The organism is Streptomyces sp. NPDC004284, assembly GCF_042874035.1.
Lineage (GTDB): Bacteria > Actinomycetota > Actinomycetes > Streptomycetales > Streptomycetaceae > Streptomyces.
In genome coordinates this window covers 1-115,343 of record NZ_JBIAMJ010000010.1, presented here as the reverse complement: position 1 = coordinate 115,343, position 115,343 = coordinate 1, and the positions used below count along the sequence as shown (strand labels likewise).

Genomic DNA, 115,343 nt, shown 5'->3' with positions numbered 1-115,343 from the left:
GGTGGGCGACGTCGCTCTGCACCTCGGCGTGGAACTCGTACGGCATCGGCATCGCCTGGACGCGGGTCCTGACGTCGTCGAGGACGGAGTTCAGATCACGCCCGCTGACGTCGGCGACGACGTCGAGGCTGCGCGAGGTGGCGTCGTGCTCGATGACCGTCGGGTACGGCGTGACGCGGACGGTGGCGACGTCGCCGAGGCGGACGTGGCCGCCGTTCGGCGTGTCGATCAGGAGGTCGTGGACGTTCTGCGGGGCGGAGCGCGTCCCGGGCGAACCCCACACCACGACGTCGAAGACCTTCTGCTCCTCGTACAGACTGCCCACCGGCAGGCCGGAGAAGTAGGTGGCGGCCGTGCGGCGGACGTCACCGGGCTTGATCCCGTGGCTCTGCGCCGCCGCGAGGTCGACCTTGACCTCGATGGTCGGCTCCTCGGCCACGGCCGGGACCTGCGGCCGGACGACTCCGGGGACCTGCGAGAGGACCTTGCTCACCTGTTCGGCCTGGTGTCGCAGTACGCCCAGGTCGTTGCCGTAGACGCGGACGACGACGGGCGGCCCGGCGCCGTCCTCGGCCCGGACCTCGTCGAGGCGTGCCTGCGGGTACGTCACCACGTCGCTGTCGAGACCGGCCTGGTCGTGCATGGTGCGGTTGATCGCGGCGACGGTCCTGCCGTAGTCGGCCGAGCTCTTGAGGTTGACCCAGAACTCGCCGGAGTTGACGTCGACGACCTGGTCGGACTCCCTGGCGCGGCCCACGTGCGCCCCGACGCTCTCGACGCCCGGCAGCGCGCGCAGCTGGTCGGCGGCCGCCTGGCCGAGGCGGTCCATCTCCGGCAGCGACGTCCCGGGCGCGGCCTCCACCTGGACGAGCAGCTCGCGCTGGTGCAGGGCCGGGATGGGAGAGGCGCCGTCGAGCTGCGGCCACACCGCGAAGCCGGCGGCCGCCAGTACGCCGGCCGCGACCAGCGCCCGGCCCGGCCGGAGCACGGTCTTGGGGCTGATCCGGTCGAAGCCGCGGTGGAGCCGTCCGAGCAGCGGGTTGCGGGGGTGGCCGAGCCGGGTGCGCGCGAGCAGCAGGGCGGCCAGTACGGGGGTGAGCGTCAGGGCGACGACGGTGGAGGCGAGCACCGCGAGCACGTACGACAGGGCCAGGGGCCGGGCGAACGCTCCGCCCACCCCGTTCAGGAAGACGACGGGCACCACGGCGAGGAGCAGGATGAGCGTGGCGAAGAAGACGGGCCGCCGCACCGCCGCCGTGGCGTCGACCACGACGTCGGCCACCGACCGGCGCTCACCGGAGCTCCGGCCCTCGCGCTCGAACTGTCCCTGGATGCGGTCGAATCCGATGACGATGTCGTCGATGACGGCGCCGAGGGCGATCGCGAGCCCGGCCAGGACCATCATGTTGAAGGTCGAGCCCTGGAGGTAGAGCACCCACAGGGCGGTGATCTCCGCCATGGTGATCGAGACGAGGCTGATCAGGGCGACGCGCCAGGAGAGGAAGTACAGGCCGAGCAGCATCGAGACGGCCGGCACGGCGACGAGCACCCACAGCCCCACGTGGTCGAGCGCCGTGTCGCCGAAGGACGCCGGCCGGTACACATGGGTGTCGACGGTGATGCCGGACAGTCCGGGCTGGAGTTCCGCCATCGCCTTCTCGACGGCGTGCGTGACCTCGCGGGTGTTGGCGTCGGGGTACTTCTCGACCACCAGCATGATCCCGGGGCCGTCGCTCAGCATCACGTCGCCGATGAGGGGCTGGTGGTCCTCCACCACGGTGGCCACGTCACCGATGCGCAGCTGCTTGCTCGCCGTGTCCTCCAGGGCCACCGAAGCCAGGTCCTGCGCCTTGGTGATGGGCAGCACGTGCTGGATCGCCAGGCGCTGGCTCGGCGTGTCGATGAACCCGCCGGTGCCCGGTGTCGAGGCCTCCACGAAGGTCAGCGGCGACACCCACAGCGCGTTGCCCGTCGTGCGGACCACCTGGTCCAGCGAGACGCCCCGGGCGCGCAGCTGCTCCGGGTCGACCTGGACCTGGAGCTGGCGGTCCCGCTCACCCCAGATGACCACGTTCGCCACGCCCGGAATGCCGAGCAGGCGCGGCTTGATGTTCCACCGTGCGAGGACGGACATGTCGATGCGGGAGACGTCCTTCGAGGACAGCCCGATCATCATGACCCGGCTCGTCGACGACAGCGGCTGGATCATGACCGGCTGCTTGCCCACCTGGGGCAGGCCGGCCACCTGGATCAGCCGTTCCTGGACGGCCTGCCGGGCCTTCTGCTGGTTCGTGCCCGGCTCGAAGACCAGGTTGACGGAGGACAGACCGGGGGCCGATTCGGAGGTGATCTCGTCGAGCCAGGCCACGCCGTTCAGCAGGTCCTGCTCCATGGGGACGGTGATGAGCTGCTCGACCTCGGCCGCCGAGAGGCCCGGCGCCTCGGTCTGGATCTGCACCTGCGTCGGGGCGAACTCCGGGAAGACGTCCGTCGACGCCGCCTTCGGGAGCTGGAGGAAGCCCAGGGCCATCACGGCCGCCGCCACGCCGAGGACCAGATTCCGGAACGTGAGACTGAGGGAAAGGATTCTGTGGACCACGGCGAGGTCCTGCCTTCCAGGACGACTGCGCGTTCCGCCGACCCACCCTCGCCATGAACGGGCGAATCGCCGGCCATGTCTCTCTCGGATAGATACGGTGTAAACCTACTGCGTAGGTGAATTTATTGTCAATTTCACGCCAAAAGTGACTATTCGGTAGTCAAGGTGGGAAAGGGGTCGATTCGCTTCGTCTTCCGTGACCGTGTTGGTTAGGGTGACGAGGAGAGGCTGACCCCGATGCCCCCGGCCAAGTGACCGGCTGGGAAAGCGAGTTCGGGGCAGATGCGACGGGGGGCTCGCCTTGGAACGACCGACGGAAACGGATCCGGAGCCCGCGGCGCTGCCCCCGGCCCTGCGCTCCTGGCTCGGTCCGGTCGCGGTCCTCGCCGCGACGGCGGCCACCGTGCTCGGAATCCGGTACGCGGGACACAGCAGGCCCGGCGCGGTGGACGCGCGGATCTGGGCGGCGGCGCAGGGGGTGGGGCAGCCGTGGCGGTTCGTCGCCGATGCCACGGACTTCCTGGGGGAGCCCGCCGGATCCGTGCTGCTGGTCGCGGCCACGGTGACGGGCTGCCTGCTGTTACGGCGCCCCCGCGCCGCGGTGCTCGTCGTCGTCGGCACCGGGGTGAGCGTAGGGGCGACGAAGCTGCTCAAGCCCCTGGTGGGACGCACCATCCACGGCGGGCACTTCTCCTACCCGAGCGGGCACACCGCCTTCCTCACCGCGTTCGCCCTCGTGACGGCGCTGCTCGTGACCGGCCGGCTCGGCCTCGGCAGGACGGCCGGCACGGCACTCGTGCTCGCCGTGGCGTCGGCCGCCGGCGCCCTGATGGGCTGGGCACAGGTCGCCCTGGACGCGCACTACCCGACCGACGTCCTCGGCGGCCTCTGCACCGCGCTGGCGGTGGTCCCGGCCGTCGCGTGGCTGGTCGACCGGACGGCCGACCGGTTCGCCGACCGGTCGGCCGACACCGGTCGGCGACAGCACCGCTGACGTCACGTCACCTCACGTCGTGGCACGTCATGCCAGGCGGCGGAACACCGGCTTCACCGGCCGCCCGGCCAGCCAGGGGGTGGGATCGGCGGCCTCCAGTGCCTTCCGGTACCCCGCGCAGGCCTCGGCCACCACCTCGACGGTGCGGTCGATGTCGGCGTCGTCGAGCGCGCTGCTCACCACGAAGGACGGGGCCAGCACCCCGCCCGCGAGGAGCCCGCGGAGGAACAGCGTGCGGTACTCCTGTGACGGGCGCAGGTTCTCGTCGAGGGTGGCGAAGACCAGATTGCTGGCCCGGCCCCGTACGACGACGTGGTCGCCGACGCCCATGGACGCCGCGGCCTCGCGGACACCGGCGGCCAGCCGCTCGCCGAGGGCGTGCAGCCGCGCGGTGACGCCCTCCTCGACGTAGGTGGTCTGCACGGCCATCGCGGCGGCCAGCGAGTGCGTCTCCGCACCGTGCGTGGTGGACAGCAGGAACACCCGGTCGTCGGAGTGCCGCAGCCCGCCCCGCTCCATCAGCTCGCGGCGCCCGGCCAGCGCGGAGACGGCGAACCCGTTCCCCAGCGCCTTGCCGAACGTGGAGAGGTCGGGGACGACGCCGTACAGGCCCTGGGCGCCCGCCTCGGACCAGCGGAAGCCGGTGATCATCTCGTCGAAGATCAGCACGCATCCGTGCCGGTCCGCGAGCTCGCGCAGCCCGGCGAGGTACCCGGGCGGGGGCTCGGCGTGACCGGCGGGTTCGAGTATCAGACAGGCGACCTCCCCCTCGTGCCGGACGAGCAGCTCCTCCGTCGCGGCCAGGTCCCCGTACGGGAACGACACGGTGAGCTCGCTGGTCGACGCCGGGATGCCGGCGGACATCGGCGTGGTGCCGATGAACCAGTCGTCGACGGAGAAGAACGGATGGTCGCCGCAGAGGGCCACCCGCGGGCGCCCGGTGACGGCGCGGGCCAGACGCACCGCGGCGGTGGTGACGTCGGAGCCGTTCTTCGCGAACTTCACCATCTCGGCGGTCGGCACCGTGGCGAGGAAGCGTTCCGCGGCCTCGACCTCCACGATGGACGGCCGCACGAAGTTGCTGCCGCGGTCCAGCTCCCGCCGCGCCGCCTCGGTCACGCGGGGGTGGGCGTGGCCCAGGCTGACCGACCGCAGGCCGGAGCCGTACTCGATGTAGCGGTTGCCGTCGATGTCCCACACATGGGCACCGCGGCCGTGGCTGATGACCGGGGCCAGGTCCTCGGGGTACTGGTCGTCGCCCTTGGCGTAGGTGTGCGCGCCCCCGGGGATCAGGGCGTGCAGCCGCTCGTTCGCCGTCCGCGACCGGGGCAGGAAGGGCTTCTCGGTGTCTCGGATCTCCATGCTGCTCTCACTTCTCTTCTCGCCTCGGGACCGCGGCGGGTTCACGTCTTGCTCAGGACCTCGGCGAGGCTCGGCGCCTCCCGGTCCCGCTGGGTCATCGATGTGGCCGGCAGCGGCCAGGGAACGGCGAGCTCCGGATCGTCGAAGGCGATCGTCACGTCCTCGGCCGGATCGTGCGGGCGGTCGATCCGGTACGAGACGTCCGCGGTCTCGGTCAGCGCCTGATGGCCGTGCGCGCACCCCGCCGGGATGTACAGGCTCGTCTGCGTCTCGCCGGACAGCTCGAAGGAGGCCACGTTGCGGTAGGTCGGCGAGTCCGGCCGCAGGTCGACGACGACGTCGAAGACCCTCCCGTACGAGCAGCGCACGAGCTTGGCCTCGCCGGCGCCCGAGCGCAGGTGCAGCCCGCGCAGCACGCCCCGGACCGAGCGGGACACGCTGTCCTGGACGAAGGCGTCCGGGTCGAGGCCCACCGAGCGGATCACGTCGGCGTCGAAGGTGCGGCAGAAGAAGCCGCGTTCGTCGACGTGCGGGGTCGGCACGAACAGGTACGCGCCGGCGATCTGGGGAACTGCGGTCGCTTTCACGGGGTCTCCTGCCGGGCACGGCTGTGCCGGGTGGTCGGGAACAGGGCCGCGGTCAGGGCGGCGAAATGGTGTTCGAGGTCACGGGCGGCGTCCCGGTTCCGCTCGGCGAGGATCCGCCGTACCTCCGCCGAGCGCCGCTCCAGCGCCCGGAACTGTTCGAGCAGCCGGTCCGCGTCGACCTCGCGGGCCGGATGGCAGTACTCGGCGAGGCCCATCTGCGCCATCAGCGCGTCGCTCTTCACGGCGTAGCCGACCGCGAGCGTCGGTGTGCCGACCTTCAGCGCGCAGATCAGGTTGTGGTAGCGGGTCGCCACCACCGTGTCGACCGCCGCCATCTCCTTCATCAGGTCGGCCAGCGAGGCCGTCTCGGCGGCGGTGACCAGCGGCGAGTCCACCGCGTCGAGGATCGCGGCGACCACCGGGGCGTCGACCGCGTCGCCGGTGAGCAGCCGGACCGGCCTGCCGTCCTCGACCAGCGCGCGGACGAAGCGGATCTTCCCTTCGAGGTACCGCCGGTGGATCTCCTCGGCCCGCGCCCGGTCGTCGTCGCCGCCGTGGAAGGCCATGACGCCGACGCCGACCGGGCCCGGCGGATCCGAGGGCACGCCCGGCGGCGGTGCCGGCAGGGAGAACGCGAGGTCCGGGTGGACCTCGTCGCGCCGGGTGTCCACGCCCATCGCCCGCATCGCGTCGCGGGACGGGGCGTCCCGGTAGGAGCGGTACGCGGCGAGCCGCGCCGACCAGCGCACCAGGGCCCGGGTCGACCGGTTGCCGATCGGGGCGGCGCCGACGCCGACCAGCGCGACCCGGGCGCCGAGCAGCCGGCCGGAGGCGCAGAGCAGGAACAGCGCGTACGGGAAGCCCCACGGCCGCAGCGGCAGCGTGGCCTCCAGGACGCCCATGCCCGGCACGATCACCACGTCGTGCCGGCGCACCCAGGCGGCGGTGCGGAAGGCGTCGACGATCTTGCCCAGGCCCTTCCCCGCGATCGCGCCCGCGCGGGACGCGGTCCGGTACTCCCCGCGGTACCAGTGCAGCCGCGTGGCGGGGATCCCGAACCGGCCCGCGACGACCTCGGGGCCGCCGCACAGCGCGTCCACGACCGCCTCCGGGTGCCGGCCGCGGAGGTAGCCGAGCACGGCTTCGAGCGAGCCGTCGTTGCCGAGGTTGCCGGAGCCGAGCAGGCCGAAGACCCCTACGCGTACCGGAGTCATGACCGCCTTCCTTCACGCCCCGCCACCAGCTCGTCGACCGAGACGCCGAGCAGCGCCGGGTCGACCGGTGCCCGGTCCTCGACCCGCTCGCCGGCGCCGCCCGGACGGGCCCGGCTGGTCGCCCACTCGGACAGGTGGCGGTAGCAGGCGCGCCGGTCGGCCGCGGACAGCGGCGCCCGCTGGATCGCCGAGACGAAACCCCAGACGTACTCGGCGAGCAGCCGGGGCGTCGGGTGCAGCAGACCGGCCCGGCGCGGATCCAGGTTGACGCACCGGGAGCGCTTGGAGGGGTTGGCCCGCTCGGCGCGGGTGGGGTGGTCGCGGCGGAAGTACAGCAGCTCCGGCACCTGGTGGAAGGGCCCGTGCAGGCCGATCTCGGAGACGAACGTGCGGTCCGCGTGGTGGTAGCTGTCGAGCGGCTTCACCCGGCGCAGCACATCGGCCCGCATCACCCCGTAGAAGTCGTCGCCGCCCGGCTCGAACAGCATGCTGCGGAAACGCACCGGCGCCTTCGGGGAGCCGGTGGCGAGCGTGTACTCGTACGGGACCTTCACCTGGCCGTCCTCGTCGATGACCGCCTGGTCGGCATGGGCGAGGATCACGTCCGGCCGCTCGTCGAGCGCCTCCACGCAGCGCTTCAGCAGGTCCCGGGCGTACAGGTCGTCGTGCGAGGCCCACTTGAACAGCTCGGTGCGGCACTCGGCGAACACCCGGTTGTGGTTCGGCGTCGCGCCGACGTTCCGCGGCAGCCGGATGTACCGGATGCGCGTGTCCTTCTCCGCGTACGCGCGGCAGACGTCCTGGGTCCCGTCGGTCGAGGCGTTGTCGGAGACGACCAGCTCGAAGTCCCCGTAGGTCTGGCCGAGCAGGGCGTCGAGCGATTCGGCGAGGTACTCCTCGCCGTTGTACACGGGCAGGCCGATGGTCAGCCTGGGTCGGGCGGTCATGAGGTCCTCACTTCGGGGATCGAGTTCACGTGGTGCTCGCGCCGGCCGGCGCGCAGGTGCAGCCACCACACGGCCGAGCTGCCGACGGTCGCGGCGGCGACGCCCCAGGCCGAGCCGACCGTGCCGGCCACGGCCGCCCCGCCGAGCCCGCCGCCGGCGTAGCAGACGGAGGCGAACAGCTGGGCGCGCAGGCTGCGCCGGGCCGCGCCGAGCGCACGCAGCCCGGCCGCCGCGCCGGTGCCGAGGCCGGCGCCCGCGACACTGAGCGTGGCCGGCACGATGAGCTCCGAGGCGGCGTGCCAGACGCCGCCGAGCACGAGCTCGCCGAGCCGGTCCGGCAGGAGGAGCAGCGCCGCGCCCCAGAGCAGCGCGGCGACGGCCTGCCCGCCGCCGAGCAGCAGACAGAACCGGCCGAGCCGGTCCGGGGCCCGCCGCAGCACCCGGGCCGCCTCGGCGACGGTGACGAGGGACAGGCCCATGAGCAGGGCGAGGAACGGGCCTTGCAGGAGTTCCGCGCCCCGGACCGCCCCCACCGCGCCGACGCCGGCGATCGCGCCGAGTCCGTACGCCCGCAGCTGGCCCGCGCCGCTGAGGCTGCTGTTCTCGACGAGGTACCGGTAGCCGAGGTCGCGCTGCTCGCGGAGCCACCCGCGGGCCTGCGCGAGGCGGGGCCGGATGCCGGACTGGAGGGAGCCGTAGCCCGCGGCGACCGCCGCGGACCCGCCCCAGGCGAGCACGAAGGCGGCCACGCTGCCCACGCGCGCCGCCACGACCATGGCGGGGACGAGCGCGACGCCCCACACCAGGTCGTTGAGGAACGCCTTCTTCCCGGCGCCGGCCGCGAAGAAGGCGAACCGCCAGGCGTCCTGGAGCAGCAGCCCCGGCAGGACGACGCCCAGGCAGGCGAACGCCGGCCCCACGTTGCCACCGAGGGCGAGCCCGACCAGCAGGCACACCGCGCCGACGGCGGCGCCGAGGCCGAGCGCGGCGCCCGACGACCGGGCCACCGCCGCGCGCCAGGACGCCTCCGGCACGGCGCTGAACCGCACCACCAGCGGGTCGGTGGCCAGCCCGCGGGAGGCGCCGAGCACCACGCCGTACGTCACCCAGGCCAGGCTGAACACGCCGAACGCGGTCGGCCCCAGCGAGCGCGCCACATAGACGCCCACCGCGAAGTTGCTCATGCTGGAGGCCGCCTGGTCGGCCAGTCCCCAGGACAGGCGGCCGACGACGGCCCGGCGGGCGGACCCGGCCGGTGCCGTCGTCTTCTCCTCCTCGGTGGTCATCGGTGTCATGCCTTGATCAGCTCGGCGGCGCCCAGGGCGTCCGCCGCGACGACGACGGTGTCGAACGGCAGCCCGGACCGCTCGGCCACGTCCAGCAGGCTGTGCTCGCCGTCGGACATGCTGAGCACCCAGAGCATGGCCATCTGGGCCTCCTTCGCGTCGCTGCGGCCGCCGAGCGATTCGTACAACCCCCGCCTGCCCAGCTGTGGTTCGCCGTACGGGCTGAGGTTGACGTACCGCCGGTTGCGGTCGAGCACCGCGAACGCCGCGCGGCAGACGGCGAGCGTGTCCGCCATCGCCTCCGGGGAGACGAAGTCCGGGTTGTCCGCCGAGGTGTGGTACTCGGGGTAGCCGGCGTACGGGGTCCGGCTGAGCGAGCCCACGCCGAGGTCGAACCCGGGCGAGCAGTACTGCCGCTCGTCGTATCCGTACGGCGTGAACTCGGCGACGCGGTGCGGGCGTTCGGAGGTGGTCAGCACATGCCGCATCACCCGGTCGATCTCCGCGTCACCGCGCCTGCTCCGCTTGTACGTCAGCTGCCCCGGGTCCCCGGCGCAGGCCAGCACCAGGCCGTGCTTGACCTGCTCGATCCGCTCCGCGTTGCGGGCCAGCCAGGTGATCGCCCCGATGGTCCCGGGCGCGAAGACGAACCGGTACGTGTAGTACGGCGTCGTCTCCGCCAGCGCCCGGGCCAGGAACACCGCCACCGCGACGCCGGCCAGGTTGTCGTTGGCCAGCGACGGGTGGCAGACGTGGCAGGAGACGATCACCTCGTCGGCGACCTGCCCGGGGACCACGTGCTCGGCGTAGGTGAGGTGGCCGTCCTCCAGGGTGGAGTCGATGCGCACCTCGTACTCGCCGTCCGGCAGCGCGTCCAGGGTCTCCTGGGCCAGGCAGAACCCCCATTCCGGCGTGTAGTAGCTGGTGCGGTACGGCACCCAGCCCGGGTGCTCGGGCAGGGTGTGCAGGTGCTCGCGCAGCTCGGCCAGCGGCATGGTCCGCGACACCGGCACGCTGTAGCCGAGCACGTGCAGGCTGGACGCGGCGAAGTCGACGACCCGCCTGCCCGTGTCGTCGGCGACGTACGCGTCCCGGATGTTCCACTCCTGCGGCACCGTCCAGTCGAGCACCTGCGTCCCCGTCGGCACCTCGTGCACCGTCAGCGGGACGTACTCGCCGACGATGTCCAGGGTGGCGCGCACCCCGTCGCCGGTGATGCTCCGGCACAGCGGGTACATCCGCTCCACCAGCGCGTGCATCTCCTCGCCGAGAGCGGCCGCGGTCATCGGCGCCACCGCAGGGTGTCGTCGACGGTGCCGGCCTCGGACGCCGCGCGCAGCACGGCGAGACGGGTGAAGCGCCGCTCGAAGTCCTCCTGGGTCAGCCCGTGCTCCCGGTAGGCCCCGGCGAGTTCGAGCGCGCCCCGCTCCACCGACCACTCGCAGTCGAAGCCGGGGATCGCCGCGCGGAACCGGGAGAAGTCCACCCGGTACGAACGCGGGTCGGCGCCGTTCTCCCCGGTGATCCGCACCTTCGCGCCGGACACCGCCTCGGCGACCTGCTCGGCGATCTCGGCGACCGTGACGTTGTTGCTCTCGCTGCCGATGTTGAACGCCCGGTCGTGCACGGCCTCCCGGGGCGCCTCCAGCGCGGCCGTGAAGGCCCGCGCGATGTCGGCGGCGTGCACCAGCGGCCGCCAGGGGGTGCCGTCGGAGAGCACGAGGACCTCGCCGGACAGCAGCGCGTGGCCCACCAGGTTGTTCAGCACGATGTCGGCGCGCAGCCGGGGCGAGTAGCCGAACGCGGTGGCGTTGCGCATGTACACCGGGGTGAAGTCCTCGTCGGCCAGCGCGTGCAGATCGTCCTCCACCCGCACCTTGGACTCCGCGTACGGCGTCACCGGGCGCAGCGGGGCGTCCTCGCCGACCAGGTCGTCGCCGCCGGCGGCGCCGTAGACGGAGCAGGTCGACGCGTACAGGAAACGCTTCACCCCGGCCTCGCGGGCCAGCCGGGCCAGCCGTACGGACGCGTGGTGGTTGATGTCGTACGTGAGGTCCGGCGCCAGCGATCCCAGCGGGTCGTTGGACAGCGCGGCCAGGTGGATCACGGCGTCCACCCCGGCCACGTGCTCGGCCGTGACGTCACGCAGGTCCACCCGGTGCCCGGACGGGTCAGCGGGCCGCGGACCGAGGACGCAGTCGGCGAACAGGCCGGAGTCGAGGCCGACGACTTCGTGTCCGGCGGCCGTGAGGACCGGGGCCATCACGGTGCCCAGGTAGCCCTGGTGTCCGGTCAGCAGTACGCGCAAGGTTCATTCCCCCAGATCGAAAGTGCCGAGATCGAGCGTGAGTTTGGCGACGGCGAACGCCTCGGCGTAACGGGCGTGGCATTCGATGCCGCGAATCCGGGCGAGGCCGAGGAAGGCCTCCCGGTCGTACCAGGGCCGGTGCCGCTGCGAGGCGTAGTGCTCCTGCAACAGCCGCACCTTCATTTCGGCGGTCTCCGGCGACAGCGGCTGGTACGCCGGAAGACGGCCCAGATCGCCGTCCCACTTGACGATCTCGTAGCCGAGCACGAGGTGGTCGCGGAAGGCGGTGGTCATCAGCCGTGCCAGACCGCGGTGGTCCTGGTGCGCGTCCTCGGTGCGCGGCGCGAGCACCAGATCCGGCTCGGTCCGCTCGCGCAGCTCCTCGACCGCCGCCTTCGCCTCCTCCCAGTGCGCGGGCATCCGGCCGTCCGGCAGCTTGAGCACGGTCAGCCGCAGGTCGGCGCCCGGGCAGAAGGCGGCGAGCGCGGCCCGCTCCTCGTCCTCCCGCTCGCTGCCGCCGCCGGAGAGCACCAGCGCGTCGACACGGAGGCCCGGCCGCGCGAGGCACATCGTCAGGAGCGTGCCGCCGGCGCCGATGGCGATGTCGTCGCAGTGCGCGCCCACCGCGACGATCCGCTCCAGGGGCCGCCCGGCCCCGAGGCCGATCACGCCCGCGCTCCGGCGTCGTCCCGCTCCCACACGGCCCACGGACGCTCGCCCCGGGTGTAGGCCTCGTCGAGCGCGGCCCGTTCCTTCACCGTGTCGGTCGGCTTCCAGAAACCGCGGTGCTGGTGCGCCACCAGCCGGCCCTGCTTGGCGAGACCGGCGCAGCCGTCGGCGACCAGGTCCCCGTTCTCCGGTATGTGGTCGAAGACCTCTTGGCGGAGCACGAAGTAGCCGCCGTTCTCCCACAGCGGCATGTCGCTCACCGCGGTGATGCCCCCCACCAGGCCGTCCTCGCCCAGCTCCACGCAGTGGAAGGAGGACTGCGGCGGCACCACCATCATCGACGCGCCGGCGTCGCGCCGGGAGAACCGGTCGATCATCTCCGGCAGCGGGGCGTCGGTGAGCACGTCGGCGTAGTTGGCGAGGAACATCTCGTCGCCGTCCAGGTGGTGCCGCACCCGGCGCAGCCGCTCCCCGATCGGCGACTCGATGCCGGTCTGCGCGAACGTGATCGTCCAGTCGGCTATGTCGGTGGACAGCAGCTCGGTCTTCCCGCCCCGCAGCACGAAGTCGTTGGACGTCGTCTCCTCGTAGTTGAGGAAGAACTCCTTGATGTGGTGCGCCCCGTACCCGAGGCACAGGACGAACTCCTTGTGCCCGTAGTGCGCGTAGTAGCGCATGACGTGCCAGATCAGCGGTCGCGGGCCGACCATCGCCATGGGCTTGGGCACGTCGTCCGCGGTGCCGTTGCGCATCCGCATCCCGTAACCGCCGCAGAACAGGACGACCTTCATGCCTTCACCTCGACAATGCTCAGTTCCGGGATGGGGAAGACGAGCCGGCCGCCCCACTCGTGCACGAAGGACAGCTGCTCGACCAGCTCGGCCCGCAGGTTCCACGGGAGGACGAGGACGTAGTCGGGCCTGTCGGCGGCGATCCGCTCGGGCGGCAGGATCGGGATCCGGGTGCCCGGGGTGAACCTGCCGTGCTTGTAGGGGTTCCGGTCGACCGTGTACGCGAGCAGGTCGGGCCGGATGCCGCAGTGGTTGAGCAGGGTGTTGCCCTTGCCCGGGGCGCCGTAGCCGACGACCGTCTCGCCGCGCTCGGCCGCCTCGATCAGGAACCGCAGGAGGTCCCGGCGCACCGTGGCCACCCGGTCGGAGAACTCCGTGTACCCGGACAGCTCCTGGAGCCCGGCGGCCTTCTCCCGGTCCAGCACCTCGGCCACCCGGCGGGACGGCTCCCCGGCCGCCTCCGCGGGCCGGGCCCACAGCCGGATCGAGCCGCCGTGCGTGGGCAGCAGTTCGACGTCCACGAGGGTGAGTCCGCCGCTCGCGAGCGCCCGGGCCGCGGACGCGACCGTGTAGTACTGGAAGTGCTCGTGGTAGATCGTGTCGTACTGGTTCTCCTCGATCAGGGTCAGCAGGTGCTGCACCTCGATGGAGACCCAGCCGTCGTCGGCGACCAGGGCGCGCAGCCCCTGGGTGAAGCCGACCACGTCGGGGATGTGCGCGTACACGTTGTTGGCGACGACCAGGTCCGCCGGGCCGTGCTCGGCGCGGACGGCCGCACCGGTGTCCGGGCTCAGGAACTCCGTGAGCGTGGGCACGCCCGCCTCCCGGGCCGCGGCACCGACGTTCACCGACGGCTCGATGCCGAGGCAGCGGATCCCCCGCTCGACCACGTGCCTGAGCAGATAGCCGTCGTTGCTCGCGACCTCCACCACGAAGGCGTCCGGGCCGAGGCCCACCTTCCGCACGGCACCGTCGACGAACGCGCGCGCGTGCTCCACCCAGGAGGTCGAGTACGAGGAGAAGTACGCGTACTCCTTGAACGTCTCCTCCGGCGTGATCAGCGGCGGGATCTGCGCGAGCCAGCAGTCCGTGCAGACCCGCAGGTGCAGCGGGTACGTCGCCTCCGGCAGGTCCAGTTGCTCCGCCGCGAGGAAGCTCTCGCACGGCGGGGTCGCCCCCAGGTCGACGACGCTCCCCAGCGCCGCCGAGCCGCAGAGTCGGCATCGTGTCATCTTCTGCCCCCATTTCCGCCCGCGCGGGTGTTCCGCGCCGAGCCGGCTTCTTCGTTCTCTGACGGCGGCGCGCTGTTCCCGCCGCCGGCCCGACCCGCGATCGCGGAGCGGTACCCCTCCTCCAGGCGCTTCAGTCCGACGGCCGGACCGAACCCCTGCTCGTAACGGCGCCGGGCCGCCGTCCCCATCTCCCGGTTGCCGGCCGGATCGGTCGTGATCCGGCGCAGACGGGACGCGAGCGAGGCGGCGTCGCCCGGCTCGTGCAGCAGCCCGGTCACCCCCTCCTCGACGAGCTCGACATAGCCGCCGTGACCCGCGGCGACGGCCGGGACCCCGGCCGCCATCGCCTCCGCGACCACCAGGCCGAAGGTCTCCAGGGTCATCGAGGGGGCCACCACGGCGACCGACCGCGCGACCGCCCGCCGGCACTCCTCCGGGTCCAGCAGACCGGCGTACCGCACGTCGTCGCGGCCCGCCGCCCAGGCGGTCACCTCCGGCTCCAGCGGCCCCGCGCCGGCGAGGACGAGCGGCACGCCCGCACCGCCGTCCGCGGCGAGCTCGTCCCACGCGGCCATGAGCAGCCGTACGCCCTTGGCCTCGGTGAGCCGCCCGAGGAAGAGCACCTGCTCGCCGGGGCCCTCGCGGACGACACCCGGGTCGGGCACGAAGTTGTGCTTCACCGTGAGGCGTTCGGCCGGCATGCCGGACCGCACGAGGATGTCGCGCTGCGCCTCGGTGATGCAGAAGAACCGCTCCACCCCCGACCACCAGCGCCGCCGGTTGACCGACAGGCTGACCGCGAGCGGCACCGTCGCGAGCCGGGAGCCGCGGTAGCAGCCGTGCCGGACGGCGGGCAGCGACGCCGTCGACCCGACGCAGTCGGTGCACTGCCGACCGTCCCGGTGCAGCGTGCCGGGCGGGCAGATCTGGGTGTAGTTGTGCAGCGAGGCGACGACCGGCACTCCGGCGTCGGCGCAGGCGGCGAGCACCGCCGGCGACAGGAGCGGGAAGACGTTGTGGACGTGCACCACGTCCGGCCGCTCGGCGCGGAGCCGGGCGGCGAGCTCCGTACGGACCCCCGGGTTCCACGGCACGAGCAGCGGCACCGCGACCTTGCCGAGCAGGGACCGGGCGGCGATGTCGTCGCTGCGCCGCTCGAAGAGGTCGACCCGGTGGCCGGCCGCGCGCAGCAGCCCCACCTCTTCGTCGACGACTCGGTTCTCCCCGCTCGGCTGCGCCGAGGAGTAGCGGTTGTGCACTACGAGGATGTGCATGCTCGGGTCACCTCCGGGCCCATCGCGGGATACGTCGTCGAGGGATCTCGACCGTCGGCAGTGGCGTGCTCGCGGCGGGGGCCGCGAGCAGCGAGGCGGCCAGGGCCAGGTGCAGCAGATACGCCGAGGCGTCGCCGAGACCGACCTCGGTGTACGAGGAGAGCCCGCAGTAGCTGATCAGGAAGATCGCGCAGGCCCTCGGCAGCGACGGCGGCCGCAGCAGGGCGACGCCGCCGATCACGAGGATCATCGCCGCCACGATGGTGACGCCCATCAGCCCCTGCTCGTCGTAGACGGCCAGCCAGCTGTTGTCGATGGGCAGCCCGTCGAAGGACTTGTCGCCCAGGCCCGTGCCGAACACCTTCTCGCCGGTCGTCCGGGGCGCTCCGAGCAGGGCGTCCCACACCTTGGCCCGACCGGTGAGGTTGGAGAAGTTCTCCTGGCTCTGCCCGCGCAGGAACCAGGTCCGCAGCGCGGAGCTGAACGCCACCGCGGCCACCGAGGCGCACAGCACCGCCCAGGCGAAGAACCGGCGGGCGGCGGCACTGGTCAGGACGAGCGAGCCGATCGCCAGCACCAGTCCGATGACCAGGCCGAGCGTGGCCGTCCGGGTATGGGTCATCGCGAGCAGGACGAACGACGGCACGATGACCACCACCGCGCTGAACCCGGTGATCCGGCGCCCCAGCGCGAGCAGCACGGTGAGCCCGATGACCACCGCGGAGTACTGGCCGATCTGCGGCGGGGTGAGCGGCCACAGGGCGCCGACGAGGCGTCCGCCGTAGTACTCGGGCATGGCCGTGCCCGGTGAGACGGCCAGGCCGGCGGCCACGAGCACGAGCACCGCGAAGTACCACCGGATGTGGTGGCGGACGAACGTCAGGCTGCCGTCCCACCAGCGGCTGAGCAGCCACAGCGTGGCCACGAAGACGGCCAGCCGGCCGCAGCGGAACAGCGCGCCGAACCCGACCTCCAGCTGCACGCTGGCGATCAGGCTCGGCACCAGCAGCAGGGTCAGCAGGAACACGAAGGCGCTGGGCCGGATCCGCAGCCGCAGGTTCAGCGCGAGCGCCAGCAGGAACGCGGCGACCAGCGCGCCCATGGTGGCCATCTGGATGAGGGAGCGGGGCAGCGGGAAGACGGTCTTCGCCCCCGCGGAGCCGAGCGTGTTGAGGCCGAGCAGCGCCCAGGCGATCCCGACGGCCTTCGGCGTGCCGCCGGGGCGCGGTGCGGCGCCGGGCTCCGCGCCCGCCGTGTCCGGTCCGCCCGGCAGCGCCGTGCTCCTCAGGTCCTCGCTCATCTCAACCACCGGCCCGGGGGCCGAAGGTGCTGCCCGCGTCCTGCCGGTACGGCGTGCCCTGCCAGTGCCCGGAGTCGAGCTTCCCGCTCGTGTCGCCGGCGACGAAGCTCCACGGTCCGCTGTAGGCGTTGTCGTGCCAGCGGTTGTCCTGCCGGTGGGTGATGGCCTCGGCCACCTGCCCGCCCAGGTACGGGGACCAGTCCGGAGAGGTGCCCCGGTCGGAGAGGACCGCCATGCGGCCGCACTCCGCCGCGCACGCGGGGACGGAGGCGTCGAGGACGAAGCGGTTGTCGTGGATGTCCACCCGCTGGGTCTTCCACCGGCAGTCGGCGTAGAGCGGTGCGGTGGCGATCGCCGGCCGTGCGCAGCGGCGGGTGTCCTTCACCAGCAAGGTGCAGTAGTCGGTCGAGGTGTTGGACGGACTGTTGCAGAACCGGTTGGCGTCCTCCCACAGGGTGATCCCGTTCCAGTTGTCCTCAAGCACGTTCCCGTAGATTTCGATCCTGTCCGTCCGGGCCGGGACCCGCGGCTCGCCACCGGACTCGGACACGTAGACGGTCGCGTACGGGAAGTCGTCGCCATCGGCGGCGGCCTTGCGGCCCTCGACCCAGTTGTTCCGCCGGATCGTGTTGTTCCGGACGACCGCGTTGTAGCTGGTCTCGTAGATCAGCGCGGCACCGTCATTGCCCTCGATGATGTTGTCCTCGATGCGGAAGTCGTTGTTGTTCGTGTCCGCCCACAGTCCGGCCCCGCGGTTGTCGTGCACCCAGTTGCCGCGGACGTCGGCACCGTTCACCGCCCAGAACTTGATGCCTCCGGAGCAGCCGCAGCCGGGCTCCCGCCGCTCCCAGTCGTCGGTGTTGTTGCCCACGACCTCGTTGCCCTCGACCACCAGGCCGCGGAGGGAGTCACCGGTCTTGTACGCGTTCATGCCGTACTGCCCGTTGCGGCGCAGACAGCTGGCACGGAGCTGCTGACGGGCCCCCGCCATCAGCCCGCCACCGGAGTTGTCCTGGATCGTCGCGTGCTCGATCACCCACCCGTCGGCCATGTCGTGATTGACCACGCCCTCGTCGTGCGGCGCGACGAACCCCTGCACGGTCAGATGGCCGATGGTGACGTCGCGGGCGGTGCCGCCGAACGCGTACTGGTTGGTCCTCCGGCCGTCGAGCACCGCGCCCGGCGCGCCGAGGTAGCGGTCGCCCTCCTTGGGGACGACCTGGTCGTAGGGGCCGGGTTCGAGCGTGTGCCTGCCCGGGCGCAGCCAGAACGTGGTCCCCGGGGGGTTCTCCTCGGTCTTCGCGGCCAGGTCACCGACCACGGAGGGGTCGACCGTCACGGCACCCGCAGGCGCCTGCGCCGGCCCGGCCGCCGGCCCGGCGCACACCCCGGCCACGGCCGGCGACGCCGTACCGGTCGCGCCCGGCTCGGCCCCGGCCGTCGGGTTCGCCCCAGCGGCCGGCCGCGCCCCGGCCGTCGGCTTCGCCCCGGTGTCCGGCGTGCCCGCGCAGCCGGTCACCACGGACAGGGCCAGCGCCAGCGGTGCCGCCGCCCGCGCCCAGTGCAGCCTCTCGAACCCCACCCGCCCCCCTAGCCGTGGAACCGGAGGACGGTGGTGAACCCCGCGGCGCCGTCGGCGAAGCCGGTGCCGACCAGCGTGGTGGCGGGTTCCTTGCGCCCGAAGCCGGGGGAGTACCAGCCCAGCATGGGGTATCCCCTGCTCGAAGAGCTTGGGGAAGGCTCGGTCTCGCCGCGGTGCGCCCGCCAGGTCAGCTCCCCGGGCAGGTCGAGCACCGCCGAGCGGTCCTCGCCGTCCCGGGTCCAGGTGAGCTCGGCACGGTTCCCCACCAGCTCCGCGACGATCGTCGGGCCCAGGTGGAACGCCAGACGCACGGTCCCGCGGTCCCCGTGGACCTCGTCGACCACGCGCAGCTCCCGGCTCGCGGCGGTCAGCTCCACCCGGCGGCGGTGCGCCAACGGCTGATAGCCGTCGTGCTCGGCGCACCAGCGGGCCACGCCCTCGCCGGAGGCGTCGGCGACCAGGACGCGGGTGCGGGCATGCCGGGTCCACAGGAACGGGCCGCCGGAGACGGACTGGTCCTCGCCGTCCCACTCCAGGGTGTTGTGACCGAGCGTCGACCGGAAGTACCGCCGCCACTCGGGCTGCCCGTGGTAGCAGAACGTCCCCGGGTCGGCGAGCACGTCGACCCCGTCGTGCCGGACCTCCACGGACAGCGCGTCGGCGTGGGCGTGCGCGGCGATGGACAGGAACCCGTGCGGCCCGCCGTCGCAACGGCACCAGATCTCCCCCGGACCGCGCAGGATGGTCATGCCCGCGTCCGCGAAATGGGCCGGCCGGCGCGCCGGGCGGGACACGGCCGGTACGGTCCCCTTCTTCGCGTACGGACGGACGAGCGAGGCGAGCAGCGGGGTGCGCACATCGGTGCCGGTCACCTCGGGCCACCAGTCCAGCCGGCCGAACACGGCGTCCCCGGTGGCGAGCAGCGAGCCCCAGCGGTCGGTGCCCGCGCCGTCCACGACCAGACCGTGCCCGTCGTCCGCGTCGCCCTGGCGCGGCGGCCGCAGCCGGTTGTCCACGACGGCCGCGAGCGCGTCGGTCATCCGCAGCAGTACCAGCCGGACCGTCGCGGGGACCGGCACGCCGGCGGCGTCCGCCTCGGCCAGCGCGGCCAGGCCGAGTTCGAGGACGAGCCCGTGGTACTCGGTGGCCAGCTCCCGGTTCAGACCGGAGTGGAAGGTGTTGCTCCGCAGATGCCGCTCGAGGGAGCGCAGCGCGCCGGCCCGCCAGCGCGCCGAGGAGGGGAACCAGCCGAAGGCGCAGGACGCGGCGAACTGCCCGGCGGCCTCCGCGACGACGTGGTTGTTCGCCGAGGAACCCCGGCTGGGGAAGGCCGCCAGCCAGCGCTGGTGGTGCCAGATCTGCCGCAGCGCCACCGGATTGCCCTCGAACAGCCCGGTCGCGCCCGGCCAGCCGTCGAGCAGCCGGCGGATCCACACCCAGGAGACCAGCCGGATCCCCAGCTCGATGCCGCTGATCCAGTGCACCCCGCGCAGCGGCGGGTTGGCCGCCCACCACGACCGCAGGTGCTCGGCCACCCGCTCGGCGTACCGCTCGTCCCCGCTGACCGCGTAGGCGGCGGCGAGCACGGTGAGGTACTGGTGCCGGGACGGCTCCCAGATCTGCTTGATGTCCCCGACCGCGTCCTCGTCCCGGTACGGCACGTCGAAGGCGTACCCCGACGGAGCCCGGCGCCCGGTCTTCGGGTCGCACCACCAGTCCGGGGCGGCCATGTCGTTCCGCTCCACCCCGAAGAACTCGGCGTGCCCGGCCATCAGCCGGTCCGCCTCGGCGAGCAGGCGCTTCGCCGCGTCCGAGGGCACCGCGGCGATCGTCCCGGCGGGCAGCACGGCGGTGAACCGGGCGCCGGTCACGGCCGGACCGTCCGGCGGCGCGGAGCGCCACCGGCGCCTCCGCAGCACGTCGACCGCCCGGCCGCCGACCTCCGACGGCCCCATCCGGGACAGCCGCCGCAGGTACCAGCCCGGACTCCCCGCGCTCACCGTCATCGCGACCTCGCCAGCGTCACCGGCGCGCCGCCGGCCAGGCCCGCCTGCACGGCGAGGGTCGCCGCCGTGGTGGCGACGAGCGACTCCAGCGGCACCGGCATCGGCCCGCCGGTCCGCACGGCCCTGACGAACGAGGCCAGCTCGGCGGACTGGCCCTTGTCCCGGGCCTTGGGCAGCCGCGAACTGACCCACTTCTTCCGCCCGTACACCGAGGCCCGGACGAAGTCGTCGAGCCGCAGCACCTTGCCGTCCGCGACGAGGTCCAGCGTCTCCTTGGGGAAGCCGGACGCGCCGGTGGTGACGTAGCTGATGGTGGCCGTGGACCCGTCCTCGTACCGCAGGACGACCTGGAGGTCCTCGTTGCCGGGCGTGGCGACCGCGTACACCGAGACCGGGTCGGCCCCGAGCAGCCAGCTCGCCGTGTCGATGAAGTGCCCGCCCTCGCCCGCGAACCGCGAGCCCTCGGTGCCCTGCCGGAGGTACCAGCTGTTGTGGTCCAGCCGGCCCGCGTTGACCAGATAGCGCAGGCTCGCCGGTCCGGTCCGGGCGCCGAACTGCTTCCGGGCCTCCTGGAGCAGCGGCGCGAAGCGGCGGTTGAAGCCCACCTGCAGCCGGTCGTTGCCGGACTTCTCCACCGCGGCGAGCACACCGGCCAGTTCGTCCTCGGTGAGCGCCAGCGGCTTCTCCACGAACACCGCCTTGCCGGCGTGCAGCGCCTTCCGGGTCAGCTCGGCGTGCGAGCTGTGGCGGGTGACCACGAACACCGCGTCGACGGACGGGTCGCCGAGCACCGCGTCGAGATCCGTGGTCGCCCGCGCGAAGCCGAACTTCCGCTGCGCGTTGGCCGCGGACAGCGCCGTCGTGGTGACGACCGTGGACAGCTCGACGCCGTCGCGCTCCGCCAGGTGCGGCAGCAGCATCGACGTCGCGTAGTTGCCCGCGCCGACGAACGCGAGGCGCACCGGCTTCCGCGCGGACCGGACCGGGGCGGACGCCCCTTCGCCGCGCCGCACCGCGGGCACGGCCACCGCCGCGGCCTCCGGCTCGCCCGTGTGCTCGGGGTACCGGAAGAGCACGGCCACGGCCTTCAACTCGCCGTCCTTCAGTGACCGGTACGTCTCGACGGCGTCGTCGAAGTCGGCGACGTGGGAGACCAGCGGCTCCACGTCGACGCTGCCGCGGGCGAGGAGATCGAGGAAGCACGCCAGATTGCGGCGCTCCGTCCAGCGCACGTAGCCGATCGGATAGTCCCGCCCCTCCAGCTCGTACTCCGGGTCGTAGCGCCCGGGTCCGTAACTGCGGGAGAACCGGACGTCGAGCTCCTTCTCGTAGTACGCGTTCCACGGCAGGTCCAGGCTGCACTTGCCGATGTCGACGACCCGGCCCCGGTCCCGGCTCATCCGGGCGGCCAGCTCGACGGGCTGGTTGCTGCCCCCGCCGGCCGCCAGGTACACCTGGTCCACGCCGTGACCGCCGGTGAGCTCGGCGACGGCGGTCTCCACGGCCGCCGAGGCGGGATCGCCGCAGGCCGCCGCGCCCAGACGCTCGGCGAGCTCGCAGCGCGCCGGGTCCGGGTCGGCCCCGACGACCCGCACCCCCGAGGCGGTGAGCAGCTGCACCACCAGCTGCCCGATCAGCCCGAGGCCGATGACCAGCGCCACCTCGCCGAGCTGCGGCTCGCCCTGACGGACGCCCTGCAGGGCGATCGACCCGACGGTCCCGAAGGCGGCGTGCCGCGGTGCGAGGCCGTCCGGCACCGGGGCGTACAGGTTCTTCGGCACCCAGTTCAGCTCGGCGTGCAGCGCGTGCTCGTTGCCGGCGCAGGCCACGAGGTCGCCGACCTTCACGTCGTCGATCCCGGCGCCGACCTGCTCGACCACCCCGCACAGCGAGTAGCCGAGCGGCGTGTACGAGTCCAGCTTGCCCATCACCTTGCGGTAGGTGGCGGGCACCCCGTTGGTCGCCACGCTCTGCACGACCTTGGCCACCTGGTCCGGACGCGAGCGGGCCTTGCCCACCATCGACATGCCGGCCTCGGACACCTTCATGAGCTCGGTCCCGGTGGATATCAGCGAGTAGGCGGTGCGGACCAGCACACCGCCCGGCTTGCAGCCCGGCACCGGCACGTCAAGCAGCGCCAGCTCGCCACTCTTGTAGTTCTGCACAACCTGTTTCACCGAAGTCCCCTTGTTTCTACGCCTTCTAGCGCGCGTTCAGCCCGGACCCGGAGGTCGCGCCGCGATACCAGTACTCGAGGGTCAGCACATGCCACAGATGCTTGGAGAAGTCCCGCTGCCCGGCGGCGTCCTCGGCGACCATCCGGGCCAGCGCGTCACGGCGCAGGAACCCGGAGCGCACGAGCACGCCGTCGTTCACCACCTCGCGCACCAGCGGCGCCAGATCCCGGCTCATCCAGGCGCGCAGCGGGGCGCTGAACAGGCCCTTGGGCCGGTACACGATCTCCCGGGGCAGGATCGAGGTGGCCGCCTCCTTGAGGACGGCCTTGCCCTGCCGCCCGACGATCTTGCGGTCGCCGGGCACGGCGAACGCCGCCTTCACCACCTCGACGTCCACGTACGGGACCCGCACCTCGGTCGACGCGGCCATGCTCGACCGGTCCGTGTACGCGAGGTTCAGACCCGGCAGGAACATCCGGGCGTCGCCCAGGCACATGCGGTTCACGAAGTCGTCGAGCTCGTTGTCCTCGTAGACGTCCGCATGCTCGGTCAGCACGTCGTCGACCGTCCCGGCCAGGTCCGGATCGATCAGGGCGAGCAGCTCCTCCTGGTCGTACATGGTGTAGCTGCGCCGGAACGCGGTCTCCTCCGGCAGGTCCGCGAAGGAGAGGAACCGCTTCGCGAACCGCACCGACCGGTACCCCCGGCGGGCCGAGGCGACCGGCAGCCGGTCCACGGCCGCGGACAGGCCGCGCCGCAGGGGCCGCGGGACGCGCTGGTAGCGCAGCGCGATCAGATTGGCCAGGTGCTTGCGGTAACCGGCGAACAGCTCGTCGGCCCCCATGCCCGACAGCATCACCTTGACCCCGGCCTCCCGGGCGGCCGAGCAGATCAGGAACGTGTTGATCGCGGCGGGGTCGCCGATCGGCTCGTCCAGATGGTGCGTCATCCGTGGCAGCAGGTCGAGCACGTCCGGAGCGATCTCGATCTCGTGCAGGTCGACGCCGAACCGCTCGGCCACCTGCCGGGCGTAGCGCAGGTCGTCCGGCATCGCCTCGAACCTGGCGTCCTCGGCGCGGAACCCGATCGTGTAGGCGGAGATCCCGGGCTGGTGGCGGGACGCGAGCGCGGTCAGCCAGCTGGAGTCGAGCCCGCCGGAGAGGAAGGTCGCCACCGGCACGTCCGCCAGCAGATGGCGCCGGGTCGACTCCTCGACGACGGCGGCGATGTCGGGCCGCTCGCCGGCCAGGGCCCGCTCCCGGCCCTCGGCGGCGACCTCCTTCAGATGCCAGAACCGGCCGCGCTCCACCCGGCCGTCGGGCCGGCACCGGAGCCAGCTGCCGGGCGGCAGCTTCTCCGCCTCGCGGAACGCGCACCGCGAGTCCGGCACCCAGTAGTAGAGGAGCGAGGCCACGAGCGCCGCGTGGTCCACTTCGAGGGATCCGCCGGTGGCGGCGGCGAGCGCCTTGAGCTCGGAGGCGAACACCACGCCCTCACCGCGCCGGAGCAGGAACAGCGGCTTGATGCCGAGCTGGTCACGGGCGAGCACCAGCTCACCGGTCCGCTCGTCGAAGACGCCGAACGCGAACATGCCGCGCAGCCGGGGCAGACAGTCCGTGCCCCAGCGCCGCCAGGCCTCCAGGAGCACCTCGGTGTCGGAGGACCCGCGGAAGCGCACCCCGGCGGCCGCCAGTTCGGCACGCAGCTCGGGAGCGTTGTACAGCTCGCCGTTGTACGTCAGGACGAGGCCGTCCGACACCATCGGCTGGGCGCCGGTCTCGGACAGGTCGACGATGGACAGCCGGCGGTGCCCGAGGTGCACCTCGCCGTCACCGACGGGGTGGCTGTACCGGCCCGCCCCGTCCGGACCGCGGTGGGCGAGGACGTCGGTGAGCCGGTCGGTCACGGCCTTTCCGTCCGGCCACCGGTACGTGCCTGCGATGCCACACATGTCTACCGCACCTCCTGGTCGCTGTCCGGGACCCGTGCGGCCCACATCGGCAGTCGCTCCGTCCGTCGTCCGACCGTCCCGTTCCGCCGGGCCGGCCACTCGCTCCGGCCGCGCAGCGCGGTGAGCGGCCCCTCCCACAGCGTGCCGTCGGTCCGGTCACCCGGATCCGGGTCGACCAGCACCACGCCGAGCACCGCGATCCGCTGGTCCGCCAGCTGTCGCGCCACGGTGTGCAGCCACGCGGCGCTGCCGTGCCCGGCACGCACGACCAGCACGGTCCGGGTGCCGAGGTACGGCAGGTCGGTCCACGCCGTACCGGGCGCCACCGAGCCGACGCCGAAGCGGAGTTCCTGATGCGCCACGGCCGCGGCGCGCTCGACGCCGACCACGGTCGGGTCTCCCGGCCTCGGGCGGCGGTCGGTGAGCTCCGGGCCGGGCAGACCGTCGACGACGACCACGGGCCCGTCCGCCGACAGCTCCCCGGCGAGGTCCAGGGCGAGCACGCTCGTGGCGCGCGCACAGCCCAGCTCCAGCAGCGACAGGGGCTCCGAGGAACCGCGCAGGGTGCGGGCCAGGGAGGCGGTGAGCCTCGCCCGCGCCGCCTTGCTCCTCCTCCGCCGACGGCGGGACGACCGGAGGGGGAGCTCGGCGATGACCGAGGCGCCGAGGTTCGCCGCGATGTCCCGGCGCAGCACGGGACGGTCCGCCACCACCGAACCGACCGAGGCCACCGCGAGCCCGAGCGCCAGCCCGAGCGCCAGCCCGATCGCGCCGTGGGTGGCAGCGGTCTTCGGCAGGGAGTACCGCACCGTGCGCGGGGCGTCCACGATCTGCGTGCCGGCGATGAGCCGGGGCGTCCCGATGCTCGCCTGCGAGGCGCGCTGGCCGAAGTCGGAGATCTGCGAGGTGAGTTCGGCCCGGCGGGAGAAGAGCGACTCCGAGTCCGCCGGCGCGTTCGGCCCGCTCTCCTTGGAGCCGTCCGCGATCGCCTTGTTGACCTGGTCGAGTTCGCTCTGCAGCCGGTCGCGCTGGGCGAGCAGGGTCTTGGCCTCGGCGTCCGAGTTCTCCCGTATCCGCCGCACGTGGTCCGCGACGAACGCGTCGGCCAACGCCTGGGCGCGGGCCACCGCGTCCGCGCCGCTGTCGCCCGTCACCTTGATCTCCAGCACGTTGTTCGTCAGGCCGCTGCCCTCGTAGTCCTTCATGAAGTCCTCGGGCTTCTCCGAGGACTTGAGCGACTTCAGGGCCGTGTCGGCGATCCGCGTGGTGCGCAGCAGCGCCACGTCGGTACGGATCAGCGTCCCGGGGTCGCTGGGCTGGTCCTCCTGGTGGGCGACCAGCACCTTGGTCACCGCGGCGGGCGGCGGAGGCAGCAGGATCGCCGATCCCGAGCCGCAGACCACCCCGAGGAGCGCCATGCAGCCCCAGAGGCGCCGGCGCCTGCGCACCGACACCACCAGTGAGTGCAGGTCGAGGAGCGGAGCGGCGGCCGACTCCGAAGTCGTACGCGTCGTCACCCTGAGACCCCCGTCGTTTCCTCGTCCGTCATGAGCACCGGCGTGCCGCCGTGCCGGGGCCGGCCGCCGGACCGCGCCGGACGGGCCCGGACCGTGTCCGTGAGGACGACGCCGACGACCTCGTGCCCGGCGTCGGCGCACGCCTCGGCGATGCCGGCGAGCTCGGCCGCGGTCCAGTGACCCGCGCTGAGCACGACCAGGGCACCCGACTCGGTGCCGCGGTCCGGCACCATCGGCCGGTCCACCGAGACCTCCACCACCCGCAGCGCGGGATCGCTCCCGGCCTCGGTCGCGAGCCGTCCGGCGGCCCGGTGGGCGATCCCGTCGCCGTCCGGGACGACCACGAGGAGCCGCCGGGGGGCCGGCAGCCGGTCGCGGAGGCGGGCGCACACCCGCTGGTAGCGGATCCGGCGGCCGGCCTCGTCGCCGGAGGCCTGCGGGGCCGGTACGTCCCACCGGACGTCGACACCGAGCAGCCGGCGGATCCGGGCCCGCGGGCCACGGCCCTTGGGGCGGTACGCGGCCCGCTCACCGGGCACGTCCACGGTGCCGAGGAGCGCCGAGCCCAGCGCCGTGGTGATCTCCGGCTCGGTGCGCAGCCGACGGCTCACCCGCGCGGCGGCGAGGTGACCGATGACCGCGAGCAGGAAGAACAGCAGCGCCCCGCCGCCGATGAGCTGCACCCTCGTCGGCGGCGCCTCGCCGACCGGCCGGGGGGACGGCCCCATGACGACCATGTTCGCCTTGCCGGCGGTCGGGGCGGCCTGGTCCATCTTGTCGATGGCCTCCTGCAGGGAGGTCCGCAGCTTCGCGAGCTCCGTGCGGGTCTGCACGCTCTCCACGCTCCGCCCCGTACCGGCCGCGTCGGCCAGCTCGGTGATGCGACGGTTGGTCTGCGCCACCGACTTCCGCAGCGCTTCGAGCCGCGACGCCGCCTCGGGGTCGGTCTCGTCGCCCACGACCCGTGTGGCGAACGAGACGAACTCCTGCGCCACCTGGTCGGAGAGCAGCTGGGCGTGCTCCGGGGTGTCGGCCGTGCCCGAGATCTTGATGATGTTCCCGTCGGTGGCCTCGGCGCGCAGCCGGTCGCGCAGCTCGATGCCGTCGACCCCGGGCCAGCCCAGTGTGGTGGCCACGCGGTCGAGCACCACCGAACTGGTCGCGACCTGCGCCTGGGTCATCAGCTCGCGCTCCTGCCACGCCCCCGGCAGCAGGACCGACGCCGACGTCGTGTAGCGCGGCGGGAACACCACGGAGGCGCCGTAGCCGACGAGTGCACCCATCAGCGCGAGGACGGTGAGGAACCGTCCGCGCCGACGGATGATCCGCCCGAGCGTGACCAGGCGTATCGTGTCGTCGCTCAACTGTGCGGCCTCGTCCCCGCCCGGTCCGGGTCGCCCGCCGACGACGGATTCTGGTCACGGCAGGCCGCGGCGTAGGCGGCCAGCAGCGCTTGCTGGGAGTGCTTCCAGGAGAGCTGCCCGCCGATCCGCTCCTGGCCGATCTTGCCCATCCGGGCGCGCTCCTCCGGATCGTCGAGCAGTTGCGACACGAGCCCGGCGAACGCGGCCTCGTCGTCGGCGGGCGCGTACACGGCGGCGTCACCGGCGGAGACCCGCGCCTCCCGGAGGTCGAACGAGACGATCGGCCGGCCCATCACCATGTACTCCAGGACCTTGTTCATCGTCGACACGTCGTTGAGCGGATTGCGCGGGTCGGGGGAGAGGCACACGTCCGCGGTGGACAGGTAGCGCACCAGGTCGGCGTCCGGTATGCGCCCGGTGAACTGCACCTGCTCCGAGAGCCCGAGCCGCCGGGACAGCGCCACCATGTCGTCGAAGGCGTCGCCGGAGCCGACGAAGACGGCGTGCCAGTCGGTCCGCCCGAGCTCGTCGCGCAGCTTCGCGAGGGCCCGCAAGGCGTAGTCGACGCCGTCCTGCGGACCCATGACGCCGAGGTAGCACAGCAGATGGGGCTTGCCGCGCTTCAGCTCCGGCTCGGCCGGCACGGGGTGGAACCGGTCGATGTCGGGCGCGCTGCGCACCACGAAGACGTCCTCCGGCCGCTTGCCGCCACGGCGCTGCGCGACCTCCCGGTAGCTCTCGTTCGTGGCGAGCACCACGTCGGCGGCCCGGTAGGTCATCCGTTCCAGCGCGCACACGGCGCGGTAGAGCAGGTCCTTGCCGCGGTCGAACCGGGAGAGGTACAGCTCGGGCACCAGGTCGTGCTGGTCGAAGACGAACCGCGCCCCCTGCCGCTTCAGCCACAGGGCGGGCAGGAACAGCAGGTCCGGCGGGTTGCAGGCGTGCACGACGTCGACCGGGCCGACCTTGCGGGCCAGCCGGACCGTGTGCCACAACGCCGTTCCGTACTCCTGGAGGAAACCGGCCGGTCCTCCGGTGGCCGCGCGCAGCGGGTAGCGGTGGATCCGCACCCCGTCGATCTCCGCCTCCGCCTCCGTGTCCCGCTTCTCCCCGCGGGGGCAGATGACGTGCACCTCCCAGCCCGCGTCGCGCAGTGTCGTGCACTCCTGCCACACCCGCCGGTCGAACGGCACCGACAGGTTCTCCACCAGGATCAGCGCGCGGCGGGCCCGCCCGCCGCCGCTGGTCGTGTCACCAAGCAAGGCCCATGTACCCCGGTTCGGTCCGGCGCGCGTCGGCGTCGGGAAGATGGATGAGGTCGACGATCACCGGGGCGTCACCATGGGGCAGCGCCGACAGCACGGCGGGATCCCTGGTCCCGACGAGGCACACCTCGGCATGCTCGATCACCTCGTCGACGGACTCCACGAGCAGCTGCGCGAGGTGCGGCAGCCGGGTCTCGATGTACTCGCGGTTCGCGCCGAGCAGCCGGGAGAGGTTCACGTTGGGGTCGTAGATCCGCAGGTCGTACCCCTTGCCGAAGAGCCTCTCCGCCAGCTCGACGAGCGGGCTCTCACGGAGGTCGTCGGTGCCGGGTTTGAAGGAGAGGCCGAACAGGCCCACCCGGCGTCTGCCGGTGCGCTCGACCATGTCCACCGCGCGCTGCAGATGGTCGGCGTTGGAGGCCAGTACGTGGGAGAGGATGGGCACCGAGACGTCGGCCCGCTGTGCCGCGTGGACGAGGCTGCGCAGGTCCTTGGGCAGGCAGGAGCCGCCGAAGGCGAAGCCGGGCCGCAGATAGGCGGGGCTGATGTTCAGCTTGCGGTCGGCCAGGAACACGTCGATCACCTGGTGCGAGTCCACCCCGAGCGCCTGGCACACCGCGCCCAGCTCGTTCGCGAAGCCGATCTTGAGGCCGTGGAACGCGTTGTCCGCGTACTTGATCGCCTCGGCGACCGGGACCGGCACCCGGAACACCTCGCCGGGCAGCCCCTCGTAGAGCGCCGCCACCACGTCGCCGCTCGCCGCGTCGAGCTCGCCGATGACGGTCTTCGGCGGGTCGAAGAAGTCCCGCACGCTCGTGCCCTCGCGCAGGAACTCCGGGTTGACCGCGACCCCGAAGTCCACCCCGGCGGTGCCGGCGAACTTCTCCAGGATCGGCACCAGCAGGTCCAGGCAGGTGCCCGGGAGCATGGTGCTGCGGAAGACGATGGTCTGCCGCCCGCCCCGCTCGGCCACCGCGGCGCCGATCTCCTCGGTGACCCGCTCCAGGTACGTGGTGCACAGGCTGCCGTTGGGTTCCGACGGCGTGCCGACGCAGATCAGCGACACCTCGCTGTCCGCGATCGCCTCGCGGACGTCACGGGTGGCGCGGAGCGCCCCGGTCCGCACGACCTCGGCGATGAGCTCGCCGATCCGCTCCTCGACCACGGGCGCCTTGCCCTCGTTGACCAGGTCGACCTTGACCTGGTTCACGTCCACCCCGATGACCTCGTGACCCATGCTGGCCAGGCAGGCTGCCGATACGCAGCCCACGTAGCCGAGCCCGAAGACGCTGACCCTCATGACCCGTTCCTCCCCCAGGGCAGACCCCTGTGGTCTGCCGTTCGCGCGCCGACCGGGCGACGCTCCCGCTGCATCAGTAGGCCCCGTGCCCGTAGAGCACCGCGCGCAGCGTCTTCCACAAGATCACCGCGTCGAGGGCGAGCGACCAGTCCTCCACGTACCGCAGGTCCAGCCGGACCGCCTCCTCCCACGGCAGATCGCTGCGTCCGCTGATCTGCCACAGGCCGGTGAGGCCGGGCTTGACGAGCAGCCGCCGCCGGATGTCCTGGTTGTACGCGGCGGACTCCTCCGGCAGTGGGGGCCGCGGTCCGACCAGCGACATCGAGCCGGTGAGCACGTTGAACAGCTGCGGGAGCTCGTCGAGCGAGTAGCGGCGCAGCACCGCACCCACCCGGGTCACCCGGGGATCCCGGCGGACCTTGAACAACAGCCCGGCACCCTCGTCGAGTTCGGCCAGCTGGGCGCGTGCCTTGTGCGCCCCGGAGACCATGGTGCGGAACTTGAGGATGGTGAACTCGCGGCCGTCCTTGCCGACCCTGCGCTGGCGGTAGACCGCCCCGCCCGGACTGTCCATCAGGACGAGCAGGCCGACGAGTAACATCAGCGGGGCGAACAGCAGCAGCAGGACCGCCGCGCCCATCCGGTCGGCGACCTCCTTGACCGCGCGGCGGCCACCGGTGAAGGTCGGCATGCTGACCCGCAGCAGGGGGATCCCGAGCACCGCGTCGACGTGCAGCCGGGGGCCGGCCACCTCCATGAGCACGGGGGCCACGACCATCTCGGCGTCGCTGCCCTCGAGGTTCCAGGCCAGCCGCTGGAGCCGGTCGGGCGACCAGTGCGGGTCCGGCGTGACCGCGACGACCCGGTAGCCGTTGCGGCGGACGTGACCCGCGACGTCGGTCAGCCGGCCGACGACCGGCACACCGTCCAGCTGGTCGCCGTCGGGCCCGGGGCTGTCCGCCGTGCACACCGCCTCCACCCGCCAGCCGAGGTGCGGGAACTTGCGGGTCCGGGTGATCAGGTCGCGCACGGTGGCGAGGCTTCCGGCGGCGAGCACCGGGCGCAGGCACCGCCCGTCCTTCCGCTGCTTGTGCAGCCAGAGACGCAGCAGATACCGCTCGGTCATGGTGACGAGCGCGATCGCCGGGATCGCGACGAAGATCCAGAGCTTGATGTTGCGCGAGCCGAGGGCGATCCCGCTCAGCGCCAGTACGACGGCGGAGGTGAACAGGGAGCGTCCGAGCCGGCGGAACTCCTCGGCGCCCTGGCCGAGCACGGCGGGAGCCCACGACCGGCTCACCGCGAGGGTCCCCAGGACCAGCAGCTCGGTGCCGATGGCGAGGAATCTCCACTTCTCGTGCCAGTTGGCCGCGTCCCTGGCCCCGAAGAAGCCGCCTATCGCCGCCACCACGAAGGCGGTGGCCACCGTGTCACTGGTGATCACGGCACGGCGGTAGCGCTGCTCCCAGTCGAACGAGGGCCGGCTGATCGAGCCGTTCTCCAGCCGGTCGCCTCCCGATGGGAACGGGGCGACCAATTCCCGCTGCTGCACAGAACCCCCCCGGGCACCACTGGACTGGACGTGTTCGCTCCACACGGTTCCTCCCCCCGGGAGACCCCCGCCTCCCGCGCTGATCCTCCCCTCGGGAGGCCCCCGCCCCCCGCGTCGCGCTGTTCCTCTCACCGGAAGGCATCCGCCCACCCCGCGAATGACGCACCGACCGCCGCAGCGCTGCCCGGACACCCCTCCAGGCGATTGATCATCATTTGTCGCCTGGTGTCCGGGCTTGTGAAGCAAGGTCAATCTAGAGCATCGCGGCCCTCCAGAAGAGGGATGTGCGCAACTTGTGCTGAACCTTTGGAGGTTGATCCGCCGCCGGTCAGCCGCCCGAAGAGGGCCCGTCGACGGAGGCATGCCCTTGTGACCTGTGGTGACGGGTGCTGAGCGGGCTGTAGGCGCCGGAAGTCCGGAAGGGCACACGGCACTTGAGGCCGGTTTGAGCTTGGCTTGTTTTTTAACCTGTCCGCGTGTCCGGAGGCCGTCGATCCGCGCTCTTCACCAGGGCGTCACTCCTTTGACGCCTTTCCTCATACGGGAGTTGGAGGTATCCGACCACCCGCCGGGCGCCCTCGCCCGACGGCGTCCGGAGGGCGTTGTCAGTGGGCGGGGATACGTTGTCGATGTTCCGCCGCTCCGGCGTGAACATCCCCTTTGACGTGCATGGGAGAAGTGCGTTGCCGGTCTGGGAGAGGTCGAGCGCGGCACGGGTGGTACCGCCCGCGCGGCCGCGGAAACTTGCCAAGGTGCCGTTCGTCGAGCTGGCCGACGGGCGGTTGCAGGGCGTGGTGTCCAGCGGGTCCGACATCGGGCGCGTGTACGTGTCCTCGATCGCCGCCGGGACGTACGCGTTCGCGTGCAGCACCAACAACAACCGCCCCTGCGGCGGCGCGCGCGGCTCCTTCTGCAACCACATCCGCGCGCTCGTCACCGAGGCCGTCCTGCAGTACGGAGCGCAGCGCGTCGCCCGCTATCTGAAGGCCGATGCCCCGGACGCCGAGCCCGACGCCGACGCGCTCGTCTCGGCGATGACCGCCACACGTCCCGCGCAGGGCGACACCTCCGCCGCCGCCCCGGTGTTCAGCCGCTTCCTGCGGCACCTCGCCTATCTCGAACTGGAGCCGGTCACCGCGCCGTTGCCCGAGATGCAGTGGTTCCCGCCGACGAGGGCGGTCGCCTGATGCGTACGGACCTGCTCGACGACCCCATCGACGGACTCGACGAGGCGCTGGCCGCCGTGGACGCCTTCGACGACGCCCTCGTCGCCGGCCTGCTCCGCCCGCAGCCCGCCCAGACCGACGGGCTCGCCACGCTCGTGGCCGCCCTCACCGGCACACCGCTCGCCTCCCTCGTCGCCGAGGCCGCCGACAAGGCCGCGGCCGGCACCGCAGGCGAGGACCACTTCGTCGCGCTCGCCGCCGCCCGCACCGCGCTCCTGGGCTCCGTCCACGACGCCCTGACGGCCCGCGTCGGGGACGTCACCGGCCGCCCCTCCGCCGAGCTGCCGCCCCGGGCCGCCGGCGGGGAGGAGTCCGCCGCGAACGTCCTGGCCGCCGCCCGCGCCTGGCTGTGCGACCTCGCCCGCGCGGGCTGGCAGGGCATCGACCACGAGCTCGTCGGCGGTGCCGCACCCGTGGTCTCCGCGATGCTGCCGGACCCCGCGCTCCGCCGGCAGGCGACGCTCCTCGACGGCTTCGCCGCCGAACTCGCCGCGTCCTGCCCCGGGGCCACCCTGGAGCGCGTCCCGGCGCGCCGCTGGGCCGACCTGTGGTCGCGCGCCCTCCTGCTGACCCTGCCCGGAGCCGCCCGCACACCCGCCGTGTCCACCGCGACCGGCCGCCTGCTGCCCCTCGGCGTCGACGTGCAGGAGCACGCGACCGCCGTACAGGCCCAGGTCCACGCCGTGCTCGAACCGGCCGACGGCACCGCACCGCGCCTGGTCCGGGCCGCGGTGTCCGCGCCCAAGCCCGACACCGTCGTCGGCGCCGGGCTCTGGCAGCTGCTCCGGCCCCGCATGTCACTCCTCGCCGCCGTGAGCGAGGGCCGCGCCATGGAGCTCGACGCCATGCCCGTCACCGCGGAGGGCGACCTCCTCTGGGACGACGAGCACGCCCGTGCGGGGGAGCCCGCCGACCCCTTCGCCACCGCCCGCGTCGTCCTCGCCACCGCGACCGACCCCGTCACCGCCCCGCTGGACCGCCACCCCGTACGGCTCGCCGTGCCCGTCCTCCTGGAGGGGTACGCGGCGGAGCGCGAGGACGACGGGCCGCTGACGTTCACGGTCGCGGGCCACCGACTGGCCGTCGACACGGACCGCGCGCCGGCCGCCGGTCCGCTCGCCCCGGAGACGATCGCCGCGTCCCACGCCTGCCTGGGCCTCCTCCGCTGGGACGCCGGAGCCTTCCTCCTCCAGCCCCTCGCCGTCGAGACGACCGTCCGCAAGAAGACCGTCGCCGTCCACGCGGGCGCCTGGGCCGGCACCACCACCGACAAGGCCGGAGTCCGCGCGGAGAAGGCGGCCACCGACGCGGTCACCGTCCTGCGCGAACGAGCCGGAAAGCTGCTGCGCTCATGAACGAAGCGACCTTCTCGACCGGGGAGGCCGGCGGCACGGCTTCGACCGGGGCGGCCGTCTCGACCGGAGTGACCGGCGTGAGCGGTCCCATCGGCTCCGACGTCTCGGCCGGCGTGGGCGGCCCCATCGGCTCCGACGTCTCGACCGGAGTGAGCGGTCCCACCGGCCCCGCCGCCACGACCGACTCCACCGGCGTGACCGACCCCGCCGCCCCGGCCGGCCCCGTGACGGAGGTGCCGGACGGACCCGACCCCGATGTCAACCGGCGGCAGGTCCTCTACTGGCGGCTCCTCGCCCGGCTCTTCGACCCCGAGGAGCAGGGCGCCCTGGAAGCGGCGAGCCTCGCCGTCGTCGAGGACATCGGGCTGCCGTCCGCGCTGCTCGACCCGGGAGCGTCCGTGGACTCCGTGGTCCAGCGCCATCCCGGGCTGGCCGAGGAGTTCGACGGCCTGATGGCGCCGGAGCCGGAGCCGGACGGTGCGCGCGACCGCGCCGCCGAGGTCCGGCGCGCCGCGCTCGCGTCGAAGCTGCTGCTGAACGTCTTCGCCACCGGCTCCGGCACCGTGTCCGCCGGACAGCTGGCCCGCTGGCAGTCGGACGCGGGCTGGCTGGAGCGCGCGCTCGGCGACCTGCCCGGCGGGCCGCGCGGCGGCCTCGGAACCGAACTGGGCGCCATCGAGGCCGACCTCGTCCGGCGCATGCACCTGCGCGAAGTGCTGGCCGATCCCGCGCTGGCCGCCCGGCTCACCCCCAGCATGTCCCTGATCGAGCAGCTGCTGCGCGACAAGGGCAACCTCTCCGGCGTGGCGCTGGCCAACGCCAAGGCGCTGATCAGGCGGTACGTCGACGAGGTCGCCCAGGTGCTCCGTACGCAGGTCGAGAAGGCCACCGCCGGTGAGCTCGACCGCTCGGTCCCGCCCAAGCGGGTCTTCCGGAACCTCGACCTCGACCGCACCATCTGGAAGAACCTCACCCACTGGAGCCCGGAGGAGGAGCGGCTCTACGTCGACCGCCTCTACTACCGGCACACCGTCCGCAGGACCACACCCCAGCGACTCGTCGTCGTCGTGGACCAGTCCGGTTCCATGGTCGACTCGATGGTCAACTGCACCATCCTCGCCTCGATCTTCGCCGGGCTGCCCAAGGTGGACGTCCACCTCATCGCGTACGACACCCGCGCGATCGACCTCACGCCCTGGGTGCACGACCCCTTCGACGTATTGCTGCGCACCAACCTCGGCGGCGGCAACGACGGGCCGGTGGCGATGGCCATGGCCCGGCCGAAGATCGCCGAGCCGAAGAACACCGTCATGGTCTGGATCTCCGACTTCTACGAGTTCGACCGCTCGCAGCCGCTGTTCGAGGGCATCGAGGAGGTCCACCGCTCCGGGGTGCGGTTCATCCCCGTGGGCTCGGTGACCAGCTCCGGACGCCAGGAGGTCAACCCCTGGTTCCGGGAGCGCTTCAAGGCGCTCGGCACCCCGGTGATCTCCGGCCACATCGACAAGCTCGTGCACGAGCTCAAGACCTTCCTCACCTGAGACCGAAAGGCTTCGCACATGTCCGACCTGCTCCGCGCTCCCGCCGAGATCAAGTACGCCGAGGAACTCGACTGGCTGGAGTCCGTCGACGACAACCCCAAGCCCTTCTCCTGGCGCCTGTCCCCGAAGATGGTCCGCCTGTTCATCCTCGGCTCCGAGCGCGCCGACGGCCTCGACCGGGAGGTGGCGCAGAAGTGGTTCGGCGACCGCAGCTTCGTCGAGCGCTCCATCGTCACCCTCGCCTCCGACCGCGGCCTGCTCCTCATCGGCGACCCCGGCACCGGAAAGAGCTGGCTCGCCGAACTCCTCGCGGCCGCGATCAGCCGCAACTCCACGCAGGTGGTCCAGGGCACGGCCGGCACGACCGAGGACCACATCAAGTACTCCTGGAACGTGTCGATGGTCATCGCCAAGGGCCAGTCCCGCGCGTCGATGATCCCCTCGCCGATCATGACCGCGATGGAGACCGGCACCATCGGCCGCTTCGAGGAGCTGACCCGCTCCACCAGCGACGTCCAGGACGCGCTCATCTCGATCCTCTCCGAGAAGTACATCTCCGTCCCCGAACTCGACGGCGCCGACGGCGAGAACATCGTCTTCGCCAAGCCCGGCTTCTCGGTCATCGCCACCGCCAACAGCCGCGACCGCGGCGTCAACGACCTCTCCTCCGCGCTCAAGCGCCGCTTCAACTTCGTCCGCATCCCGGTCGTGACGAACAAGAAGAGCGAGGCCGAGATCGTCCGCTTCCGCACCGAGGAGCTGCTGCGCCGGCACGCCATCGAACTGGACGTGCCGCCGACCCTCCTCGACGTCCTCCTCCAGAGCTTCGCCGACCTGCGGGCCTCCGCCGCCGCGGCCGGCAGCGACGACGAGAAGCTGGAGTCCGCCCTCTCCACCGCCGAGCAGATCGGCGTCCTGGAGGACTCCATCCTGCACGGCAACTTCTTCGGCGAGCGCACCCTGACCGCCCGCACCCTCGCCGCCTCGCTGGTCGGCACGCTCGCCCGGCGCGAGCCGGAGGACCTGGCCATCCTCAACAAGTACCTGCACGGCGTCGTCGAGCCGCGCGGCAAGGAGGAGGGCGGCTCATGGCCCGAGTTCCTCGAAGGCGGCCGCGAAGCGATCGCGAAGCTGTCGTGACCGGGACCCCTTTCACCGCGCTGCGCGGTCAACTGCACGAGGCGGCAGCCGAGTTCGCCGACGGGCCGGACGCCCTGGAAGGCATCCTCCTCGGCCTGGTCGACGACGTCGACCGAGCGGTGGAGGAACCGCTGGAGATCTTCCCCGTCTGTCATCACTCGCCCGCCTCCGCCCTCGCCATGGCCCGCCGGCTGCGCGAGAAGCAGCCCAAGGTCGTCTACCTGGAGCTGTGCGAGGACATGGCGCCGCTCCTCACCGAGCTGCGCAACTGCCGGCTTCCGGTGGCCGTGCAGGCGTTCGCGAGCGACATCGACGGCTTCCCGGCCGACTGGGCACCGCTGTCCGTCGTCGCCCCGATCACCGAGGCCTCCGCCGAGTACCAGGCCATCGCCTACGCCCTCGACACCCCCGGCGTGGAACTGGTCCTCGTCGACCGCTCCTCCGACCACGTCTTCCAGTGGGACCCGCGGCACGAGCGCACCGACGAGCCGGCCACCCCCGAGGAGGGCGGCACCGAGGCCGCGCTCCACGGCGAGGCCGTCGGCGTCGAGATCGGCGACCTGCGGCCGCGCTTCGCCGAACTGGAGGAGCACCTGCTGCGCCACGGCAAGGTGCGGCACTGGTCGGAGTGGTGGCACCAGTACGTCGAGGTGCCGCTCGGCGACAGCGACCACGACACCTACCGCCAGGTCATGTTCCTCATCGGCAGCCTGTTCCGGCGGCTCGCCCCGGGGGACGGGGACCGCGTCCGCGTCGACGAGGACCGCGAGCGCCACATGTGGACCCGGATGCGCGAGCACCTGGCCGCGACCGGCACCGACCCGGCGGACTGCCTGTACGTCTGCGGCGCCTTCCACGCGGCCAGCCGCGTCGAGGAGTTCGGCGTGCACGGCGGCGACGGCTTCGCCGTCCCGCCCCGCACGGCCACGACCTGGCAGTACGGGCTCATCCCCTCCAGCAACGCCGCGATCGAGGCCCAGTTCGGCCTCGCCCCCGGATCCGTGTCGATCGCGGCGACGCAGTGGACGAAGAACCTCAAGCGCACCCGGGTGAAGCCGTACCGCCTGGACGGCCAGGCCGGCACGAAGCGCACGGGGGCGAAGGCGGTCGCGCCGGCCGCCCTTCCCGCCGCCGAGGCACCGGCCGAGGACCGGCTCTCCGGCTTCCTCCAGAAGCCGCCGGTCCTCGACACCCTCGACGAGACCGAACTGCTCGGCTGGTCCGTGGACATCGTCCGCGCCGCCCGCCGCAACGGCTACCTCGCCTCCACCGCCGACGCGATCGCCGTCTTCGAGACGTCGATCCTCCTCGCCGGGATGCGGGACCGGGCCAAGCCCACGCCGTACGACTTCCAGGACGCCGCGGTCACCTGCATCGAGAAGGACAGGGTGCCCGGGCGCCGGGACGTGCGCCGCCTCGTCGAGATCATGATGGGCGGCGACCGGATCGGCCAGGTCGGCTACGAAGCACTGCCGCCGCTGGCCCGCGACGTCCACGACCGCCTGGCACCCCTGGAGCTGAACCTCCAGCAGCGCGGGGTGCGCCGGGCCCTGCTCGACATGACCTCCCGGCCGGAACTGCGGGCCTGCTCGGACGTCCTGTGGATGCTGCGCCGTCTGATGCCGCACGGTGCCGCCCGGCCCGTCATGGGGGAGCGGCGGCTCGGCGAGCGGTCGATCCAGGAGTCCTGGGACCTCGCCCTCGGCACCCACCAACGGGCCCTCATCGAACTCGGCTACGAGGGCGTGAGCCTCGAACAGGTCCTGGAGCAGCGCCTGCGCCGCACCGCGTACGGACCGCGGGCGACGACCGCGGAGGTCCTCGCGGCCGTCGAGGACGCCACCCTGTACCTGGGCGGCCGGCGCCTCGCCGAGGAGCTCGGCTCCCGCGCCCTCGACGTCCTGGCGGGGGAGCGCACGGTCGACGGGGCGCCGGAGGTCCTGCGCCGGGTGCGCGGACTCCTCGCGTACTACCGCACCAGCGAGCCGGTGCTGCCGCCCTGGATCGAGTCCTTCGTCAGAACCGGGTACGCGCACTACTGCACGCTGCTGCCGACGGCTTTCCGGGACGAGGACGCGACGGTGGGGCAGGTCGCGGCGATGCTGGGCTTCCTGTTCAGCATGGAGAACCTGGCGCTCTCCCTGGGCTGCGACAGGACCCAGCTGGAACTGGCGGTCGCCCAGGCGCACCCGCGGGACCCGGCGAAGACGGCCCTGCTGTGGGCGGCGCAGGTCCAGCTGGGCACGCTCTCCCGGGGCGAGCTGCGGGCCCGCTGCGACGAACTCCTCGCCAACCCGCTGGCCGTGCCCTCCTACCCGCGCCACCTCAGCGGCTTCGTCCACGCCCTGGAGCCGGTGCCGGGCCTCGCGGACGTGGTGGTGGAGGCCGTGTCGAACGCCTTCGGGCGCCTGCCGGACGCCGTGCTGCTGCCCTGGCTCCCGGCGCTCATCACGACCCTCCGCTCGAACGCCGCGGAGCTGGCCCCGCTGCTCATCCGCGAGGCGGGACGGATCTTCCCGGCCCGGCTCGCGGCCCTGGACACCTGGGTCCCGCCCTGGCAGCGGCAACCGGCCGCGCCGCGCGCCCTCCCCGCGGCCACCGCCCCTCGGGGAGCGGCGCTCCTCCCCGCCCACCCGGCGACCTGCGACGCCCTCGCGGAGCTCCTCGGCTGCGCGGAGGGATGGACCGAGACGGATCCGTCGGCCCCGGCCGGGCCGGGCGCGGCACTCCTCGCCGCCCACCCGGACACGGCCGAGGCACTGGCGGCCGTCCTCATGGCCCGATGACACCACCCCGGCCGTCGGTGCCGCCGGCGGCCCGGGAGACAGGGGGGGGAGCCGCCCCGCCGCTACTGGCCGACCCGCCCGTCGACGCGCTCGCGCAACAGGTCGGCGTGCCCGCAGTGGCGGGCGTACTCCTCGATGCGGTGCACCAGCAGCTCGCGCACCGCGATCCCGTCCTTCGGGAGCCGTTCGCCCAGGTCGAGGTGGTCGGCGAGCGCGGCGTCGGCCGCGGCCTGCTCGCGCTCCAGATCGGCGTACGCGGCGTCGACCACCGCCTGGTCGGCGACGGCCCCGTGGAAGTCCGCGTCGCGCTCGCCGTACACCTTCGGCAGCGGTTCTCCGGTGATCCAGGTGATCCAGTCCCGCTCCACCTCGGCGAGGTGCCGGATCAGGCCGAGCAGCGACATCGTCGACGGCGGGACCGAACGGCGGGCCAACTGCTCCGGGTCCAGGCCCTCGCACTTCATCCGCAGGGTCAGACGGTAGCCGGAGAGGAAGTCCCGCAGCGTCGCGAGCTCCCCTTCCGGACCGTCGCCGTCGGTCTCACGGGGGTCGTCGGCCGGGTCCGCCCACATGTCGGGGTAGACGGCCGCACGGCTCCAGCGCTCGGGGTGATCATTCATGCGCTCATCCTCGTCGGAGAACGCGCGGCCCCGCCACGGATTTGTCCGGCCCCTGAACCGGTCCGGCCCCTGAACCGGTCCGGTCCAGGGGCCGGACCGGACCGGGGCGGGTCAGGTCACGCAGAACGGCACGGTCCGCACGTACCCGCCCAGGTTCTCGTCGTCCGTGCCGAGGGCGGCGTCGGACGAACCGGGCAGGCACTCCACGGCCTCGATCTTGTAGCCGGGGAACCTCCCGAGCACGGTCGGCGAGGCCGCCAGCGTGATCCGTACCCGGCCCGTCGCCGACACGGTCACGCGGCCCGCGTCGCTCACCGCCGAGTCGAACGGCCCGTCGTCCCCGGCGTCACCCGCCGAACCGACCAGGATCCGGCCGGAGTCGGTCAGGGCGATGTCGGAGATGTGCCGGGTGGCGTCGTCCGCCGGGTACGAGGACCGGTAGGTCCGCTGCGAGACGGAGCCGAACAGGGGCTGCCCCCACGGCGCGAACGTCAGCGACGCCGCGTACAGCGTGGCCGGCCGTCCCGCGCCGGCGCCCCGGTCCGCCCAGAGGGCGGCGAGCTTTCCGTCCCGGGCGACCAGAGCGAAGCTCTCGAAGTCGTCGCCCTCGCCGATCGCCGGCAGCGGCGTGTAGTCGACGACCGTCGCCGTCGAACCGGCCACCTTCAGCCGGTAGAGGATGCCGCGGCCGGTGAGCGCCAGGTACTCGCCGGGCATCCCCGGGACGGCTTCGACGGCCTCCAGGTCGACGGGCTCCGCACCCTCCCAGGCGAGCGGGGCGATCACGGTGGAGTTCTCGGTGCGGGTGATCCGGGACAGCCTCGGCTGCCCGGACCTCTTGTTGTCGTGCACGACCAGGGCGTTCACCCCGTCCCCGTCCTCGGTGCGCCCCTCGTACGCGAGGCCGCTGACACCGCTGCGGGAGTCACCGCCGACCCTCTGCCAGGCGTCGGCCGCGCCGGCCGGGGCGCCGCCGAGCACGGCGAGGAGCGCGGTCGTCGTGGTGAACCAGGTCATGCGCTGCATCATCGGAATTCTCACGGGAAGTCGCTTGCCTTCTCTGTCCGACAGACGCGAGGTCACGCGCCGGGCGCCAGGTTATGGATCTTGGTGGGTGCGGCCCAGCGAGGGTTACGCCATCCGCCGGAGCGTGAAGTCGTACGGAGAGCGCGGGGCCGGGTCGCACGCGGCGGTGGCGCTCCGTCCACGAACGCCGCCGATTCACTCGTCACGGTGGACCCGGCCGAGCCGCCGTCCCCGCGCGCCGAGGCTCGGGCACCGTGACTCCCATGCACGCCCGCCGCACCACGTCGCTCCTGCTCATCGCACTTCTCGCCGCCGGATGCGTGGCCGTCCCGCACGGTCCCGACCCGGCCCCGCCGGCCCGCCCGGGCGCCCTCGCGCCGGCCGCCGACCGGCCCCCCGCCCCCCTCCCCGCATGGCCCGTGCCCACGGAGCCCGCCCCTCGGGAGGCCCTCACCGCCGCCGAACCCCGGCCGGACTCCCGGCCGGATCCCGGGCCGGCCCGGACTCCCGGCCCGCGGGCGGCCGGCGCGGCCGCCGGGGAACCGGCCGCCCGCCGACCGCGCGCCCAGAGGCCGGTGAGGCCGGTCCCGAACCGCCCGCGCACCGGGGCGAACGAGCCCGGGAAGCCCACGGTCAGGAGGACCGGCCCGAGGGCCGTCCCCCGTTCCCCGCAGAAGAAGCGCCCGGCCCCCGTCCGCCCGCACCGGTCGACGGACGCCCGGCCGCCCGAGATGCGCCGCCTCTGCCGTCAGGCGGAGTCCATCCAGGCCCCCATGGGCGCCGCCGGCCTCTGCCGCACCCTGTACGGACGCTGACCCCGGCTCCTCCTCCCGCCCGGACGGAAACCCGCTTGTACCGGCCCGATCGGCCCGGATATAAGACGATCATGATCAGACCCCGGCCGTTCCTCCCCTCCGACATGCCCCGCCTCCAGAGCACCGTGGCGGAGTGGATCGCCACCGCCGGCCGCGACGCCTACGACCACGTGGGCGAGCTTCCGCACCGCGTGTACGACAACCTGCGCGGCGGCCCGCCCGTCGGAGACCTCGTGCACGTCTGGGAACACGAGCACGAGCACGGGCCCGGGGACGAACGGCGCATCGTGGGCGTCACGATCTGCCTGCGATTCGGCGCGGCGTTCGACGCGTTCTGCGCGCCGGAGCTGCGCGGCACCGACGCCGAGCGCGCGATGCTGACCTTCGCGGCCGACACCACCACCCGGCACATGGCGGACGGCGAGGAGTACGTCCTCACCGACCTCTTCGAGACCGACACGACCCGCGGCCGCCTCCTGAACGAACTGGGCTTCACGTACTTCCGGGTCTGGGACGACGTGAACACCCGCGACCTGACCGATCTCCCTCCCCTCGTGGTGCCCGAGGGATTCACCGTCCGGGCCGCCACCCTCGCCGACGCCGACGCCCTGGCCGAGGCCCGCAACGCCTCGTTCGGCTCCGACTGGACGGGAACGGCCTACCGGGACGGGATGATGACCCGGCCCGGCTACGACCCGGCGCACGAGATCGTGGCCGAGGCCCCGGACGGGCGCATCGGCGCGTACACCGTCCACTGGGTCGACGAACGCAACGGCCTCGGCCACTTCGAGCCCGTCGGCACCCACGAGGCCTTCCGCCGCCTCGGCCTGGCGCGGGCGGTCATGACCGAGTCCATGCGGCGCATGGCGGAGCTCGGTCTCCGGCGCGTGACGGTCAACCACGACGCCGAGAACCTCCCGGCCGCGAAGCTGTACGGCGCGCTGGGCTTCACCCGCGAGTGCCGCACCCACGGCTACCGCCGGGCGAAGGCCCAGGCCTCGATGTCGCGGTAACGGATCGGGCCGGGGCCGCGACCGTAGTTGCTGCCGACGAGGTGGAGGCGCTCGGCGGGCCACCGCCGGCCGGTGAAACCGGCGAGCCCCGCGGCCGCCTCCCGTACGGACGTCGGATCGTCGCGGCGGGCGCGGGCGAGCGTCAGATGGGGGCGCAGCGGCCGGTCCTCGAAGGGGATGCCGCACTCCTTGACGACCGTCCGCACCTCGGCGGCGAGCGCGTGCAGTCCGTCCAGGTCGCCGTCGATCCCGCTCCACAGCACCCGGTCGTCGAAGTGCCCGCCGCCGCGCAGCGCCAGCTCCAAGGGCTTCCGCTCCGCCGCGATCTCCGCCAGCGGCGGCCGCAGGAGGGGGACGGCCGCCACCGGGAGCTCCCCGAGGAACGCCAGCGTGATGTGCCAGTCCTCGATCCGGTTCCACCGCATGCGCGGGTACGCCTCGTACGCGGGACGCAGCTCGTGGGCCAGCTCGTCCTTCGCGTCATCGGGCGGGGCGAGCGCGATGAACACGCGCACGGTCGCGCCCCGCGCCCCGTCGTCGTCACCGGACTCCGTACCCCGCCCGGGCGCCTCAGCCATCTTCCGTTCCCTGCCCACTGTCCGTACCGCCACCGTCGGAGGCGAGGGTACGCGGTGCCCCGGCCACCAGCGGCGCCGGGGACGCCCGGGTCCCCACCACCCGTGGAGGAGGCGCGTGCCCCGCGCGCTCCCCCGCGAGGGTGGTTCCCCGGGGGCCAGTGGGGCGCAGTGCGGCACGGTCCGCACGGGTGCGCGGCGCGAGGGGCCGAAGCTGTGCGCCGATCCCTGTTCACCTGCGAAGACGGAGGTTCGTCCCCCCATGACCCATGCACTTCTCAGACCGGCGGTCCGGCGCCGCGGACCGGGCGGGAGGGCCGGAGTGCCGGCCGCGCTCGGACTCGCGCTCGTCCTCGCCCTGCCGGGCACCGCCTTCGCGGCCCCCGGCGACCTGGACCCGACCTTCGGGCCCGACGGCCGCGTGACGACCCCCGTCACCGGGACCGCGGAGGGCCACGACATCGCCCGGCAGGCCGACGGGAAACTGGTCGTGGTGGGCACGAGCGAGGCCGGTTTCGCGCTCGCCCGCTACACCACGAGCGGCGCCCTCGACACCGCCTTCGGCAGCGGCGGCACGACGACCAGCGACTTCGGCGGCGGCTCCCACACGGCCAACGCCGTCGCGATCCAGCCCTCGGACGGCAAGATCGTCGTGGCCGGCACCACCGAGGTGGTCGCCGACGAGGGCGGAGGCTGCTGCTTCTTCTCCGTGGCCCGCTACAACACCGACGGCAGCCTCGACACGGGCTTCGGCAACGGCGGCCTCGTACGGGTCGACGAGTTCGGCGGCTCCGCGGACGGCTCCGACGTCGCCGTGCAGCCCGACGGCCGGATCGTCGCCGCGGGCAAGGGCGCGGGCGGCGGCTTCGCGCTGGTCCGGCTCAACACCAACGGCACCCTCGACCCCACCCTCGGCGGCGACGGGGCCGTGGTCGCCGGCTTCACGCCCACCTCTCCCCAGGACGCCGGCGGCATCGCCCGGAGCATGGCCCTCCAGCCGGACGGCAAGATCGTCTCCGTCGGCTACGTGGGCAACACCGCCTTCGACATCGGCGTGGTCCGCTACAACGGCAACGGCACCCTCGACACCACCTTCAGCGGCGACGGCATGGTCACCGCCGACTTCGGCGGCACCGAGTTCGGCAACGCCGCGGCCGTGCAGTCCGACGGCAAGATCCTCGCCGCGGGCTCCGGGGGACTCGGCTACGCCCTGCTCCGCTACAACGCCGACGGCACCCCCGACACCGGCTTCGGCACGGGCGGGCGCACCTCGGTCAACTCCCCGGGCGACGGGGGCGTCGCGTACGCCATGGCGCTCCAGCAGAACGGCAAGATCGTGCTCGCCGGCCGGGCCGACGACCCGAACAGCACCGAGGCCAACGACTTCGGCCTGGTCCGCTTCCAGACGAACGGCACCGTCGACACCGGCTTCGGCCACAGCGGCTTCGTGGTCACCGGCTTCAACGACTACGACGAGGCCCGCGGCGTGCTCGTCCAGCCGGACGGCAAGATCGTCGCGGCCGGCTACGGGGCGGGCTATCAGTTCGCCCTCGCCCGCTACCAGGGCGGTGACGGCACGCCCCCGCCCCCGCCGTACGCCGACCTGTCGGTGACGAAGTCCGGGACGGCCACCGTGAGCATCAGCGACCGCGCCACGTACACGGTGACCGTCACCAACGCGGCCTCCTCCACCGCCACCGCCACCGGCGTCACCCTGACGGACACGCTCTCCGGCGCCGGAGCGACCCTCATCTCGGCCGCCCCCTCGCAGGGCACCTGCACGACCACCGCGACGGGCGCCACCTGCGCCCTCGGCTCCCTCGCCCCGGGCGCCGCCGCGACGGTCACGGTGACGGCCGAACCCCGGTCCACCGGCACGCTCACGGACACGGCGAGCGTCAGCGCCACCCAGCCGGACCCGGTGACCTCCGGCAACACGGCCACCGCGACCACCTCGGTGAACAACGCCCTCGGCTGCACGATCATCGGCACCAGCGGCACGGACACCCTGAACGGCGGCTACGGCAACGACGTCATCTGCGGCCTCGGCGGCAACGACACCATCCGCGCGAGCTACGGCAACGACACCGTGTACGGCGGCTACGGCAACGACAACATCGACGGCGGCTTCGGCGACGACACCCTCAACGGCGGCCCGGGCAACGACACCCTGACCGGCTACTACGGCAACGACCGCCTCACCACCACCGACGGAGTCTCCGGCAACGACACCGCCAACGGCGGCCCCGGCACCGACACCTGCACCACCGACCCGGGCGACACCCGCATCAGCTGTCCCTGACCCCACCCGCCCCCGGGTGCCGTCGGCGCCACCCGCGCCGACGGCACCCGTGCGTGGAGCACCCGCCCCACGGGCCCTCAGCGCTCGGCGCGGACGCGCGCCTGCTCCCGTACCGCACGCGGCGACAGACCGAACTCGGCCCGGAACACCCGGCTGAAGTGACTCGCCTCGCCGAGACCCCTGCGCGCCGCGAGGACGTACGCGGGCAGGTGGGCGAGCGAAGGATCGACGAGGTCCCGGCGGATCCGCTCCAGACGGCGCCGGCGCACGTGATCGCTCACCGTCACGCCCGACTCCCTGAACAGCGCGTGCAGATGGCGTACGGAGATGTGGTGCGCCGCCGCGATCGTCCCCGGCGACAGGTCCTCCGCGAGGCGTTCGTCGACGTACGCGAGGATCCGCTCCAGGGCCCCCGCGGACCCGATGCCGGAAGCCGCTCCCGCGCCGCCCGCCTCGCGCAGCAGCGTGCGCAGGATCGCCGACACGTGCTCGCCCATGTCCCGGCGTGCCAGCGGCCCGAACCCATGGGCCCGCTCGGCCAGTTCGCCGAGCACGGCCGAGAGCACCCGGCCGCTCGGCGAGCGCGGCAGCTCCGCGTTGGCCGTCACCGCGCCGTCCGCCCGCGCCAGCTGTCCGCCCGTACCGGCGTCCAGGGACAGCACGAAGTACCGGTGCGAGGAGCCGAGTTCCAGCCGGAACGGCCGCGCGCCGGTGTAGAGCACGAAGTCACCCGGTGAGAGCGCCGCCCGCCGCCCGTCCTGCTCCAGCTCCCCGCGCCCCGACACGAGCAGACCGAGGAGATGGCCCGGCCGGGGAGCCGCGGGGGAGGGCCGGGGCATCACCCGTATCTCCTGCTCCCCGCTGATGTCACAGCCGCTCAGGGCACCGAAGCGGCTCGGCCGCATGTCGGCCGTGTACCCCTCGTCGCCCGCCCGGGCCCGGACCAGGACCGTGTCGAAGGCGCCCGACAGGTCCGCCGACGCGGTGTCGAGATAGCCGAAGACCAGGTTGCCGTCGTCCCGTCGCTCCACCGGCATGTCGTGCTCCTCCCCGCCCCCGCCCGCACCGCACGCACCCTTCGCGTCGTCCGGTCCGCGCACTACGGGCACAGAACTCTGCGCTGCCGGACCAGTGCCCACCGCGGGATTGCCAGATGCTCGCAGAGTCCCCGCGCCACCCGGAAGCACAGAGGCGGTAACAGATGGATGTACTTCTGGCCATCCTTGGCCAGTTCGGCCTCTACGGCCTGCTCACGGTCGGCATCGCGGTGATCTTCGCGGCGACCCGGGTGGTCAACCTCGCCCAGGGGGACCTGGCCATGGTCGGCGCCTACGTCGCCGCGACCGCGACCGCCGCCCCCTTCGGACTCCGCGCCCTGCTCGCCCTCGCCGCCGGCGTCCCCCTGCTCCTGGTCGTCGAGCGACTGCTGCTGCGCCGCCCCGGCTCCGACGGACTGGCCGCCATGCTCGTCACCTGGGGCCTCGGCATGGCCCTGCGGCAGGGCGCGGAGCTCCTCTTCACCGGGACCTCGCGCACCGTCGCCGTACCCGTGGACGGCACGCTCGACGTCCTCGGCACCCCGTACCCGGCGTACCGGATCGTGTGCGCCCTCACCGCCGTCGCCGTCATCGCCCTCGTCCTGCTCGCGGCCCACCGCACCGACTGGGGACTGAGACTGCGGGCCGTGGCCGACAACCCGGCCATGGCGGCGCTGCTCGGCACCGACCCGCGCCGCATGCGCGCCACGGCCTTCACCGTCGGCGGCCTCCTCGCGGTCCTCGCCGGAGCCCTGTACAGCCCCGTCCTCGCCGTGAACCCCAGCATGGGATTCGGCCTGCTCGTCCCCGTCTTCTTCGGCCTGCTGCTCAGCCGCCCCGGAGCCCTGGCCACCGCCGCCGGCGCCGCCCTGCTGATCTCCGCGCTGTCGGTCCTGCTCCGCACCTGGCTCTCCGACACCCTCGCCGAAGCCCTCTTCTACGCCGTCGTCGTCGCGATCGCCGCCCTGCGCTCGCGCCCCTGGATCGGAAGGTTCTCCGCATGGTTCCGTCGCACCCCCGCGCCCGCGAGCGCCGCATGACGCCCGCGCCCCGGACCACCGCGCTCGCGGTGGCGGGCGCCCTCGCCCTCGCGCTCACCGGCTGCCAGGGCGCGGCCCTGTCCGGCGACGACGCCCCGGCCACCGGGGGACCGGTGAAGATCGGCGTGATCGTCCCGCTCACCGGACCGGTCTCCCAGGTCGGAACCGCCCTGCGCAACGGCCTCGAACTGGCCGTCAAGAAGGTCAACGCCGACGGCGGCGTGCACGGCCGGCCCGTCGAGTACGTCGTGGTCGACGACGCCGGAGACCCCGCCAACTCCACCCAGCTCGCCCGCCGCCTGGTCCGCCAGGACAAGGTCACCATGCTCTTCGGCACCATCACCGGCGACACCGCCGAAGCCGTCGGCAGGGTCGCCGACGAGGCGCACGTGCCCTTCGGCACCGCCATCCTCGGCGACACCGAGCACTGCTTCCCCCACCAGTGGGGCTTCGGCGAGTCCACCCGTCAGATGCTCACCCCGACCGTCCCCGGGCTCGTTCGGAAGTACGGCGGCAAGGTCGCCCTCGTCGGCTCCGACTACAACTACCCGCACTTCTACGCCGGCGTCGCCGAGGACCTGGTGAAGAAGGCCGGCGGCACCGTCGTCGCCGAGGAGTACAGCCCCCTCGGCCAGACCGACTGGCAGCCGGTCATCGGCCGCCTCAAGTCCGCGAAGCCCGACGGCGTGCTCTCCATGGTCGTCGGCGCGGACGCCGTCACCTTCGCCAAGCAGGCCCAGCAGTTCGGCCTGCTCACCCCGGACCTCGGCTTCGAGGGCGCCTCCCTGGACGCCGACTTCCAGCCCGCGCTCGGCGAACTCGTCGCGGGCCGCACGCACACGGTGCGCTGGAGCGACCAGCTCGACGACGCCGAGAGCCGCGCCTTCGTGAAGGACTACCGGGCCGCCCACCAGTGGAAGGCCCCCGTCCCCGAGGTCGCGGGCAACGCCTACTTCGGCGTCGAGTTCTTCCTGGCCGCCGCGGAGAAGGCCGGCTCGAACGACCCCCGGGCCGTCAACAAGGCGATCGGCGCACTGTCCTTCGACAGCCCCCTCGGCAAGGGGACCCGCTTCGACGCCTCCAACCACGTGCTCCAGGCCGACATGCGCGAGGTCACCATCGGCCGCGACGGCGCCTACACCGTCACGCGGACCCATCCGATGGTCGCCGACACGACCCCGAAGAAGGGCTGCGCGTGACCGTCCCCGCCGCGCCGGGCGCCCCCGCCGCCTCCACCGCCACCCCGGCCCTCTCCGGGAGCCGGAACACCGGAGCCCTCCGGCGCACCCTGCGCCTCGCGCTTCCGGCCCTCACCGGGGCCGCCCTGCTCGCCGCGCCCTTCGGCCTCGACGCCTTCGCCGTCGCCACCCTCACCCTCGGCCTGTGCCACGGCCTGTTCGCCTACGGCCTCGACCTGAGCTGGGGACGGGCGGGACTGCTGAGCGTCGGACACGCCGCCTTCTTCGGCCTCGGCGCCTACGCCGTCGCCCTCGGCCAGGAGCACGACCTCCCCCGGGCGGCGACGGTCGCCGCGGCCGTCGCCGCCGCCGTGGCGATCGCCCTGCCCGTCGTCCGCATCGGCCTGGCCGCCCCGGTCCCCGACGCCCCGCTGATCCTCCTGACCATCGGCGTCGGACTCCTGCTCCAGCGCGCCGCCACCACCCTCGCCCCGGTGACCGGCGGCACCAACGGACTGTCCGTCTCCGGACCCGACGTGGTGACCTCCTACTACGTCACCCTCGGCGCCGTCGCGGCCGTGGTCGCCGTCTGCGGGGCACTGCTCGTACGCGGCCGGTTCGGCGCCCGCCTCACGGCGGCCGCCCGCAACCCCGAGCGCGCGGCCCAGAGCGGCATCGACGGAACCAGGGTGCGCGCCACCGCCTTCGCCGCGAGCGCGGCCGTCGCCGCCCTGGCCGGAGCGCTGTACGCACCCGTGGCCGGCCTGGTGTCGCCGCAGGTGTTCGGCCTCGGCCTGTCGACGTCCGTGCTGATCTGGCTGGCCCTCGGCGGCCGCGCGTCCACGGTCGGCCCGTTCGCCGGAGCCCTCGCCGTCACCGCCGGCCAGCAGTACCTCGGCTCCACCTGGCAGGGCTGGTACCTCCTCGCCCTCGCCGCCCTGTTCCTGCTCGTCGTCCAGGTGGCGCCCGCCGGACTCACCGCCGCACCGCGCCGCTGGCTGGCCGGGCCCGGACCCGACGTACGCCTCCCGGCCGCGGCCCGCCGGCCCCGGAGCCGTACCGTCCGGGAGCCCGGCGGGGAAGTCCCCCTCGCCGTCACCGGCATCAGGAAGTCCTTCGGCCCCGTCCAGGTGCTCGCCGGGGTGGACCTGACCGTCGAGGCCGGCCGCTGCGTCTGCCTGATCGGACCGAACGGCGCCGGCAAGAGCACCTTCCTGAACGTCGTCGCCGGGCAGCTCGCCCCGGACGCCGGCACCCTGCGGCTCTTCGGCACCGACGCGACCGGAACGCCCGTCCACCGCCGGGTGGGACTCGGCGTCGGGCGGATGTTCCAGATCCCCAGCGTGATCGCCGAACTCTCCCCGGCCGACAACCTCCGCCTCGCCCGGATCGAGGCGCCCGAACCCGCCGCACCCCCCGCGGAGTTCCGCGACCTCGCCGACGACGAACTCCGGCCGGCCGGGACGCTCCCGCTCGCCGACCGGCGCCGCCTGGAGCTGGCCATGGTGCTCGCCGCCGCCCCCCGGCTGCTGCTCCTCGACGAACCCGCGGCCGGACTCGGACCCGACGACGCCCGCCGCCTCACCCGCGAACTCCGCGAGGTCAACCGGCGCACCGGCTGCGCGCTGCTCGTGGTCGAGCACGACATGGACATCGTGCGGGAACTCGCCGACGAGGTCGTCGTCCTCGCCGAAGGACGGGTCCTCGCCCGCGGCCCGCTCGACGCCGTCTCCGCCGACCCCGCCGTCCGCACCGCCTACCTGGGAGCGCGCTGATGCTCGAACTGACCGGGCTCGCCGGCGGATACGGGCAGGCCGCCGTCGTCCGGCCGGCCGACCTGACCGTACGCGCAGGCGAGATCACCGCCCTGATCGGCCGCAACGGCGCCGGGAAGACGACCCTCCTGCGGACCGTCTTCGGCCTCGCCGACCGGCACGGCGGCCGCGTCACCCTCGACGGACGCGACGTGCCCCCGGGCCGCCCCGAACTGCTCGCCCGGGCCGGCGCCACGCTGATGCCGGAGGACCGGGGCGTGTTCCCCGCGCTCACCGTCGCCGACAACCTCCGCCTCGCCCGCCGCCGTGACGCCGCCCCGGCCGTCGACCCGTACACCGTCTTCCCGCTCCTCACCGACCGCGCCGGGCAGCAGGCCGGCACGCTCTCCGGCGGGCAGAAACAGCAACTGGGCATCGCCCGGGCGATGCTCGCCGGCCGGACCCTCATCGCCGTCGACGAACTCACCCAGGGCCTCCAGCCCTCCGTGGTCGCCGACGTCCTGGAGGCCCTCGGCACGATCGCCGACGCCGGGACGGCCGTCCTCCTCGTCGACCAGCACGCCGGAGCACTCCTCGACCACAGCCGGCACGTCGTGGCGATGGAGGCCGGACGGGTCGTGCTCGACGCACCGAACGGGCCCGGTCTGCGCGACCGCCTCGACGCCATCCTCGCGGTCCGCTGACCACCCATCACCCCGGCCGCCCCGCCCCGGCGGACGGCCCCTGCCTCAGCCGGACCACCCACCACCCGGCCGGGCCGCCCCGCCCCGGCGGCCCGCCCCCACCCCAGCCGACCGTCCCGCCCCACCTGGAGCAGCCCTCATGGACCCCTTCGCCTCAGCCACCGACCTCGCGGCGGCCGTACGCCGGCGTGACCTCAGCCCCGTCGAGATCGCCGAGACCTATCTGCGCAGGATCGCGGAGCACGACGGCGAACTCGCCGCGTTCACCTGGCTCGACGAGGACGCCGTCCGTGCCGCCGCCCGCCGCGCCGAGCGGGCCGTCACCGACGGCGGGCCCCTCCCGCCGTTCCACGGCGTGCCCGTCCCCGTCAAGGAGCTGACCCAGGTGGAGGGCCAGCCCGCCACCTATGGCTCGTACGGAGTCGACGACCGGCCCCGTACCCTCACCGAACCCGTGGTCCGCCGCCTCCTCGACGCGGGATTCCTCCTCATGGGGCGGACCAACTCGCCCGAGATGGGCCTCCTGTCGACCACCGACAACAGCCGCTTCGGCAGCACCCGCAACCCCTGGAGCCTCGAACACTCCTCCGGCGGCTCCAGCGGCGGCGCCGCCGCGGCCGTCGCCGCCGGCCTCGCGCCCGTCGCGCACGCCAACGACGGCGGAGGCTCGATCCGCATGCCGTCCTCCTCCTGCGGACTGCTCGGCCTGAAGCCCAGCCGGGGCCGCGTCCCCCAGCAGGTCCCCGGCTGGGAGCACGCCACCGTCGAAGGCGCCATCACCCGCACCACCCGCGACGCCGCCGCACTCCTCGACGCGATGTCCGTGCCCGACCGGCTCGCCATGTACCAGGCCCCCGCACCCGAGCGCCCCTACCTCGACGAGGTCGGCCGCGACGGCGGACGCCTCCGCATCGGGCTGCTCACCGAGGCGCCCACCGGCCTCCCCGTCGACCCGCAGTGCGTCGAGGCCGCCGAGCACACCGCCCGGCTCCTCGAGGCCCTCGGCCACGAGGTCGCCCCCGCCTCGCCCCGCTTCTTCAGCGAGGAGGCCATCACCGGATACGCGCAGACCGTCCTCGACGCCGCGCTCTGGGCCGCCCCGTACCAGCAGCCGGAACTCGCCGAGCCGCACCTCCGGTTCCGCATGGACCGGGCCGCCGGAAAGCACTCGGGCGAGTACACCCGGGCCGCGACCCTGCTCGCCGAGGAGGCCCGCGCGATCCGCGCCCAGTGGGGCCAGGAGTTCGACCTGCTCCTCACCCCCACCATGGCCTGCCTGCCGCCGCCGGTGGACGCCCTGCTGAAGGAGGCCAACGCGGACCCCGGCGGCCCGCGCACCACCGAGACCCGGATGATCTCCTTCACCGCGATCTGCAACATCACCGGGCAACCCGCCGTCAGCCTGCCCACCTTCACCTCGGCCGAGGGCCTCCCCGTCGGCAGCCAGCTCATCGCCGGCCCCTGGGACGAGGCCTCCCTCATCCGGGTCGCCGCCGAACTGGAAGCTCTCGACGGCTGGCCCCGCCGCCGCCCCGCGCGCTACGCCGCCTGACGGCCCGCCGCGAGGCCCTCCCCGTCGGCGGCGGCACCCGCCACCGCCGCTCCCGGCTCCCCGTCCCCAGGGGAACCGGCCCCCCTTGGAAGGAGCCGTACATGGCACGTACCGCACCGGCCCGCATGCTGCGCCGGATCGTCGCCGAGCACTCCACCGAAAGCGCCGCCGCCGGCACCGCCGGCGGGGTCTCCCGCCGGACCGTGCTCGGCGGACTCGCCGCCGGAGCGGGCCTGGCCGCCGCCGGCACCGTCGTCGGCGCGGCCGGTTCCGCCCGCGCCGACACCGCGTCCCAGCCCGTCATCGCGATCGTCGGCGCCGGCATCGCCGGGCTCACCGCAGCCCTGCGGCTCGCCGACCACGGCATCGCCTCCGCCGTCTACGAGGCCGACACCCGCGTCGGCGGCCGGATGCACTCCCACCCGGCCGGCTCCTACTGGGACGACGGCCAGACCTCCGAGTGGGGCGGCGAGCTGATCGACACCGGTCACACCCGCATGCAGAACCTCGCCGCCCGCTTCGGCCTGCCCCTCGACGACCTGCGCGCCGCCGAGCCCGCCGGCGCCACCGAGGTCTACCGCTTCGACGGCGCCTACTACACCTATGCCCAGGCGAGCGCCGACTTCAAGAAGCTCAAGCCGGTGATCCAGCAGGACCTCGCCACCTTCAAGTGGCCCGTCGCCTGGGACGCCGCCAACAGCCCCGGCGCGGTGGCCCTGTCGAACATGTCCATCCACGACTGGATCGCCACCCGCGTCCCGGGCGGCCACGCCTCGCCCTTCGGACAGCTCCTCGACGTCGCCTACACCACCGAGTTCGGCATGGACACCCCGTCCTCCTCGGCCCTCGGCATCATCGGCATGCTCGGCTACCAGCCGGCCCCCAACGGCTTCGCCCTGTTCGGGGAGAGCGACACCCGCTACCACGTCCGCGGCGGCAACCAGCGTCTCCCGCAGGCCATCGCCGCCGCCCTGCCCCCGGGGACGGTGCGCCACGGCTGGCGGCTCCAGTCAGTGGCGGCCTCCCCGGGCGGCCGGCAGCTGCTCACCTTCACCGCCGACGGCTGGACGCGGACGGTCCTCGCCGACCACACCGTCCTCGCCCTCCCGGCCGGTGTGCTCCAGCACATCGACCTGTCCGCCTCCGGCTTCGACAGCCGCAAGCTCGCCGGCATCGCCGCGGCGCGGATGGGCCAGAACTGCAAGCTCTCCCTGCAGTTCGACACCCGCCACTGGAACGCCTCCGGCCCGTGGGGGACCGCCAGCGGCAGCACGATGAGCGACACCGGCTACCAGACCTCCTGGGACTCCAGCAGAGCCCAGCCCGGCGGCAAGGGCATCCTCACGGTCTACGCGGGCGGCAGCCACGCCGCCGACTTCACCCCGTCCACGCCGTTCCGCACGGCGGCCGACCCCCAGATCGCCTGCTACGCCCGGACGGCCCTCGCCCAGCTCGAACCGGTCTTCCCCGGCCTGACCGCCCACTGGACCGGAAAGGCCACGCTCGCCGCCTGGCCGCTCAACCCGAACGCCTACGGCTCGTACGCCGGCATGCCCACCGGGTACGCCCACCGGTACGGGGGCTACGAGGGCGTCCGCCAGGGCAACACCCACTTCGCCGGCGAGCACACCTCCGCGATGGCCCAGGGCTACATGGAGGGCGGCGCCGAGTCCGGCGAGCGCGCGGCCGACGAGGTCCTCACCGACCTCGGCGTCCCCCTGTAGGGCGCACCGGGCCCGCCGGAGGAGATCCGGCGGGCCCGTCCTCAGCCCCGGCCGGGCAGCAGGCCCTTCTCCAGGGCCACGACCACGGCGTGGGTGCGGTCGCTGACGTCCAATTTCGCGAAGACGCGCAGGAGATGGGTCTTGACCGTGGCCTCCGCGATGACGAGGCGCCGGCCGATCTCGGCGTTGGACAGGCCGTCGGCGACCGCGCCGAGGACGTCCTGTTCGCGTGCGGTGAGGACGACCGGGGCGGGGCGGCGCATGAGGGCGACCAGGCGTTCGGCGACGCGGGGCGCGAGGACCGTCTCGCCGCGGGCCGCGGCGCGGACGGCCTCGGCGAGCTGGTCGGCGGTGGTGTCCTTCAGGAGGTAGCCGACGGCGCCGGCCTCGACCGCCCGCTCGATCTCCACGTCCGTGTCGTACGTGGTGAGGATGAGCACCCGGGTCGGGGCGGGTCCCGCGGTGATCGCGGCGGTGGCCTCGACGCCGTCCATGACCGGCATGCGCAGGTCGACGAGGGCGACGTCGGGCGCAAGGCGTTCGACGAGACCGAGGGCCTCAAGGCCGTCGCCCGCCTCGCCGACGACGGTGATGTCCGGGACCGGAGCCAGGAGGGAGACCACTCCGGCGCGCATCACCGTGTGGTCGTCGACGATCACGACCCGGACGGGCTCGTGCGCTTCGGGCATGTCAGGGCCGTCCGTTCGTGGGGAAGTCGGTGGGGAGGTCCGGGGGGAAGGCCGTGGGGAAGGTCGCGAGGACGCGGGTGCCGTCCCCGACCGAACTGGTCACCGTCAGTTCCCCGTCGAGCTCGGCGAGCCGCTTGCGCATGCCGTCCAGACCGAAGCCGCGCGACTCCTCGACGACGAAGCCGCGCCCGTCGTCGGTGATCTCCAGCTCGATGGCGTACGGGCCCTGGACGAGGACCACGCCGACGGTGCTCGCGTCGGCGTGCTTGCGCACGTTGGCCAGCGACTCCTGGGTGCAGCGGAGGAGCGCGATCCGGGTCTGCTGGTCGCAGTCGACGTCCTCGGCGAGCTCCGCGTCGACCGTGATCCCGGTGTCCTGGGCGAACCGTTCCAGGGTGCGGCGCAGGGTCGGCACCACCGAGCCGGGGGAGAGGCCGCTGTGCGGGGCCGATCCCACCAGGACCCGGGCCTCGGCGAAGTTCTCGCGGGCGGTCCGCTCGATGGAGCGCAGCTGCCGGGCCGTGTGCTCCCGGTCCCCGTCAAGGCCGGTCCGGGCGGCCTCGGCGAGGACGATGATGGAGGCGAAGCCCTGGGCGAGGGTGTCGTGGATCTCGCGGGCCATCCGCTCCCGCTCCGCGACGGCGCCCTGGGCGCGATGGGCGGCCGCCAACTGCTCTTGGGTGAGGGAGAGTTCGGTGGCGAGCGCGGCGGTGCGGGCCTCGCCGTCCGTGATGAGCCGGTGGAGCAGGAGCCCCGCCAGGACGGACACGGCGTATCCGGTCAGGGCGGCGGCCGCGTTCCCCGGCGAGTCGCGCCAGAGGCTCCCCGCCGCCGTCGCGGCCGCCGCGCAGCCGCTGAGCAGCACGGCGGCACGGGGGCCGCGGGCCTGGAACCAGAACTGGGGGAGGGCGGCGATCAGGAGGGCCGCGCCGCCGCCGGGGAGGGCCGCCATCACGCCGAGCCCGGCGGCGAGGATCCCCAGATGGAGCGTCGAGTGGTGTCGGGCGCGGTGGACGGCGGTGTACGCGAGGGCCGCCGCCACCAGGCCCAGCGAGGCCCATTTCACGGGCCCCGAGTCGTTGCCGGCGCCGATGACCGAGGGGACCAGGCCGAGGAGCAGCCAGGCGGCCGTGTACCAGCGGCGCAGGGCGGTGAGCGCCGGCCGCTCGGTCACCGGGTGTCCCGTCCCGCCGGGCGTCGTGTCGGTCATTCCGTCAGCCTACGGACACCGGCCGGGTACCGGCCCGTTCGGGCTCTGAGGGCCGCCGCGCGGCGCGGGAGGGCCACCAGTTGGCCTCGCCGAGCAGCAGCATCAGGGAGGGCAGCACCAGGACGCGGATCACGAAGGCGTCGAGGAGGACCGCGACCGCCAGGCTGAAGCCGATCTGCTTCATCTCGATGAGGTGCAGCGCGGCGAAGCTCGCGAAGACCGTCACCATCACCACGGCGGCACTCGTGACGACCCCGGCGGACGAGGACAGGCCCTGGAGGACCGCCTGCCGGGTGGGGACGCCGGCGAGGCGGGCCTCGCGGATCCGGCTGATCACGAACACCTGGTAGTCCATGGAGAGCCCGAAGAGGATCACGAACAGGAACAGCGGGACGCGGGATCCGATCGAGCCCGTGGAGGTGAAGTCGAGGATCCCCTCGGCCCATTCGTGCTGGAAGACCAGGACGAGGAGGCCCAGTGAGGCGAAGGCCGAGAGCAGGTTGAGGACGATGCCGACGAGGCCGAGGACCACCGACCGGAACGCCCACACCGTCATCGCGAAGGTGACGAGGAGCAGCGCCCCGATGACGAGCGGCAGCTTCCGCTTCTGGTGGTCGGGGTAGTCGGCGTAGCGGGCGACCTCGCCGGTGACGGCGACCTCGGTGCCGTCGAGCGCACCGAGGGCCCCGGGCACGAGGTCGGTGCGGAGCCGTTCGAGCGAGGCGCGGGCCTCGGGGCTGTTCACGGAGCGCGGGACGGGCAGCTCCAGGAGGGTGGTGCGGTGGTCGGCCGAGGTCCGCAGGACGGGGTTGCCGCCGATCGCCGGGTCCTCGGCGCCCGCCCGCTCCACGAGGGCGCGCAGGGCGCCGGCGACCTCGTCGGCCCGGTCCGCGTCCGCTCGTACGACCACCTGGTGCATGGCCTTCAGTTCGGGATAGGAGGCCATGAGCCGGTCGTAGGTCCGCATGGCGGGGATGGCGCGGGAGTGCGTCTCGCGGCTCATCTCCGTGATGTTGATCTGCAGGACGGGCAGGGCGAGCGCGAGGAGCGCGAGGGTGGAGACGGCGAGCGTCACGGCGGGGTGCGCGGAGACGGGCCGGAGGACGGCGGCGGTGATCCGGCCGCCGGGACGGGGAGCGCCGCGTACCGGCTTCTTGCGGGCCCTGCGGCGTTCGGCGCGCTCGCCGAGGAGGGCGAGGAGCGCGGGCAGCACGGTCAGCGAGCTGAGGACGGCGACCAGGGTGACGACGACCGCTCCGGTGGCGATGGAGGAGAAGATGACGTCGTCGGCGAGGTAGAGGGTGGCGCTGGAGACGGCCACGGCCAGCCCGGAGACCACCACGGCCCTGCCCGAGGTGGCGGCGGCGAGCTCCACCACGGCCTGTGTGGTGAGCCGTCCGCCGGCCCGGGCCCGTTCCTCGCGCTCCCGCTTCAGGTGGAAGAGGGTGTAGTCGACGCCGACGGCGAGCCCGATGAGCAGGATGACGTTGGTGCCGACCCCGGCGTCGGGGAAGACGTGCGAGGCGATCATCGACAGGCCGACGGCGGCCACGATCGCGGTGAGCGCGAGCAGCAGCGGCACGACGGCCATCACCACGGAGCCGAAGACGATCAGCAGGGTGACCAGGGTGACGGGCAGCGCGATGACCTCCGTACGGGAGAGGTCCTCGCCGCGGAGCTCGTCGACGCCCTTGCCGATGGAGGGGCCGCCGACCTCCTCGACGAGCAGTCGCGGGTGCGCTGCTTGGACCTCGGCGGTCTGCGCGAGGAGCGCGTCGACGTGCTGCTTCCCCTCGAACTCGGCGCCCTTCATGGTGACGTCGACGCGCAGGGCCGTGTGCTGCGCGTCGGCGACCGGGCCGGTCACGGACAGCACTTCGGGCAGCTGCCGCATGCGGGCGCCGATCTCGCGGGCGGCGGCCTCGGCCTCGGCCCGGTCGAGGGGGCCGGTGCCGGGCGCGGCCCGGATCAGGACGCGTTCGAGGGGTTTCTGCTGGAGACCGCCCTCGGCGGCGAGGGCCTCGGCCCGGCCCGCCTCGCCGATGCGGTAGTCCTCGGTGGTCGCGGGACGGGAGCCGAGGGCGATGCCCGCGCCCAGGCAGAGGGCCACGAAGAGGAGCCAGCCGATCAGCGCGCGCCAGGGATGCCGGGCGCTGTGACGGGCCATGCGTACGGTCGGGTTCGTCATGGTCCCAGGCTCGTCGGCGGAGCCGTACCGCCGACAGGCTCGGCCGGTTGAACCCCTTGTCCACCGGTCGGTGGACAAGGGACCGTCGACGCGGGTCGGATCAGATCAGGTCGGATCCGGTCAGGTCGATCGGCTGATCGGGGTCGAGTTCGATGCCCAGGCGTGTGGTCGCGCTCGCGAGGACGCCCCAGAGGGCGTCGCTCAGGAAGTGCGTCAGATCGTCGAGGGAGCTCCTCGACCCGGGGTGCGCGGCCCACTGGTTGACCACGCCGTCCACCAGGCCGACCATGCCGAACGCCAGGTTGAGGTCGAAGCCGGCGGGCCCCCGCTCGCCGTCGAGGAACCGGTCGGCGTACGTGTCCAGGAGCCGCGCCAGGTGGAGGGCGACGGCGGTGCGGGTGCCCGTGACGGCGGGCGAGCCGGTGCCGAGGAAGCGGTGGAGCTCGGGGTGCAGCGCCACCCAGCCCACGTAGGTGCCGGCGGCGTGCTCGATCGCCTCCCGGATCGTGCCCTTGGGGACGAGCGCGGGGGAGAGGGCGGCCATCAGGTCGTCGGTGATGCGCGCGCGGATCTGCTCGTCGAGGTCCTCGCGGCTGCGGAAGATCCGGTAGACGACGGAACGGGGCATCCCGGCCTCGGCGCCGATCGCCGCCACGCTGACCGCCGTTCCCTCGCGCCCGATGACGGTGAGGGCCGCGGTGAGGACCTGGTCACGGCGCTCGGCGCGGTGGCCGGTCCAGCGGGTGTCGCGGCCGTCGGGGCGCCCGTCGTTGCGTGTGTGTCTGTCCTCGGCCACGGCGTGGATCGTACCCGGCGATCAAGAGGAGACGGCGCACCCGGGGGTGGCGCACGTCACGTTACCGCCGGTATCTTGGACGCGGTGACACAGGTAAATTCCGATGCCTGGGAGAGCGCCGGGGGAGAATGCGCCGCCAGGACCGGTCGCGGAGGGGATGGACATGGAGAACGAGCACGTCGACGTGCTGATCATCGGCGCGGGGCTGTCCGGGATCAGCGCCGCCTGCCACCTGCTCGCCGGGAACCCCGGGACCACGTACGCGATCCTCGAGCGGCGGTCCGCGATCGGCGGCACCTGGGACCTCTTCCGCTACCCCGGCATCCGCTCCGACTCGGACATGTACACCTTCGGCTACGGCTTCCGCGCCTGGCACGGCACCAAGGTCCTCGCCGGCGGCACGGACATCCGCCGCTACATCCGGGCCACCGCCGAGGAGCACGGCGTCACCGACCGCATCCGCTTCGGCCGCAGGGCCGTCCGCGCCGACTGGTCGAGCGACGAAGGGCGCTGGACCGTCGAGACGCTCGACGAGGCCACCGGCGAGACCCGCGTCCTCACCGCCCGCTTCCTCGTCGGCGCCACCGGCTACTACGACTACGACGCGGGCCACCGCCCGGAGTTCCCCGGCGAGCAGCGCTTCCGGGGCGCCCTCGTGCACCCGCAGCACTGGCCCGAGGACCTCGACCACACGGGCAAGCGCGTCGTGGTCATCGGCAGCGGCGCCACCGCCATCACCCTCGTCCCCGCGATGGCCCCCGACGCCGCGCACGTCACCATGGTCCAGCGCTCGCCCACGTACATCCTGGCCCTCCCCGCCGAGGACCCCCTCTCGGTCCTCCTGCGCGGGCTGCGCGTCCCCGCCGCGCTCGTCCACCGGGTGGGGCGCGCCCGCAACATCGCGATGCAGCGCGGTCTGTACGCCCTGTGCCGCAAGGCCCCCCGCCTCATGCGCAAGGTGCTCCTCGGCGCGGTACGGGCCCGGCTCGGCAAGAGCGTCGACATGCGCCACTTCACCCCGGCGTACAAGCCCTGGGACCAGCGGCTGTGCGTCGTGCCCGGCGGCGACCTCTTCACGACGCTGAAGAGCGGCCGGGCTTCCGTGGTCACCGACCACATCGAGACGTTCACCGAGACCGGCGTCAAGGTCAGGTCCGGCGAGGAGATCCCCGCCGACATCGTCGTCACCGCGACGGGCCTGCGCATGCAGCTCGCCGGCGGCATGGAACTGGCGGTCGACGGCAAGCCCGTCGTCACCCGCGAGCACCTGCTCTACAAGGGCGTGATGCTGGACGGCGTCCCCAACCTGGCGATGATCATCGGCTACACCAACGCCTCCTGGACGCTCAAGGCCGACCTCGCCTCCGCCTACGTCAGCCGGCTCCTCGCCCACATGGACCGGCACGGCCTCACCGCCGTCACCCCCGTCGCCGCCGAGGCCGACCGCTCCTCCGTCTCCGTCATGGGCGAGTCGCTGACCTCCGGCTACATCGCGCGCGGCGACGCGATCATGCCCCGCCAGGGCACCCGGGACCCGTGGCGGATCTGGAACGACTACTACCGCGACCGGCGCGCGCTGCGGCTGTCCCCGATCGAGGACCCCGCGCTCCGCTTCGACCGCACGGCCCCCGAAGGAGGACGACGATGACCAGCGTGCAGACCTATCACGAGAGGCTCCGGACCCTGTCCGAGGCCTCGGTGCACATCCACTTCGACGCGTTCACCGACATCGACTGGGACCACCCCGACTTCGCCATCGACCCGGCGGACCCCCGCTGGGTCCTCCCCGCGGCCGACCCCCTGGGCGGCCACCCGTGGTACCGGGAACAGCCGCTGGAGGTGCAGACGCGCATCGGCCTGTGGCGGTACGCCAACATCGTCAAGGTGGGCATGCAGTTCGAGAACGTCCTCATCCGCGGGGTGATGGACTACCTGTTCTCCCTGCGCAACCAGGACCCGGAGTTCCGCTACCTCACCCACGAGGTCACGGAGGAGTGCCACCACACCCAGATGTTCCAGGAGTTCGTGAACCGCGCGGGCGCCGACGTGCCCGGCGGACGGCGCTCCTTCCGCTTCTTCAGCCGCTTCCTGCCACTGGCCGGCTCCCTGGTCCCCGAGTCGTTCTTCACTGGCGTCCTCGCCGGCGAGGAGCCCATCGACCACCTCCAGAAGGCGATCCTGCGCAGCGGCGACGAGATCCACCCTCTGATGCGCCGGCTCATGCAGATCCACGTCGCCGAGGAGGCCCGGCACATCTCCTTCGCCCACGAGTTCCTCCGCGCCAAGGTCCCCGGCTACGGCAGGGCACGCAGGGGCGCCCTGTCGGTGGCCTTCCCGGTGATCATGAGAGTGCTCGGCGACGTCATCGTGGTCCCCGACCGGAAGACCGCCGAGACGATCGGCGTGCCCCACTGGGTGATCAAGGACATCTTCTGGAAGTCGCCCGACGGCGAGAAGATGCTCCGCGACCTCTTCTCCGACGTACGGATGCTCGCCGAGGACATCGGCCTGATGAACAGGGCCTCACGGCGGGTGTGGAAAGCACTGCGCATCGACGGCCGCCCCTCCCGCCACCGCGGCGAGCCCGCCCCGCACGCCGCCTGACGCGGCCCGCGGGCCCCGGAACGGAGAACCATGACCTACGTCGTCACCCGGTCGTGCTGCGCCGACGCCTCCTGCGTCCTCGCCTGCCCGGTCAACTGCATCCACCCCGCCCCCGGCGAACCGGGCTTCGGGCAGACCGAGATGCTGTACGTCGACCCCCGCACCTGCGTGGACTGCGGCGCCTGCACGACGGCCTGCCCGGTGGACGCGCTCAAGCCGCACACCGCGCTCACGGAGGCGGAGCTGCCGTTCCTCGCGCTCAACCGCGCCTACTACGACGCCCATCCGCACGAGGACCGCACCCCGATGGCCCTCGTGCCCCCGCAACGCCGCATCCCCGCGGCGGAGTTGCGGGTCGCCGTCGTCGGCGCCGGGCCGGCCGGACTCTTCGCCGCCGACGAACTGCTCCGGTATCCCGGCGTCACCGTCACCGTCCACGACCGGCTGCCCACCCCGTACGGACTCGCCCGCGCGGGAGTGGCGCCCGACCACCAGGACACCAAGCAGGTCGCCCGGCTCTTCCGGGCCGTCGAGAGCCAGCCCGGCTTCTCGTACCGGCTCGGCACGGAGATCGGCCGCGACCTGCACCACGAGGACCTGCTCCGCGAGCACCACGCCGTGATCTACGCCGTGGGCGCGGCCACGGACCGGCGGCTCGGCATCGACGGCGAGGAACTGCCCGGCAGCGCCTCCGCCACCGACTTCACGGCCTGGTACAACGGCCACCCCGACCACAGCGCCGCCCCCTACGCCCTGGACGGCGAACGGGCCGTCGTCATCGGCAACGGCAACGTGGCCCTGGACGTCGCCCGTATCCTCACCGCCGACCCCGACGCCCTCGCCCGCACCGACATCTCCGACCGGGCGCTCGCGGCGCTGCGGACGAGCCGCGTCCGCGAGGTCCTCGTCCTCGGGCGCCGCGGACCGGCCGAGGCCGCGTTCACCCTGCCGGAACTGCTCGCCCTCGCCGCCCTCGACGACGTCGACGTCCTCGTCGAGGACTGGCCGGCCGACGTCCCGGCGGACGCCACCCCCAAGACCGGGCTGCTCGCCGAACTGGCCGCCCGGACCCCCGTGCCGGGACGGCGCCGCATCGTCCTGCGCTTCCGGACGAGGCCGACGCGGATCCTCGGCGACGACCGGGTGACCGGTCTGGCCGTCGCACGGACCGGACCGGGCGCCGACGACGGCACCGAGACCACCGAGACCATCGAGGCCTCGCTCGTCCTGCGCGCGATCGGCTACCGTGCCCGGCCCGTCCCGGGCCTCCCGTTCGACGAGGCGACCGGCACGGTTCCCCACGACCTGGGCCGGGTCCGGCCGGGGGTGTACGTGGCCGGCTGGATCAAGCGCGGCCCCAGCGGGTTCATCGGCACCAACAAGTCCTGCGCCCAGGAGACCGTCTCCGCACTCCTCGACGACCTCGAAGCCGGCCTGCTCACCGCCCCCGCGGGCGGCGGCCCGGCGTCCGGCGGGCACCCGGACGCCATCGGCCTCGACGGCTGGCGGGCGATCGACGACGCCGAGCGCGCCGAAGGCCGCCTCCAGGGACGCCCCCGCGTCAAGATCGTCGACAGGGAGGACCTCCTCGCCGCCGCACGCTCCACGGCGGGCCGCCGACCACGCGGGGCCTGAGGCCAAGGGCCACCGGTCGCGCGGGGCCTGAGGTCAGGGGCCGCCGGTCGCGCGGGGCCTGAGGTCAAAGGCCGGCGACCGCGCCGGGCCTGAGGCCGCGGGCCGTCGGACCGAAGGCCCATCGTGTTGCGTAAAACGTTTTACCTTCCTAGCTTGAGGCGCGCCGCTCCCTGTTGTCAGGCGGCCCCACCAGCCCCGAAGGAACGCGCGTGGAACTGCACACCCTCACGACCGAGACCACCGACCCCCGCGAGCGCGGGACCCTGCTCGGCACCCGGTTCGGCGCCCGGATCCGGCACGTCGCGGAGCTCTACCGGGAGCACTTCGCCGCCCTCGGCATGCCCGCGGACCAGGTCCGCGACATCGCCACCCGCAGCCACGAGGCGCTGAGGGCCTGGGCACCGAACCTGGCCGAGGAATCGGACGCCTGCGCCGACGCGGCCGGCGTCGAGCGCTGGGCGGTGGCCGCCGTCGGCGCCCGCACCGAGATCCTCGCCGGGTGCCCCGTGCCCGGGAGGGGAGAGTGCTCGACGGCGGTGTTCGCGCCCGTGGGGGCCGCGCCGCAGACCGTGCAGACCTGGGACTGGCACGACCTGCTCGTCCCGGACGCGCTGCTGCACGAGCTGAGGCCGAGCGAGGGCCGCACGGTGAAGCTCTTCACCGAGTTCGGCGCCCCCGGCGAGATCGGCGTGAACAGCGCGGGCCTCGGCGTGCACTTCAACATCCTGTTCCACGCGTCCGACTCGGCGAGCGGCGGCGTGCCCGTGCACGCGGTCGCCCGCCGCGTCCTCGACGAGGCGGACACCCTCGACCAGGCCGTCGAGATCGCCTCGACGGCGCGCGTCGGCGCGTCCACCTCGCTGACCGTCGTCACCGCCGGCTCCGCCGCGAGCCTCGAACTCTCGCCCGCCGGGCTCGCGGTGGTCCCGGCGGCCGAGGACGGCTGGCTGCTGCACACCAACCACTTCCTCGACGCCGGCCTCGCGGCGGCGGACACCGGGGCGGCCGACTCGATGACGGCCGAGCGCTTCGCCCATCTGCGCGAGGTGCGCGCCGCGATGCCGGGCCTCTCGCCCGCCGGGCGGGCCCGGGCCTTCTGCGGCGACGCCGGGGCCGACGCCGTCGTGTGCATGCGGCCCGACGAGGACAAGCCGCCGCACGAGCAGTGGGGCACCCTGCTCACCATCGGTCTCGACGTCACCCGCTGCGCGATCGACTATCTCGCCGGCGCCCCGCACGAGGCCCCGGAGACGGGCCTCGCGCGCTTCTGAACCGGTACGGATCGACCCTCTTCGGGCGCCCCGCCGGGGCCCCCGGGGAAGTCGGTCCGTCCTAGGGCTTGTCAGTGCAATTTCACATTACTATGTTACAGCGCACACGGCCTGATGAACGCCCGTCATACGCCGTGCGAACCCGACCAGTTCGCGAACCATCCCCACGAAACCCCCCTCACCAGCAGGAGTCCCGTTGTCCCTCCACCGACGTGTGCGCTCGTCCCTGCTCGCCTCCGCCATCGCGGTCACCCTCCTCTCCTCCGCCGGTCAGGCCGGCGCCTCCGCGGCCGGCGCGGACGACCGGCCCGCCGCCGCCCCGGCCCCCGCGTACGGGGCGCCCGCCCCGCAGGCGCAGCCGGGAGCCAACCCCTTCGACCAGGTCGACCACCGGGCCTCCGCCCCGCGCACCACCTTCGGGCCGGCCCCCGCGCCCGGCGGCCACGCCACGGGCCGGGTGCCCGGCCGGGCACCCGCCACCACCACCGCGCGTTCGTTCGCCGCCGACGCCACCGGCACCACCGCGGCAGGCGTCCCCTGTACGCTCGACGGGATCACCGGCCTCGCCCCGGAGCAGTTCGCCGACTTCCTCGCCGACCCGGCCGTCACCGCCGACGGCTGTCTGCGCGGCCTCATCTGGACCTGGGACGCCCGGCTCGCCCCCGTGATGTCCGACGCCCACGTCCAGGCCGTCGCCCGCCGCATATCGAGCCTGTCCGCCACCCACGACGGACGGAACTCCTCCCACCTGGAGGAGATGTTCACGTACCTGCACGCCGTCGCGTACCACGACTTCTCACGCGGCGAGATCGACACCACCGACGCGCCCACGGTGAACGCCGTCCGGCAGGCCGTCGCCGACTTCGCCGCCGCCGCCCGCACCTTCGACGTCACCGGGACCAACGCGAACACCCTCCGCGAGGCGCTCTACGCGGCGAGCGCGCCCGGACTGCGCCAGTACCAGCTCGGCCTGATCAAGCGGGTCCTGGCCACCATGGACCCCTCGCACACCGCCACCAACCTCGACCCCGCCTGGGCGGGTGCCGCGCTCGCCGGCCTCTCGACCAACTACCTGGGCGTCTACCCCGGCAACCAGGACGCCGCCTTCCAGGCCGCCGCGAAGGCGGACCCCGACTACCGCGCCGCCTTCAAGGCCTTCGCGGGCTACGGCCACCTCAAGGGCACGTCCAACGCCTGGGTGGTCCGCGACGCGCTCAGCGAGTACGGCCGCTTCGGCCAGATCGACGGCTTGAAGGACTCCATCGCCGCCGACCTCGGCACCGTACTGGGCACCGTCCAGTCCACCTTCGGCCTCAGCGTGCAGTGGGGATCGGTCGTCTCCTGGCTGAACTACTACAACGCCTGCGCGCCGTACGGCGTCTGCAAGTCCGACATCGAGAAGAAGCTCTTCCCCAACACGTTCACGTACGACAACGGCGGCATCAAGGTCCGCACGGCCCTGGACCGGGCCACCGTCGACCAGCTCTACTACGCGAGCAAGCAGGTCAAGGCGCAGTTCCACCGGGTGCTGGGCACCGACCAGCCGCTCGCGGGCGACACCAACAGCACCCTCACCATCGTGCTCTACTCCTCGCGCTTCGACTACGAGGTCTACCACCCGGTCCTGACCGGCTACGGCACCAGCAACGGCGGCGTCTACATCGAGAACGGCGCCACCTTCTACACGTACCAGCGCCGCGTCCCGGAGGACTCCAGCCTCACCCTGGAAGAGCTCTTCCGCCACGAGTACACCCACTACCTCAACGGCCGCTGGGCCGTCCCCGGCTCCTTCGGCCAGGGCCCCTGGTACCAGGGCGACCGCACCACCGCCATGGACGAGGGCACGGCCGAGTTCTTCGACGGCGCCACCCGCGACAACGGCATCGCCGTCCGCAAGTCCCTGGTCCGCGGCATCATCAACGACACCGCCGGCGGCGGCCCCCGGATGAACGTCAACCAGATCCTCCACGCCACCTACGACGGCGACGGCTTCCGCTTCTACAACTACGCCGGTACGTTCTTCGAGTTCCTCTGGACCGAGAGGCCCTCGCTGCTCCGTGAGATGTACACCCACCTGCGGGCCAACGACGTGGCGGCCTACGACGCGTGGCGCAACCGGATGGGCTCCGACCCCGCCGTCCAGCGCGACTACGACCGCTTCCTCGACACGCAGATCGCCAAGGTGGACACCCTGTACGTGCCGAACACCGCGTACACGCAGAACGGTTACCTGCGCGACGCGGACGTCTCCGCCGTCCGGACCGCCTTCGCCAACGCCACCCAGAACACCCCCGACTGCTTCGAGGCCGGCGAGTACGGCAAGCGCCGCTTCGTCTGCACCGGACGCATCACCGCCAACCTGTCGGACGCGAACAACGCGGACAAGGTCTTCAAGGACATGTCCGAGACCGTCGACTACTTCATCCTCGACCGGGCGGGCGCCGCTTCCAACAACCTCGCCGACATGAACTGCTCCTTCGGACTCGTCGACATCTGGTCCAGCCGGGTCGCGGGCACGTCGAGCTTCACCTGCGAGGGCCCGCTGCGCAGCTGACCACCCCACCGTCCGGGCCGGCCGCTCCACGGGGGGAGCGGCCGGCCCGGCACCATGAAACTCCCCGACTGGAGGCCCTACTCCGTGAGCACCACCCCGCACTCCGTCCGCACCACCGACTACCACACCGCAGGCGAACCCTTCCGGATCATCGACGAGGACCTGCCGCCGGTCCCCGGCGACACCGTCGCCGAACGCCGCGCCCTCGCCCTCCGCCTCGGACCGCTCGACGAGCTGCGCCGCCTCCTGGTCCAGGAACCGCGCGGACACTCCGGCATGTACGGCGGATTCATCGTCCCGCCCGACGACGACGGCGCCCACTTCGGCGTGCTGTTCTGGCACAAGGACGGCTACTCCACCGCCTGCGGCCACGGCACGATGGCGCTCGGCGCCTGGGCCGTGGACACCGGACGCGTCCCCGCGCCCGACGACGGCGACGTCCCCGTCCGCATCGACGTCCCCTCCGGCCGCGTCACCGCGACCGTGCACCGCGCGGGCGGCCGCACCACCGGCGTCACCTTCCGCAACGTCCCGGCGCGCGTCCTCGCGCGCAAGGTCCCGGTGACCCTCTCCTCCGGCACCGTCGAGGTCGACATCGCCGACTCCGGCGCCTGCTACGTCTCGCTCCCCGCGCGCGCCCTCGGGCTCGACACCACCCGCGCCTCCCTGCCCGCGCTCGTCCGCGCCGGGAGGGAGATCCGCGCCGCGTTCCCCGAGCACGACGTGTACGGCGTCATCCTGTACGACGAGCTGCCCGACACCCCCACCGGGCCGCACCAGCGCAACGTCACCGTCTTCGCCGACGGGCAGATCGACCGCTCGCCCTGCGGATCGGGCACCTCCGCCCGGCTCGCCCTGCTCGGCGACGAAGGGCGCCTCGCACCCGGGGACACCCTCACCCACGAGTCGGTCGCCGACACCGTCTTCACCGGCCGACTGCTTCCCGGCGGCGTCACCGAGGTCACGGGAACCACCCATCGCACCGGCAACCACACCTTCGTCCTCGACCCCCACGACGAGCTCGGAACGGGATTCCTCCTGTGACGACCACGACGGCCAAGACCGACCTGCTCCACATCGACGCCCCGGCCATGAGCCGCCTCCTGACCCCGGCGGCGACCGTCGACGTCCTCGCCGACCTCCTGCGCGCCGGCTTCGACCCCGAGGCCGCCCCGCCCCGCACCGCCGTCCCCGTCCCGGCCGGCGAACTGCTGCTCATGCCCGCCGCCTTCGGCACGTACGCCGGCGTGAAGATCGCGGGCGTGGCCCCCGGCAACCCGGCCCTCGGCCTGCCCCGCATCACCGGCTCCTACCTGCTCCTCGACGGCGCGAACCTCCGGCCCCTCGCCCTCCTCGACGGCGCGGCCCTCACCGAGCTGCGCACCCCGGCCGTCTCCGCCCTCGCCGTACGCCGTCTGACACCGGACGACCGGCCGCTGCGCCTGGTCCTCTTCGGCACCGGACCCCAGGCGTACGGCCATCTGGAGGCCGTCCTCGCCGTGCGCGAGGTGGCCGATGCCGTCGTCGTCGGTCGCAATCCCGTCGCCGTGCGCGCCCTCGCCGGATACGCGCGGACGCTCGACGTGCCCGCCCGCGCCGGCACACCCGACGACGTGGCCGGGGCCGACCTCGTCGTCTGCTGCACCACGGCCCGCGAACCCCTCTTCGACGGCACCCTGGTGACCCCGGGCGCCACCGTCGTCGCGGTCGGCTCGCACGAGCCGGCGGCCCGGGAGACCGACACCGCCCTCGTGGCCCGCGCCGAGGTGTACGTGGAGGCGCGCGCGGCGGCGCTCCGCGAGGCCGGAGACCTGCTCGTGCCGATGGCGGAGGGGGCGATCGGCGAGGACCACATCGCGGGCACCCTCGCCGACCTGGTGGACGGCCGCGTCCCCACCGGACGGCCGCGGTTCTTCAAGAGCGTGGGCATGGCCTGGCAGGACCTCGCCGTCGCCGCCGCCCTGTACCGGGCGGCCCGCGAGGCCTGAACACACCGACGCCGGCACCCCTCGTGAAGAGCGGTGCCGGCGTCGGCCTGCCCGGGCGCGGAACCGGTCACGCCCGGCGATGCCTGAGGTTCACGACCGCCGCCCTCGTCACCACCACGGGGTTCAGGAAGCGCAGCGGACCGATCAGGCGGGACGCGAACAGGTGCATGTGCCGTGCCAGGGCGCCGTCGCGCGCCGCCGCCGAGAACATCAGCCGCTCCATGGGGTTGAACGGGCGGCCCTTGGCGAAGTCGGCCGCCAGGTACTGGTGACCGCCGAGTCGCCGCCGGTGTTGGCGCGCGTACACCGCGAGGGCCCTGTCGAGCCCGCCCCCGCCGGTCACGGCCGGGGCGACCGCCTCCGTGAGCCACTGCGCGGACTGCAGGGCCCACCCGCATCCCACGCCCCACAGGGGATCGCCGGTCAGGGCGGCGTCGCCGATGAGGGCGAGGCCCGGTGCGGTCGCCCGGCGGGTGTGGAGCGGATAGTCGATCGTGCCCGTGATCTTCGTGACCCGCTCGGCGGAGTCGATGTCCGGTGCGTCGGGCAGGGAGCGGACGAACTCCAGGAAACTGCCCTCCAGGTCCTCCCGGAAGGCCGGCAGCCGCTTCTTGTGCGGGAGCACCGCGACGACCGTCACCCCGTCGTCGTTCGGGAACGCGTAGGCCATGTCGGGCACCAGGAACCAGGCGTGGCTGATCCCGTCGCGCAGCGGCAGGTTCCGGAAGTGCGCGAGATAGCCGAACCGCGCGTTCTCGTGCTTCCGGGTCGGCACCCCGGCGAACCCGGCCACGGCCGAGTCCTTGCCGTCTGCCCCGACCACCAGGCGGGCCCGGATCTCACGCTCGCCCCCGGGCGTCGACGCCCGCACCCCCACGGTCCGCCCGCCCTCCTGGAGCAGCCCGGTCACCTGATGGCCGAGGAGCACGTCGACGCCCGGGGTCTCGGCGGCCCGGGACCTGAGCAGCGGGTCGAGGGTGCTGCGCCGGACGTTGTAGCCGTACGGCAGCTCGGGTCCCGGCGCGGCACCCGGCTCGATCCAGCCCCAACGGGTGTACCAGCGGGCCTCGTTGCGGACGGCCCCCGCCTTCTCCAGGGCGGGTATGAGGCCGAGCTCCGCGAGCACCGGGGTGCCGTTGGCCGAGAGGGAGTGGGTGCACAGCACCTTGTACGCCATGGGGCGCGAGCGGCGTTCCAGCAGTGCGACGCGGGCGCCGCGCCGGGCGAGCAGGATCGCCGCGGCGCAGCCGGCGAGGCTCGCTCCGCCGATGACGACGTCGTAGTCGTGTCCCGCGCTCTCGGGCTTGGTCATGCGCTGATCGTCCCCCTCGTGATGTGCTGACACTTCGGTCAGGAACATGAGGACGAGGAAGGCGAGCGCTTGTCAAGAGCGGAGGACCGGAGCCCGCCCCGCCGGCGTGACCGTCAGCTCCCTCCCGGTTCCTCGGGGAAGTGGCAGGCCACCTGCCGGGCCTCGCCCGGGGCGGCGATCCGCAGCAGCGGCGCCTCGGTGCGGCAGATCTCCCGGGCCTTGGGGCAGCGCGGATGGAAGGTGCAGCCCGGCGGGGGAGCGGCGGGGCTCGGCGGGTCGCCGAGCAGCGTGATCCGCTCCCGGGCCCGCTCCGCCGCCGGGTCGGGCAGGGGCACGGCGGAGAGCAGCGCCCGGGTGTAGGGGTGGGCGGGTGCCGCGTACACCCGCTCCTTCACGCCGATCTCCACGATCCGGCCGAGGTACATCACGGCGACCCGGTCGCAGACCCGCTTCACGACCGAGAGGTCGTGCGCGATGAAGAGGTAGGCGAGGCCGAGTTCGCGCTGGAGCCGCTCCATCAGATTGACGATCTGCGCCTGGACGGAGACGTCGAGGGCGGAGACGGGCTCGTCGGCGACGACCAGGCGGGGGCCGGTGGCCAGCGCGCGGGCGATGCCGATGCGCTGGGCCTGCCCGCCCGAGAACTCGTGCGGATGGCGGTCGATGTGCTCCGGGATGAGCCCGACCAGCTCCATCAGCTCCACGGCCCGCTTGCGCGCCTCGGAGGCCGAACTCCCCTGCACGAGCAGCGGGTCGGAGATGATCCGGGCCACGGTCTGCCGGGGGTTGAGGGAGGAGTGCGGGTCCTGGAAGACCATCTGGAGGTCGCGGCGCAGCGGTTTCAGCTCCCGCTGGGACAGATGGCTGATGTCGCGTCCGTCGTACGAGACGGAGCCGGCGGTCGGCTCCAGGAGCCGCACGATCATGCGGCCGGTGGTCGACTTGCCGCAGCCGGACTCGCCGACGAGGCCGAGGGTCTCGCCCGCGGCCACGTCGAAGGAGACCCCGTCGACGGCCCGGACGGGCGCCGAGCGGGCCCGGCGTCCGGGGAACGTCATGGTCAGGTCCCGGACGCTCAACAGGGAGGGAGTCGTGGTGGTCATGAGGCGACGCCTTCGTACGCGGGGAAGTGGCAGGCGGCCGGGTGCCCGTCCGGGCCGCCGAGCAGCGGACGTTCGCCGGCGCAGCGGGCCCGTTCCTCCTCGGAGCCGGCGGCCGCACGGGCGCAGCGGGGCGCGAACGCGCAGCCGGGCGCCGGGTCGAGCAGGGACGGCGGGCTGCCCGGGATCGCCCGGAGCGGCGCGTCGTCGTGGTCGTCGAGCCGGGGCAGCGAGTCGAGCAGGCCCCGGGTGTACGGATGGGCGGGGTGGGTGAACAGGGCGTCGACCGGGGCGTGTTCGGCGGCCCGGCCGCCGTACATCACGAGGACGTCGTGGGCCACCCGGGCGACCACTCCCAGATCGTGCGTGATCATGACGACGGAGAGTCCCCGGTCCTGCTGGAGGCGGGCGATCAGCTCCAGGATCTGGGCCTGGACGGTGACGTCGAGCGCCGTCGTCGGCTCGTCGGCGATCAGGAGGTCCGGCTCGCAGGCGAGCGCCATCGCGATCATCACGCGCTGGCGCATGCCGCCCGAGAACTGGTGCGGGTACTCGCCGGCCCGGCGGCGGGGTTCGGGGATGCCGACCTCGCCGAGCGCCTCGACGGCCCGCTCGCGGGCGGCCGCGCGCCGGGATCCGAAGTGGACCCGGTGGTGCTCGGCGATCTGCTCCCCGACGGTGTAGTAGGGGTGCAGGCTGGACAGCGGGTCCTGGAAGATCATGGCCATCCGGCGGCCGCGCAGCCGGTTGAGCTCGCGCTCGGGCAGGCCGATCAGTTCGCGGCCGTCCAGGGTGACGGAGCCGGTGACCTCGGCGCTGGTGTGCAGGCCCATCACGGCGAGCGAGGTGACGGACTTGCCGGAGCCGGACTCGCCGACGATGCCGAGGGTGCGGCCGGGCAGGACGTCGAAGGAGAGGGCGTCGACCGCCCGGACGGGGCCGCGCTCGGTCGGGAAGGTGACCGTGAGGTCCCGTACCGACAACAGGGAGCCGGAGGGGCTCATCAGTACCTCACTCGCGGGTCGACGACGGCGTACAGCAGGTCGACGGCCAGGTTGGCGACGACGATGAAGGTGGCGGCGAGCAGTGTCACCCCGAGGATCACGGGCTGGTCGCCGGTGGTGAGCGCGCCGTAGAAGAGGCGTCCGATGCCGGGCAGTCCGAAGAGCGACTCGGTGATGACGGCGCCGGCGAGGAGTCCGCCGAGGTCCATGCCGAAGATCGTGAGGATCGGGGTCATCCCGGCCCGCAGGCCGTGCTTGACGACGACCGTGCGGCGCGGCAGGCCCTTGGCGCGGGCGGTGCGGATGTACGGCTCCGCCATGGACTCGATCATCGAGCCGCGGCTCTGCCGGGCGTACATGGCGGCGTACAGCACGGCCAGTGCCAGCCAGGGCAGCAGCAGGTTGGAGGCCCAGGACAGCGGGTCGGTGGTGAAGGGGACGTACTGCGGATAGGGCAGCAGCCCGGTCACCCGGATCAGCCCGTAGATGAGCAGCACCGAGGTGAAGTAGACCGGCAGGGAGGCGGCGGCGACCGCGCCGACCATGAGGACCCGGTCGGTGAGGGTGTCCTTGCGGAGCGCGGCGGTCACGCCGGCGGAGAGGCCGAGGAGCAGCCACAGCACGGACGCGCCGACGGCGAGCGAGGCGGAGACGGGCAGCCGGTCGACGAGCAGGTCCCAGACGTTCTCGCTGTTCTCGTACGAGTAGCCCAGACAGGGGAAGTCGCAGCGCAGGGCGTACTGGCCGCTGCCCATGGTGCGGCCGGTGAAGATGCCGGTGACGAAGTCGGCGAACTGCCGCCACAGGGGCTGGTCCAGGCCCATGTGGGCGCGGATCGCCTCCAGGCGTTCGTCGCTGCACGCCTTGCCGCAGGCGGCGGCGGCCGGGTCGGAGGGCAGCACGTAGAAGATGGTGAAGGTGACGGCGGCGATCGCGAGGAGGACGCCGGCCACCCCGAGGAGCCGGCGGCCGAGGTAGAGGATCACGTACGGCCCCCTCGCGGGTCGAGGATGTCGCGCAGGGCGTCGCCGAGGAGGGTGAACGCCAGCACGGTGAGGAAGAGACAGAGGCTGGGGACCAGGAAGTACATGGGGTCCGTGTCGTAGTAGGCGACGCTCTCCGCGATCATCTGGCCCCAGGACGGGGTCGGCGGGCGGACCCCGACGCCGAGGTAGCTGAGGGCGGCCTCGGTGGCGATCATGCCGGGGATCATCAGCGTGGTGTACGCGATGACGGGTCCGGCGACGCCCGGGAGGATGTCGCGGGCGAGGATCCGCCAGGGGCCGGAGCCGCCGACGCGGGCCGCGTCGACGTACTCGCGGTGCTTGAGGGAGAGGGTCTGGCCGCGGACGACCCGGGCCACGCCGGGCCAGCCGAAGAGGCCGATGACGAGGATCATCAGCAGGGTCCGGTTGACGTCCCGGGCCACCGACATCATCGCGATCATGAAGATGAGGGAGGGGAAGGACATCGTGAGGTCCATCAGCCGGGACAGGACGGTGTCGGTGCGGCCGCCGAAGTAGCCGGCGGCGATGCCGGCGGCCACTCCCGCCACCACGACGATGGCGGTGGCGGCGAAGGCGATCAGCAGCGAGACCTGGGCGCCGTGCACGACCCGGGCGAACAGGTCGCGCCCGGTGATGGGTTCGACGCCGAGCCAGTGCTCGGCGGAGACCCCGCCGAGCGGCCCGATCGGCAGTCCGCCGAGGTAGGGGTCGACGGCGGACTTGTCGAACTCCTCGGGGCTCCAGCCGCCCAGCGAGCCGATCAGCGGGGCGGCCACGGTCATCAGGGCGAAGAGGGCGACGACGGCGAGGGAGACCTTGAGGGAGGTGCGGCGGCGCAGTTCCGCGCGGACCAGCCGCCAGGCCCCGCCGCCCCCGTGCACCGGAGGGGAGGTGGTGGTCGTGGTCATGGTCTTCCCGTCCCTCAACGCTCGCTCTTCGAGGGGTCCTTGAGGCCGACGGTCGCGTAGTCGATCTGACCGCTCCAGGAGGTGTGGCCGTAGGCGCCGGCGATGTTGGTGCCGACGAGGAGCGAGCGGCGCTTCATGGCTCCCGGGGCGACGGGGGCCTTGGCGAGGATCTGTCCGTCGAGCTCCTGCCACGCCTTGTTGGCCTGGGCGCCGTCGGTCATGGCGGCGATCTCGTCCATCCGCTTCATGGTGGCCTCGTCCCGGAAGAGGGAGTGGTTGCCGGAGTTGCCCTTCTCCTTGATGTAGCGGCCGTCGAAGACGAAGGGGAGGAAGGTGGTGCCGGAGGGGAAGTCGGGGCACCAGCCGGTGTAGACGAGGTCCGTGCGGTTCTTGGTGTCGCCGATGGTGTCGTAGAAGGCGGACGGGTCGACGGTCTCGATGGTCACCTTGATGCCGGCCCGGCCCAGGGACTGCTGGACGGCCTCGCCGATGGCCTTGTCGTTGGCGGAGACGGTGATGCTGGTGGAGAAGCCGTCGGGCTTCCCGGCCTCCTTGAGGAGCTGCTTGGCCTTCTCGGGGTCGCCGGAGAGCGGGATCTTCAGGGTGTCGGGCTGCTTTCCGCCGGTGAAGAGGGAGCCCGGCATGGCGGCGCTGGCGGCGTCGGTGACGGCCGGGCCGCCGGCGGCGGTGACGATCGCCTCCCGGTCGAGGGCCCACTGGACGGCCTGGCGGACCTTCAGGTCGGTGAAGGGGGCGCGGCCGGTGTGCATCTGGACCATCTCGGTGCAGCTGCTGGACTCGGCGAGCAGCCGGGCCTTGACGTCGGCCTTGGTGAGCACCTTGGAGATGGACTCGGGGCGGAGCTGGGCCCAGGAGACGGCGGAGGCGTCGGTGCCGGAGGAGGCGATCAGCCGGTCGTCGATCTGGTTGCCCTTGAGGCCCATGGTGACGACGATCCGGTCCGGGTACGCCTTGCGGACGGAGTCGCTCTGGGGGTCCCAGTGGGGGTTGCGGACCAGGACGATCTGCTTGTCGCGGTCGTACGTCTCGATCTTGTACGGCCCCGAGGAGAACGGGCGGTTGTCGTACTGGGGTCCCTTGTCCTGCTTCGGCGGTACCGGGGCGAAGGTCGGCAGGGTGGCCGCGAAGGGGAACTCGGCGAAGGGCTTGTGGAGTTCGAAGACGATCGTGCGGGCGTCCGGGGTCTTCACGGAGGCGAGGTGCCTGCCCTGGGCCGGGCCCTGGTAGCCCTTGGCGCCGGCGAGGTAGCGGGCCGCGTAGTCGGGGCCGCCGGGCAGGTCGGGGGAGAAGGAGCGCTCGACGTTGTTCTTGATGTCCTGGGCGGTGATCGGGGTGCCGTCCTCGTACTTCAGGCCCGGCTTGAGGCGGAAGGTCCAGGTCTTGGCGCCGTTGGACGGGGTGCCGAGGTCCTCGGCGAGGTCGGGGACCAGCTCGCTGCCCTTGGCGCCGGGCTCCGCCTTGTAGGTGACGAGGGTGCGGTAGAGCAGCCGGGTGCCGAAGTCCATGTCGGGCATGACCCAGTTGCGGGCCGGGTCGAGGTGGGTGAAGTCCTGGTTGGACAGGACGGTCAGCGTGCCGCCCTTCTGCGGGGTGCCTCCGACGACCGCGCCGTCGTTGGCGGCCGCGGGGTTCTTGCGGTCCCGGGAGCCGCCGGACTTCCCGCCGTCGGAACAGCCGGTCACGCCGAGGGCGAGGGTCACCACCAGGGCGGTGGCGAGGGTGTGGATGCGCTTGTTCATGAAGGTCACTCCGGAGAACAGCAGTCGGACAGCCGGTGCGGGCGATCGATCGGCTGGAATGTGACCGGTAACATAGTAATGTGAAATTGTACTGACAAGGCATCGGGCGCTCCGTTACTCATCCGTGTCCGTTCGTGGTGAGCGGCGCCGGTGAGGCGACTGAGAAGCTCCCTGGAGGTCTTGGCAACTCCAGTGCCATGTGAAATATTACTGCCGTGCCCACGAGAAACACCTCGGACGTCATCATCGTCGGCGCCGGCGTCGTCGGCGCGGCCTGCGCCCACTACGCCGCCCTCGCCGGCCTCTCCGTCACCGTCGTCGACCGCGGTTCCGTCGCCGGCGGTACGACGGGAGCGGGAGAGGGGAACCTCCTGGTCTCCGACAAGGAACCGGGACCCGAGCTCGAACTCGCCCTGCTCGCCACCGCGTTCTGGCGGGAGCTGAGCGAACTGCTCCCGCCGCAGGTCGAGTACGAGGCCAAGGGCGGCCTCGTCGTCGCCTCGGGCGAGTCCGGGATGCGCGCCCTGCGCGACTTCGCGGCCCGCCAGGAGAAGGCGGGCGTCACCAGCCAGGAGGTCCCCGCGGACCGGCTCCACGACCTGGAGCCCCACCTCGCACCCGGCCTGGCGGGCGGCTTCCACTACCCTCAGGACGCCCAGGTGATGCCCGCCCACGCGGCAGCCCAGCTGCTGCGCACCGGAGGCGAGCGGATCCGCCTGCGCCTGGGCGAGGAGGTCACCGGCCTGCTCACCGGCGCGTCCGGAGAGATCCGCGGCGTACGGACCACGGCCGGCGAGATCCACGCCCCGCACGTGGTCAACGCCGCCGGGACCTGGGGCGGCGCCCTCGCCGAACTCGCGGGCGTCCACCTTCCCGTCCTGCCCCGCAGGGGCTTCGTCCTCGTCACCGAACCCCTCCCGCGCGTGGTGCGCCACAAGGTGTACGCCGCCGACTACGTCGCCGACGTCGCCAGCGGCTCCGCGGCGCTCCAGACCTCGGCGGTCGTCGAGGGCACCCCCGCCGGCCCCGTCCTGATCGGCGCCAGCCGGGAACGGGTCGGCTTCGACCGGAGGCTCTCCACCGAGGTCCTGCGCCGTCTCGCCGCCGGAGCCACCGCGCTGTTCCCGGTCCTCGGCGGCGTCCGGGCCATCCGCACCTACCTCGGCTTCCGCCCGTACCTGCCGGACCACCTCCCCGCGATCGGCCCCGACCCGCGCGTCCCGGGCCTGCTCCACGCCTGCGGCCACGAAGGGGCGGGCATCGGACTCGCCCCCGTCACGGGGCGGATCGTCGCCGCCTGCCTGACCGGCGCCGCACCACCCCTCGACATCCACCCGTTCCGGCCCGAGCGCTTCGCCGGCACCGCGCCCTGAGGTGCGCGCACCCACCGTCACGAGAGGAGGGCCCGTGGCCCGCACCCCCGCCGACCTCGTCGGCGCACAGCCCGATCCGCCGTTCGACATCACCTTCGACGGCCGCCGGGTCACCGCCCTGCCGGGGCAGACCGTCGCCGCCGCCCTCTGGGGCGCCGGCATCCTGGCCTGGCGCACCACCCGGGACGGCGGCCGCCCGCGCGGCGCCTTCTGCGGCATCGGCCAGTGCTACGACTGCCTCGCCACCGTCAACGGCGAACCCAACCGGCGTGCCTGCCTGGTCCCGGCCCGCCCCGGCGACGCGATCACCACCCAGGAGGGACACGGCCATGACCGCCTCACCGTCTGAGCCGCGCACGTACGACCTGGCGGTCGTGGGGGCCGGTTCCGCGGGACTCTCCGGCGCCGTCACCGCCTCCGAACTCGGCCTCTCCGTCGCCCTCCTGGACACCTCCGCCCAGGCCGGCGGCCAGTTCTACCGACACCCGGCGCCCGCCCTCGGCGCGGTACGGCCCGAGGCCCTGCACCACGACTGGTCCGCCTTCGCCGACCTGCGCCGCCGCCTCGCCGGAAGCGGGGTCGCGCACCTCGCCGGGCACCACGTGTGGTCCACGGTGCGGGAGGACGACGGGACCTGGACCGTGCACGCGGTCACCGGGGCCGACGGCGGCGGGGAACGGCCCGTACGCGTCCGGGCCCGGGCCCTGCTGCTCGCCACCGGCGCGTACGAGCGTCAACTCCCCTTCCCCGGCTGGACCCTGCCCGGCGTCGTGGGTGCCGGAGGCGCGCAGGCCATGCTCAAGGCCGGCCTCGTGCTGCCCGGCCGCCGCGTCGTCGTGGCCGGCAGCGGCCCCCTGCTGCTCGCCGTCGCCTCCTCCCTCGCCGCGGCCGGCGCCCAGGTGCCGGCCGTGGTCGAGGCCGCCGGCTATCTGCGGTACGCCCGCAGCCCCCGGGCGCTCGTCGCCAACCCGGGCAAGGCGGCCGAAGCCCTGCTGCACGGAGCCGGACTCCTCCGGCACCGGGTCCGCGTCCGGCTGCGCAGCGCCGTCACCGAAGTGCACGGCACCGACCGGGTCGAGGCCGTCACCGTCACCCGCCTGGACGCCGACTGGCGCCCCGTACCGGGGACGGGCCGTCGGATCGCGTGCGACGCCCTGGCCGTCGGCCACGGTCTGGTCCCCCAGATCGAGCTGGCCACGACGGTCGGCTGCGCCACCCGGTCGCTGCCCGACGGAACCCTGGGGCTCGCCCTGGACGACTTCCAGGAGACCTCGGAGACCGGCCTGTGGGCGGCGGGCGAGACCGGGGGAGTGGGAGGCGCGGAACTCGCCCGTACCGAGGGCGAACTGGCCGCGCGGGCGATCGCCGCGCGCCTCCTGGGCGGCCGCTCGGGTGAGGGCCGGATCGCCGAACTGCGGCGCCGCCGGGACCGTATGCGCGCCTTCGCCGACGTGATGTCCGCGGCCCACGCCCCGGGCCCCGGCTGGCCGCGCTGGCTCACCGACGACACGGACGTGTGCCGCTGCGAGGAGGTCAGCGCCGGCCGCGTCCGCGAGGCGGTCGCCGAGCTCGGCGCGCGGGACGCGCGCACCGTCAAGCTCCTCACCCGGGCCGGCATGGGCTGGTGCCAGGGGCGGATGTGCGGGACCGCCGTCGCGTGCCTCGCCGCGCGCGGCGGAGCCGCCGAACCGCCCGCGGAGCGGCGCCCGTTCGCCGTACCGGTCCGGCTCTCGACGCTCGCCGCGCTCGACGACGAGACGGCCGATCCGGACCCCGACGCCTCCTGAAGGCCGGACGAGAGGCCCGTGCGGGCCTCTCTCCTTCCTCCTCTGTAAAATGTCACACACCATAGAAAGGCCACCGGCATGACCGCCACCACCACCTGGAACACCGACCGCCCCTGGCGCGGCATCATGGTCGCCACCACCCTCCCCTTCCGCGAGGACCTCTCCGTCGATTACGACGCCTACGCCGAGCACGTCGCCTGGCTGATCGCCAACGGCTGCGACGGCGTCGTCCCGAACGGCTCCCTCGGCGAGTACCAGACCCTCACCGACGACGAGCGCGCCCAGGTCGTCCGCACCGCCGTCGAGGCGGCCGGCGACGGGGCGCGGGTCATGCCGGGCGTCGCCGCGTACGGCAGCGCCGAGTCCCGCCGCTGGGCCGAGCAGGCCGCCGAGGCCGGCGCGGGCTCCGTCCTCCTCCTGCCGCCCAACACCTACCGCGCCGACGCGGAGGCCGTGCGCGCCCACTACACCGAGGTGGCGGGCGTCGGGATCCCGATCGTCGCGTACAACAACCCGTACGACACCAAGGTCGACCTCACCCCCGACCTGCTCGCCCGCCTGCACGGCGACGGCAGCATCGTCGCGGTGAAGGAGTTCAGCGGCGACGTCCGCCGCGCGTACGAGATCGCCGAACTCGCCCCGGAGCTCGACCTGCTGATCGGAGCCGACGACGTGCTCCTGGAGCTGGCCGTCGCGGGCGCCGTCGGCTGGATCGCCGGCTACCCCAACGCCTTCCCCGCGAGCTGCGCCGAGCTGTACCACGCCGCCGTCGCGGGCGACCTGGAGACCGCCCTCCCGCTCTACAAGTCGCTGCACTCCCTGCTGCGCTGGGACTCGAAGACGGAGTTCGTCCAGTCCATCAAGCTGTCCATGGACATCGCCGGCCGCCCCGGCGGTCCGACGCGTCCGCCGCGCCACCCGCTCACCGGCGCGATCGAGGCCGCGGTGCGGACCGCCACGGAGAAGGTCGTCGCGAACGGCCACCACTGACGCGAGCTGCCGCGCGCCGCGGCCGCTCCGCGAGCCGTGGTCGACGTCCGCCGACGCTGCCGTGAGTCGCCGCCGCCGCGCGCCGCGGCCGCTCACGCGCGCCGTGGTCGACGTCCGCCGCCGCTGATGTCCGCCGCCGACGGTCGTGGCCCGTGCCCGCCGTCGGCGCCGCGCCGTACCCATCCGACCCGGACGACCCCTTCCCCGGTCGATCCCTTCCCCGGAGGCCTCCTCCTGTGACCGACGTCCTTCCCACCGTCACGTCTCGCAACCCGGCCGACCCGACCGACGTCCTCCTGCGCATCCCCGCGCCCGGCGCGTTCGCGGTCGTCGACACCGTCGAACGGGCGCGTGCCGCGCAGCCCGGCTGGCTCCTCGCCGGAGCCGCCGCCCGCTCGGCCGCCCTGGGCGCGATCGCCACCGCCATCGAGGCGGCGGCCGGCGAACTGGCCGAACTCGCCGTGCGCGAAGTGGGCAAGCCGATCTCCGAGGCCAGGGCCGAGGTGGCGCGCGCCGCCGCGATCTGGCGCTACTACGCGCAGGCCCCGTACGAGCCCACCGGCGCCGTCCACGAGACCGCGGCGGGGACCGGACTGCTCCTGAGCCGCCGCCGCCCGCACGGCGTGGCGGGGCTCATCACCCCCTGGAACTTCCCCTTCGCCATCCCGACCTGGAAGGCGGCCCCCGCGCTCGCGACCGGGAACACGGTCGTCCTCAAGCCCGCCCCCGAGGCCACCGCGTGCGCCCAGCGCCTGGCCGAGATCGTCCGGCAGGCCGTACCGGAAGGGGTGTTCACCGTCCTCCCCGGCGGCGCGACCGAAGGCAACGCCCTCGTCTCGGCCGTCGACGTCGTCTCCTTCACCGGATCCACCCCCGTCGGCCAGGCCGTGGCCAGGGCCGCGACCGCCCGGGGCATCCCGGCGCAGGCCGAGATGGGCGGCCTGAACGCCGCGCTCGTGCTGCCCGACGCGGACATCGAGCAGGCGGCCGGCCACATCGCGGCCTCCATCGCCGGGTACGCGGGCCAGAAGTGCACCGCCACCAGCCGCGTCATCGCGGTCGGCGCCGCCCTCGACCCGCTGCGCGAGGCCCTCTCCGAAGCGCTGAGGGCGCTCCCCGTCGGCGACCCCGCCGACCCGGCCACCGTGTGCGGACCGGTCATCCACGAGGGCGCCCGCGACAAAGTCGTCGACGCCTGCCAGGGGCTGTCGACGCTCGCCGGCGGCACCGCGCTCGACAGGTCCGGCTGGTACGCGGCCCCGACCCTGGTGGAGAAGGTGTCGCCCGGGCACCGGCTGCTGCGCGAGGAGGTCTTCGGCCCCGTCGCGTCCCTGCTCGCCGCCGACGACCTCGACCACGCGATCCGGATCACCAACTCCGTACCGTACGGCCTGGTGACCTCGGTCCACACGGCCGACCTGAACACGGCCCTCACCGGCCTCGACCTGCTCGACACCGGGATGATCCGGATCAACGCCCCCTCCACCGGCGTCGACTTCCACCTGCCGTTCGGCGGCTCCAAGGCCTCCAGCCACGGGCCGCGCGAACAGGGCAAGGCCGCCCTGGACTTCTACACGTCGGGCCGCACGTACACCCTGGCGCCGGCCGGTCCGGCGGCATGACCCCGGACGGTGGTGAGCCCGGGCCCGAAGGGCTCACCACCGTCCGCACCCCGGCCGGACGCCCCCCATCTCATCGAGGGAAGACATGAATCCCGCGTACGCGACCGTCGACCACACCTTCACCGTCCCCCTGGACCACCGGGCCCCCGACGGCCCCACCCTCCAGGTCTTCGCCCGCGAGGTCGTCGACCCGGCCCGCGCGGGGGACGAACTCCCCTGGCTGCTCTACCTCCAGGGCGGTCCCGGCGGCAAGTCGCCCCGGCCGTCGGCCGGTTCGCCCGGCTGGCTGCCCCACGCCCTCAAGACGCACCGGGTGCTCCTCCTCGACCAGCGAGGCACCGGCCGCTCCAGCCCGGTCACCGCCCGCGCCGCCGCCCGCTTCGACACGCCGGAACGCCTCGCCGACCACCTCGCGCACTTCCGGGCCGACTCGATCGTCGCCGACGCCGAGCTGATACGCCGCGAACTCTGCGGCGACACCCCCTGGGAGACCCTCGGCCAGAGCTACGGCGGCTTCCTCACCCTCACCTACCTCTCCCAGGCGCCCGAAGGCCTGCGCGCCTGCTACGTCACGGGCGGCCTGCCCGGTCTCACCGCCACCGCCGACGACGTGTACGCCCGCACCTATCCCCGCGTACGCGACCGGGTCCTCGACTTCTACGCCCGCTACCCCGAGGACGCCGCCCGGCTGCGGAAGATCGCCGCCCTGCTCGCGGCCGACGACGTCCGCCTGCCGGACGGCGACCGGTTCACCCCGCGCCGGCTGCGCACCCTGGGCCTCGCGCTCGGCATGGGCGACGGATTCGAGCGCGTCCACTGGCTCCTCGACGAATCCCTCGACGACGAGGGCGAGTTGACCGACACGTTCCTGCACCAGGTGATGTCCCTGACCGGCTTCGCCGACAACCCGCTCTTCGCCGTCCTGCAGGAGACCCTGTACGGGCAGGGCGCCGGGCCGACCGACTGGGCGGCCGACCGCGCCCTGGCCGACTTCCCCGAGTTCGCCGAGGACGCCGACCCCCTGCTCCTCACCGGGGAGATGATGTACCCCTGGATGTTCCGGGAGATCCGGGGCCTGCGCCCCTTCGCGGACGCCGCCGACCTGCTCGCCGCCCGGACCGACTGGCCGCCCCTGTACGACGTGCGCCGCCTCGCGGCGAACGAGGTGCCGCTCGCCGCGGCCGTCTACCACGACGACATGTACGTCGACGCGGGCCTCTCCCTGCGCACGGCCCGTGAGATCGGCGCCACGCGCGTCTGGGTCACGAACGAGTGGGAGCACGACGGCCTCGCGGCCTCGGGCGGCCGCGTCCTCGCCCGCCTGATGGAGATGGCGGCCGGTCGGGCCTGACCCCCCTACGGAACGGTCTCCGGGGCCGGGGAGGAGCCACCGCACAGCGCCCGCCCGTACAGGGCCTTCATCGCGGCGTCGATGGGGTGGGGCTGCGGCCTCCCCGAGGTGTCGGGCCTGTTCCAGCGGATGAGATTGACGGCCACCGACATCTGACGCCTGCCGTCGGCACTGGTCAGGGACATCGTGCCGGCTCCCCAGACCGTGCCGTCGTGCCCCCAGAAGGTGCCGCCGGGCAGGTCGACCCGGTGCAGCCCGAGCCCGTACCGGATCGGCGAGCCGTCGAGGGCACGGGCCGGGATCGTCCGCTGCATCTCCGCCAGCGACGACGGGCTGACGATCCCGCCGCCGAGGAGCAGGGCGTAGAAGCGGTTGAGGTCCTCCATGGTCGACACCAGCGCCGCCGCCGTCCCCACCCACGACATGTCGTAGACGCTGTAGTCGCGCGGCGGGTCGATCAGACCGTAGAACGCCTCGTACAGGCGCGCATGCGGCCCCTCGACGTGCGGTCCGGTGGGGAACGCGGTGTGCCGCAGCCCGGCCCGCTCGATGACGTTCCGGGTGATGTACTCCTCGGCCGTCACACCCGTCACCCGGGCCAGCAGCTCGCCGAGAAGCAGCCAGTTGGTGTTCGAGTACACGCCGGTGGGACCGCCGGGCTCCCCGACGGGAGGCGCGGAGAGTCCGCTCTCGATCAGCTCGGCCGGACGGAACGCGCGGAACCGGTTGTCGTCGATGCTCCGGGTCGAGACGTCCGGCCGCTCGGGGAAACCCTTGAGGGACGGGAAGGCGTAGGGCAGGTAGTCGGGGATGCCGCTCGTGTTGTCGAGCAGCATCCGGACGGTGATCCTCCGGCCCCGCTCGCCCGGCACGAGCTCGGGCAGATGGTCACCGATCGGCGCGTCGAGCCCGATCCGCCCCTCCTCGACCTGCTGCATGACGGCGGCCGCGGTGAAGGTCTTGGTGACGCTGCCGACGCGATGCCGCATGTCGGGCCTGACGGGACGGCCGGTCCCGACGTCGGCGACCCCGGAGGCGCCGCGCCAGATCCGGCCGTCGTCCCGTACCTCGGCGAACACGCCGGGCACCCCCGCGCGATGGACGTCGTCCAGGGCGGACTGCAGCTCCGCGGGATCGAAACCGGCGGACGCCGGCATCTGTCGCGTCTTCATGACATCGGTCCTTTCACGATCGACGAAGGGGAGAAGGAGAGGAAAGGGGAGAAGGAGAGGAAGGGGGGAGAAGGAGAGATAGGGGAAGGGGGCGGGGCGGGGCTCAGTCGGCGAGGGCACGGCGCAGCACGGCGCCGAGTTCGGCGTTCTGCCGCTGCGAGACCTCGGCGGAGAGGATCGCCTGCGACCCGTGGAAGGTGCCGGGCCACTGGTGGATCTCGACGGACACGCCCGCCTGGAGCAGACGGACGGCGTAGGCGAGGTCCTCGTCGCGGTTCGGGCAGAACTCGGCGGAGGCGACATAGGCCGGCGGAAGGCCGGACAGGTCGGCGGCCCGCGCGGGAGCGGCGTACGGAGTGGCCTGGCGGGAGCCCAGGTAGTGCCGCCACGCGGCGATCGCCTTGCCCCGGTGGTACCAGGGCGTGTCGGTGAAGTTCCGTGCCGACCACGTCTCCAGGCGGTCGTCGAGTCCCGCCTGGTTGAGCAGCTGGAAGCGGATCGGCGGCCCCTGCTCGTCACGCGCCCGCAGCGCCACCGCGGCCGCGAGCCCACCGCCCGCGCTGTGGCCCCCGACCGCGATCCGCGCAGGGTCGACGCCGAGTTCGGCCGCGTGCTCGGCCGTCCACCGCAGGACGGCGTAGGCGTCGTCCAGGGCGGCGGGGAACGGGTGCTCGGGGGCCAGCCGGTAGCCGACCGAGATCACCACGGCGCCGGAGCTCTCCGCGATGCGGGTGGCCCACGGGTGCTCGGTGTCCACGTTCCCCATGACGTACCCGCCGCCGTGCAGCCAGACCACGGCGCCCTGCGCCCGGTGCGGCCGGTAGATCCGTACCACCACGTCCGGGTCGCCGGGCACGACGCGGTCCTCGACCTCCATCCCGGAGGTGTCCGGCGCCGGCACGGAGGCCGCGAGGCCGGCGAAGTACGCGCGGGCGGAGACCGGATCGGACAGGTCGGTCTGCGGGAAGAACGGGATGAACGCTTCGAGTTCGGGATCCATGACGACCATCCTCCGATCCGGCCCCCCGGGCGGTCACCCGACATCCGTCGCGCGTCCCGCCCCGATCACGCACCGAACGGCGCGCCCCTGTCCCGCCGCCCTTCTGCGATCCTTCTGCCATGGAGGCACTGGCCGTACGGCTCTCGGGACTCGATCCGTACGTCGACGGCGCGATGCGCATCGTCGCGTTCTACGACACCCTGATGCGCCGCCGCGTCGACCTCCCGGCGCTCGCGCGGGCCTCGGCGGGCCTGGCCGAGTGCGTCGCCGGGGCACGGCTCCACGGCACCGGCCGCTCGACCCGCGTCTCCCCGCACGGAACAGAGGCCTCCTCCCCGCCGGCGCCCGCGTCCACCGAGGCGCCGATCACCCTCGACGAGGAGGAGATCGGCACGGTCTGGCTGGAGCGCCCCGGCCCGCCCAACCCGCTCGACGAGGTCCTCCTCGACCGCTTCGCCCTCGCCGCCGCGGCCGCCGCCGAACGCTACGGCCCCGCCCGCACCACCATGGCCGACCCCGCCCTCGTCGAACTGGCCGTCAGCTCCGACACCGACGACGCGGCCCGGGCCCGGGCACTCCGCCTCCTGGGCTTCGCCCCCGGTCTCCCCGTCCACGCCGTCGCCGTACGCACCCGTCTCCCGCTCGACCGCGTCGGCGCCCTCGTCTGCCCGGCCCGCCCGGTGAAGGCGGCCCCGCTCGCGGACGTGGGCGTCCTCCTGGCCACCACCCTGGACCGTACGGCCTTCCCCGCGGGCGTACGAGCGGGCATCGGAGCCACCGAGAGCCCCGAGCGCTCCTGGCGGCAGGCCCGCACGGCACTCCGCTTCACCACCCCGCGCGAACCCGTCGTCCACCACGCCGACCTGGGCGCGCTGGCCCTCCTGGCGGACATCCCCGAGGACGCCGTACGGGACAACCCCGACGTGACGGCGATCGACCGCCTGTCCCCCGAGGACCGGGAGACGCTGGACACCTACTGCGCCACCGCCTCCGTCCGCCGCGCGGCCGAGCTCCTCCACCTCCACCACAGCAGCATCGCCCGCCGCCTCGACCACATCGGCAAGACCCTCACCCTGGACCTCACCGCCCCCGCGGGCCTGACCCGCGCACGGCTGGCCCTCACCACCTGGCGCCTGCTCGACGACTGAGCGATCACGGGGGAGGAGGCTCAACGAGAAGAGGGGCTCAACGAGAAGAGGGGCTCAACGAGAAGAGGGGCTCAACGAGAAGAGAGGGTCAACGAGAAGAGAGGCCCAACGAGAAGAGGGGCTCAACGAGAAGAGAGGGTCAACGAGAAGAGCGGCTCACTGCGGAGAGGGGCTCACCGCGGGAGGGGCTCATTGACGCCTCCTCAAGCGCCTGACAGGCTGCCCGCGCCCATGAACCGACCCTCCTCGGGGGAGACATGACCTGCTTGCCCCACGTCGGAGCAGTGTCGTCCGACCGGGTGCTCGGCGCCCGCGGGAGCTCGCGATGACTCCTCGACGGCCCCTCACCTACGACGCGTTCGTCGAACTGGCCGTCGCCGACCCCGCGGTCGTCGGCCTCGTCCTCAAGGGCTCCCGGGCGCACGAGGGCATGACCACCGAGCACTCCGACCACGACCTGTACGTCGTCCTCGCCGAAGGCGCGCCGACGGAACTCACCCGCTTCGCAGGGCACCGCACCCGAGACCTCGACCTGGTCCTCCTCACCCTCGACGCCTTCCGGGCCGCGGGGATGCCGGGATTCGAGCGGTACGCCCTCGCCCGCGCCCGGGTCGTGCTCGACCGGCTCGACGGAGGCATCACCCGGATCCTGGCCGCCAAGGCGCGACTCACCGCCGACGAGGCCTCCCGCGCCGCCGCCCGATGGCTCGACGCCTACGCCAACTCCCTCTACCGGTCGCTCAAGAACGCCAGGGACGGACACGGGATCGCGGCCCGGCTCGACGCCGCCGACAGCATCGGCCACCTGCTGGAACTGCTCTTCGCCCTCGACCGGCGCCCCCGCCCCTACAACAAGTACCTGGAGTGGGAACTCGCCCGGTACCCGCTGCCCGGCTGGGACACCGACACGCTGCTCGAAGCCGTGGGGCGCATCGCGGGATCGGGGGACGTCCCCGCCCAGCACCGGCTCTTCGCCCAGGTGGAGGCGGCGGCACGGCGGCACGGACAGGGCGCGGTGCTCGACGCGTGGGGCGAGGACCTGGAGCTGATGCGCGGGCGGCAGGCCCGGGACGATGTCGGGGGCGGCCCTCGGGGGAGCGGTCCGGGGGGATCGGGGTCGAATCGGGGTGATTACGGATAGTCACCATGCTTCGGGAGCGGGAGAGTTGATGGCGTCAAGGGGCGCCATGAGCCTCACCGCATCAGCAGAACGGAGCAGCCCGTGCGCGTCCGTCCGACCGCCCGCCGCCTCGCCGTGGACGGCCTCGCCGCCCCGGTCCTCACGATCGGATCCGGCGTCCCCGCCGCGACGGCCCTCGCCCCGGCGCACGCGCCGGCGGCGAGCACCGGGTCCGCCTTCGACCCCGAGCCGCTGCGGAAACCGATCACACCTCTGCCGGGTCACGAGGCGGGGGCACTGGTCAGAGTCGACGGACCGGGCCGCGGCCCCCTGCGGACCGGCGCCGCCGGACAGGTGACCGCCGACGGCCCGGTGCGCCGCCACCTCCCCGACCTGATCCCGGCCGAGTACGGCACGGTCACGGTGCGGCAGCTGCTCGACCACACCAGAGGCTTCCCCCGGCCGGCCCCCACCCCGGGCCCCCGGGACGGGCAGGGGCGGTGGCTGAAGGGCGTCACGCCCGCGGACGGGGTGCGGGACACCTTCGCGCTCGCCGCGCGGGACCCCGAGTGGACCGAGCACCGCCCCGCCCCGGCACGGTCCGGCAGTACAACGGGATCAACACCGTGGTCGTCGGCCTGCTCGTGGAGAAGGCCACCGGGCACACGTTCCGGCAGGAGCTCGACCGGCGGATCCTCCGCCCCCTCCAGCTGCGGGACACCAGCCCGCCCGCCGCCGACGCCATCACCGTCCCCGGCCCGCACACCCGTGTGTACGTCGGCGGCGACGACGTCACCGAGCAGAGCCCCTACCGCTGGGCGGAGGGCGGGATGATCTCCACCGCCGCCGACCCGGACCGCTTCATGACGGCCCTCTTCCGCGGCCGTCTGCTCCCGCCGGCCCAGCAGGAGGTCGCCTTCCCGGTCCCCGAGGTGCCCGACGCACCGGGCAACAGGAGCCGCCTGACGGCCGGCACGGCGTGCTTCGGCCCGGGCGGGCTGATGCGGCTCACCCTCGTGCACGGCGTCACCGTGTGGGGCGAGACGGGTGCCCGCCCCGGTCGGGAGAACGGCGCCTTCGCCACCCGCGACCTCGCACGCCGCCTGGTCCACTCCCTCGATCCCGACGGCACCGGGACGAGGAGCGAGTACGGCGACTCCATGGCGGGCATCGCCGGCGCCGCCTTCGCCGGTCCGGACGGCACCCGCTGACCGCAGGGCTGACCGCAGGGCCGGGAAAAATTCAGGGCGGCCCGGTGACCCTCTCCGATGTCCCGTCCCGCGCCTTGGGGCCAGAGTGAATCCCGTGCCGCACAGGGGGTGGGGCATGGGAGGTGAACATGTCTTTGAGGACCGATCTCTACGCGGATATCACGGAATTCCTCCTGACCAAGTGTGATGCCGACCCGGACGGACTCTCCGTGGAATCGGATCTGTACTACGACATCGGCATCGACTCGCTCGACCTCGTCGCCATGGCACAGACCCTCCAGGGCGCTTACGGCGTCTCGATGGACGACGAGCGCATCGGTTCGCTCCGCACCGTCGGCGACGTCCTGGACTTCGCCGTCTCCAAGGTCGAAGCCAAAGCGACCGCATAGATCACGGGGAGACTCTGCAATGCCTGCCTACATCACCGCCATGGGACGCTTCCTGCCCGGCGAACCGGTGCCCAACGAGGAGATCGAGGACTATATCGGCAGCGTGGGCCACGCGAGTTCGGGGTTACGCGAGCAGATCCTGGAGAACTGCGGCATCAAGTCGCGGCACTACGCCATCGACAAGCAGCACAGGACCCTGTTCTCCAACACCGACATGGCGGTCGCGGCCATCCGCCAGGCGGTGGAGCGCTCGGACATCACCCTCGACGACATCGACCTCATCGCCGCGGCCACCGCCGTCCCGGACCTCGTCGCGCCCGGCATCGCCAGCGGCATCCACGGCGAACTGGGCAGTCCGCCCTGCGAGATCGTCACCACCCACGGCATCTGCAGCTCCGGCATGATGGCGCTCAAGAGCGCCTACCTCCAGGTGGCGGCCGGAGAGAAGAAGAACGCGGTCGCCTCCGCCTCCGAACTCGCCTCGCGCTTCATGAGGAGCGAACGGTTCGCCGACGTCCGGACGGTCTCGGACGACGGTGCCATCGCCATGGAGATGGCCTTCCTGCGCTACATGCTCTCGGACGGCGCCGGCGCCGCGCTGGTCCAGGACCGCCCGGCGGCCGACGGCGTGAGTCTGCGGATCGACTGGATCTCGCTCACCTCCTACGCCAACACCGAGCAGACCTGCATGTACATGGGCTCGGCCGACAACTCGGCGGAGAAGGCCTGGTGGGACTACCCCTCCGCGGCCGAGGCCGCCGCCGACGGCGCACTGGCGCTGCGCCAGAACCTGGCCCTGCTGCCGCATCTCGTGCGGACCGGGGTCAAGGAGTACCAGCGGCTGCTCGACGAGGGCCGCTTCGACCCGGACGAGCTCGCCTGGCTCCCCGTGCACTACTCCAGCGAGCGCATGAAGACCATGGTGCTCAAGGAGATCGAGCGGAGGAAGGTCAGGGCCCCCTCCGTCGAGAAGTGGTACAGCAACCTGCCCCGCGTCGGGAACACGGGCAGCGCCAGCATCTACATCATCCTGGAGGAGATGCTCAGGGAGGGCCTGGTGTCCCCCGGCGAGAAGCTCCTGGTGATGGTCCCCGAGTCCGGCCGGTTCGCGGTGTCCTTCGCGCATCTGACGGCCGTCTCCGCCGGGGAGGTCTGAGGCCGTGGGTGCGCAGCCCCGAGTGACCGTCTACTGGTACTCGCAGACAGGTCAGCTCCTGGAATCCGTCTCCGCCGTCACCGACCCGCTGGAGAAGGCGGGCTGGGACGTGCGCAAGGTCGAGATCAGGCCGCGGGAACCCTTCCCCTTCCCCTGGCCCGTACGCCGCTTCTTCGGTGTCTTCCCCGCCTCCGTCGACCCCGACGGGGCACCCGAGATCACCACCGGGCAGCCGGTGGACCAGGACGACGAAGCGGACCTGGTCGTCTTCGCCTTCCCCGTCTGGTATCTGGCTCCGGCACCGCCCATGCGGGCGCTCATCGGCGCCGAGCCGAAGGCGTTCGACGGGCGTGCCGTCGTCGGCCTGGTGGCCTGCCGGAACATGTGGTACTCGGCCGCCGTCGAGGTGCAGCGGCTGCTCCAGGCCGCGGGCGGCCGCTACCTGGGCACGATCGCCGCGGTCGACACCGCCTCCGCCGGCGTCACCTTCGTCACCACGCTGCGCTGGCTGCTCGCCGGAAAGCGCGACGCGTCCTGGGGATTCCCGCGCGCCGGTGTCGGCACGGACGAGCTGGACCGGCTCGCGCTCCTCGGCGAGCGCATCGCCGAACTCGCCCCCGCGCACCCCGAACTCGCCCCCGCGCACCCCGAACTCGCCCCCGCGCACCCCGAACTCGCCCCCGCGCACCCCGAACTCGCCCCGGAACAGGACGGATCCGCGTCCCGCACCGCTTCCGAGGACGACCTGGCCGACCGGGTCCGCGAGGTTCTCGCCGCCTACGACGCGGCCCCCGTGAACACCCCGCTGGCCGCGGCCGATCTCCTCGCCGGGAAGGCCTTCCGGATCTGGGGCCGGGTCATCCGCGCCGCCGGCCGACGCGGCGAGGTCCAACGCAACGCGCTCACAGGAATGTTCGTGCTCTGGCTCACCGGCGCCATCCTGGCCGGGCTGCCCACGGTCGTCGTCGCCCGCGTCCTGTTCAAGGCCGGCTTCGACGCCGCGGTGGCCCGCCGCATGGCACCGGTCGTCGCCCGTCTTACGGAGGTGCGCCGATGACTGCGCCCGTATCCCAGCCGCTGGAAACCGCCGAGCGGGTGGAGACCGACGTCGTGGTGGTCGGTGGCGGGCCCACCGGCCTCGCCGCGGCCCACTTCCTCGCCGGACACGGCATCCGCACGGTCGTCCTGGAGCAGCGCCCCGAACCCTCCGGTCACCCACGCGCCACGGTGATCAACTCGCGCACCATGGAGCTGCTCCGGCACCTGGGCATCGACGCCGAGGTGCGCTCCGCCGGCGTGCCCCTGCAGAACACGGCGCGCATCACCTGGTGCACCGAGCTCGCCGGCACCGAGCTCGCCGGCCTCGACATCATCGCCTCGGCGGACGCCCTGATGGAACGAGCGGTCAACAGCCCGGTCCTTCCCGTCATCTGCTCGCAGAACCGGGTGGAGGCGCTGCTCGTCGAGCGGCTCCCCGAGAACGCGCGAGTGATCCGCGGCGTCAAGGCCGAGGAGCTCACCGTCACTCCGACCGGCGTCCGGGTCACCACCGGGGGCGAGACCCCCGCCGTCGTCGAGGCCCGCTACGCCGTCCTGGCCGAGGGGCTGCACGGCTCGCTGCGCGAGACCGTGGGCCTGCGGCGGACCGCGGCCACCCCGCTCGGCAGGCTCCTCGACATCCACTTCAGCGCCGACCTCTCGCCCTGGACGGCCGGCCGGGAGAGCGCCCTGTACTGGGTGCTCAACGACACCGTGCGGGGCGTCCTCGTCACCGTGGACCCCGTGCGCGGCGAATGGCTCCTGGAGATCCCCGCCCTCACCCCCGAAGAGGAACACACCTACTTCGAGCGGGAAGTCGATCACCACAAGCTGATCGAGGCCGCCATCGGCGAGTCGCGCGACGCGATCGAAGGGCTGCGCATCCACTCCGTGCGGAACTGGGTGATGGGCTCCACCGGGCTCGAATCCTGGCGCAGCGCCGACGGCCGGGTGCTCGCCGCGGGGGACGCCGCCCACACCTTCCCGCCCACCGGCGGCTTCGGCATGAACACCGGCATCCAGGACGCCCACAACCTCGCCTGGAAGCTCGCCGCCGTACTGCGCGGAGGCGCCCCCGACACGCTGCTCGACTCGTACGAGCGCGAGCGGCGCCCGGTCGCGGAGTTCAACGCCCGGCACAGCGAGATCAACGCCCTCCAGAAGCGGGCGCTGCTCCAGTCCGACGCCGACCGGGAGAAGTTCGCCCGCAACATCGAGGAGCACCGGCCCCACTTCGACTTCGAGGGGCAGACGCTGGGGTTCACCTACGCACCGGGCCCCGGCGAGCCGGTGGTCCAGGACGTGGTGACCTATCGGCCGACCGCCGAGGCCGGCCACCGGGCCCCGCACGCCTGGCTCGACCGGGCCGGCGACCGGATCTCCACGACCGACCTGAGCCGCACCGGATTCGCCCTGCTCACCGGGGCCGAGGGAGCCGACTGGGAACAGGTGGCGAAGGAGGACCCGACCTTCATGGGCCTGCCCCTCACCGCGGCCGTGATCACCGCGGACGGGCCCCGGCTGCGCGACGTCGGCGGAGCCTTCGCCGACATCTACGCCCTCAAGGGGACGGAAGCGGTCCTCGTACGGCCCGACGGCCACGTCCTCGCCCGGCTGCCCGGCGTCGCACCGCAGAAGGAACTCCGGCAGGCAGCCGACCGGACAGTCGACGGCGGGCCCGTGCCCGCGCGAGCGGAGGAACTCTCATGACGGCCGGACCGACCTTCTCCCCGGAGCGACTCGCGGCACTGCGCTCCGGCGAACTCGCCGAAGTCCGCGCCGCCATCGCCGGACTGCCGCGCGAGGAACTGGCGGCCTGGCTGGCGACGCCCGAGGGCGAGGACGTGCTGCGCACGGTCTTCGCGCGCATGCCCGAGCGCTACACCGGAGGCCCCCTGGACGGTTCGCAGACCGCCCGCTGGGAGGTCGAAAGGGCACCGGCCGGACCCCTCGCGTACGACCTCGTGCTGACCGAGGACACCTGCGAGGTGCGCGGGACGGGGATCTCGGGCGCCCCCACGGTCACCCTGACCCTCGACGCGGTGAGCTTCGTGGAGATGGCCTCCGCCGCGGCCCAGGGCATGGACCTGCTGCTCCAGGGCCGGCTGCGCATCCAGGGCGATGTGAACCTCGCGATCCGGATGGAGTCCCTCTTCGGGCTCGCCGATCCGGGCGGGCCCGCATGAGCACCGCCCCCGGCCGTCACCGGGTGGTGGTGACGGGCATCGGCATGGTCACCCCGCTCGGCGTCGGCACCGAGGCGGTCTGGACGCGGCTGCTCGCCGGAACCTCCGGCGTGGGACCGATCCGGAGCTTCGACGCCGAGCGGCTGCCGGTGCGCATCGCCGCCGAGGTGACGGACTTCGACCCGACCGACTGGCTGACCAGCAAGGAGACCAGGCGCCTCGACCGGTTCTGCCACTTCGCGATCGCCGCGGCCGAACTCGCCGTGGAGCGCGCGGGCCTCGACGGCATCGACCGGGACGGCGCCGCCACCGTGATCGGCAGCGCCATCGGCGGCGCCGCCACGATGCGGGAGGGGGTGCTGAAGGACGCGGAGGCGCCCCGGATGGTCTCCCCGTTCTTCGTGCCCAGCTCCATCGTCAACATGGGCGCGGGCACGGTCTCCCAGCGCTTCGGCTTCCGCGGCCCCGGCGGCGCACCGGTCACCGCCTGCGCCTCCTCGGCCGACGCGATCGGGCAGGCCTACCGCCTGGTCCGCGACGGCTATGCCGGGGCCGCGCTGGCGGGCGGCTCCGAGGCCTGCATCGCCTCGCCGCTGGTCGCGGGCTTCGCCAACCTGCGCGCGCTGTCCCGCCGCAACGACGAACCCCAGCGGGCCTCCCGCCCGTTCACCGCGGACCGGGACGGTTTCGTCATGGGGGAGGGCGCCACCATGCTGCTCCTGGAGACCGCGGAGTCGGCCGAGGCGCGGGGCGCGCACGTCTACGCCGAGATTTGCGGCTACGGCCAGACCAGCGACGCCTACCACGTCACCGCCCCCGATCCCACCGGGGAGAGCGCCGCCCGCGCCATGCTCGCCGCGCTGCGCGAGGCCGACCTCAAGCCCGACGAGATCGACCACGTCAACGCCCACGGAACCTCGACCCCCTTCTCCGACGCCGCCGAGACGAAGGCGATCAAGTCCGCCTTCGGCGCGCACAGCGGGAACCTGGCGGTCAGTTCCACCAAGTCGATGACCGGCCATCTGCTGGGCGCGGCCGGCGCGACCGAGACGGCGTTCTGCGCCCTGGCCATCGACCGCGGGGTCATTCCGCCCACCATCAACCAGGACGCGGCCGACCCCGAGTGCGACCTCGACTACGTGCCGAACACCGCCCGTCCGTACGAGGTCCGGGCGGCCCTCTCCAACTCCTTCGCCTTCGGCGGGCAGAACGTCTCGCTCGCCCTCCGGCGCTTCGCCCGGCAGTGACCCGCCCATGTCCATGGAGCTCACGCCGGAAGCCGTCTGTGCCGAGCCCGCGGCGCCCCTCGTGACCACACCTCAGGAAGGCACCTCGATGACCCTGGTCTCCACCGCCCCGCCGGCCGCCGCAGTTCCCGGGCCCACCGGGAAGCTGCGTGCCCTGCTGGCGATGTCCGGCAATCCGATGGACTACTTCACCGGGCTGCGCGACGAGTACGGCCCCGTCGTGCGCGTCCCGCTCGGCTTCCGCAATCTGTACCTGATCAGCGACCCGGAGGCGGTCAACGAGGTCCTGGTCAACTCGCACCGCAACTTCACGAAGGCCACGATGCAGGTCGGCCGCGGCAAGTGGGAGGCCCCGCTCTCGGTCATCTTCGGCAACAGCCTGACCACCAGCGACGGCGAGTACCACCGCAAGCAGCGCAGGCTGATCCAGCCGATGTTCCACCACGAGCGCATCGCCGGCTACGGCCGTGCCTTCGCCGAGCTCTCGGACGACATCCAGTCCGGCTGGAAGGACGGGGACCGGCTCGACATGTCGGTCGAGATGATCGAGCTGACCCTCGCCGTCGTCGCCCGCACGATCTTCGACGTCTCGCTCGACAGCGACGTGGCCCGCACCGTCCGCACGGCCATCCCGCGCGACGAGGGCCCGCTGCGCTGGGACTCCCTGCCCTTCGCCCGCTATCTGGCGAAGCTGCCGCTGCCCGGCAACAAGCGCTTCTTCGAGGGCCGCGACAAGCTCGATGCCATCGTCTACCGGCTCATGGCGGAGCGCAGGAAGGGCGACGGCCAGGGCGCCGACCTGCTCTCCATGCTGATCGCGGCGCGCGACGCGGACACGGGGGAGCCGATGGAGGACCACCAGGTCCGGGACGAGGCGATCACCATGCTCATGGCGGGCCACGAGACCACGGCCAATGCGCTCACCTGGGCCTACCACCTGCTCGGCACCCACCCCGAGGCGCGGGCCCGGATGCACGCGGAGATCGACGAGGTGCTCGGCGACCGGCTGCCCACGGTCGAGGACCTGCCCCGCCTCGTCTGGACCGACGCGGTCCTCTCCGAGGCGATGCGCCTCTACCCGCCGATCATGGGCATGGCCCGCCGTCCCCTGGCCGACTTCGAGCTCGCCGGCTACCACATCCCCAAGGACAGCTTCGTCGCGATGGTCCCGTGGGTGAACCACCGCGATCCCAAGTGGTGGCCGCAGCCGGAGCTCTTCGCCCCGCAGCGCTGGCTCAAGAACCCGAGCCCCGCCGACGCCGCGGACGAGCTCACCGGCCACGCGGTCCAGCCCGGACGCCCGCGCCTGGCCTACCTTCCCTTCGGTGCCGGTCCGCGGCAGTGCATCGGCAACACCTTCTCGTGGATGGAGGGCGTCATGGCGCTGGCCACCGTGGGGCGGAACTGGGAGTTCGAGCCCGTTCCCGGGCACGCGGTCGACATCCTGGCGAGGATCACCATCCGGCCGCGGTACGGAATGCCGATGACCGCCCGGCGCCGCCGGGCCTGATGCGCCCCACGGCCCGGCGGACCGGCCGCCGGGTCGTGACCGGGAGCCGGCCGGCCTTTCCGCGGGGGCTCAGGCTTCCGCCAGTTCGGCGTTCGCGCGGGCCGTGATGAGGTTCAGGACGCGTCCCGCCACCGCGAGGTCCTCGGCGGGGATGCCGGCGTACAGCCGGGCGGAGATCTCGGCGGTCTCGGCGGCGGCGGAGTCGTACAGCTCCCGCCCGGCCTCGGTGAGACGCAGCCGGGAGGGCTGTGCCGGGTCCTGCTCCAGCAGCTTCGTGGCCGTCAGGCCGTCGATCACGTCGTGCACGGCCGACTCGTCGGTCTTGAGGGAGCCGATGACGTCGGCGACGAGCCGGTCGCGGGCGAGGGAGTCGCCGGCGACCGCGACGGCCCGGAGCGTCACGTTCTGCTCGAACGTGGCGCCGTGGCGGGTCAGGACGCCCTCCAGGAGGGCGCGTGCGGCGTAGTGCGCCAGGGCGATGACGCGGCCGTTGGTCGTGGGTGCGGTGGTGGTCATGACTGCTCCTCGTCGTTCTCGGCGTGCGGATCAAGGGGGGCGTCGAGCAGGGCCGCCAGCTCGTGGGCGAACTGCCGTGCGCGCGGGCTGTCCTGCCCGCCGAGCGGCTCCAGCATCTGGTCCAGGAGGCCCTGGACCACCTGGATCGCGCGGCGCGCGACGTCGCGCCCCTGCTCGGTGAGCGAGAGCTGCATGGCGCGCGGGTCGTCGGGGTCCCGGGTGCGGGTGACGAGGCCGGACGCCTCCAGTGCGCGGGCGAGCTTGGAGACGTACAGCGGTTCGAGCCCGGTGTGGTCGGCGAGTTGCCGCTGGCTCGGCCGGAGCCCGGAGCGCGCCATGCCGTACAGGGACCCCATCAGCGCGTACTGGGCGTGGGTCAGGCCCAGCGGCGCGACCGCCCGGTCGACGGCCACCCGCCACTTCATCGACAGGCGCCAGACCAGGAATCCCGCCGTGGCGCTCTCGGCTGCTGCACTCATGGTGAATACAGTACATGGCTACTATGTACATGGCTACTGTTTTCGCGTGCGGTCCCGCACCACCGGGGCCGGCGGTGGCTGCCGGACCCGGTGGTGCGGGCGCGTGTGGTGCTTCGGGCGGTCCTAGGCCTTCTTCGCCGTGGCCGCCGGGGAGTCGGGGCCGCAGGAGAGGCGGGCCGCCTCCAGGGACGGTTCGCCCGGCTTCGCGTTCTTGATCGCGGTCGAGCACTCCAGGATGCCCGTGCCGTCGATGATCCAGCCGGTCGCGCGGCCGGCCGCGTGCTCGCCGTCGCCGCAGGTGTACCGGAAGTCGGCCGTGACCTGTCGGACGAAGGTGTATTCCACGATGTCCCCGGCGCCGTCGACGGTGGTCGGGTGCGCGTCGCGCTTCGGCAGGGGCCTGTGGACGTCGGTGAAGGAGGAGGCGTCACCGCCGGCGGCCTCCACGTCTCCGATGCGGACGGCCAGGGAGCGGAGCGCGGCCTTCGCGCCGACCCGCGGCCCCTTCTCGAAGGTGACGGTGGTGGTCGGGGTGTGGAGCGGCATCGGCTTGTTCGTCAGCGCCCCGCCCCCCTTGCCCAGCCTCTGCTTCGCGGCGACACCCGTCAGCACGTCCCGCTTGTCGACGTTGAACCAGGTGTACGTGCCGTTCGCGCAGGCGGTGCCGACGGCCTGCGGCGCCTTCTTCGCCGCCCCGCCGCCGCCCTCGTCCGTGCAGGCGACCGCGCCGGCCAGCAGCGCGGCGACGGCGCACGCGGAGAGGCCGGTCCTCGTGATCTTCATGCTCGTGTCCCCCTGAGCCCTCATTCCATGGGTCGATGGCGGATTCGACCTTGCCTTCGAGGAGCCCGCCGGACAAGGGACTTGAGGCACTTCTGAGCTCGATCGCCGGCCGCCCCGCCCGTGCCTCCGGTCAGGACGGGAGGGCGCCGACCTGACGCAACTGCGTGAGGACGTCCACGACGCCCCGGATCTCGGCGATCCGTCCGTCCTCGAAGCGGAAGATGAAGATCTCCCCGTAGGAGACGGGCTTCCCGGTCGGCGGCAGACCCCGGTACTCGCCCAGGTGGGTCCCGGTCACCGTGTTCCGGGAGACGACCCTGTCGCCCTCCGCGACCGTCTCCTCGATCGTGACGTGGAGGTCGGGGAACGCGCGCAGGAGCGCCTCCCAGACCCGCTTCAGGGCCTCCGCTCCCGTCGCGCCCATCGGCACCGGCGCGTGGAAGACCAGGTCCGGTGCGGTCAGGTCGTCGACGGCCTTCGCGACGAGGTCCATTTCGCCACTGTTCGTGGCGGAGTGGAAGCGTTCGAGCACCGCGATGTTGCTCATGGCCTCGGCTGACGGCATGGGGAAGCCTCCTTCTGCTCGGGGATGCGGCGTTCCGGCAGTACGACGAGACGGGGGCCGGGAATGTGACACGACGCGTACGGGCGTGTGAACGGGGCGAGCCGGGCACCGGCGGTGCCGTCCGGGATTCCAGGATGTGGAGCGGCGGTAAAGCGCGGGAAAAGTCCTCCCCGGAGGGCTGCGGTTCCCGCACGGAGCTATTCGGCGGTCTTGGCGCGTTCTTGGCGCCCCGATGGTGCACCCAGGCGTGTCGGAACAACGGATTCCGCAGGAGAAAGGCCATTGACCTGTGGTTCTGCTCACGCTTCCATTCAGCTCGGGAGCCCACGGAACCACCTGATCACCAGCCGCCTCGGAGGCGATACCGCTCCCGTTCAGAACCACCGCTCGCATCGATCGGAACCGCCTGATGACCGACACCCTCAGCGCGCCGCACGCGTTGGCCCCCCAGACCGAACCCGTGCCGCAGAAACTCAAGCGTTCCATCGGTGTCGTGGGCGGTACCTTGCTCACGCTGTCGTGCGTGACGCCCGCCTCCACCCTCTTCGTGGTCGTGCCCGACCTGTTCGACGGGGTCGGCACGTACGCCGCCCTGACCATCGCCATCGGCTCGCTGCTCTGTATCGGCGTGGCGTTCTGCTACTCCGAGCTGGGCACCCTGATCCCGAGCGCGGGCGGCGAGTACGCCATCGTCTCCACCCTCTCGGGCCGCCTCGCCGGCTGGCTGGTCTTCGTCCTGTCGCTGCTGGTCGTGATGATCGTGCCACCGGTGATCGCCATGGGGACCGCCGACTACCTCGCGCCCCTCGTGCACATCCCCGCCCCGATCGCCGGCGCCGGCGTCATGCTCCTCGCGACCCTCGCGGGCCTCCTCGACCTGCGCGCCAACGCCTGGATCACCGGCATCTTCCTCGTCCTGGAGGTGATCGCGGCGGGCATCGTCGCGATCCTCGGCTTCGCCCACTCCGAGCGGGGCGTCGGCTCCCTCATCCACGGCCAGGTCGCGGCCGAGGGCGGCTCGCACTCGCTCGTCACCGGCGCCATGGTCGTCTCCGGCCTCGCCATCGCCCTCTTCATCACCCAGGGCTTCTCGACGGCCGTCTACCTCTCCGAGGAACTGGAGAACCCGCGCACCAACGTGGCCCGCACCGTGCTCGCCACCCTCGCCATCTCGACCGCCGTCATCCTGGTGCCCGTCGTCGCCATCACCCTCGGCGCCGGCGACCTGGAGACCCTCACGGGCGGCGACATCAGCGGCATGATCACGGCCTGGTCCAACTCCGCCGTCGGCACCTTCATCAGCCTCTGCGTCGCGCTGGCCATCATCAACGCCGGCATCGTCATGGTCATCCAGAACTCCCGCGTGCTGTTCGCCTCCGCCCGCGACAAGGCCTGGCCGGAGCCCGTCAACAACGCCCTCTCCCGCCTGGGCCGCTTCGGCTCCCCGTGGGTGGCCACCCTGCTCGTCGGCGTGCCGGGCGCGGCCCTGTGCTTCGTCAACCTCGACACCCTCTACGGCGTCACCGGCGTCTCCGTCACCGGCATGTACCTGCTGGTGGCCGTGGCGGCGCTGTTCAGCCGCCGGGGCGCGCACCGCGAGGTCGCGGCGTGGCGCATGCCGCTGTGGCCGGCCGTCCCGGTGCTGCTCATCGGAGTCATGGCGTACATCCTGTACATGCAGGACGTCGAGTACCTGCTGTGGACCGGCGGCATCACGGCCGTGGCCACCCTGTACTGGGTGCTGTACCTGCGTCCGCGCAAGGACACCCGCTGGCTGGTCAGCATTCCGGAGGACGAGCAGGTCTGATCCCTGCCGGCACCATCCCACCGGAGGGCCGGGGCGCTTCGTGCGCCCCGGCCCTCCGGCGTGTCCCCGTGGGTGCGGCGATCACTCCGTACGGGGGGGTGGACCCCACCTCCGGCGTGTCGTGACGGCCGCCGTGGGCGGCGGAAACGTATCTGTGCATGCATGACCACTGACATGGAACACCTGTTGAGCGTACGTCTGTGCGAGCGTTTCGGTGACGTGGCCGACTGGGCCGAGGTCACGTCCCTGATCGCCTCCCACCTCCGGGTCGTCGTCTCGGCGCTCGGACCCGAGCACGCGGTGACCTTCCTGACGGCGGCGCGTCGAGCCCTCGACGAGGAGGAATCCCGGGCAGGAACGATTCATCTGGGCTTCGGGGGGCACCTCTGGACCCACCTCGAAGACGTCGTCTGGAGTCCGTCCCCCCTGGCCGGGACCTCGGCCTGGGACGCGATGCTCACCATGCACCGCCTTTCCGCCCTGGCGCCCGACCCCCGCCTCGACGCTCATGTCGACAGCGCCCTGGACGCCTGCCGTCCCCTCCTCGTGCCGGCGGCGGCCGGGTTCTGACGGGCAGGCGCCGAGGAGGGGGCCGACCGGGGAACTGCGTCTCGGCGCAGGTCCCCGGCGCGTCGGAGGGACTCGCGGTCGTCCGCGCCGAGCAGGCCCTCCGGAAGGGTCTCGTCGTCCAGCAGCCCGGTCAGCACCGGGGCGTGGGCGCGGAACGCGGCCCTGCACCGTTCGCGCTCGGGATGGTCGTCGTCGGGCCCGAGCAGCAGCACCGACCGCTCGTCGTCCGCGTCGACCGCCTCGGACAGGCACGCGGCGACGACCAGGAGGTCGACCAGGCCCGAGCGCACCGCGGTCGCGATGCCGGGGTCGGCGGCGAGGCGGAGCAGGAAGGGCACGGCCGTCGGCATGGCCGCGCTCATCCGGAAGGCGCCGTCGAGCAGCACGTTGCCGAGCAGGAGGAGGGCCTCGGGGCCGGTGGCCTCGTCGAGCAGGCAGGGGAGGAGCGCGGGGATCCCGGAAGGCCCCTCGGGGGCCGCCGGCCAGGCGGCGTCGGCGCAGCCCGGAAGCGCGGGGTGGCCGGATCCGGCGGCCCCTGCCCCCGGATGCTCGTGAAGGAACCGGGCGAGGGCGGCCTCTCGCGCCGCCGCGTCCACCACGCACACGCGTGCGCCCCCTGTCTCCCGCGACACCGCCCGGCCGGGGTGCGATCGAAGGAACTTTCGCCCAGCGGGACGGCGAACGCAAGTGTGGAGGATCGAGCAATCGCCCACCAGGCGATCGAAATTCGATCAATCGACAAGAACACATTGACTCGATCACGGCGCGCACCTAGCTTCTGGCCGCACCCGACCGCCAGAAAGGTTGTTGCGTCATGACCAACAGAGCTTTCCCCGTCCGGCAGTTGATGGGCCGTGGGCTCGTCGCCGCCGCCCTCGTGTTCACCGGGACCACCGTCCTCGCGGGCGCACCCGCCGTCGCCGCGGGGAGCGTCACCTATGTGGACTGCTCGCAGGGCGTCGCCGGGGACGGCAGCCAGGCGGCGCCGTTCAACAGCATCGCGCAGGCCAACGGCAGGACGTACGGACCCGGGGACACGCTCGCCTTCGCCGCCGGCACCGTCTGCACCGGCTCCCTCGCCCCGCAGGGCAGCGGTACCGCCGCCGCCCCCGTCGTCCTCACCGGTTACGGCACCGGCGCCCTGCCCGTGATCGACGGGGGCGGAGCACCGGACGCGGTCTCCCTGACCAACCAGGACCACTGGCGGATCGGCAACCTCAAGATCACCAACCCCGCCGCCACGCTCGCCCGCCGCACCGGCCTGCGCATCTCCGCCACCGACGGAACGGCGCACCGGGGCTTCGACATAGGCGGCCTCGTCGTCGACCGGGTGGCCGGCCAGACGAACAAGAGCAGCCCGACCACCGAGGACTACGTCCAGTCCGCCGGCATCGTCACCGGCGCGAGCGGCACGAACTCGACCCTCAACGACGTCCACGTCCACGACAACCAGATCAGCAACACGGGCGGCGGCGGCCTCAAGATCCGCGTCGGCGCCATGGCCGTCAAGGGCACCGGGGTGCTGATCGAGAACAACGTCGTCAAGGACGTCGGCGGCGACGGCATCATCGCCAGCTACGCCGACACGCCCATGATCCAGTACAACAACGCCTCCGGCGTCGGCAACGGCGTCCATCCCTTCTCCGGCGGCAACTTCGCCGGGATCTGGGTGCTCGGCGACCGCGATCCGACGATCCAGAAGAACGCCGTGTACGGCATCACGCGGATGTCCGTGGCCGACAGCCAGGCCTTCGACTGCGACTGGGGCAACACCGGCACCTGCACGATCCAGTACAACTTCAGCCGCGACAACATCGGCGGCTTCTTCCTCGACTGCGACGGCTGCGGCACCATCGGCGGCGCCCAGCAGATCATCCGCTACAACATCTCCGAGAACGACTGCCGCATGAGCAGCGTCAGCGCCGGACGCTCCGCGCTGCACCTGTACAACAACGTCCTCTACTGCACCGACAAGAAGTTCGACATCACGCTCCCCGACGAGAGCGTCGTCGAGAACAACATCTGGGTGGGCACCACCGACTCCCGGTTGCCCACGGGCGCCGGGATCTCCTGGCTGTGGAACGTCTTCCAGGGCGTGCCCCGGCCCACCGCCAACGGCATCGTCGGCGACCCGCGGTTCGTGAACCCCGGAACCGGCGGCGACACGATCCACTCCGTCGACGGCTACAAGCTGCGCGCCACGTCCCCCGCCCTGAACAACGGCTCCGTGATCAGCGGCAACGGAGGCCGCGACTACTGGGCGAACCCGGTGAGCGCGACCGCGAAGCCGCACCGCGGCGCGTACAACGGACCGGGTCTGTAGATCCCCCGGCGGGTCCCGGGTCGAGGACGGGTGGGGGCCGTCCTCGGGCCTCGCTCAGGGCGCCGCGTGGTGGTACCGGGTACAGGCGAGGAGCATGCCGTCGTCGGCGATCGTGAAGACGTCGACGAAGCGGAGCTCCTGTCCGTCGGCGCCCGGGACCACGCGGCGCCCCGTGGCGACCACGCTGCGGTCCTGCCCCACGACCCGGTCGATCTCGTGGCGGGCCCACGGCGCCGAGTGCCCGAAGCGGGTGTGCAGGACCGCGGCCCGGCCGCGGAACGGCGGCAGGCCCGGCAGTTCGAGGACCACGCCGTCGTGCAGCAGGGAGGCGCACGAGTCCAGGTCACCGGCGTCGAGGTAGTCGTAGACCAGGCGGACGTGGTCGATTCCCACGGCGGTGACCAGGTCGGCCGGCCCCGGCAGCCCGGTGCTCGTGTCTTCTTGGCGGTTCAACGGCTGAGCCCCTTTCACTCTCGGCCAGGATTCTGGGGGGAGCCGCCAACTCCACGTTATCCCCCCTCTATCTCCGACCGGGATCTTCACGGCATGGACAGGGCGGGGGTGGTTGTGGAGACTGTCCTCACTCGGTCCTGACGTGTCAACACGTTTCTTTGGTGGGGGAATCGGTGACGGACGACATCGGGGACAGATCCCAGGAGCTCCTGGCCACGTCACCCCTTGCCTTCCGGGTCCTGGGACCGCTCCAGGTCCACGGCCCCGACGGCCCGCTGCGGCTTCCTCCAGGGCGCCAGGAGGTGATCCTCGCGGCGCTGCTCCTGGAGACGAACCGCGTGGTCAGCACCAACCACCTGGTGGACCTCATCTGGGAGGACAACCCGCCGGAGACCGCCCGCACCCAGGTCCAGATCTGTGTGTCGCGGCTGCGCAAGCTCCTCGCCGGGGCGGACGGCGAGGTCTCGATCACGACCCGGCCCCCGGGATACGTCCTGCACACCGACGCGGCGAACGTGGACGCCGCGCTCTTCACCGGCCTGGTCTTACGAGCACGCCGGCTGCGCGAGCAGGGAGAACTCCTCCCTGCCGTGCGGCTGCTGCGGGACGCGGTCACCCTGTGGCAGGGCGACTGCCTGTCCGGCCTCGACAGCGGCCCGCTGGCGAACAAGGCGCGCCAGCTCAACGAGGAGCGCCTGACCGCCGTCGAACTCCGCATCCAGCTCGAACTCGAACTCGGCCGGTACGACGGCCTCGTGGGCGAACTGCAGAGGCTCACCCACGAACACCCCCTGCGGGAGAAGCTGCGCGGCCAGCTGATCCAGGCGCTGTACTGGTCCGGACGACAGGCCGAGGCCCTGGAGGCCTTCCGCACCGCACGGCGGTTCCTCGCCGAGGAACTCGGACTGGAACCCAGCCGGGAGCTCAGGGAGCTGGAGTCGGCGATCCTCAACGGCCGGCTCCCGGCGCCCGCCGGAGCCGTACCCGTACGCGTCCCCGGGGAGAAGGCACCCTCACCGGAGGAACCCGCGGGAGCGGAGGCCGAGGAGGAGGCGGAAGCGGCCGTTCCCGCGGTCCCGACGTCTGCAGAATCGGTTCGGCAGGATGCCGTGCCGCACCAGCTCCCCGCCGCCGTCGCCGACTTCGTGTCCGACACCGGCCGGATCGCCGCACTGGAAGAGGCCCTGACCGGACGACCGGGCCGCACCACGGTGGGGCTCGCCGCCATCACCGGAAAGCCCGGCACCGGCAAATCGACCCTCGCCGTGCACGTCGCCCACCTGCTCTCCGAGACCGGATTCCCCGACGGCCAGCTCTACTGCGACCTGCGCGGGACGACCGGCACCCCGGCCACCCCCGAGGAAGTCCTCGGACGGTTCCTGCGCGCGCTCGGCATCCCCGGCCAGCTCATCCCCGAATCCCTCGACGAGCGGGCCGAGATGTACCGCACCCGGCTCGCCTCCCGCCGGGTCCTCGTCGTCCTCGACGACGCCGCCGGCGAGGGCCAGGTGCTGCCCCTGCTTCCCGGCAGCCGCGGCTGCGCCGTCCTCGTCACCGGCCGCGCCCGCCTCACCGCACTGCCCGGCGCGCACCGCGTGGAACTCGACGTGCTCGCCGAGGACCAGGCCCTCGAACTCCTCTCCCGGATCATCGGCCGCGAACGGGTCGCGGGCGAGACCGCGGCCGCGGAGGCCCTGGTCCGCACGGTCGGCCGGCTCCCGCTGGCCCTGCGGATCGTCGCCGCCCGGCTCGCCGCCCGCCCGCACTGGACCCTGGCGTCCATGGTGCAGCGGCTCGCCAACGAACGGCACCGGCTCGACGAACTGACGCACGGCGAGATGACGATGCGCGCCAGCCTCTCGCTCACCTACGAGGGCCTGGCGCCGGAGGACCGCCGCCTCCTGCGGCTCCTGAGCATGGCGCAGGCGCCGACCCTGCCGAGCTGGCTGGCGGGAGCGCTGCTCGACGACCACCGCCCCTTCCCTTCGGACCTCATGGAACCACTGGTCGACGTGCAGATGCTCGACGTCGCCGGAGTCGAGCGGACCGGCGGTTTCCGGTACCGCTTCCACGAGATCATCCGCGTCTACGCTCGAGAACAGCTCGCGGCTCACCACACGCCCGAGGAACGCCAGGAGGCCCTCGCCCGGATGGCGGGCGGCTGGATGCACCTGGCCCAGCAGGCCCACCGGACCGTGTACGGCGGGGACTTCACCGTCCTGCACGGCGACGCACCCCGCTGGGAACCCCCGGCCTCCTACACGGACGAGGTCCTCGCCGACCCGCTGGCCTGGCTCGACGCGGAGCAGGCCTCCCTGTGCGGAATGGTCGAGCACACCGCCGACGCCGGACTCCACGACCTCAGCTGGGACCTCGCGACCTCGCTCGTCACGCTGTTCGAGGTACGCGGCCACTACGACCTGTGGGAGCAGACCCACCTCAGCGCGCTGGCCGCGGTCCGCAAAGCGGGAAACCTGCGCGGCACCGCCGCCGTACGGGCCTCGCTCGGCTCGCTCTACATGAGCCGCAACCAGTTCGACACGGCCCGGCAGGCACTGAACTCGGCCCTCGACGTCTTCCAGGCGCTCGACGACCCGATGGGCGAGGCGCTGTGCCGGCGCGACATGGCGCTCATCGCGCGCACGAGCGGCGACGACACCACGGCCCTGGAGCTGTACCGCAGGTCCCTCGCCGACTTCGACCGGGCGGGCGACGTCGTGGGCCGCGCGATCGTCCTGACCCAGAGCGCGCACATCCGCATGCGGCAGGGCGAGATCGCGGCGGCACAGGGCCAGTTGGACGAGGCGCTCGACATCTACGAAGGGGTCGGCTACACCGGCGGCCGGGCGAGGACACTGCGGCGCGTCGGGCAGCTGCTGCTCGAACAGGGGCGGAGCGATCTGGCGGTGCTGACCTTCACGGAGGTCCTCGAACTCTGCCGGGACTCCGGCGATGTGATCGGAGAGGGCCATCTGCTCCGCGATCTGGGGCACGCCTTCGCCATCATGGGCCGTCCCGACCGGGCCAGGGACTTCTACGACCGCGCGGTGACCGCGCGGGAGGGCGTCATGGACTTCGGCGGCGGCGCGCTGGCGCGCCTGGACCTCGCGCGTCTCCTCGACGCGGAGCCGGGGCGTTCACGGGAGCTGCTCGTCCCGGCGGTCGAGGTGTTCCGCGAGCGGCGGATGGGCCGGGAACTCGCGGAGGCGGAGAGGCTGCTCGCGACCGGCTACTGAGGACGGGGCCGGCCGGACGAGGGTCAGTCCCAGGGGTTGTTGTCGTTGATGCACGTGGTGATGGGCGTACCGGTGGCGTCGACCGTGGTCGTGCAGACCGGGGTGGTGCTCGTCGTGCCGCCCGTCGTCCCGTCGGCCCAGCTCGCCTGGACGCCGGCGCCGGTCACGAGGACGATCACCGCGGCGGTGACGGCGGCGCGGAGGGTCTTGCGGGCGGCGGCGGTGGTGGTGGTCTTCGACATCGGATTCTGCCTCTCGGTGGTGTGCGGCGTTTCCTTCTGACCACCAACCTAGGAACAAGCGGATTCACGGCACCGCTCGCTGCCTTATCACCCCGCTATCACGGGACGGCCCACCGCCCGCCCCGCTATCACGGCCCCGGATGCCGCTATCGCGCGGCATCCTCACCCGTTAGTGCCGGGATGCCTCCTGAATAGTCGCGTCCGGACGATTGCTCCCAGCAGACGGCGAGGCGCAGCCCCCGGTCGTCGGCCCGACCGGGGCCGCCGAACCGAGGGACCGCCCCAACTCGACGAGCGGGAGCTTCTCATGACGACCAGTCTCTCCCCCGAGGACACCACGACGGCCACCGCCGCACTCGGCACCCTCATACGCGGCCACCGGCTCCGCATCGGCCTGACCCAGCAGGAGCTGGCGGACCTCTCCACCATCAGCGTCCGCGCCATCCGCGACCTGGAGAAGGGGAAGGCACAACGGCCGAGAACCGACACGATCCGGCTGATCGCCGACGGCCTGCGCCTGGGCCCCCGGGCCCGCACGGCCCTGGAGGACGCCGTACGGCGCGGACACCGGGGCAGCGCCGGGACCCGGCACCTCACCGCCGAGCGCCAGGCCCCGCCCGTACCGCTGCACCCCCTGATCGAGAGGGAAGCCGAGGCCACCGTCCTCACGGAGGAACTGCGCTCCGGAGCCGAACGGCTCGTCACCGTCGTCGGCCTGAGCGGCGTCGGCAAGACGAGACTGGCCCTGGAGGCGGCGGCCCGGCTGCACGACACCGGCTTCCCGGTGCTGTGGCACACCGCCCCCGGGGCGGTCGCCGACTGCCTCCCGGCCCCCGACGACCAGCTCGCCGCCCTCACCGCCGACTGCGCCGCCTTCCTGCACGGCGACGGCCGGCCCGAGGACCTGCTCCCCGAACTGACCGGAGCCCTCGGCGACCGGGCGGTCCTCCTCGTCCTCGACGGCGCCGACACCGCACGGCTCGACTTCCACCGCCTGAGCCGGCTGCTGCGCGAACTGCCCGGCCTCCGCCTCCTCGTCACCGCCGACGAACCCTGGGACGTCCCCGGCGAGCGCCTCTTCCTGCTGTCCCCGCTGGAGGCACCCGACCCCTCCGACGGCATCCGCTCCGACGCGCCCGCCGCCCGGTTCTTCCTCAGCCGGCTCCGCCACGTCCGCCCCGACATCGTTCCCGACGACCGGGTCCTCGCGGACATCGCGTGGGTCAGCCACCGGCTCGACGGCCATCCGCTCGCGCTCTCCGCCGCCGCCTCCTGGCTCACCGTCTGCGACCTGCCCACACTGCGCGGCATCGTCGAGTCCGACCCGGCGCCGCTCCTCGACCACCTGGCCGACGGCCGTTCCGGCTCCCGGCTCCGCGAGCGCGTCGCCCGCACCCTCGCCGCGCTGCCCGAGGGCCACCGGGAACTGATCGGCGCGCTCTGCGCCGCGAACGAGGACGGCTTCGTCCTGGAGGACGTCGTCCGGCTGACCGGCATGCCCCTGCCGCACTGCGGCCGTACGGTCCGCGACCTGCTGGTCAGCGGCGTGATCCGGGCCGGCACGGACGGCGGCCGCTCGGCCTTCCGCGTGCTGTGCGTGGTACGCGCCGTCGCCACGGCCTCCACCCCGACGCCGGCCGGCGCCCGGACACCGGCCCGCTGAGCGGCTGCCCCGTACGCCCGGCGGCACCGGTACGACTGCCGGAACCGCTGCCGCACGACTGCCGCCCCGCCGCCGAACCGCTGGCGTACCGCCGGATCAACTGCCGCTCCGGGCCCCGGCCCACGGGTTGTATGGCGACTGCCCCGCCCGAGCCTCCCTTCCCCTCCCTCCTCCGCCGTGACTTCCACAGGAGCCCCTCATGCCGTTCGACACGCCCGTCGCACCCGCTCCGGCTGCCGTCCGGTTGCCGCTCTCGGTGTCCCAGCGTGACATCTGGACGGCGCACGCCCTCGACCCCACCGGCGTGAAGTACAACGTCGCCGAGTGCCGCGAGATCAACGGCCCCGTGGACCCGGAGCTGATGGCCGCCGCCTGGCGCCGGCTCGTCGAGGAGGCGGACTTCCTCCGCATCCGCCGCTTCGAGGACGACGGCGAGCAGGTGTGGCAGCTGGTCGACCCCGACGCCGGCTCGCGCACCCTGCCGTTCACCGACGTGAGCGCCGCGGACGACCCGGAGGGCGAGGCCTGGCGGCTGATCGACGCGCTGATCCGCGCCCCCTTCGACCTCACCGGCCGGCCGCCGGTCCGCTGCGCCCTGTTCAAGCTCGCCGAGGACAGGTACTTCTACTTCTACGGGTTCCACCACCTGGTCGTCGACGGCGTGGGCGTGTCGATGGCCCTGGCCCGGCTGATCGAGCTGTACGAGCAGGCCGTCGCCGGCGAGCCCTGGGGACCTTCCCCGTTCGGGAGCCTCGCCGAACTGCTCGCCGAGGACGCGGAGTACCGGCGGTCCGAGGAGGCCGCCGCCGAGCGCGCCGCCTGGCGGGAGCACCTCGCCGGAGCACCGGACGCCCCCGCCGGCCTCGTCCGCGGCACCGGGCGGGCGGCGGCCGCGCACGGCGGCCTGCCCTTCGCCCGACGGAGCGTACGGGTGTCCCCGGAGGACGCCGACCGGCTCCGCGCGGTCGCACGCGGCGAGCGCGCCTCCTGGTCCGTCCTCCTCGTCGCCCTGTTCACGGTCTACCTGCACCGCGTCACCGGACGGTCGGAGCTGGTGATCGCCCTGCCGGTGACCGGCCGGACGTCCAAGCTCGCCCGCAGCACCCCCGGCATGTCGTCGAACGTGGTCCCGCTGAGGATCGAGGTCCGGCCCGAGGAGACGCTCGCCGCCCTGGTCCGCTCGGTGGGAGCCGAGGTCAAGCACGGTCTGCGCCACCAGATGACCCGCTACGAGGACCTGTGCCGCGACGCCGGTGCCATCGACGGCGCCCGCAGACTGGCCACCCCCGTCCTCAACATCATGGGCTTCCACGCGGAACTCACCGTCTGCGGCCACCCGACGGTCAACCACAACGTGAGCAACGGCCCGGTCGACGACCTCAGCGTCGCCGTGCTCGACCTGGGCGCCGCGCACGGCCTGCGCATCGACTTCGACACCCCCGTCGACGGCGTCGACGTGACGGCCGTCGCCGCCCACCAGGACCGGTTCGCCGCCTTCCTCACCTCCGTCCTCGCCGCCGAGCGCCCGACGGAGCGCCACGTCGCCGACCTGGACGTGCTGTCGGCGGCGGAGCGCGAGCTGCTCACCGGCCGGTGGGCGGGTCCGGTGGCGGACGTGGTGGACGCGACGCTGGTGGAGCGGTTCGAGGAGCAGGCGGCACGGTTCCCCGACGGGGTCGCGCTGATCGACGAGGCGGGGGAGGTCACGTACGCGGAGCTGAACGCCGCCGCCAACCGCTGGGCCCGCCACCTGCGCTCCCGCGGCCTCGGACGCGGCGACATGGCCGGCGTCCTCCTCGAACGCGGCACCCGCTTCGCCACCGCTCTCCTCGCCGTCCTGAAGACCGGCGCCGCCCACGTCCTCCTCGACCCGGACTTCCCCGACGACCGGCTGCGCTCGGCCGCCACCGACGCCGGCATCAGCCACCTCGTCACCCGCCCGCTGCTCGCCGAACGCGTCGAAGGCCCCTGGACGACCCACACCGAGGCCCCCGGCGAACTCCTCTCCCACCACCCCGGCAACCTCGGCCTGCCGCTCGGCCCCGACGACCCCGCCTGCCTGATGTTCACCTCCGGCTCGACGGGCCGGCCCAAGGCCATCCTGTCCTCCCACCGCAACCTGGTGTCGACCCTGATCGGCCAGCCCTACCTTCCCGTAGGCCCGGACCAGATCTACCTCCAGTGCTCGCCGGTGTCCTGGGACGCGTTCAGCCTGGAGTTCTGGGGCGCCCTCCTCCACGGCGGCACGGCGGTCCTCCAGCCGGGACAGAAGCCCGAACCGGCCCTCGTGACCGAGCTGGCGCGCCGCCACCGCGTCACGACGCTCCTCCTCTCCGCCACCCTCTTCAACTACCTCACGGACGAGCACCCCGAGGCCTTCGAGACGGTCACCACCGCCTTCACGGTGGGCGAGGCCGCCTCCCCGGCACACGTCCACAAGCTCCAGCGGCTCAGGCCCGGCATCGCCGTCCTCAACGGCTACGGACCCGCCGAGGTCATGATCTACGCGACCACCCACACGATCGAGACCGGCGACGAGCCGCACGCGGTCATCCCGATCGGCACCCCGCTGGTCAACAAGCCGGCCTACGTCCTCGACGCCCGGCTGAACCTGTGCCCGCCGGGCGTGACCGGCGAGCTGTACGTGGCGGGCGAGGGCCTCGCCCACGGATACCTCGGCCGGTCCGATCTGACCGCGGCCCGCTTCGTGCCGAACCCCTTCGGCCCGCCGGGCGGCCGGCTGTACCGGACGGGCGACCTGGCCCGCTTCGACCGGGACGGGCGCCTCCTGTACGAAGGCCGGGCGGACGACCAGATCAAGATCCTCGGCTTCCGCATCGAGCCCGGCGAGACCGAGGCGGCGCTCCAGACCCACCCCGCCGTGACCCAGGCCGTCGTCACCGTCCACGAGAAGCGGCTGGCCGCGTACATCGTCGTCACGGACGGGGACGCGGACCCCGAAGCGATCCGCCGACACGTCGCCGACCGGCTCCCCGAGCACCTCGTCCCCACGTACGTGACCACGCTCGACCGCCTGCCCGTCACCCCCAACGGGAAGATCGACAAGCGGGCGCTCCCGACTCCGACGAAGGTCCTGGGTACGGACCGCGCCCCGCGCAACGAGACCGAGAAGACCCTGGCCGCCCTGTTCGGCCGCACCCTGGAGCTCGCCACCCCCCTCGGCATCGACGACAGCTTCTTCGCCCTCGGCGGCCACTCCCTGCTCGCGGCACGCCTCACGAACCACATCGCCGACGCGTTCGGCGTACGGCTCACGATCCGCGACGTGTTCGGCCACCCGACGGTCGCGGGACTCGCGGAACTGCTCGACGGGCAGAACGGCGCCGTACGGGCCCTCCCGCCGCTGGTCGCGGGGGAGGGGGCCGGTGATCTGGCCCCTGCGTCCTTCGCTCAGCGGCGGCTGTGGCTGCTGTCGGAGTTGGAGGGGGACAGCGCCGCGTACAACGTGCCGATGGTGGTGCGGTGCGAGGGCGGGTTGGACCTCGGGGTGCTGGAGTCGGCGCTGAGCGATGTGGTGGAGCGGCATGCTCCGCTGCGGACGGTGTTCGAGTCGGTGGAGGGCGAGCCGTGCCAGCGGGTCCTGTCGCCGGAGCAGGCCCGCGTGTCGGTGGAACGTCGACGGGTTGCCGGCTCCGACATCTCCGAGGAGTTGGCGGAGCTGGCCGGGCGTGCCTTCGATCTGGGGGTGGAGCTTCCGCTGCGGGCGGTGGCTTTCGAGCTGGGTGACGGGTCGGTGGTGTTGTCGCTGGTGGTGCATCACATCGCGACGGACGGTCTGTCGAACGGTGTGTTCTTCGGGGATCTGCAGCGGGCTTATGAGGCCCGGGTGGCGGGGGTCGAGGGTTCGGTCCTTGAGCCGCTGACGGTGCAGTACGCGGACTACGCGGCCTGGCAGCGGCGGGTGTTGGGCTCGGCGGACGACCCGGGGAGCGTGCTGGGCCGGGAGCTGGTTTTCTGGCGTGGGGCGTTGGAGGGGCTGCCGGAGGAGCACGGGCTGAACCTGGACCGTCCCAGGCCGGCCAGGGCGTCGCATCAGGGTGGTCAGGTCGAACTGGACCTCGGTGCGGACCTGTTCGAGCGCGTCGTACTTCTCGCCCGCTCGGAGGGGTGCACGCCGTTCATGGTGGTGCACGCGGCTCTGGTGGCGGCGTTGACGAGGTTGGGTGCGGGGTCGGATCTTGCGGTCGGTACGCCGGTGGCGGGTCGTGGTGAGCGGTCGTTGCAGGAGCTGGTCGGGTTCTTCGTGAACACGCTGGTGCTGCGGACGAGCAGTGCGGGTGATCCGAGTTTCCGTGAGTTGCTGGGGCGGGTGCGTACGGCGGATCTGGATGCTTTCGCGCATCAGGAGGCGCCGTTCGACCTGGTCCTGGAAGCGGTCAATCCGACCCGGAGCCTCTCGCGCCACCCCCTCTTCCAGATTAGCCTGGGACTGGAGACCGACGGCGGCCCCGCCTTCGAGCTGAGCGGAGTCGGCACCGGCCCGGTGGAGAAGTTCTCCAGCGGATCCGCCAAGTTCGACCTGGAGTTCTTCCTCCGCTCCGAGGACGAGAAGGAACTGCGGGCGACCGTCCTCTTCGCGGCGGAGCTGTTCGACGAGGTCACGGTACGGCGGATGGCTTCGGTCCTCGGCGAGGTGCTCGTCCAGGTCCTGGACGAGCCGGGCCTGCGGCTGTCGGGCCTGGACGTGCTGTCGGCGGCGGAGCGCGAGCTGCTCACCGGCCGGTGGGCGGGTCCGGTGGCGGACGTGGTGGACGCGACGCTGGTGGAGCGGTTCGAGGAGCAGGCGGCACGGTTCCCCGACGGGGTCGCGCTGATCGACGAGGCGGGGGAGGTCACGTACGCGGAGCTGAACGCCGCCGCCAACCGCTGGGCCCGCCACCTGCGCTCCCGCGGCCTCGGACGCGGTGACATGGCCGGCGTCCTGTGGTCACGCGGGGTCGACTTCGCGGCGGCCCTGATCGGAGTCGTCAAGACCGGAGCGGGCTACACACTCCTCGACCCGGACTTCCCCGACGAGCGGCTGCGCTCGGCGGCGACCGACGCCGGCATCGGCGTCCTGGTCAGCGAACCCCGCCTCGCCGCACGACTGACCGGACCCTGGGACACGGCCGCCTGCTCCTCCCAGCAACTGGCCGAGCTCAGCGGGGAGAACCTGGGCATAGAGCTGTGCGCTGATGACCCCGCCTGCTTGATGTTCACGTCGGGTTCGACGGGTCGGCCGAAGGCGATTTTGTCGTCGCACCGGAATCTGGTGTCGACGGTGAGTGGTCAGTCGTACGGGCATTTCGGTCCGGGCGAGGTGTTTCTGCAGTGCTCGCCGGTGTCGTGGGACGCGTTCAGTCTGGAGTTCTGGGGTGCTCTGCTGCACGGCGGGTCGACGGTGCTGCAGCCGGGGCAGCGGCCGGAGCCGGTGCTGATCGGTGAGTTGTCCCGTAAGCACCAGGTGACGATGCTCCAGCTGTCGGCGAGTCTGTTCAACTTCCTGGTCGACGAGCACCCGGAGGCCTTCGAGACGGTCACCGTCGCCTTCACCGGCGGTGAGGCGGCCTCTCCGGCGCATGTGCGCAAGCTCCAGCAGCTCAAGCCCGGTGTCAGGGTCGTCAACGGCTACGGCCCGGCGGAGTCGATGGGGTTCACGACCACCCATACGGTCGAGCCCGGTGACACGCTGATTCCGGTCGGCGTGCCGCTGGT

Annotated in this window: 89 protein-coding genes and 1 pseudogene (1 of these 90 running past the window's edge); 45 read left to right on the top strand and 45 right to left on the bottom strand. The window is 73.0% G+C overall.

From position 1 onward, the window contains the following. Window positions 1–2,599 carry the 5' portion of an efflux RND transporter permease subunit gene (locus ACFYUS_RS25000; protein WP_388856143.1) on the bottom strand. Its footprint begins 1,121 nt before the window's first position, so the window shows 2,599 of its 3,720 coding nt (coding positions 1–2,599); the start codon lies at window positions 2,597–2,599; its stop codon lies beyond the left edge, outside the window. 301 nt (window positions 2,600–2,900) lie between these two features. Here ACFYUS_RS25000 and ACFYUS_RS24995 point away from each other — a divergent pair, with 301 nt between their 5' ends. After that, a complete protein-coding gene (locus ACFYUS_RS24995) occupies window positions 2,901–3,593 on the top strand; it encodes a phosphatase PAP2 family protein (RefSeq protein WP_388856140.1) in 693 nt (230 codons plus the stop codon). A 27-nt stretch (window positions 3,594–3,620) separates the two neighbouring features. Here the strand turns inward: ACFYUS_RS24995 and ACFYUS_RS24990 are convergent, their stop codons facing one another. The 21 genes from ACFYUS_RS24990 to ACFYUS_RS24890 all read right to left on the bottom strand — a co-directional run bounded on the left by ACFYUS_RS24990 (window position 3,621) and on the right by ACFYUS_RS24890 (window position 31,277). After that, the gene (locus ACFYUS_RS24990; protein WP_388856138.1) at window positions 3,621–4,955 is read right to left on the bottom strand and encodes a glutamate-1-semialdehyde 2,1-aminomutase; all 1,335 of its coding nucleotides are present in this window, start codon (window positions 4,953–4,955) and stop codon (window positions 3,621–3,623) included. Window positions 4,956–4,996: 41 nt separating this feature from the next. Then, window positions 4,997–5,542 (bottom strand): dTDP-4-dehydrorhamnose 3,5-epimerase family protein, encoded by a 546-nt coding sequence (locus tag ACFYUS_RS24985; RefSeq protein ID WP_388856137.1) that lies wholly within the window; start codon window positions 5,540–5,542, stop codon window positions 4,997–4,999. Beyond that, window positions 5,539–6,756, bottom strand: coding sequence for a polysaccharide pyruvyl transferase family protein (locus ACFYUS_RS24980; protein WP_388856135.1), 1,218 nt, complete (start codon window positions 6,754–6,756; stop codon window positions 5,539–5,541). The genes ACFYUS_RS24985 and ACFYUS_RS24980 overlap by 4 nt, the downstream gene beginning before the upstream one ends. Next, window positions 6,753–7,703 (bottom strand): glycosyltransferase family 2 protein, encoded by a 951-nt coding sequence (locus ACFYUS_RS24975; RefSeq protein WP_388856132.1) that lies wholly within the window; start codon window positions 7,701–7,703, stop codon window positions 6,753–6,755. The genes ACFYUS_RS24980 and ACFYUS_RS24975 overlap by 4 nt, the downstream gene beginning before the upstream one ends. Further along, the gene (locus tag ACFYUS_RS24970; RefSeq protein WP_388856478.1) at window positions 7,700–8,989 is read right to left on the bottom strand and encodes a hypothetical protein; all 1,290 of its coding nucleotides are present in this window, start codon (window positions 8,987–8,989) and stop codon (window positions 7,700–7,702) included. Before ACFYUS_RS24970 ends, ACFYUS_RS24975 begins: the two co-directional genes overlap by 4 nt. A gap of 5 nt (window positions 8,990–8,994) precedes the next feature. Then, window positions 8,995–10,284 carry a DUF4910 domain-containing protein gene (locus tag ACFYUS_RS24965; protein ID WP_388856130.1) on the bottom strand — a complete coding sequence of 430 codons (1,290 nt, stop codon included), beginning with the start codon at window positions 10,282–10,284 and terminating at the stop codon, window positions 8,995–8,997. Continuing rightward, on the bottom strand, window positions 10,272–11,297 hold the full coding sequence (locus tag ACFYUS_RS24960) for an NAD-dependent epimerase/dehydratase family protein (protein ID WP_388856128.1): 1,026 nt from the start codon (window positions 11,295–11,297) through the stop codon (window positions 10,272–10,274). Before ACFYUS_RS24960 ends, ACFYUS_RS24965 begins: the two co-directional genes overlap by 13 nt. A gap of 3 nt (window positions 11,298–11,300) precedes the next feature. Next, window positions 11,301–11,966 carry a PIG-L deacetylase family protein gene (locus ACFYUS_RS24955; protein WP_388856125.1) on the bottom strand — a complete coding sequence of 222 codons (666 nt, stop codon included), beginning with the start codon at window positions 11,964–11,966 and terminating at the stop codon, window positions 11,301–11,303. After that, complete coding sequence (locus ACFYUS_RS24950; protein ID WP_388856122.1) at window positions 11,963–12,757, bottom strand: glucose-1-phosphate cytidylyltransferase; 795 nt, start codon at window positions 12,755–12,757, stop codon at window positions 11,963–11,965. Before ACFYUS_RS24950 ends, ACFYUS_RS24955 begins: the two co-directional genes overlap by 4 nt. Further along, window positions 12,754–13,989 (bottom strand): methyltransferase domain-containing protein, encoded by a 1,236-nt coding sequence (locus tag ACFYUS_RS24945; RefSeq protein WP_388856119.1) that lies wholly within the window; start codon window positions 13,987–13,989, stop codon window positions 12,754–12,756. The genes ACFYUS_RS24950 and ACFYUS_RS24945 overlap by 4 nt, the downstream gene beginning before the upstream one ends. Beyond that, entirely contained in the window at window positions 13,986–15,263 is a 1,278-nt protein-coding gene (locus ACFYUS_RS24940; protein ID WP_388856117.1) for a glycosyltransferase, read from the bottom strand. The genes ACFYUS_RS24945 and ACFYUS_RS24940 overlap by 4 nt, the downstream gene beginning before the upstream one ends. 7 nt (window positions 15,264–15,270) lie before the next feature. Next, complete coding sequence (locus tag ACFYUS_RS24935) at window positions 15,271–16,563, bottom strand: O-antigen ligase domain-containing protein (protein WP_388856115.1); 1,293 nt, start codon at window positions 16,561–16,563, stop codon at window positions 15,271–15,273. A 1-nt stretch (window position 16,564) separates the two neighbouring features. Next, on the bottom strand, window positions 16,565–18,145 hold the full coding sequence (locus tag ACFYUS_RS24930) for a right-handed parallel beta-helix repeat-containing protein (RefSeq protein ID WP_388856112.1): 1,581 nt from the start codon (window positions 18,143–18,145) through the stop codon (window positions 16,565–16,567). 8 nt (window positions 18,146–18,153) lie between these two features. After that, a complete protein-coding gene (locus tag ACFYUS_RS24925) occupies window positions 18,154–20,151 on the bottom strand; it encodes an alginate lyase family protein (RefSeq protein WP_388856110.1) in 1,998 nt (665 codons plus the stop codon). Beyond that, the gene (locus ACFYUS_RS24920; RefSeq protein WP_388856107.1) at window positions 20,148–22,328 is read right to left on the bottom strand and encodes a bi-domain-containing oxidoreductase; all 2,181 of its coding nucleotides are present in this window, start codon (window positions 22,326–22,328) and stop codon (window positions 20,148–20,150) included. Before ACFYUS_RS24920 ends, ACFYUS_RS24925 begins: the two co-directional genes overlap by 4 nt. 25 nt (window positions 22,329–22,353) lie before the next feature. Continuing rightward, on the bottom strand, window positions 22,354–24,279 hold the full coding sequence (gene asnB, locus ACFYUS_RS24915; RefSeq protein WP_388856104.1) for an asparagine synthase (glutamine-hydrolyzing): 1,926 nt from the start codon (window positions 24,277–24,279) through the stop codon (window positions 22,354–22,356). 2 nt (window positions 24,280–24,281) lie between these two features. Further along, complete coding sequence (locus ACFYUS_RS24910) at window positions 24,282–25,796, bottom strand: Wzz/FepE/Etk N-terminal domain-containing protein (protein ID WP_388856101.1); 1,515 nt, start codon at window positions 25,794–25,796, stop codon at window positions 24,282–24,284. Next, entirely contained in the window at window positions 25,793–27,160 is a 1,368-nt protein-coding gene (locus tag ACFYUS_RS24905) for a polysaccharide biosynthesis protein (protein ID WP_388856098.1), read from the bottom strand. Before ACFYUS_RS24905 ends, ACFYUS_RS24910 begins: the two co-directional genes overlap by 4 nt. Beyond that, entirely contained in the window at window positions 27,157–28,422 is a 1,266-nt protein-coding gene (locus ACFYUS_RS24900) for a glycosyltransferase family 4 protein (RefSeq protein WP_388856096.1), read from the bottom strand. Before ACFYUS_RS24900 ends, ACFYUS_RS24905 begins: the two co-directional genes overlap by 4 nt. Beyond that, on the bottom strand, window positions 28,412–29,725 hold the full coding sequence (locus ACFYUS_RS24895) for a nucleotide sugar dehydrogenase (protein WP_388856094.1): 1,314 nt from the start codon (window positions 29,723–29,725) through the stop codon (window positions 28,412–28,414). The genes ACFYUS_RS24900 and ACFYUS_RS24895 overlap by 11 nt, the downstream gene beginning before the upstream one ends. Before the next feature lie 73 nt (window positions 29,726–29,798). Beyond that, window positions 29,799–31,277 (bottom strand): sugar transferase, encoded by a 1,479-nt coding sequence (locus ACFYUS_RS24890; protein WP_388856091.1) that lies wholly within the window; start codon window positions 31,275–31,277, stop codon window positions 29,799–29,801. Window positions 31,278–31,960: 683 nt separating this feature from the next. On the opposite strand from ACFYUS_RS24890, the gene ACFYUS_RS24885 reads away from it, so the two are divergent. The 5 genes from ACFYUS_RS24885 to ACFYUS_RS24865 all read left to right on the top strand — a co-directional run bounded on the left by ACFYUS_RS24885 (window position 31,961) and on the right by ACFYUS_RS24865 (window position 39,325). Continuing rightward, window positions 31,961–32,464, top strand: a complete 504-nt coding sequence (locus ACFYUS_RS24885) for a hypothetical protein (RefSeq protein WP_388856089.1) — start codon at window positions 31,961–31,963, stop codon at window positions 32,462–32,464. Continuing rightward, the gene (locus ACFYUS_RS24880) at window positions 32,464–33,858 is read left to right on the top strand and encodes a hypothetical protein (RefSeq protein ID WP_388856087.1); all 1,395 of its coding nucleotides are present in this window, start codon (window positions 32,464–32,466) and stop codon (window positions 33,856–33,858) included. The genes ACFYUS_RS24885 and ACFYUS_RS24880 overlap by 1 nt, the downstream gene beginning before the upstream one ends. A 224-nt stretch (window positions 33,859–34,082) precedes the next feature. After that, window positions 34,083–35,399, top strand: coding sequence for a VWA domain-containing protein (locus tag ACFYUS_RS24875; protein WP_388856476.1), 1,317 nt, complete (start codon window positions 34,083–34,085; stop codon window positions 35,397–35,399). 18 nt (window positions 35,400–35,417) lie between these two features. Next, a complete protein-coding gene (locus ACFYUS_RS24870) occupies window positions 35,418–36,539 on the top strand; it encodes an AAA family ATPase (RefSeq protein WP_388856084.1) in 1,122 nt (373 codons plus the stop codon). Then, a complete protein-coding gene (locus ACFYUS_RS24865) occupies window positions 36,488–39,325 on the top strand; it encodes a hypothetical protein (RefSeq protein WP_388856082.1) in 2,838 nt (945 codons plus the stop codon). The genes ACFYUS_RS24870 and ACFYUS_RS24865 overlap by 52 nt, the downstream gene beginning before the upstream one ends. Before the next feature lie 62 nt (window positions 39,326–39,387). Here the strand turns inward: ACFYUS_RS24865 and ACFYUS_RS24860 are convergent, their stop codons facing one another. Together ACFYUS_RS24860 and ACFYUS_RS24855 are read right to left on the bottom strand one after the other, a co-directional pair. Then, window positions 39,388–39,945 (bottom strand): DUF664 domain-containing protein, encoded by a 558-nt coding sequence (locus ACFYUS_RS24860; RefSeq protein ID WP_388856080.1) that lies wholly within the window; start codon window positions 39,943–39,945, stop codon window positions 39,388–39,390. 111 nt (window positions 39,946–40,056) lie between these two features. After that, window positions 40,057–40,962: a hypothetical protein gene (locus ACFYUS_RS24855; RefSeq protein ID WP_388856079.1), complete on the bottom strand. Its 906-nt coding sequence runs from the start codon at window positions 40,960–40,962 to the stop codon at window positions 40,057–40,059. A gap of 272 nt (window positions 40,963–41,234) precedes the next feature. On the opposite strand from ACFYUS_RS24855, the gene ACFYUS_RS24850 reads away from it, so the two are divergent. Then, window positions 41,235–41,786 (top strand): hypothetical protein, encoded by a 552-nt coding sequence (locus ACFYUS_RS24850; protein ID WP_388856076.1) that lies wholly within the window; start codon window positions 41,235–41,237, stop codon window positions 41,784–41,786. A gap of 71 nt (window positions 41,787–41,857) precedes the next feature. Next, entirely contained in the window at window positions 41,858–42,799 is a 942-nt protein-coding gene (locus tag ACFYUS_RS24845; protein WP_388856073.1) for a GNAT family N-acetyltransferase, read from the top strand. Here ACFYUS_RS24845 and thpR read toward each other — a convergent pair. Continuing rightward, window positions 42,760–43,377 (bottom strand): RNA 2',3'-cyclic phosphodiesterase, encoded by a 618-nt coding sequence (gene thpR, locus ACFYUS_RS24840; RefSeq protein ID WP_388856070.1) that lies wholly within the window; start codon window positions 43,375–43,377, stop codon window positions 42,760–42,762. The genes ACFYUS_RS24845 and thpR overlap by 40 nt on opposite strands. Window positions 43,378–43,636: 259 nt before the next feature. Between thpR and ACFYUS_RS24835 the strand changes: the two genes are divergently transcribed. Continuing rightward, complete coding sequence (locus ACFYUS_RS24835) at window positions 43,637–45,676, top strand: calcium-binding protein (RefSeq protein ID WP_388856067.1); 2,040 nt, start codon at window positions 43,637–43,639, stop codon at window positions 45,674–45,676. A 77-nt stretch (window positions 45,677–45,753) separates the two neighbouring features. Here the strand turns inward: ACFYUS_RS24835 and ACFYUS_RS24830 are convergent, their stop codons facing one another. Beyond that, a complete protein-coding gene (locus ACFYUS_RS24830) occupies window positions 45,754–46,713 on the bottom strand; it encodes a helix-turn-helix domain-containing protein (RefSeq protein ID WP_388856065.1) in 960 nt (319 codons plus the stop codon). Window positions 46,714–46,877: 164 nt separating this feature from the next. Here ACFYUS_RS24830 and ACFYUS_RS24825 point away from each other — a divergent pair, with 164 nt between their 5' ends. The 6 genes from ACFYUS_RS24825 (at window position 46,878) to ACFYUS_RS24800 (ending at window position 54,665) form a co-directional block, all read left to right on the top strand. Next, window positions 46,878–47,753 (top strand): branched-chain amino acid ABC transporter permease, encoded by an 876-nt coding sequence (locus ACFYUS_RS24825; protein WP_388856062.1) that lies wholly within the window; start codon window positions 46,878–46,880, stop codon window positions 47,751–47,753. Next, entirely contained in the window at window positions 47,714–48,952 is a 1,239-nt protein-coding gene (locus ACFYUS_RS24820) for an ABC transporter substrate-binding protein (protein WP_388856060.1), read from the top strand. Before ACFYUS_RS24825 ends, ACFYUS_RS24820 begins: the two co-directional genes overlap by 40 nt. Further along, window positions 48,949–50,706, top strand: a complete 1,758-nt coding sequence (locus ACFYUS_RS24815; RefSeq protein WP_388856057.1) for an ATP-binding cassette domain-containing protein — start codon at window positions 48,949–48,951, stop codon at window positions 50,704–50,706. Before ACFYUS_RS24820 ends, ACFYUS_RS24815 begins: the two co-directional genes overlap by 4 nt. Further along, entirely contained in the window at window positions 50,706–51,389 is a 684-nt protein-coding gene (locus ACFYUS_RS24810; protein WP_388856054.1) for an ABC transporter ATP-binding protein, read from the top strand. Before ACFYUS_RS24815 ends, ACFYUS_RS24810 begins: the two co-directional genes overlap by 1 nt. 139 nt (window positions 51,390–51,528) lie before the next feature. Continuing rightward, a complete protein-coding gene (locus tag ACFYUS_RS24805; protein ID WP_388856051.1) occupies window positions 51,529–52,941 on the top strand; it encodes an amidase in 1,413 nt (470 codons plus the stop codon). A 101-nt stretch (window positions 52,942–53,042) separates the two neighbouring features. Continuing rightward, window positions 53,043–54,665, top strand: a complete 1,623-nt coding sequence (locus ACFYUS_RS24800) for a flavin monoamine oxidase family protein (protein ID WP_388856048.1) — start codon at window positions 53,043–53,045, stop codon at window positions 54,663–54,665. Window positions 54,666–54,706: 41 nt separating this feature from the next. Here ACFYUS_RS24800 and ACFYUS_RS24795 read toward each other — a convergent pair whose 3' ends face one another. The 4 genes from ACFYUS_RS24795 to ACFYUS_RS24780 all read right to left on the bottom strand — a co-directional run bounded on the left by ACFYUS_RS24795 (window position 54,707) and on the right by ACFYUS_RS24780 (window position 59,548). Beyond that, complete coding sequence (locus ACFYUS_RS24795) at window positions 54,707–55,354, bottom strand: response regulator (RefSeq protein ID WP_388856045.1); 648 nt, start codon at window positions 55,352–55,354, stop codon at window positions 54,707–54,709. Window position 55,355: 1 nt separating this feature from the next. Next, entirely contained in the window at window positions 55,356–56,564 is a 1,209-nt protein-coding gene (locus tag ACFYUS_RS24790) for a sensor histidine kinase (RefSeq protein WP_388856042.1), read from the bottom strand. Window positions 56,565–56,568: 4 nt separating this feature from the next. Continuing rightward, window positions 56,569–58,752, bottom strand: coding sequence for an MMPL family transporter (locus ACFYUS_RS24785; protein WP_388856039.1), 2,184 nt, complete (start codon window positions 58,750–58,752; stop codon window positions 56,569–56,571). 100 nt (window positions 58,753–58,852) lie between these two features. Continuing rightward, a complete protein-coding gene (locus tag ACFYUS_RS24780) occupies window positions 58,853–59,548 on the bottom strand; it encodes a TetR/AcrR family transcriptional regulator (RefSeq protein ID WP_388856036.1) in 696 nt (231 codons plus the stop codon). Between the two features lie 163 nt (window positions 59,549–59,711). Here ACFYUS_RS24780 and ACFYUS_RS24775 point away from each other — a divergent pair, with 163 nt between their 5' ends. The 7 genes from ACFYUS_RS24775 to ACFYUS_RS24745 all read left to right on the top strand — a co-directional run bounded on the left by ACFYUS_RS24775 (window position 59,712) and on the right by ACFYUS_RS24745 (window position 69,600). Beyond that, the gene (locus ACFYUS_RS24775; protein WP_388856033.1) at window positions 59,712–61,196 is read left to right on the top strand and encodes a flavin-containing monooxygenase; all 1,485 of its coding nucleotides are present in this window, start codon (window positions 59,712–59,714) and stop codon (window positions 61,194–61,196) included. Next, window positions 61,193–62,152, top strand: a complete 960-nt coding sequence (locus ACFYUS_RS24770) for a diiron oxygenase (protein ID WP_388856030.1) — start codon at window positions 61,193–61,195, stop codon at window positions 62,150–62,152. The genes ACFYUS_RS24775 and ACFYUS_RS24770 overlap by 4 nt, the downstream gene beginning before the upstream one ends. Window positions 62,153–62,182: 30 nt before the next feature. Then, window positions 62,183–63,787 (top strand): FAD-dependent oxidoreductase, encoded by a 1,605-nt coding sequence (locus ACFYUS_RS24765; protein ID WP_388856027.1) that lies wholly within the window; start codon window positions 62,183–62,185, stop codon window positions 63,785–63,787. Window positions 63,788–63,996: 209 nt separating this feature from the next. After that, window positions 63,997–65,058, top strand: a complete 1,062-nt coding sequence (locus ACFYUS_RS24760; RefSeq protein WP_388856024.1) for a C45 family autoproteolytic acyltransferase/hydolase — start codon at window positions 63,997–63,999, stop codon at window positions 65,056–65,058. 196 nt (window positions 65,059–65,254) lie between these two features. Further along, window positions 65,255–67,612 carry a collagenase gene (locus ACFYUS_RS24755; protein WP_388856021.1) on the top strand — a complete coding sequence of 786 codons (2,358 nt, stop codon included), beginning with the start codon at window positions 65,255–65,257 and terminating at the stop codon, window positions 67,610–67,612. A gap of 84 nt (window positions 67,613–67,696) precedes the next feature. Next, window positions 67,697–68,656 carry a proline racemase family protein gene (locus ACFYUS_RS24750; RefSeq protein ID WP_388856018.1) on the top strand — a complete coding sequence of 320 codons (960 nt, stop codon included), beginning with the start codon at window positions 67,697–67,699 and terminating at the stop codon, window positions 68,654–68,656. A 47-nt stretch (window positions 68,657–68,703) separates the two neighbouring features. Next, a complete protein-coding gene (locus ACFYUS_RS24745) occupies window positions 68,704–69,600 on the top strand; it encodes an ornithine cyclodeaminase family protein (RefSeq protein WP_388856473.1) in 897 nt (298 codons plus the stop codon). A 67-nt stretch (window positions 69,601–69,667) separates the two neighbouring features. Here ACFYUS_RS24745 and ACFYUS_RS24740 read toward each other — a convergent pair whose 3' ends face one another. The 6 genes from ACFYUS_RS24740 to ACFYUS_RS24715 all read right to left on the bottom strand — a co-directional run bounded on the left by ACFYUS_RS24740 (window position 69,668) and on the right by ACFYUS_RS24715 (window position 76,691). After that, window positions 69,668–70,912 carry an NAD(P)/FAD-dependent oxidoreductase gene (locus tag ACFYUS_RS24740; protein WP_388856015.1) on the bottom strand — a complete coding sequence of 415 codons (1,245 nt, stop codon included), beginning with the start codon at window positions 70,910–70,912 and terminating at the stop codon, window positions 69,668–69,670. Between the two features lie 113 nt (window positions 70,913–71,025). Beyond that, complete coding sequence (locus tag ACFYUS_RS24735) at window positions 71,026–72,015, bottom strand: ABC transporter ATP-binding protein (RefSeq protein WP_388856012.1); 990 nt, start codon at window positions 72,013–72,015, stop codon at window positions 71,026–71,028. Beyond that, complete coding sequence (locus ACFYUS_RS24730) at window positions 72,012–73,016, bottom strand: ABC transporter ATP-binding protein (protein WP_388856009.1); 1,005 nt, start codon at window positions 73,014–73,016, stop codon at window positions 72,012–72,014. Before ACFYUS_RS24730 ends, ACFYUS_RS24735 begins: the two co-directional genes overlap by 4 nt. Continuing rightward, window positions 73,016–74,002 (bottom strand): ABC transporter permease, encoded by a 987-nt coding sequence (locus ACFYUS_RS24725; protein ID WP_388856006.1) that lies wholly within the window; start codon window positions 74,000–74,002, stop codon window positions 73,016–73,018. Before ACFYUS_RS24725 ends, ACFYUS_RS24730 begins: the two co-directional genes overlap by 1 nt. After that, window positions 73,999–74,931 carry an ABC transporter permease gene (locus tag ACFYUS_RS24720; protein ID WP_388856003.1) on the bottom strand — a complete coding sequence of 311 codons (933 nt, stop codon included), beginning with the start codon at window positions 74,929–74,931 and terminating at the stop codon, window positions 73,999–74,001. The genes ACFYUS_RS24725 and ACFYUS_RS24720 overlap by 4 nt, the downstream gene beginning before the upstream one ends. A 14-nt stretch (window positions 74,932–74,945) precedes the next feature. Then, window positions 74,946–76,691 carry an ABC transporter substrate-binding protein gene (locus tag ACFYUS_RS24715; RefSeq protein WP_388856000.1) on the bottom strand — a complete coding sequence of 582 codons (1,746 nt, stop codon included), beginning with the start codon at window positions 76,689–76,691 and terminating at the stop codon, window positions 74,946–74,948. Between the two features lie 215 nt (window positions 76,692–76,906). Here ACFYUS_RS24715 and ACFYUS_RS24710 point away from each other — a divergent pair, with 215 nt between their 5' ends. From ACFYUS_RS24710 to ACFYUS_RS24685, 6 genes are all read left to right on the top strand, one after another. Beyond that, window positions 76,907–78,064 (top strand): NAD(P)/FAD-dependent oxidoreductase, encoded by a 1,158-nt coding sequence (locus ACFYUS_RS24710; RefSeq protein ID WP_388855997.1) that lies wholly within the window; start codon window positions 76,907–76,909, stop codon window positions 78,062–78,064. A gap of 34 nt (window positions 78,065–78,098) precedes the next feature. Further along, window positions 78,099–78,413 carry a (2Fe-2S)-binding protein gene (locus ACFYUS_RS24705; RefSeq protein WP_388855994.1) on the top strand — a complete coding sequence of 105 codons (315 nt, stop codon included), beginning with the start codon at window positions 78,099–78,101 and terminating at the stop codon, window positions 78,411–78,413. Beyond that, window positions 78,394–79,851 carry an FAD-dependent oxidoreductase gene (locus ACFYUS_RS24700; protein WP_388855991.1) on the top strand — a complete coding sequence of 486 codons (1,458 nt, stop codon included), beginning with the start codon at window positions 78,394–78,396 and terminating at the stop codon, window positions 79,849–79,851. The genes ACFYUS_RS24705 and ACFYUS_RS24700 overlap by 20 nt, the downstream gene beginning before the upstream one ends. Window positions 79,852–79,929: 78 nt before the next feature. Beyond that, a complete protein-coding gene (locus ACFYUS_RS24695) occupies window positions 79,930–80,841 on the top strand; it encodes a dihydrodipicolinate synthase family protein (RefSeq protein ID WP_388855988.1) in 912 nt (303 codons plus the stop codon). Window positions 80,842–81,077: 236 nt separating this feature from the next. Continuing rightward, the gene (locus ACFYUS_RS24690) at window positions 81,078–82,463 is read left to right on the top strand and encodes an aldehyde dehydrogenase family protein (RefSeq protein WP_388855985.1); all 1,386 of its coding nucleotides are present in this window, start codon (window positions 81,078–81,080) and stop codon (window positions 82,461–82,463) included. An 85-nt stretch (window positions 82,464–82,548) separates the two neighbouring features. Continuing rightward, window positions 82,549–83,814 carry an alpha/beta fold hydrolase gene (locus ACFYUS_RS24685; protein WP_388855981.1) on the top strand — a complete coding sequence of 422 codons (1,266 nt, stop codon included), beginning with the start codon at window positions 82,549–82,551 and terminating at the stop codon, window positions 83,812–83,814. A gap of 5 nt (window positions 83,815–83,819) precedes the next feature. On the opposite strand, the gene ACFYUS_RS24680 is transcribed toward ACFYUS_RS24685, so the two are convergent. Both ACFYUS_RS24680 and ACFYUS_RS24675 read right to left on the bottom strand, forming a co-directional pair. Further along, a complete protein-coding gene (locus tag ACFYUS_RS24680) occupies window positions 83,820–84,986 on the bottom strand; it encodes a serine hydrolase domain-containing protein (RefSeq protein ID WP_388855978.1) in 1,167 nt (388 codons plus the stop codon). Between the two features lie 103 nt (window positions 84,987–85,089). Further along, a complete protein-coding gene (locus tag ACFYUS_RS24675; protein ID WP_388855975.1) occupies window positions 85,090–85,986 on the bottom strand; it encodes an alpha/beta hydrolase in 897 nt (298 codons plus the stop codon). Between the two features lie 119 nt (window positions 85,987–86,105). Between ACFYUS_RS24675 and ACFYUS_RS24670 the strand changes: the two genes are divergently transcribed. From ACFYUS_RS24670 to ACFYUS_RS24620, 11 genes and pseudogenes are all read left to right on the top strand, one after another. Next, window positions 86,106–87,134, top strand: a complete 1,029-nt coding sequence (locus ACFYUS_RS24670) for a helix-turn-helix domain-containing protein (RefSeq protein ID WP_388855972.1) — start codon at window positions 86,106–86,108, stop codon at window positions 87,132–87,134. Window positions 87,135–87,459: 325 nt separating this feature from the next. Then, the gene (locus ACFYUS_RS24665) at window positions 87,460–88,275 is read left to right on the top strand and encodes a hypothetical protein (protein WP_388855969.1); all 816 of its coding nucleotides are present in this window, start codon (window positions 87,460–87,462) and stop codon (window positions 88,273–88,275) included. A gap of 81 nt (window positions 88,276–88,356) precedes the next feature. Then, a pseudogene (locus ACFYUS_RS24660) lies at window positions 88,357–88,734 on the top strand (hypothetical protein); the annotation flags it as partial. Between the two features lie 89 nt (window positions 88,735–88,823). Continuing rightward, window positions 88,824–89,465, top strand: coding sequence for a serine hydrolase (locus ACFYUS_RS24655; protein ID WP_388855966.1), 642 nt, complete (start codon window positions 88,824–88,826; stop codon window positions 89,463–89,465). 128 nt (window positions 89,466–89,593) lie between these two features. Then, window positions 89,594–89,854 (top strand): acyl carrier protein, encoded by a 261-nt coding sequence (locus ACFYUS_RS24650; protein WP_388855963.1) that lies wholly within the window; start codon window positions 89,594–89,596, stop codon window positions 89,852–89,854. A 19-nt stretch (window positions 89,855–89,873) separates the two neighbouring features. Next, window positions 89,874–91,010 (top strand): 3-oxoacyl-[acyl-carrier-protein] synthase III C-terminal domain-containing protein, encoded by a 1,137-nt coding sequence (locus ACFYUS_RS24645; RefSeq protein WP_388855960.1) that lies wholly within the window; start codon window positions 89,874–89,876, stop codon window positions 91,008–91,010. Window positions 91,011–91,014: 4 nt separating this feature from the next. Next, window positions 91,015–92,067, top strand: a complete 1,053-nt coding sequence (locus tag ACFYUS_RS24640; RefSeq protein WP_388855956.1) for a hypothetical protein — start codon at window positions 91,015–91,017, stop codon at window positions 92,065–92,067. Beyond that, window positions 92,064–93,758, top strand: a complete 1,695-nt coding sequence (locus ACFYUS_RS24635; RefSeq protein WP_388855953.1) for an FAD-dependent oxidoreductase — start codon at window positions 92,064–92,066, stop codon at window positions 93,756–93,758. The genes ACFYUS_RS24640 and ACFYUS_RS24635 overlap by 4 nt, the downstream gene beginning before the upstream one ends. Beyond that, on the top strand, window positions 93,755–94,234 hold the full coding sequence (locus tag ACFYUS_RS24630; RefSeq protein WP_388855950.1) for an SCP2 sterol-binding domain-containing protein: 480 nt from the start codon (window positions 93,755–93,757) through the stop codon (window positions 94,232–94,234). Before ACFYUS_RS24635 ends, ACFYUS_RS24630 begins: the two co-directional genes overlap by 4 nt. After that, window positions 94,231–95,481: a beta-ketoacyl-ACP synthase II gene (gene fabF, locus ACFYUS_RS24625; RefSeq protein WP_388855947.1), complete on the top strand. Its 1,251-nt coding sequence runs from the start codon at window positions 94,231–94,233 to the stop codon at window positions 95,479–95,481. The genes ACFYUS_RS24630 and fabF overlap by 4 nt, the downstream gene beginning before the upstream one ends. Before the next feature lie 61 nt (window positions 95,482–95,542). Beyond that, window positions 95,543–96,991: a cytochrome P450 gene (locus ACFYUS_RS24620; RefSeq protein ID WP_388855944.1), complete on the top strand. Its 1,449-nt coding sequence runs from the start codon at window positions 95,543–95,545 to the stop codon at window positions 96,989–96,991. Window positions 96,992–97,060: 69 nt separating this feature from the next. Here the strand turns inward: ACFYUS_RS24620 and ACFYUS_RS24615 are convergent, their stop codons facing one another. The 4 genes from ACFYUS_RS24615 to ACFYUS_RS24600 all read right to left on the bottom strand — a co-directional run bounded on the left by ACFYUS_RS24615 (window position 97,061) and on the right by ACFYUS_RS24600 (window position 99,334). Continuing rightward, complete coding sequence (locus ACFYUS_RS24615; RefSeq protein ID WP_388855941.1) at window positions 97,061–97,507, bottom strand: MarR family transcriptional regulator; 447 nt, start codon at window positions 97,505–97,507, stop codon at window positions 97,061–97,063. After that, a complete protein-coding gene (locus ACFYUS_RS24610; RefSeq protein ID WP_388855938.1) occupies window positions 97,504–97,986 on the bottom strand; it encodes a MarR family winged helix-turn-helix transcriptional regulator in 483 nt (160 codons plus the stop codon). Before ACFYUS_RS24610 ends, ACFYUS_RS24615 begins: the two co-directional genes overlap by 4 nt. Before the next feature lie 123 nt (window positions 97,987–98,109). Further along, on the bottom strand, window positions 98,110–98,769 hold the full coding sequence (locus ACFYUS_RS24605) for a hypothetical protein (RefSeq protein ID WP_388855935.1): 660 nt from the start codon (window positions 98,767–98,769) through the stop codon (window positions 98,110–98,112). 130 nt (window positions 98,770–98,899) lie between these two features. Further along, the gene (locus tag ACFYUS_RS24600) at window positions 98,900–99,334 is read right to left on the bottom strand and encodes an ester cyclase (protein ID WP_388855932.1); all 435 of its coding nucleotides are present in this window, start codon (window positions 99,332–99,334) and stop codon (window positions 98,900–98,902) included. Between the two features lie 409 nt (window positions 99,335–99,743). Between ACFYUS_RS24600 and ACFYUS_RS24595 the strand changes: the two genes are divergently transcribed. Together ACFYUS_RS24595 and ACFYUS_RS24590 are read left to right on the top strand one after the other, a co-directional pair. Continuing rightward, window positions 99,744–101,141, top strand: coding sequence for an APC family permease (locus ACFYUS_RS24595; protein ID WP_388855929.1), 1,398 nt, complete (start codon window positions 99,744–99,746; stop codon window positions 101,139–101,141). Window positions 101,142–101,327: 186 nt separating this feature from the next. Then, window positions 101,328–101,711 carry a hypothetical protein gene (locus ACFYUS_RS24590; RefSeq protein WP_388855926.1) on the top strand — a complete coding sequence of 128 codons (384 nt, stop codon included), beginning with the start codon at window positions 101,328–101,330 and terminating at the stop codon, window positions 101,709–101,711. On the opposite strand, the gene ACFYUS_RS24585 is transcribed toward ACFYUS_RS24590, so the two are convergent. Continuing rightward, window positions 101,648–102,316: a hypothetical protein gene (locus ACFYUS_RS24585; RefSeq protein WP_388855923.1), complete on the bottom strand. Its 669-nt coding sequence runs from the start codon at window positions 102,314–102,316 to the stop codon at window positions 101,648–101,650. The genes ACFYUS_RS24590 and ACFYUS_RS24585 overlap by 64 nt on opposite strands. A gap of 209 nt (window positions 102,317–102,525) precedes the next feature. Here ACFYUS_RS24585 and ACFYUS_RS24580 point away from each other — a divergent pair, with 209 nt between their 5' ends. Next, the gene (locus tag ACFYUS_RS24580) at window positions 102,526–104,034 is read left to right on the top strand and encodes a right-handed parallel beta-helix repeat-containing protein (protein ID WP_388855920.1); all 1,509 of its coding nucleotides are present in this window, start codon (window positions 102,526–102,528) and stop codon (window positions 104,032–104,034) included. Between the two features lie 54 nt (window positions 104,035–104,088). Here ACFYUS_RS24580 and ACFYUS_RS24575 read toward each other — a convergent pair whose 3' ends face one another. Then, on the bottom strand, window positions 104,089–104,487 hold the full coding sequence (locus ACFYUS_RS24575) for a nuclear transport factor 2 family protein (protein WP_388855917.1): 399 nt from the start codon (window positions 104,485–104,487) through the stop codon (window positions 104,089–104,091). Window positions 104,488–104,696: 209 nt separating this feature from the next. Between ACFYUS_RS24575 and ACFYUS_RS24570 the strand changes: the two genes are divergently transcribed. After that, window positions 104,697–107,723 (top strand): BTAD domain-containing putative transcriptional regulator, encoded by a 3,027-nt coding sequence (locus ACFYUS_RS24570; RefSeq protein WP_388856470.1) that lies wholly within the window; start codon window positions 104,697–104,699, stop codon window positions 107,721–107,723. 23 nt (window positions 107,724–107,746) lie between these two features. On the opposite strand, the gene ACFYUS_RS24565 is transcribed toward ACFYUS_RS24570, so the two are convergent. Further along, window positions 107,747–107,965 carry a hypothetical protein gene (locus ACFYUS_RS24565; protein ID WP_388855914.1) on the bottom strand — a complete coding sequence of 73 codons (219 nt, stop codon included), beginning with the start codon at window positions 107,963–107,965 and terminating at the stop codon, window positions 107,747–107,749. Between the two features lie 307 nt (window positions 107,966–108,272). Between ACFYUS_RS24565 and ACFYUS_RS24560 the strand changes: the two genes are divergently transcribed. Together ACFYUS_RS24560 and ACFYUS_RS24555 are read left to right on the top strand one after the other, a co-directional pair. Then, entirely contained in the window at window positions 108,273–109,628 is a 1,356-nt protein-coding gene (locus ACFYUS_RS24560) for a helix-turn-helix domain-containing protein (RefSeq protein WP_388855911.1), read from the top strand. Window positions 109,629–109,827: 199 nt separating this feature from the next. Beyond that, on the top strand, window positions 109,828–115,343 hold a 5,516-nt coding region (locus ACFYUS_RS24555; protein WP_388855908.1), incomplete at its 3' end, for an amino acid adenylation domain-containing protein.

What these genes read in the sequence shown, in the direction of transcription:
- ACFYUS_RS24990 (WP_388856138.1), bottom strand. Translation starts at nt 4,955, where the DNA reads ATGGAGATCCGAGACACCGAGAAGCCCTTCCTGCCCCGGTCGCGGACG.
- ACFYUS_RS24980 (WP_388856135.1), bottom strand. Translation starts at nt 6,756, where the DNA reads ATGACTCCGGTACGCGTAGGGGTCTTCGGCCTGCTCGGCTCCGGCAAC.
- ACFYUS_RS24975 (WP_388856132.1), bottom strand. Translation starts at nt 7,703, where the DNA reads ATGACCGCCCGACCCAGGCTGACCATCGGCCTGCCCGTGTACAACGGC.
- ACFYUS_RS24970 (WP_388856478.1), bottom strand. Translation starts at nt 8,989, where the DNA reads ATGACCACCGAGGAGGAGAAGACGACGGCACCGGCCGGGTCCGCCCGC.
- ACFYUS_RS24950 (WP_388856122.1), bottom strand. Translation starts at nt 12,757, where the DNA reads ATGAAGGTCGTCCTGTTCTGCGGCGGTTACGGGATGCGGATGCGCAAC.
- ACFYUS_RS24945 (WP_388856119.1), bottom strand. Translation starts at nt 13,989, where the DNA reads ATGACACGATGCCGACTCTGCGGCTCGGCGGCGCTGGGGAGCGTCGTC.
- ACFYUS_RS24940 (WP_388856117.1), bottom strand. Translation starts at nt 15,263, where the DNA reads ATGCACATCCTCGTAGTGCACAACCGCTACTCCTCGGCGCAGCCGAGC.
- ACFYUS_RS24935 (WP_388856115.1), bottom strand. Translation starts at nt 16,563, where the DNA reads ATGAGCGAGGACCTGAGGAGCACGGCGCTGCCGGGCGGACCGGACACG.
- ACFYUS_RS24925 (WP_388856110.1), bottom strand. Translation starts at nt 20,151, where the DNA reads ATGACGGTGAGCGCGGGGAGTCCGGGCTGGTACCTGCGGCGGCTGTCC.
- asnB (WP_388856104.1), bottom strand. Translation starts at nt 24,279, where the DNA reads ATGTGTGGCATCGCAGGCACGTACCGGTGGCCGGACGGAAAGGCCGTG.
- ACFYUS_RS24895 (WP_388856094.1), bottom strand. Translation starts at nt 29,725, where the DNA reads ATGAGGGTCAGCGTCTTCGGGCTCGGCTACGTGGGCTGCGTATCGGCA.
- ACFYUS_RS24880 (WP_388856087.1), top strand. Translation starts at nt 32,464, where the DNA reads ATGCGTACGGACCTGCTCGACGACCCCATCGACGGACTCGACGAGGCG.
- ACFYUS_RS24870 (WP_388856084.1), top strand. Translation starts at nt 35,418, where the DNA reads ATGTCCGACCTGCTCCGCGCTCCCGCCGAGATCAAGTACGCCGAGGAA.
- ACFYUS_RS24865 (WP_388856082.1), top strand. Translation starts at nt 36,488, where the DNA reads ATGGCCCGAGTTCCTCGAAGGCGGCCGCGAAGCGATCGCGAAGCTGTC.
- ACFYUS_RS24860 (WP_388856080.1), bottom strand. Translation starts at nt 39,945, where the DNA reads ATGAATGATCACCCCGAGCGCTGGAGCCGTGCGGCCGTCTACCCCGAC.
- ACFYUS_RS24855 (WP_388856079.1), bottom strand. Translation starts at nt 40,962, where the DNA reads ATGACCTGGTTCACCACGACGACCGCGCTCCTCGCCGTGCTCGGCGGC.
- ACFYUS_RS24850 (WP_388856076.1), top strand. Translation starts at nt 41,235, where the DNA reads ATGCACGCCCGCCGCACCACGTCGCTCCTGCTCATCGCACTTCTCGCC.
- ACFYUS_RS24845 (WP_388856073.1), top strand. Translation starts at nt 41,858, where the DNA reads ATGATCAGACCCCGGCCGTTCCTCCCCTCCGACATGCCCCGCCTCCAG.
- thpR (WP_388856070.1), bottom strand. Translation starts at nt 43,377, where the DNA reads ATGGCTGAGGCGCCCGGGCGGGGTACGGAGTCCGGTGACGACGACGGG.
- ACFYUS_RS24835 (WP_388856067.1), top strand. Translation starts at nt 43,637, where the DNA reads ATGACCCATGCACTTCTCAGACCGGCGGTCCGGCGCCGCGGACCGGGC.
- ACFYUS_RS24830 (WP_388856065.1), bottom strand. Translation starts at nt 46,713, where the DNA reads ATGCCGGTGGAGCGACGGGACGACGGCAACCTGGTCTTCGGCTATCTC.
- ACFYUS_RS24825 (WP_388856062.1), top strand. Translation starts at nt 46,878, where the DNA reads ATGGATGTACTTCTGGCCATCCTTGGCCAGTTCGGCCTCTACGGCCTG.
- ACFYUS_RS24820 (WP_388856060.1), top strand. Translation starts at nt 47,714, where the DNA reads ATGGTTCCGTCGCACCCCCGCGCCCGCGAGCGCCGCATGACGCCCGCG.
- ACFYUS_RS24810 (WP_388856054.1), top strand. Translation starts at nt 50,706, where the DNA reads ATGCTCGAACTGACCGGGCTCGCCGGCGGATACGGGCAGGCCGCCGTC.
- ACFYUS_RS24805 (WP_388856051.1), top strand. Translation starts at nt 51,529, where the DNA reads ATGGACCCCTTCGCCTCAGCCACCGACCTCGCGGCGGCCGTACGCCGG.
- ACFYUS_RS24800 (WP_388856048.1), top strand. Translation starts at nt 53,043, where the DNA reads ATGGCACGTACCGCACCGGCCCGCATGCTGCGCCGGATCGTCGCCGAG.
- ACFYUS_RS24795 (WP_388856045.1), bottom strand. Translation starts at nt 55,354, where the DNA reads ATGCCCGAAGCGCACGAGCCCGTCCGGGTCGTGATCGTCGACGACCAC.
- ACFYUS_RS24790 (WP_388856042.1), bottom strand. Translation starts at nt 56,564, where the DNA reads ATGACCGACACGACGCCCGGCGGGACGGGACACCCGGTGACCGAGCGG.
- ACFYUS_RS24785 (WP_388856039.1), bottom strand. Translation starts at nt 58,752, where the DNA reads ATGACGAACCCGACCGTACGCATGGCCCGTCACAGCGCCCGGCATCCC.
- ACFYUS_RS24775 (WP_388856033.1), top strand. Translation starts at nt 59,712, where the DNA reads ATGGAGAACGAGCACGTCGACGTGCTGATCATCGGCGCGGGGCTGTCC.
- ACFYUS_RS24770 (WP_388856030.1), top strand. Translation starts at nt 61,193, where the DNA reads ATGACCAGCGTGCAGACCTATCACGAGAGGCTCCGGACCCTGTCCGAG.
- ACFYUS_RS24765 (WP_388856027.1), top strand. Translation starts at nt 62,183, where the DNA reads ATGACCTACGTCGTCACCCGGTCGTGCTGCGCCGACGCCTCCTGCGTC.
- ACFYUS_RS24745 (WP_388856473.1), top strand. Translation starts at nt 68,704, where the DNA reads ATGAGCCGCCTCCTGACCCCGGCGGCGACCGTCGACGTCCTCGCCGAC.
- ACFYUS_RS24740 (WP_388856015.1), bottom strand. Translation starts at nt 70,912, where the DNA reads ATGACCAAGCCCGAGAGCGCGGGACACGACTACGACGTCGTCATCGGC.
- ACFYUS_RS24735 (WP_388856012.1), bottom strand. Translation starts at nt 72,015, where the DNA reads ATGACCACCACGACTCCCTCCCTGTTGAGCGTCCGGGACCTGACCATG.
- ACFYUS_RS24730 (WP_388856009.1), bottom strand. Translation starts at nt 73,016, where the DNA reads ATGAGCCCCTCCGGCTCCCTGTTGTCGGTACGGGACCTCACGGTCACC.
- ACFYUS_RS24720 (WP_388856003.1), bottom strand. Translation starts at nt 74,931, where the DNA reads ATGACCACGACCACCACCTCCCCTCCGGTGCACGGGGGCGGCGGGGCC.
- ACFYUS_RS24715 (WP_388856000.1), bottom strand. Translation starts at nt 76,691, where the DNA reads ATGAACAAGCGCATCCACACCCTCGCCACCGCCCTGGTGGTGACCCTC.
- ACFYUS_RS24700 (WP_388855991.1), top strand. Translation starts at nt 78,394, where the DNA reads ATGACCGCCTCACCGTCTGAGCCGCGCACGTACGACCTGGCGGTCGTG.
- ACFYUS_RS24695 (WP_388855988.1), top strand. Translation starts at nt 79,930, where the DNA reads ATGACCGCCACCACCACCTGGAACACCGACCGCCCCTGGCGCGGCATC.
- ACFYUS_RS24685 (WP_388855981.1), top strand. Translation starts at nt 82,549, where the DNA reads ATGAATCCCGCGTACGCGACCGTCGACCACACCTTCACCGTCCCCCTG.
- ACFYUS_RS24680 (WP_388855978.1), bottom strand. Translation starts at nt 84,986, where the DNA reads ATGAAGACGCGACAGATGCCGGCGTCCGCCGGTTTCGATCCCGCGGAG.
- ACFYUS_RS24675 (WP_388855975.1), bottom strand. Translation starts at nt 85,986, where the DNA reads ATGGATCCCGAACTCGAAGCGTTCATCCCGTTCTTCCCGCAGACCGAC.
- ACFYUS_RS24670 (WP_388855972.1), top strand. Translation starts at nt 86,106, where the DNA reads ATGGAGGCACTGGCCGTACGGCTCTCGGGACTCGATCCGTACGTCGAC.
- ACFYUS_RS24665 (WP_388855969.1), top strand. Translation starts at nt 87,460, where the DNA reads ATGACTCCTCGACGGCCCCTCACCTACGACGCGTTCGTCGAACTGGCC.
- ACFYUS_RS24650 (WP_388855963.1), top strand. Translation starts at nt 89,594, where the DNA reads ATGTCTTTGAGGACCGATCTCTACGCGGATATCACGGAATTCCTCCTG.
- ACFYUS_RS24645 (WP_388855960.1), top strand. Translation starts at nt 89,874, where the DNA reads ATGCCTGCCTACATCACCGCCATGGGACGCTTCCTGCCCGGCGAACCG.
- ACFYUS_RS24635 (WP_388855953.1), top strand. Translation starts at nt 92,064, where the DNA reads ATGACTGCGCCCGTATCCCAGCCGCTGGAAACCGCCGAGCGGGTGGAG.
- ACFYUS_RS24630 (WP_388855950.1), top strand. Translation starts at nt 93,755, where the DNA reads ATGACGGCCGGACCGACCTTCTCCCCGGAGCGACTCGCGGCACTGCGC.
- fabF (WP_388855947.1), top strand. Translation starts at nt 94,231, where the DNA reads ATGAGCACCGCCCCCGGCCGTCACCGGGTGGTGGTGACGGGCATCGGC.
- ACFYUS_RS24615 (WP_388855941.1), bottom strand. Translation starts at nt 97,507, where the DNA reads ATGACCACCACCGCACCCACGACCAACGGCCGCGTCATCGCCCTGGCG.
- ACFYUS_RS24610 (WP_388855938.1), bottom strand. Translation starts at nt 97,986, where the DNA reads ATGAGTGCAGCAGCCGAGAGCGCCACGGCGGGATTCCTGGTCTGGCGC.
- ACFYUS_RS24605 (WP_388855935.1), bottom strand. Translation starts at nt 98,769, where the DNA reads ATGAAGATCACGAGGACCGGCCTCTCCGCGTGCGCCGTCGCCGCGCTG.
- ACFYUS_RS24600 (WP_388855932.1), bottom strand. Translation starts at nt 99,334, where the DNA reads ATGCCGTCAGCCGAGGCCATGAGCAACATCGCGGTGCTCGAACGCTTC.
- ACFYUS_RS24595 (WP_388855929.1), top strand. Translation starts at nt 99,744, where the DNA reads ATGACCGACACCCTCAGCGCGCCGCACGCGTTGGCCCCCCAGACCGAA.
- ACFYUS_RS24580 (WP_388855920.1), top strand. Translation starts at nt 102,526, where the DNA reads ATGACCAACAGAGCTTTCCCCGTCCGGCAGTTGATGGGCCGTGGGCTC.
- ACFYUS_RS24565 (WP_388855914.1), bottom strand. Translation starts at nt 107,965, where the DNA reads ATGTCGAAGACCACCACCACCGCCGCCGCCCGCAAGACCCTCCGCGCC.
- ACFYUS_RS24560 (WP_388855911.1), top strand. Translation starts at nt 108,273, where the DNA reads ATGACGACCAGTCTCTCCCCCGAGGACACCACGACGGCCACCGCCGCA.